This is a genomic window from Pelomonas caseinilytica (assembly GCF_021353235.1).
In the GTDB taxonomy this organism is placed as follows: Bacteria; Pseudomonadota; Gammaproteobacteria; order Burkholderiales; family Burkholderiaceae_C; genus Pelomonas; species Pelomonas caseinilytica.
The window spans coordinates 55,344-170,686 of record NZ_JAJTWT010000010.1; the positions used below are offsets into that span (position 1 = coordinate 55,344).

Sequence of the window (115,343 nt, forward strand, 5' to 3'; positions counted from 1 at the left end):
ACGGCAGGGTGCGCACCAGGAGGCGAACACGTTGAGCACCCATACCTCGCCTTGCGGCGGCGCGCCGTCACCGGCCAGGCGCTGCAGCTCGAGCGCGGGGGCGGGCTTGCCGATGAGCGGCGAGGTGGGTTCGGCCCGGGCGTCACGCTGCAGCAGGCCGCGGCCCAGCAGGCCGACCAGGGACACGGCAACGACGAGAGGCAGCGCTGCAGACAGCTTCATGGTGTGGACAAGGTGGGAACGACGGAAGCCGAAGGCTCGGTGGCCTGAGCCGCGGGCGCCCGACGGCGGCGCGCCGCCACGCCCCAGAGGCCGCCGGCGGCCATGGCCAGCACGCCGGCCCAGACCCAGCTCATGAAGGGCTTGACCTGCACGCGCAGCGCCCAGCGCCCGTCGTCACCGGCGTCGCCCAGGCTCACGTAGGCGTCGTGCCAGATGCCGCGCGAGATGGCCGCTTCGGTCATGGCCATCTGGCGGCGGCCGTAGACGCGCTTTTCGGGCGCGAGCACCAGCGGCTCGCCACCGCGGTGCCACGCGAGCGTGGCGCGGGCAGCGCGGTAGTTGGGGCCGTCCACCGCCTCCAGGCGCTGGAACTGCAGCACATGCCCGCCCACCCTCGCCTGCTCGCCGGGTGCGAGCCGCAGGTCGTGCGACTGCTCCAGGCTGCGCACCAGCGTCACGCCGAGCACGAAGACGGCCACGCCCGCGTGCGCCAACCACAGCGGCAGGCCCGAGCGCCAGGCCGCGCGCTGTTCCCAGGCCAGCGCCAGCGTGCCGCCCAGCGCCCACAGCCCGGCGGCCAGGCCCGCGGCCATCCACAGCGAGCCTTGCAGGCCCAGCGTCAGGGCGGCGCCGGCGGCAAGCGACGCCAGGGTCAGCGGCAGCAGCGGGCGCAGGGGTTGCAGCGCGGCCAGCTTCCAGCGCACGAGAGGGCCGGCGACCATCAGCACCACCAGCGGCAGCATCAGCGGCGGGAAGACGGTGTCGAAGTACGGCGCCCCCACCGACAGCTTCATGCCGCCGAGCACCTCGGCGGCCAGGGGGTAGAGCGTGCCCAGCAGCACGGTGGCCGTGGCCGTGGCCAGCAGCAGGTTGTTCAGCAGCAGCAGCGACTCGCGCGAACCGAGGGCGAAGCGCTCGACCGGCGGCGCGCGGTGCGCCCGCCAGGCATAGAGGGCCAGCGACCCGCCCACCGACGCCGCCAGCAGCGCCAGGATGAAGAGGCCGCGCGCCGGATCGCTCGCGAACGCGTGGACCGAGCTGACCACGCCCGAGCGCACGAGGAAGGTACCCAGCAGCGACAGCGAGAAGGCCAGCAGCGCCAGCAGCAGGCTCCAGCGCAGGAAGCCCGGCCGCTTCTCGGCCACGGCCAGCGAGTGGATGAGGGCCGTGCCCAGCAGCCAGGGCATGAAGGCGGCGTTCTCCACCGCGTCCCAGAACCAGAAGCCGCCCCAGCCCAGCTCGTAGTAGGCCCAGAAGCTGCCCAGGCCGATGCCCGCCGTCAGCGCGCTCCACGCCGCCAGCACCCAGGGCCGGGCCCAGCGCTTCCAACGCGGCGAGATCTCGTCCTCCAGCAGCGCCGCCACCGCGAAGGCAAAGCCCACCGCGAAGCCGACGTAGCCCATGTAGAGCAGCGGCGGATGGGCGGCCATGCCGGGGTCCTGCAGCAGGGGGTTGAGGTCGCGCCCCTCGAGCGGCGCGGGCAGCAGGCGGCCGAAGGGGTTGGACGTGAAGGCGATGAAGGCGAGGAAGCCCGCGGCCACCAGGCCCAGCACGCCCTGCACGCGGGCCGCGAAGGCCGCCGGCAGCGCCGCGCTGCGGGCCGCCACCAGCGCACCCCAGGCGGTGAGCATCCACACCCACAGCAGCAGCGAGCCCTCATGCCCGCCCCAACTGGCGGTGATGCGGTAGCCCAGCGGCAGCTCCTGGCTGGCGTTGGCGGCGACGTAGGCGATGGAGGTGTCGACCTGCACGAAGCCGGCGATGAGAGCCGCCAGCGCCACGCTGACGAGCCCGAAGCCCGCGCCCGCCAGCGGCCGGGCCAGCGCCATCCAGCGCGCATCGCCGCGGCGGGCGCCCGCGAGCGGGAGCGCGGCCTGCGCCACGGCCACGGCCAGCGCCAGCAGCAGCGCGAACTGACCCAACTCGCCGGTCATCGCGACGATGCCTGCTTCAGCGCCGCGGCGGCCTCGGGCGGCATGTAGTTCTCGTCGTGCTTGGCCAGCACCTCGTCGGCCACGAACTCCAGCCCCGCGAGCCGCCCCTGCGCGACGACGCCCTTGCCCTCGCGGAAGAGGTCGGGCAGCGGACCGTGATAGCTCACCCTCACCTGCTGGGCGCCGTCGGTCACGTCGAAGCGCAGGCCGGTGCCGGCGCGCTGCACCGAGCCCGGCGCCACCAGGCCGCCGAGCCGGAAGCGCCCGCCCGCGGGTGCCCTGCCCTGCACGATCTCGCTGGGCGTGACGAAGAAGACGAGGTTCTGCCGGAAGGCCTTGAGCACCAGGCCGCCGGCCAGCGCCAGCAGGCCGAGCATGGCCAGCAGGCCGAGCAGCCGCAGGTGGCGCGGCTTGATCACCCGGGCGTGCGGGCTCATTTCCTCAGGCTCCAGAGTTCGAGCAGGATGCCGACCGCGACTGCGGCAAGCGAGGCCCAGACGAAGGGCGCGTGGGCGCCGAACAGTTCAGTCATGCGGCACTCCCTGCACGCCCCAAGGCCTGCGGCCAGCGCGCCTCGGACTCCACCCGCCGCTGCAGCTGCTGGCCCGCACGCGTCAGCACCGCTGCGGCGGCATAGGCCCAGAAGCCGCCCGTGGACAGCAGCAGGCCCCACAACATCTCCGGCGCGATGGCGCTGCCGCGCGGGCCGATGGAGGCGCCCTGGTGCAGCGTGTTCCACCAGCTCACCGAGAAGTACAGCACCGGCAGGTTGAGGGCGCCGACGAGGGCGAGCAGCGCGCCGGCATGGTCGCCCCGGCGCGGGTCATCGGGCGTGTCCACCGCCGCGGTCAGCGCGATGAAGCCGACGTAGAGCAAGGCCAGCAGCAGCGCCGACGTGAGGCGGGCATCCCACACCCACCAGGTACCCCAGGTGGGCCGGCCCCAGAGCGAGCCGGTCACCAGCGTGAGCACCGCGAACAGCGCGCCGGTGGGCGCGAGCGCGCGCATCAGCACGAAGGCCAGCCGGGTGCGCCAGGCCAGGCCCCACAGCGCCCAGAAGGCCATGGCGCCGTAGCAGACCATGGCGATCCACGCGGCCGGCACGTGCAGGTAGAGGACGCGGTAGGCCTCGCCCTGCTGGGCGTCGGCCGGCGCGATGAAGAGGCCGAGCGCGAGGCCCGCGCCGATGCCCAGAGCGGCCAGCACCCACAGCACGGGCAGCAGCCGGCCGGTCAGCGGCAGGAAGTGGACGGGGCTGGCGTAGCGCCAGAAGGGATGGGGCGAGGTCATCAGTCGAGCATGAGTGAGAGCGAGGCGGCCGTGCCCCAGGGCGCCAGGGCCAGCAGCAGGGTCAGCCACGCGCCGAGCAGCAGCAGGGCCGTGTCCGCCTGGCTGCCGCCCTGCGCGGCGGCCGTGCCGAAAACGAGCACCGGCACCTGCAGCGGCAGCAGCAGCAAGGCCAGCAGGCCGGCACCGGCGCGGGCGTGCAGCACCAGCGCAGCGCCGAGGCCGCCGAGCAGCGTCAAGGCGGGCGTGCCGAGCAACAGGCTGAGGGCCAGCGGGCCGGCGTCATCCACGCCGAAGGCCAGAGCCAGCAAGGGTGCCAGCAGCACCAGGGGCAGGCCCGTCCAGCCCCAGTGCACCGCGAGCTTGAGCCCCACCGCCAGCGGCCGGGGCAAGGGCGAGAGCCACCACTGCTCCAGGCTGCCGTCGGCCAGGTCCGCCGCGAAGAGGCGCGGCAGCGGCAGCAGGCTGGCCAGCAGCGCGACGATCCACAGCAGGCCCGGCGCCAGCTCGCGCAACCGTGCGGGCTCAGGCCCGAGGCCAATGGGGAAAAGCGCCACCACGCTGACGACAAAGGCCAGCGGCGTCAGCCACTCGGCCGGCTGACGGAGCTGGCTCACCCACTCCCGCCGGGCCAACGCTGCGGCGGCTTGCAGGGGGGCGGACATCAGTGCTCCCCGAGCCGCAAAGAGCGCGTCGCACGGCGCAGCGGCAGCGGCTGGTGGCTGGTGAAGACCGCGCAGCCGCCTTCGTCGGCATGGCGGTCCAGGCGTTGCGCCAGGCGCTCCACCATCCGGGTGTCCAGTGCAGCCAGCGGCTCGTCCAGCACCCACAGCGGCGGCACCTGGGGCAACCACAGCTGCGCCAGCGCGGCACGGCGCCGCTGTCCTTCGGAGAGGCGCGCCTGGCGCTGCTCGGCCGCGTCGACGAGACCGACGGGCGCCAGCGCTGCGAGCGCCTCGGCCTCGCTGCAGGCCCGGCCCGCCACCGCGGCGCTGCTGCGCAGCTGCTCCAGCACCGTGAGGTGATCCTTCAAGCCGGGCTTGTGGGCGATGTAGAGCAGGCCCTGCTCCACATGCACGCGGCCTGCGGTCGGCGCGCTGAGGCCACAGATCAGCCGCAGCAGGCTGGTCTTGCCCGCGCCGTTGCGCCCCTGCACCCAGAGCAGGTCACCCGCATGCAGGGCCAGGTCCAGCCCGTCAAACAACAGCCGGCCACCGCGCGACTGAACCAACTGCTGCAACAGCAGCGCCGGTGGACGGGCGAGGTGGGGAACGACGGCAGCGAGCGACATGCCAGCACTCTAGAGACGCGACCGGCGCGAGCCAACGAAGCAAAACGCGGGAGCTTCCTTGATCTGCGTGGCGGCATCACATCGGCGGACACACCGCGAAACGGCAACGCACGTCGCTCACCCAGGCGCTTCAGGCCCAAGGGCGCAACCTGGCCCTCTCCCGGACTCCATTGCGCGCACCCACGAAATGGACCCGCCTGCCGGAAAGGGGCCCTTGGTGAACGACGGCTCACAGCCTTGAACCGTCGCCGCGTGCCGCAACGGCTATGTGGTGCCCAAGTCGCCGAAACGGCTGTAGACCGCGCTTGGCATGCCCAGAGAGTCCTATTTCGAGTTCTGCAGGACGTAAATGGCGCCAGCCACCAGGAGGACGCCGATCGCCGTATTGATGACCTGGTTGCTGATTGACTTGTCGTGCATGGCCCGGTTGACGAAGCACTCACAGTTGTTGTCCCCGAAGAGCGCTCCCCGAAAAAAACGCCCTTTGGCTACCGAGTGAACGCTCCTGCCTCTCTTTGATAAGTAGTGGCCATTCGGTCTTCCGGTGGCTAACCAGCCGCCAGGCGCGCTTCGTAGGTCCTGTGAAGCGGGAAGGTTCACCGCTTTTGGGAAACTTAGGCGCGACAGCGACTTACGAGTAGCCTTTAGTGGTCATTCCTGCCTACGGCAACCACCTTTCCCGCGCCCCTCGCGGCCCTCAGGCCCCACCCGTCGCGGGCTCCCCCCCTTACAGGCCCAGCTGCTCCGCGATGTGGGTCTGCAGCAGTTCCAGCGACACCGGCTTGGTGAGGAAGACGTTGACGCCCGCGCCCAGGCAGGCGGCGCGGTGCTCGGCAGTGGCCGAGGCCGAGACGGCGATCACCGGGACGGATGCCAGCTCGGCGTCGCGCCGCAGCTGGCGCGTCGCTTCCACGCCGTCGACCGAGGGCATGACGCTGTCCATCACGATCAGGTCGGGCCGGAAGCTGCGTGCGGCCTCCAGCATTTCGCTGCCGTCGCTGGCCTGGGCCACCTCGAAACCGGCGTTGGTCAGGAAGTCGCACAGCAAGGCCCGGTTCGCGGCCACGTCGTCGACGACCAGCACGCGCCGTGGCGGCCCCGGGTAGCGCAGCAGGCCCGAGGCCTGGCGTGGCGCCGCAGGCTCGGCTCGCGCCAGGGGCAACGGCAACTCCACCCGGAAACGGGAGCCGCGGCCGGGTTCGCTGCTCACCTGCACCTGACCGCCCATGTCGTGGACCAGTGCTCGCGTGATGGCCAGGCCCAGGCCCGTGCCGCCGCTGCGGCGCTGGGTGTCGCCCACCTGCTCGAACGGCTTGAAGATGCGCTCCACGTCTTCGGTGCGCATGCCGACGCCGGTGTCCTCGATGTCCAGCCGCAGCAGCAGCTGTTCCGCGCCCTTGGGCTCGGCCGTGGCGCGCAGCGTGACGGCGCCGGCATCGGTGAACTTGATGGCATTGCTCAGCAGGTTCAGCAGGACCTGGCGCAGGCGCCGTTCGTCGGCCATGACGGCCTCGGGCAGGTCCTGGCTCGCATCGAAGACGAAACTGAGGTGCTTTTCGTCCGCCTTCACGCGCATCAGCTCGACCACTTCCTGCAGCAGGCCGAACAACTTCACCGGCTGCGGATTCAGGTCGGCACGGCCGGCCTCGATTCGCGCGAGGTCGAGGATGTCGTTGATCAGGGACAGCAGGTGCTGGCCGCTCTGGTGGATGGTGTCCAGGCCGCGCGCCTGCCGTGGGCTGAGGCCACCCTCCATGGTCAGCAGCTGCGCATAGCCGAGGATGGCATTCAGTGGCGTGCGCAGTTCGTGGCTCATGCCGGTGAGGAACTGGCTCTTGGCGCGGTTGGCGGCCTCGGCGGCATGGCGTGCCGCGCGCTCGGCCTCGACGATGCCGCCTGGCTGGCCCTGCGCTGCCGCCGTGGCGACGTCCAGCGCATCGAGCTTGGACAGGATGCCGCGCAACTGGCCTTGGACCACGGCCTCGCTGAGCCCGAGCGCGCGGGCGATGTCGGGTGAGGCGTTGCCTTCGGCGATGAACCGCAGCACGCTGATCTCGGCCGGCGTCAGCGAATCTTCCTCGATCTGCCCGGCCAGCTCGAACGAGGCTTCCGAGGGCAGCGCGTGGCGGCCGGCATGCACGGCACGGATGGCGTCGAGCAGCTCCTTGTGCAGGGCGTTCTTCAGCAGGTAGCCGTGGGCGCCGGCCTGCAGCGCGCGCTGCGCCTGGGAATCCGCGGCATAGGTGGTGAGCACGATGATGCGCGCGTCGGGGAACTCGCTGCGGATCGCCCCGATGGCGTCGAGCCCGCTCATGCCCGGCATCTGCAGGTCCATCAGCGTGACGTCGGGGCGATGGGTGCGGAACTGCTGGATCGCATCGCGGCCGTTCTCCGCCTCGGCCACCAGCGCCATGTCCGGCTCGACGGACAGAAGGGTCGCGATGCCCTGCCGCACGATCGGGTGATCATCGACACAGAGAACGCGAATGCGGTTCGGGGCTTCGGTCATTCACCGGCCTCTCTGGATGCGGCCATCTTCTGAAGGAGGCCGGGTCGCGTGGGGGTGGATCGACTGTACGCCTGCGATCCCGGGACGTTCAACCGCACTTCCGTGCCCTTCCCGGGCTCGCTGCGCACCGACAGTTCGCCGCCGACGAGGCCGGCGCGCTCGTGCATGCCGCTCAACCCGAAATGCCCTTCCTTCCCGCCGGCACGCAGCATCTCGGGGGCGATGCCCTGGCCGTCGTCCCGCACCTGCAGGACGAGCTGCCGCGCGTCGTAGCGGATCTCGACGTCGATCCGTCTGGCATCGGCATGATGGAAGGCGTTGCGCAGGGCCTCGCCGGCGATGCGGAAGGCCTCGTCGCGTACCAGCGGATGCAGGTCCCGCGGCGTGCCGCGGACCTCGACATGCGCCGTCGCCGCCGGGCCGTTTTCGCCGGCGAGGTCGGCGGCGAGCGCGCGCAGCGCCTCGGCGAGGCTGTTGGTCTCCAGCGTCGAGATGCGCAGGCCGTGCACGGTGTCGCGCCCCTCGGTGATGGCCTCGGCGGCGCGGTCGATGGCCTTGGCCAGCACCTGCCTGGACTCGCGCGGCCGGTCCGGCAGCAGGTTCATCGCGGCCTGGAACTGCAGCAGCAGCCCGTGGAAATGCTGCAGCAGCGTGTCGTGCAGGTCGCGGGCGATGCGGGTGCGTTCGTCCACACGCGCCTCCAGCGTCGCCTCGAACTGCCGGTGCAGGCGCCGGATGCGCATGTGCAGCCAGAGCTGGAAGCCGCTCCAGGCCAGACCGGCCAGCAGGGCGACCACCGTCAGACCGAACCAGGTCGTCTGATAGAAGGCCGGCGCAATGGAGAAGTCGAGTTCGGCGCCCTCCTCGTTCCATACGCCGCTGTTGTTCGCCGCCTTGACGCGGAACCGGTACTGGCCCGGCGGCAGGTTGGTGTACGTGGCCTGGCGGCGCTCGACGGCCTCCTGCCAATGGTCGTCGTGCCCCTCGAGCCGGTAGCGAAAGCGCGTGCTCTTGGCGTCGACGAGGCTCAGGGCGGCGAACTCGATCGTCATGTCGCGCACCCGCGGTGGCAGGCGCAGGCCGTTCGTCACCGCATAGGACACCTGGTCGGCCACGAGCTTCTCGATGTGGACCGGCGGCGGCAGGGGGTTGGACGGAAGATGGTCGGGGTCCACCACCTGCACGTCTATGCCCGAGGCAAGCCACAGCTTGCCGTCCGGTCCCATGGCGACGGGCGGGTTGAAGTAGGCCGGCGTCAGGGCCTGCAGCGGCACCCCGTCGGCGCCGTCCCAGAGCTTGGCCGCCACCTTGTGCCGCGGGTCGGCGATCCAGGCCGCCAGGTCGTCGCCGAGTATGCGCACGAGGCCGCAGGCGGTGTACATCCACAGCGAGCCGTGGGCGTCGAGGGTCGACCAGTGGATGGTGTTGCAGGGCAGGCCGCTGCCGGCGGTCAGTGTCGTGATACGACCCTCGTGGATCCGGCTCAGGCCGCCCTCCTCCGTGGCCGCCCAGACGGCGCCGTCGGCATCCAGGCGCAGCCCGGCGACGTGGCCCGCGCCCAGGCCACTCTCGGCCGTGTAGGTCTCCTGGACCTTGCCGTCCTTGAAGTACAGCACGCCGCCGCCTTGCCAGAAGGACAGCCACAGGCCGCCGCGATCGGCGACGATGACCTTGGCCTGCTGCCAGCGGCCAAAGGCCGACCAGGGGATGTTTTCGACGAAGCGGCCACGGTTCAGCCGCGTCAGCCCCGCGTTGCCCGACAGCCAAAGGTTGCCGGCCTTGTCGCCGGTGATGGAGTAGACCTCCTTGCTGGGCACGCCGCCAATGCTGACGAAGCGGTCGCCGGCCAGGTAGGCCAGGCCGCCGCCGGTGCTGACCCAGAGCCGCCCGTCGGGATCCTGGTAGAGCGACTGAACATGCACATCGGGCAGGCCACTGTCCTGTCGATAGACGACGAGTCGGGTGTCCTTCCAGCGGGCCAGGCCATCGTTGGTCGCCACCCAGACGCTGCCGTCCGCGGTGGCCAGCACGGCCTTCGTGCTCTCGTTGGGCAGACCCTGTTGCACGGAAACGGTCGTGACCGGCAGCTTGCGGAAGCGATCCACGCCCTTGTCGCTGCCGAACCAGACATTGCCCTCGCGGTCCTCGAACAGGCTGCAGGCGATGTTGCCGGACAGCCCGTCGCTGCGGGAAAAGGCATCCGCCCTGCCCTCCTGCAGATGGACGATGCCGCGACCCTCGGAGCCGATCCACAGGCCGCCGTCGCGGTCACGCAGCAGCTTGTTGGCCTTGATGTCGCGGTCGGGGAGCGCTTCGGCCGGACGCGTCGCGCTGCGCAGCGGATAAGGCACCAGCCGGTCGCCCTCGACACGCAGCAGGCCGGCGCCGCGCACGGCCACCAGCACCTCGCCGTCGGCGCCGATGCTCAGGTCGCCCAGACGCTGGCCGGACGCCTCGAAGCGCTGCGGCGCCCCGGGCCGCCAGCGCCACAGGCCGGAGTCAGCCGCCACCCAGAGGGCGCCTGAAGGGTCTTCGGCCACGCTCCAGACGAACTGGCCGAAGCCCGCCTGCGGCGCCGTGCACTCGACCTGCGCGGCGCGCAGTGCGCACAGGCGCCCCTTGTCGCCGAGCAGGCCGGCCCAGACGGTGCCGTCGCGGCCTTCGACCAGCGAGGTGACGAAGCCGTTGCCGATCTGCGGATAGCGGGTCAGCGCCCGGCCGTTCCAGCTCGCCAGGCCGTCGAAAGTGCCGATCCAGAGCGTGCCGTCCCGCGACACCAGCAGGGAGTAGGGATTGGCCGGCAGCGACTGGCCCTGGGGCGGCTGCCAAGGCATGAAGCGCAGGCCATCGAAGCGGAACAAGCCAAATGACCCGGCGACCCAGAGGTAGCCATCGGGCGTCTGCGCCATCGCGAAGACCAGGCCCGGCACGGCGCCGTCCCGGGCCGTCCATGCGGTGTGGGCGTACTGGGCCACCTGCAGCGGGGCGTCGGCGGCGAGGGCGGTAGGCGGCAGGCAGCACAGCGTCGCCGCCAGCAGCAGGCTTGGCAGATGGCGCTTGCGTGTCGAGCCTGTCGATGAGCCCACGGCGATGTCCTTTGCCGCTTGCGAGAACGGTCGGAGCGTATCGCGAAAGGCGTTGGCGGCATCGTCCTCTAGATTGGTCATACCAAAACACCGGTCCATCCTTAAAATGGCCTACACTGGTCCGACCTATTGAGGGTGTTACCGTGAACAAATCTGCTCTGGATGGCAAGACCATCATGATCACTGCCGCGGGCCAGGGGATCGGGCGTGCCAGCGCCCTCGCCTGCCTGGCCGCGGGCGCGCGAGTCATCGCGACCGACCTCCAGCCGGAGAGCCTGGACAGCCTGGCTGCGCAGTGCCAGGGCTCGGAGCGGCTGCAGACGGCCCGGCTCGACGTGCGCGACAGCCAGGCCATCGCGGCGCTGGCGCGCGACCTGCCGCCGCTGCAGGGCCTGTTCAACTGCGCCGGCTTCGTGCACCACGGCACGGTGCTGGACTGCGACGAGGCGGCCTGGGACTTCAGCATGGACCTCAACGTCAAGAGCATGCTGCGCACCTTGCGCACCTTCCTGCCCGGCATGCTGGCCCAGGCCGAACGCAGCGGCGAGGGCGCCGCCGTGGTCAACATGGCCTCCATGGCCTCGTCGATCAAGGGCTTCCCGAACCGCTTTGTCTATGGCACCAGCAAGGCCGCCGTCATCGGCCTGACCAAGGCGGTGGCGGCCGATTTCGTCAAGCAGGGTCTGCGGTGCAACGCCCTGTGCCCGGGCACGGTCGACACGCCCTCGCTGCGCGGCCGGATCGCTGCTGCCGCGGACCCGGTGCAGGCCGAAAAGGACTTCATCGCGCGCCAGCCCATGGGCCGCCTCGCCACCGTCGACGACATCGCGCCGCTGGTGGTCTTCCTGCTGAGCGACGCCTCCCGCTTCATCACCGGCCAGGCGATCAGCGTGGACGGCGGCGTCACCATCTAACCCGATTTCCCTCCCCACCGATTGCCATGAAATTGCTTCGTTATGGCCCCGCCGGCCAGGAACGCCCCGGCCTGCTCGACGCCGCGGGCCGCGTCCGAGACCTGTCTCAGCATCTCGACGACCTCGCGGGCGACGCGCTGACGCCGGCCGGCCTCGCCCGGCTGCGCGAGATCGACCCGGCCACCCTCCCCCTGGTGCCCGGCGCACCCCAGGCCGGCTTGCGCCTGGGCCCTTGCGTCGGCCGGGTCGGCAAGTTCATCTGCATCGGCCTGAACTACGCCGACCACGCCGCCGAATCGGGCCTGCCGGTGCCGAACGAACCGGTGGTCTTTGCCAAGTGGACCAGCGCGATCAGCGGCCCGGACGATCCCGTGCAGATCCCGCGCGGGTCGGTCAAGACGGACTGGGAGGTCGAGCTTGGTGTGGTCATCGGCCAGGGCGGGCGCTACATCGAGGAGGCGGACGCGATGCAGCACGTCGCCGGCTACTGCGTCGTCAACGACGTCTCGGAGCGCGAGTGGCAGCTCGAGCGCGGCACGCAATGGGACAAGGGCAAGGGCTGCGACACCTTCGGCCCCATCGGCCCCTGGCTGGTGACAGCCGACGAGGTGCCCGACCCGCAGCAGCTCGACCTGTGGCTTGACGTCGACGGCCATCGCTACCAGAACGGCAACACACGCACCATGGTGTTCGGCGTCGCCCAGATCGTCAGCTACCTCAGCCGCTTCATGAGCCTGCAGCCGGGCGACATCATCTCCACGGGCACGCCGCCGGGCGTGGGCCTCGGCCAGAAGCCGCCGGTCTACCTCAAGCCCGGCCAGACCATGCGCCTGGGCATCGCCGGCCTCGGCATGCAGACCCAGCTCACCGTAGCCGCCTGAGCCTGCCATGACCCGCATCACCGCCCTGCGCACGGTCGACGTGCGCTTTCCCACGTCCCAGCATCTCGACGGCTCGGATGCGATGAACCCGGACCCCGATTACTCGGCGGCCTACGTCATCCTGGAGACCGACCAGCCCGGCCTCGAAGGCCACGGCCTCACCTTCACCATCGGGCGCGGCAACGACATCTGCTGCCGGGCCATCGAGGCGATGCGCCACCTCGTCGTCGGCCTGGAGCTGGACTGGATCGCGGCCGACATGGGCCGCTTCTGGCGCCATGTCACCTCGGACAGCCAACTGCGCTGGATCGGCCCGGACAAGGGCGCCATCCACCTCGCCACGGGCGCCGTCGTCAACGCGGTCTGGGACCTGTGGGCCAAGTCCGAGGGCAAGCCGGTGTGGCGGCTGGTGGCCGACATGAGCCCGCAGGAACTCGTTCGCTGCATCGACTTCCGCTACATCACCGACTGCATCACTCCCGACGAGGCGCTGGCGCTGTTGACCCGCGCGGCCGAGGGCAAGGCGGAACGCCTGGCCACGCTGCAGCGCGAGGGCTACCCCTGCTACACCACCTCGGCGGGCTGGCTCGGCTACCCCGACGACAAGCTGCGCCGCCTCTGCCAGGAGGCCGTGGACGCCGGCTTCAACCACGTCAAGCTGAAGGTGGGGCGGGACCTGCAGGACGACATCCGGCGCCTGCGCATCGCCCGCGAGGTGCTGGGGCCGGACCGCAAGCTGATGATCGACGCCAACCAGGTCTGGGACGTTCCCGTGGCCATCGACTGGCTCAAGGAGCTTGCCTTCGCCAAGCCCTGGTTCATCGAGGAGCCCACCAGCCCCGACGACGTCGAGGGCCACCGGGCCATCCGCGAGGCCGTCGCGCCCATGCAGGTGGCGACCGGCGAGATGTGCCAGAACCGCATCCTGTTCAAGCAGTTCATCATGCGCCGCGCCATTGACGTGGTGCAGATCGATAGCTGCCGTCTCGGTGGCGTCAACGAGATCCTGGCCGTGATGCTGATGGCCGCCAAGCACGGCCTGCCGGTCTGTCCGCATGCCGGCGGCGTGGGCCTGTGCGAATACGTGCAACACCTGTCGATGATCGACTACCTCTGCATCTCGGGCACGCGGGAGGGCCGCGTCATCGAGTACGTCGACCACCTGCACGAGCACTTCGAAGACCCCTGCGTCGTGCGCGGCGCGGCCTACATGCCGCCGAGCGCGCCGGGGTTTTCCATCACGATGAAGCCCGCGTCGCTGGAGCGCTATCGGCACCCCGTTTGAGGGGGGTGCCGAGTCTCTAGGTAGTTTCACTGGTAAGACCAGTTTGTGTTTTTGGCAAACTGGTAATACCACGAGATTTTTCCCGGTCTCGATGTGAAAACAATTGGAGACATACAAATGCTCAAGAACTTCAAGTTCGTCGTTGGCGCCGCCCTGGTCGCGGCCTCGCAACTGGCCGCCGCCGACACGGCGGAAGTCAAGATTTCCAACCTCTCGCTGTCGGTGTCGGGCGGCGGCTGGTGGTACTACCTCCCGACGGGGGTGGATTGGGTGCCGGTGTCGGCCGGCACCAGCGTCGGACTCAGCAACCCCAGCTTCGCCGACAGCGCGGCAGTCTGGCATGGCCAGGCGGCCAGCAGCTCGGTGGTGGACGGCGCCTCCATGGCGACGGCTTCGCTGACCGCCAAGACCCCCAACACCAACCTGGATGGCGTGAGCGCCCTCGCCAAGGTCGACGTGAGCGGCGGCCAGGCTGGCTGGTCGTTTGCCAAGGTCATCGACAACCAGATCCTCGTGGCGAATGGCGCGACCATCACCGTCAGCATGAAGGTGGACAGCCTGCTGGCTGCCGGCGCCATGTCGCAGGGCAACGCCTACATCGAGCTGTGCAGCACCGACTTCACGACGGACACCTGCCTGCCGGCCAACTACACCGAGGCCGTCGTCTTCGGCGATACGGCCTACAGCGGCCCGTCCATGCTGACCGCCAGCTGGACCAATCCCAGCACGACGGCAAACACCTGGGCCAAGATCCACATCGGCCTGACCGCATCGGCCGAGTCCGTCGCGGCAGTGCCGGAACCGTCCAGCATGGCCATGTTGCTCGCAGGGCTGGCAGGTGTCGGCATCTACCGCCGCCGCAAAGGTTGAACGACTCGCTCTCCGGGTCGACCAGGCGTCCCTGACGTCTGCTTTCCGTCGCGCGGCCCCACCGGGCTGCGCGGCGCTTTTTCATTTCAAGATGGACTCGTCCAGGCGAGCAGCTCCGATGTCCCGACCTTCCGCCTCCCTGGCCTGGCTGCTGGCCGCGTGGCTGCTGCTGGTGCTCGCCCTGCCCGCGCAGGCGGCCGGGCGCGAGCGCCTGTCCCTCGACGCCGGCTGGCTCTTCCATCGCGGCGAGGTGGCCATGCCGGCCGTCAAGGGCCATGGCATGAGCTACCAGAACGGCAAGGCCAACAATGGCTGGGGGGCCGCCGCCGCGGACTTCGACGATTCGGCCTGGCGCCGCCTCGACCTGCCCCACGACTGGGCCGTCGAGACCCCTTTCGACCGCAACGAGAACGTCTCCCAGGGCTACCGCACCCGCGGCATCGCCTGGTATCGCCGCTACCTGCAGTTGCCCCCGTCCGACCGCGGCCGCCACATCGAGCTGCAGTTCGATGCCATCGCCACGCACAGCACCGTGTGGGTCAACGGCGTCCTCGTCAACCGCAACTGGTCGGGCTACAACGGCCGCAACATCGACATCACGCCCTTCGTGCGCTATGGCGACGACGTCAACACCATCGCCGTGCGCGTCGACGCCGACGCCCAGGAGGGCTGGTGGTACGAGGGCGCGGGCATCTACCGCCACACCTGGCTGGTCAAGCGCGACGCCCTGCACATCGCCACCGACGGTCTGCACGCCAACCCGGTCAAGCAGGGCGCGCGCTGGAGCATCCCCGTGGAAGTGACGCTGCAGAGCAGCGACAAGGCCGCCCGCGAAGGCCTCGTCGAGGTGGCGCTCGTCGACCCGGCCGGCCGGGAAGTGGCCAAGGGCAGCGCGCGGGCCCGCGTCGCCGCCCTCGAATCAGCCATCGCCCGCGTCAAGCTCGACGTGCGCGAACCCAGGCTGTGGTCCCTGGCCCAGCCCAATGTCTATCGCGTGCAGGCCGTGCTGCGGGACGGCGCCCGCGAGATCGACCGCACCGAGGTGCAGACGGGTTTCCGCAGCATCCGGTTCGACGCCGACCGCGGCTTCTTCCTCAACGACGAGCCGGTCAAGATCCAGGGCGTCTGCATCCACCAGGACCATGCCGGCGTCGGCGTCGCCGTGCCCGAGTCCATCTGGGAGTTCCGCCTGCGCCGCCTGAAGGAGATGGGCACCAACGCCATCCGCTTCGCCCACAACGCGCCGGCAGCCGAGGTGCTGGACATGGCCGACCGCATGGGCTTTCTCGTCATGGACGAGAACCGCCACTTCAACCCCTCGCCCGACACCCTGCAGCAGCTGACCTGGCAGGTGCGCCGCGACCGCAACCACCCCAGCGTCATCCTCTGGTCCATCTTCAACGAGGAGCCGCTGCAGAGCACCGAGTCGGGCTACGAGATGGCGCGGCGCATGGTGTCCGAGATCAGGAAGCTGGACGCCACGCGGCCGGTGACGGGGGCCATGCACGGCGGCCTCACCACCGACCTCAACGCCGCCGATGCCATCGACGTCGTCGGACTGAACTACCAGATCTGGATCTACGACGACTATCACAAGAAGCACCCCAAGCGCCCGCTGACCAGCACCGAGGACACCTCCGCCTTCATGACGCGCGGCGAGTACGCCAGCGACAAGGAGCGCCAGGTGTTCGGCAGTTATGACGATGAGCCGTCCTCCTGGGGCAACACGCACCGCCAGGCCTGGAAGGCCATCGCCCAGCGCCCCTTCATCGCCGGCGGATTCGTCTGGACCGGCATCGACTACCGCGGCGAGCCCACGCCCTACCAGTGGCCGAGCGCCAGTTCCTTCTTCGGCGCGATGGACCTGGCCGGCTTCGCCAAGGGCGCCTTCTGGATCCACCAGGCCCAATGGGTCAAGGACAGGCCCGTCGTCAAGCTGCAGCCGCACTGGAACTGGCCGGGCCGCGAGGGCCGACCCATCCACGTGATGGTCACCAGCAACGCCCAGCGCGTGCGCGTCCTGCTCAATGGCCGCGAAGTCGGCGAGCAGGCCGTCGACCCCTACGAGATGAACCACTTCCAGGTGCCTTACGCGCCCGGCCGCATCGAGGCGGTGGCGCTGCGCGACGGCCGCGAGGTGGCGCGCGACGTCGTCGAGACCAGCGGCCCGCCGGTGCGGCTGGTGCTGACGCCCGACCGCCCTGCCCTCGCCGGCGACGGGCTGGACGCCGTGCCGGTCACCGTCAGCGCCGTCGATGCCCAGGGGCGGCCCGTGCCGCTGGCGCAGGACAAGGTCGGCTTCGCCCTCGAAGGCCCCGGCGCCATCATTGGCGTCGGCAACGGCGACCCCAATTCCCACGAGGCCGACAAGGCCAGCGAACGCAGCCTGTTCAATGGCCTGGCCCAGGTCATCGTGCAAGCCCGCCGCGAGGGCCACGGCCGGCTCAAGCTGAGGGCCAGCGCCGAGGGCCTGCAGGCGGCCGAGGTCGAGCTGGCGGTGAACGCCGCCACCGCCCCGCCGCAGGTGCCCGTCGCCGAGCCGACCACGCCGTTGCTCAGCTGGCGCGTCTCGCCGGCTACCGTGGGGCGGCCCGATCCCAACGTCGTGCTGGCCGAGAGCGACATGAACTCCTGGGGCTGGGACGAGCCGCCGATGCGCCGCGGCCCCGAGGCCGAGGCCTTCCGCCTCTACCGCAGCAACGTCAACGTGCGCGCCGACCGCAACGACGGCCGCGCCCAGCTGACCTTCGGCAGCATCGCCGGCAAGGCCGAAGTCTGGGTCGACGGCGCCAAGCTCGGCGAGAAGACCGACGCCGCGCCCGCCCCCTTCGCCGTCACCTTGCCCCGCGGCGTGTGGCGGCGCCAGGTCACCGTGCTCGTCCAGGCTGCTCCGGGCCAGCCCTCGGGCATCCTGGGCCGCGTCACGCTGGAGCGCGGCTCGCCATGAAGACGGCGGCGCGCCTGCTGGGATTGCTGCTGGGCCTGCTGCTGGCGCTGCAGGCCGAGGCGGCACGCCGCGTCGCGCCGCTGGACGACGCCTGGCGCTTCCAGCGGGCCGACGTGGCCGGCGCCCAGGCGCCGGGCTTCGACGATGCCGGCTGGTCCCTCGTCACCCTGCCGCACACCTACAACGCCGTCGACGGCGAGACCGGCGGCACGCCCTACCGCGGGCCAGCCTGGTACCGCCGCACGCTGGACGTCGAGGCCGTCGCGGGCCGGCGCCGCTTCCTCGAGTTCGACGCCGCGACGCTGGCTGCCGACGTCTGGGTCAATGGCCGCCTGGCCGGCCGCCACGAAGGCGGCTATGCGCGCTTTCGCATGGACATCACGGCGCTGCTGCGGCCCGGGCCCAACGTGCTGGCCGTGCGCGTGGACAACGGCAAGCTGCCGCAGGTGGCGCCGCTCGGCGGCGACTTCACCGTCTTCGGCGGCCTGATCCGGCCGGTGCGCCTGATCGAGACCCCCACCGCCCACATCGAGCTGCTCGACCACGGCGGCCCGGGCCTGAGCTTCGACATCGACGAGCTGGACGCCGCCCATGCACGCCTGCAGCTGCAGGTGCAACTGCGCAACGACGGCCCCCGTCCCGTCGAGCGGCGCCTGCGCCTGACCTTGCGCGACGCCCAGGGCCACCGCGTGGCGGAGCAGGTCCAGCGCCTGCACCTGCCCGCGGGCGGTACCGCGGCGCGCGCCCGGCTGGAAGTCGTGGCACCCCACCTGTGGCAAGGCGTCAAGGACCCCTATCTTTACCGGCTGAGCGCCGAGCTGCTGGAGGGCTCCGAGGTGGCCGATGCCGTGCAGCTGCCCGTCGGCCTGCGCCGCTTCGGCGTCGATCCGCAGCGCGGCTTCCTGCTCAACGGTGAGCCCTACCCTCTCTACGGCGTCAACTATTTCCATGCCGGCCGCCCCGGCCGCGGCGTGGCCGTCGGCCCGGCCGAGATCGACGAGGACCTGCGCATCCTGATGGACCTCGGCCTGACGGGCCTGCGCCTGGTGCACTACCAGCATCCGGCCTACACCTACGACCGCGCGGACGAACTCGGCCTGGTGCTGTGGACCGAGATCCCGCTGAACTCGGCCATGGACGAGAGCGAAGCCTTCCGCGACAACCTGCACGGCCAGCTGCGCGAGCTGGTGCGCCAGAACCGCCACCACGCCTCCGTGGCCGTCTGGGGCGTGGGCAACGAGGTCTACCGCAGCGACGAAGCCATCCGCGCCCTGCTGGCCGACCTGCATGCCCTGGCCAAGCAGGAAGACTCCTCCCGCCTGACCACCTACGCCCATTGCTGCGCGCCCGACGACCACCCCATGGCCCTGGCTACGGACCTGGCCTCCTACAACCGCTACTGGGGCTGGTACGACGGCCAGTTCGGCGACATCGGCCCCTGGGCCGACAAGCTGCATGCCAAGCTGCCGTCCAAGCCCATCGGCCTGGGTGAATACGGCGCCGGCGCCAGCGCCGTGCAGCAGGAGGACCCGCCGCGCCGACCCGAGCCGGGCGGCCGCTGGCACCCCGAGCAATACCAGGCGCTTTTCCACGAAGCCTATGCCGCCCAGTTGGAGAAACGCCCCTACCTGTGGGGCCGCTTCATCTGGCTGGGCTTCGACCATGCCGCCGCCAACCGCCACGAGGGCGACACCACCGGCCGCAACGACAAGGGCCTGGTGACCTACGACCGGCGCTCGCTCAAGGAGGCCTATCACCTGATGCGCGCCTGGTGGCAGAGCCGGCCCGTGCTGCACATCGCCAGTCCCCGCCTGTCCACGCGGCCCGCCGGCCCGGTGACCGTCAAGGCCTACAGCAACGCCGCCAAGGCCACGCTGCGGCTCAATGGCCGGGTCGTCGGCACCGTCGACGTCGTCGACCGCGTGGCGGTGTGGCCGGCCGTCGAGCTCACGCCCGGTCCCGCGACGCTGGAGGTCAGCGACGACCGCGGCAGCCGCGAACGTGTCGACTGGCAGGTCGAAGGCCGCGGCCCCGAGTCCTCGCGCTGAAACTCCGATCACCATGCCGCGTCCGCCGACGAAAGAATGACCATGCCTCCCCGTATCGCCCGAGCCCTGTTCGCCCTGGGCCTGACGGCCGCCCTCGCGGCGCAGGCCCAGGGCGCCGAGCCGCCCGGCCAGGCCGAGGCCCGCGCCAACTTCAACCGCAAGGTGGTCCTGGCGGCCGACGATGTCCGCGTCTTCGACAAGCCCCCGGCTGGCTTCGCCGACGCCGCCGCGGGCATCGCGCAAGGCCAGGTCGCCGAGTTCGGCTACGACTCGGCCGTCACGCACACGCGCCGCACCGCCCTGGTCTACCTGCCCCCCGGCTACTCGCCGCAGCGGCGCTATCCCGTGCTCTACCTGCTGCACGGCATCGGCGGCAACCAGCACGAGTGGCGGGGCTACGTGCGCGCCATGGCCGTCCTGGACCGGCTGCTGGCCCAGGGCCAGGCCGAGCCCATGATCGTCGTCATGCCCAACGGCCGCGCCCGGGCCGACGACGCTCCGCCGCCCGCCGAGCAAACCTTCACGCCCGAGCACATCGCGGCCTTCGGCGCTTTCGAGGCCGACCTGCTGCAGTCGCTGGTGCCGGCCGTCGATGCGAGCTACCCCACCCTCGCCGATGCCGGGCATCGCGCCATCGCCGGCCTGTCCATGGGCGGCGGCCAGGCCTTGAACTTCGGCCTGGGCCATCCCGAGGCCTTCGCCTGGGTGGGCGGCTTCTCGTCGGCGCCCAACACGCGGCCAGCCCTGGAGCTGCTGCGCGACCCGGCAGCCGCGCGGCACAGTTTCAAGCTGGTCTACCTTTCCTGCGGCAACCGGGACGGCCTCATCAACGTGTCACAGTCCATGCACCGCGAATTGCGGGATCTCGGTGTGGCGCATGTCTGGAACGTGGACGAGTACGGCCATGACCGCGACAGCTGGGCCGAGAATGTTTACCACTTCGCCCGGCGGCTGTTCCGCTGAGGCTTCACGACGACCCCCCACGGAGACAACGCATGCGTCGCACCACCTTTCTCGGGCTGAGCCTCCTGCTCGCACTCGCGCCCGCCACCGCCGCCCTCGCCCAGGGCAAGGGCACCATCGGCATCGCCATGCCGACCAAGAGCTCGCAGCGCTGGATCGCCGACGGCGAGAACATGGTCAAGGCCTTCAAGGCCCTGGGCTACAACACCGACCTGCAGTACGCCGACGACGAGATCCCGGTGCAGCTGTCCCAAGTCGAGAACATGATCACCAAGGGCGTCAAGGCCCTCGTCATCGCCTCCATCGATGGCAGCACGCTGTCCAGCACGCTGAAGAAGGCCGCCGAGAAGGGCGTCAAGGTCGTCGCCTACGACCGCCTGATCCGCGGTTCCGCGAACGTCGACTACTACGCCACCTTCGACAACTTCCAGGTCGGCGTGCTGCAGGCCAACTCCATCGTCGACAAGCTCGGGCTCAAGCAGGGCAAGGGCCCCTTCAACCTCGAGGTCTTCGCCGGCTCGCCGGACGACAACAACGCCGCCTTCTTCTACGACGGCGCCATGAGCGTGCTCAAGCCCTACCTGGACAGCGGCAAGCTGGTGGTGCGCAGCAAGCAGCTCGGCGCCATGAAGGTGGGCATCCTGCGCTGGGACGGCGCCACGGCCCAGGCGCGCATGGACAACCTGATGTCGGCGTTCTACGGCAAGGAGAAGCTGCACGCCGTGCTGTCGCCGGCCGACATCCTGTCCATCGGCATCATCTCGTCGCTCAAGGGCGTCGGCTACGGCACGCCCAGCCAGCCCATGCCCGTCATCACCGGCCAGGACGCCGACCTGCCGTCGGTCAAGGCCATCCTGCGCGGCGACCAGACCTCCACCGTCTTCAAGGACACCCGCCAACTCGCCAAGGTCACGGCCGACATGGTGGACGCCGCCGTCTCCGGCCGCAGCCCCCAAGTCAACGACACCAAGACCTACAACAACGGCGTCAAGGTGGTGCCGTCCTACCTGCTCAAGCCCGTGGCCGTGGACGCCTCCAACCTGAAGGCCGTGCTGGTCGACAGCGGCTACTACAAGGAAAGCCAACTGAAGTGATGCAGGCCACGGTGCAGCCGGGCGCGCTGCTGGAGATGCGCGCCATCGGCAAGAAATTCCACGGCGTGGTGGCGCTGCGCCAGGTCGACCTCGCGGTGCGGCATGGCGAGATCCATGCCGTCATCGGCGAGAACGGCGCCGGCAAGTCGACGCTGATGAAGGTGCTGTCGGGCGTCTATCCCCACCCCGAGTACGAGGGCGAGATCTGGTTCGATGGCGAGCTGCAGCGCTTCGCCGGCATCCGCGACAGCGAGGCGCGCGGCATCGTCATCATCCACCAGGAGCTGGCGCTGATCCCGCAGCTGTCCATCGCCGAGAACCTCTTCCTCGGCCATGAGCTGGCCCGCCACGGCGTCATCGACTGGGAGCGCACGCATGCCCGGGCCGTCGACCTGCTGCGGCAGGTCGGCCTGGAGGAGTCGCCCAACGTGCTGGTCGGCGACATCGGCGTCGGCAAGCAGCAGCTGGTCGAGATCGCCAAGGCCCTGGCCAAGGACGTGCGCCTGCTCATCCTCGACGAGCCGACCGCCAGCCTCAACGAGGACGACAGCGCCGCGTTGCTGGAGCTGCTCAAGAAGCTGCGCAGCCGCGGCGTGGCCTGCGTGCTGATCTCGCACAAGCTCAACGAGATCGCTGCCGTGGCCGACGCCATCACGGTGCTGCGCGATGGTTCGACCATCGCGACGATGGACTGCCGCGAGGCACCGCCGGCCGAGGCCGAGATCGTGCGCGCCATGGTGGGCCGCGAGATGCAGGACCGCTATCCGCGCCGCCAGCCCAATCCGGGCGAAGTGCTCTTCGAGCTCAAGGACTGGTGGGTGGAACACCCGCTGCACGTCGGCCGCGAGGCAGTCAAGGGCGTGAGCCTGAACGTGCGCCGCGGCGAGATCGTCGGCATCGCCGGCCTGATGGGCGCCGGGCGCACGGAGCTGGCGATGAGCCTCTTCGGCCGCTCCTGGGGGCGGCGCATCCGCGGCTCAGCCTGGATGCGCGGCCGGCAGGTGGACGTGTCGACCGTCAGGCGCGCCATCCAGGCCGGCCTGGCCTACGTCACCGAGGACCGCAAGGGCCTGGGGCTGGTGCTGCCGGACAGCATCGCCCGCAACACCTCCCTGAGCCGTCTGGAGGGCGTTTCGCGCCTGGGCCTCATCGACGACGCCCGCGAGCATGCCGTGGCCGACGATTTCCGCCGCCGCCTGGCCACGCGCTGCGCCAGCGTCGAGCAGCCGGTGGGCGACCTCTCCGGCGGCAACCAGCAGAAGGTGGTGCTGGCCAAGTGGCTGTTCACCGACCCGGAGCTGCTCATCCTCGACGAACCTACGCGCGGCATCGACGTCGGCGCCAAGTTCGAGATCTACAGCCTGATCGCCGAGCTGGCTGCCCAGGGCCGGGCCATCCTGATGATCTCCTCCGAACTGCCGGAACTGCTCGGCATGTGCGACCGCCTCTACCTGATGAACGAGGGCGAATTCGTCGGCGAGATGCCGGCCGCCGGCGCGACCCAGGAAACCGTCATGCACGCCCTCTTGGGCACCCACTGAAACCTCCCATGCTTCCCTCTTCGCTCCGCCGCTTCCTGGCCTCGCACCTGCGCGACTACGGCATGCTGCTGTCCCTGGTCGCCATCATGGGCTTCTTCCAGGTGCTGACCGACGGCACCCTGCTGCAGCCGCTGAACCTCACCAACATCTTCCTGCAGAACAGCTACATCGTCGTGATGGCGCTGGGCATGCTGCTCGTCATCGTGGCCGGCCACATCGACCTGTCGGTCGGCTCGGTCTGCGGCTTCGTCGGTGCCCTGGCCGCCGTGCTGATGGTGAACATGGAGTGGCCGGTCCTGCCCACCATCGCCGCCTGCCTGGTGGCGGGCGCCGTCATCGGCGCCGTGCAGGGCGCCTTCGTCGCCTGGCTCAAGATCCCCTCCTTCATCGTCACGCTGGCCGGGATGCTGGTCTTCAAGGGCCTGGCCCTGGCCCTGCTCGGCGGGCAGTCCATCGGCCCCTTCCCCGACAGCTTCCAGGTGCTGGCCAGCGGCTTCCTGCCCGAGCCGGGCGGCGCCGAGGGGCATCCGGCCTCTCTGGCCTTGGGCCTGGGCCTCGTCGTCCTGCTGGCGCTGCGCGAGCTGCTGGCGCGCCGCAAGGCCGCCGCCCTGGGTGCCGCGGCCGAGCCGCTGTTCCTGTTCCTGCTGCGCCTGGCGGCCCAGAGCGCCGCCCTGGCAGCCCTCGCCTGGCTGATGGCTTCCTACAAGGGCCTGCCCAACGTGCTGCTGCTGATGGCGGTGCTGATCGGCCTGTTCGTCTTCGTCACGCGGCGCACGACGCTGGGCCGGCGCGTCTACGCCCTGGGTGGCAACGAGCGGGCCGCGCGCCTGTCGGGCATCCCGACGGAGCGGCTGACCCTGCTGTGCTTCGTCAACATGGGCGTCATGGCCGCCCTGGCCGGCCTGGTGTTCGCCGCGCGCCTGAACACGGCCACGCCCAAGGCCGGCCTGGGCTTCGAGCTCGACGTCATCGCCGCCTGCTTCATCGGCGGCGCCTCGGCCTCGGGCGGCGTGGGCAAGGTGACGGGGGCCGTCATCGGCGCCTTCGTCATGGGCGTCATGAACAACGGCATGTCCATCCTCGGCATCGGCATCGAGTGGCAGCAGGTCATCAAGGGCGTGGTGCTGCTGGCTGCCGTGGTCTTCGACGTCTACAACCGACGCAAGGGCTGAAGCGCGCCGCGCCATGACGTCCGGCCGCGGCTCGGTCCTGCTGCTGGCGGCGTTCGCTTTCTGCGGCAGCGTGCATGCCGCCGAGGGGCCGCCGGCGCTGCGCATCGTCGCGCCCACCAACCAGTCGATGCCGGTGCTGCGCATGGCGGGCGCCCTGCCGGCGGAAGGCCTGATCAAGGACGTCGGGGAGGTCCTGGCCGAGCGCCTGGGCCTCGGGGCCGTGTTCGTTCCGCTGCCCAGCAAGCGGGCCGGACCGGCGCTGGCCACGGGAACGGCCGACCTCATCTGCTACGTCAAGCCGGGCTGGCTGGAGGACGGGTTGCTGTGGACCCGCGCCTTCCTGCCGGGCGCGGGCATCATCGCCGCGCATCCGTCGGCGCCGCCCGTGGTGGCGCTGCATGCGCTGCGCGACGAGCCGCTGGGCACCGTGCTGGGCTATCGCTACCCCGTGCTGGACCAGGCCTTCATGCGGGCGCCGCGGCGCGAGGACGTGCCGGATGCCGTCACCAACCTGCGGCGACTGGCCGCGGGCCGCGTCCGCTATGCAGTCACCGACCGCGCCGCCCTCGCCTTCTTCCTGAGGGACCACCCCGCCTCCGGCCTGCGCGAGGCCATCGAGGTGGAGCGTTACGAGCTGGGCTGCGCCCTGTCTCCCGGCAAGGCGGCCCTGCTTGAGCCGCTGAACCACGCCATCGACCGGATGCGGGTCGATGGCAGCTTGCAGGCGCTGCTCGACCGCTACCGCTGAGCCAGCGGCAGCGGTGGCAACCTCACTTCACGAAACGCGCCAGCAGGCGGATGTAGTTGGTCTGGTAGCCGTTGGAGGGCTCGCTGATCGGCCAGGAGTTCAGCGGCCAGCCGTCGTTGAAGTCGAGGTAGGACTTCTGCGGCGGCTGGCCGTAGGGCGGCGTCGGGCGCGTGGAGCCGCAGGCCGACGAGATGCCGGGGCAGCGCGAGTCCCAGTCCCATTGGCCGTAGTTCGGGCCGCCGACGAGGTAGCCAGGAGCCGGGCCGTAGGTCGAGGTGGCGGCGCTGTCCCACTGTGCGCTGCCGTCGGCGAACCAGCTGTGGAAGATCTGGTTCACCGAGTTCTCGGCGCCGAAGCTCACCATGTTGGTCAGGTAGGCCTTGCCGAGCGGGTTCACGCCGTGCAGGTAGTGCAGGTAGTCGGCCGCCGCGTTGGACACCTGGTCGGCCGTGTGGCGGCTGATGCCGTAGTAGCTTTCCTCGGTGAACAGCGTGCCGGCGTTGGCCTTCACGGCATTGCTGCCCCAGGTGTAGCTGTCGATGTAGGCGCGGTAGGGGTCCTTCTGCGCGTCGACGGCGCCCCAGCCGCCGTAGTCGCTGCGGCCCCAGAGGTCGAGGAAGCGCGCGCGGATGGCGGAGGCGATGCTGGACGTGGCGCCCGGCAGGGCCGCGTAGTACAGCAGGTTGCGGGCGTTGCCGGCGTTGAAGGCCGAGAGATACCACGAGGCGAACATCGGCGCTTCGGTGTAGTGGGCGTCGACGTAGTCGCGGTAGGTGGTGTCGCCGGTGGCGGCAAACAGCTTGATGGCGGCGATCAGGCGCAGCTCCGCGCGGCCGGTGTCGTCGGTCTCCTGCTGGCCCGCGCCCAGGCCGCTGGTGCCGCTGGCGGCATCGTTGTTGCGGAAGATGACCTTGGGATTGGCCAGGGCCCAGGTCCAGGCGCGCTGGGCGCGCGACTTCAGGTCGGCGGCGTAGCTGGTCATGGCCGAGTTGTTGAGCGCCCCGAAGACCTTGGCGCCTTCGGCGTAGGCGGCGGCAGCAGCCAGCGTGGCCGAGGTGCTGGCGTCGCCGTAGTAGCTGGGCGCCGTGGCCGCCGACGGCGGGCTGGCGCTGGCCAGTCCGACGATGGACAGCACCGAGCCGTCGCTGTTCTGCATGCGCACCAGCCAGTCGAGCCCCCACTTGGCCTCGTCGAGGATGTCGGGGATGCCGTTGTAGGACTCGGGGATGTTGAAGTCGTCGGTGAAGACCGTGGGGTTCTGGAGATAGGCCTCCATCAGGTCCTGGGCATAGGCCGCCGCCCAGCTGGTGTACTTGTTGAAGTCGCCGGCATCGAACCAGCCACCGCGCAGGTCGCGGGCCGTGTTGGCGTTGTTGGGGTCGAGGAAGCGCCGCGCCTGCGAGTCCTGGCCGGCCTTGAGGTGGCTGGCGCCGTCGGCCCAGCCGGCACCGGCGTTGCTGGCGCTCTTGGCCTGGCCGGCACGCTGGTAGAAGAACATGCGCACGGCCTGGATCAGCACGTTGCGGTAGAGGTTGTCGCCGATCTCGAAGCGTGCCGAGCGCTGGTTGGCCGTGGGGTCGACGATTTCGTAGGTGCCCGGCGTGGTGATGCTGCTGAAGTCGAAGGTCCAGACCTGGTCGCCCGAGGACGCGTCGGTCTGCAGGCCGTTCCAGTCCTGCGGCCAGGCGGTGTAGACGACCGCGCCGGTGGCGGAGTTCACCACCTGCAACTGCTGGGGCCAGTAGCTCTGGTTGCTGTCGTAGCCGACCTTGGGGAAGCGCAGCACGGCCACCTTGCGCATGGTGGGCAGGTAGCCGAACTGGTCGACCATGATGAACTTGCCGGCATTGGCAGCCATGGCCGGCCAGACCGTGAAGTTGAAGGCCTGGGTGCTCTTGGCGCCGCAGCTGTTGGTGTAGGTGGCCGTGGCCGTGCAGGTCGCCGTGAGCTTGAGCGTCTGCTCGCGCGCGCTGCCCGAGGCGCCGCAGCCGCTCCACGACCAGCTGCCGGAGATCGGCTGCGGGCCGAGCACGACGCGCGAGCCCGCGTTCAGCGACGCCGAGGCCTTGCTGGCCCAGGATGTCGTTCCGTTGATGTTGAGATAGGGCGTGATGGCCGTGGGCTGGCATGTCTGCGCCCAGGCGGGCGCTCCCAACGCGACGGCTGCAAGCAGCAGTCCATTCTTGATGTCCACTTTTGTCTCCTTGGATTTGTCGAACGGCATCGTGGTCAGACCAAAATGCCGACGCAGCTTAAGTGGCCGCCGCCATCCCGAGGGGAGAGGGTTTACGCTGGCCAGACCAAATTTGTCACAAAGCCAACAGGTCCGACCAGTTTGGTCAGTCCAATTTACCGAACGCACCAGCTCGGGTATTTACTGGTCAGACCAAAACCATTTTGTGGCAAAGTGGCATGACCGCTAACCCTGTCTGCTCCTCCGTTCGATGACCATCTCCCCTTGCGCTGACCCGGCCGTGCCGCTGTTGCGCATGCAAGGCGTCAGCAAGCGCTTCGACAACGTCGTGGCGCTGGCGGGCGTGGCGCTGGACGTGCGGCGCGGCGAGGTGCACGCCATCTGCGGCGAGAACGGCGCCGGCAAGTCCACGCTGATGAAGATCCTCAGCGGCGTCTACGCGCCCGACGAGGGCGAGATCCGCATCGACGGCACGCCGGTGAGCATCGCCGGGCTGCAGAAGGCCCAGGCCCTGGGCATCGTCATGATCCACCAGGAGCTCAACCTGGTGCCCCACCTCAGCGTGGCCGAGAACATCTGGCTGGGCCGCGAGCCGCGGCGCGGCTGGTTCGTCGACCGCGAGCGCCAGCGCGACGGCGCCCGCGCCTGCCTGCAGCGCCTGGGCGTGGACATCGACCCCGACGCCGAGGTGTCGACCCTGTCCATCGCCCAGCAGCAGATGGTGGAGATCGCCAAGGCCCTGTCCATGCAGGCCCGGCTGCTCATCATGGACGAGCCGACCTCCTCGCTCGGCGAGGCCGACGCCGCCCGCATGCTGCGGGTGGTGCAGGACCTCAAGCGCGAAGGCGTCGGCATCCTCTACATCTCGCACCGGCTGGACGAACTGGACCACATCGTCGACCGCGTCACGGTGCTGCGCGACGGCCAGTACATCGCCACCCTGGACTGGGCTGCGACCAGCATCCCCGAGATCGTCGGCCTGATGGTGGGCCGCGAACTCAACCAGCAGTTCCCTCCGCCCACGCGCCAGCCCGGCCAGGAAGTGGTGCTGAAGGTGAGCGGCCTGCGGCGCGACGGCGTCTTCGGGCCGGTCGACTTCGAGCTGCGCCGCGGCGAGATCCTGGGCTTCGCCGGCCTCGTCGGCGCGGGCCGCACGGAGGTGGCGCGCGCCCTGTTCGGGGCCGACCCCGTCGACGCCGGGCGGGTCGAACTCGCCGGCCAGGGCGTCAGCCTGCGCTCGCCGCGCGACGCCATCGCCGCCGGCATCGCCTACGTCTCGGAGGACCGCAAGGCCCACGGCCTGGCGGTGAAGATGAGCGTGGCCCACAACATCACGCTGGCCAACCTGGGCGCCGTGTCCAGCCGCCTCGGCTTCATCGACGCCACCCGCGAGCGCGAGACGGCCGAGCACTACATCCAGCGCCTGGGCATCCGCACACCGTCGCCCGCACAGGTCGCCCGGCTGCTCTCGGGCGGCAACCAGCAGAAGATCGTCATCGCCAAGTGGCTGTTCCGCCAGGCGCGGGTCATCCTCTTCGACGAGCCCACGCGCGGCATCGACGTCGGCGCCCGCTACGCCATCTACCAGTTGATGGACGAGTTGGCCGCGTCGGGCATCGGCGTCATCATGATCAGCTCCGACCTGCCGGAGATCATGGGCCTGACCGACCGCGTCGCCGTCTTCCGCCAGGGGCGGCTCGCCGCCATGCTGGAGACCCGCCACTGCAGCCAGCAGCACATCATGCACCACGCCTCGGTCGGCCCGGCCGAGGCCTCGGCGCCGCCCGCAGCGGCCCTCTCGATTCCCTCATGAACGACCGCCAGAAAGACCTCATCCAGAAGTTCGCCGCGCTGGCCGGGCTGCTCATCCTGATCCTCGTGTTCTCGATGACGAGCAGCGCCTTCTTCAGCCTCGGCAACGCCATGACCGTGGCCCTGCAGGTGACGTCCATCGTCTACCTCGGCATCGGCGCCACCTTCGTCATCCTGACCGGCGGCATCGACCTCTCGGTGGGTTCCGTGCTGGCGCTGTCGGGGGTGGTGGCGGGGCTGCTGGTCAAGGCCGGCCTGCCGGTGGCGCCGGCTTTTGTCCTGGGCATCGTCGTCGGCGGCCTGTGCGGCGCCGTCAACGGCCTGTGCGTCACCCGGCTCAAGCTGCCGCCCTTCATCGCGACGCTGGGCATGATGCTGGTGGCACGGGGCCTCGCGCTGCAGCTGACCGACGCCCGCGCCGTGTCGGGCCTGGGCGAGGCCTTCGGCACGCTCGGCAACGGTGCCCTGTGGCGCATCGAGGAGATCGACGAGCAGGGCTTCCCCAACGTCGTCTTCCCCGGCATCCCCTATCCAGTGCTGCTGATGGTGGTGCTGGCCATCGTCGCGGGCATCCTGCTGCGCCGCACGACGCTCGGCCGCCACATCCACGCCGTTGGCTCCAACGGCGAAGCCGCGCGGCTGTCGGGCGTGAACGTCAACCGCGTCTCGATGTTCGCCTACGTCACCTCCGGCGCCCTGGCCGGCCTGGCCGGCTGCGTGCTGATGTCGCGCCTGGTGACGGCCCAGCCCAACGAGGGCGTCATGTACGAACTCGACGCCATCGCCGCGGCCGTCATCGGCGGCACTTCGCTCATCGGCGGCGTGGGCACCATCTCCGGCACGCTCATCGGCGCCTTCGTCATCGGCATCCTGCGCAACGGGCTGAACATGAACGGCGTTTCGTCCTTCACCCAGCAGATCATCATCGGCGGGGTCATCCTCGTCACCGTCTGGATCGACCAACTCCGCAACCGGCGCTGAAGACCGGCTTCCCCTCAGGAGACAAGATATGCAACGTTCCCTGCGCCTCGCACTGCTGAGCGCCAGCCTGGCCCTGATCGGCTCGACGACCCAGGCCGGCGAGATCGCCGTCATCGTCAAGACCACCAACTCCACCTTCTGGCAGAACGTCAACAAGGGCGCCGAGGCCGGCATGAAGGAAGTCGCGGGCCACACCATGACCTTCTCCGGCCCGGCCAGCGAGTCCGCCATCGCCGACCAGGTCAACCTGGTCGAGAACGCCGTCAACCGCCGCGTCGCCGGCATCGTGCTCGCACCGTCCGACCCGGACGCCCTGGTTCCCGCCATCAAGAAGGCCTGGGAGGCGCGCATCCCCGTCGTGCTGATCGACTCGCAGGTGTCCGAGGCCGGCAAGGCCTACTACCAGTCCTTCCTCACGACCGACAACCGCGCCGCCGGCGAGCTCTGCGCCAAGGAGCTGATCGCCAAGGTGGGCACGACGGGCAAGGTGGCCGTCATGTCCTACGTCGCCGGCGCGGGCTCGGAGGTAGGCCGCGTGGGGGCCTTCACCAGCTACCTCAAGGCCCATTCCAAGCTGGAGATCGTCGGGCCGTTCTACTCGCAGTCGCAGATGGCGACGGCCTTGAACCAGACCACCGACGTGCTCGCTGCCCACCGCGACCTGAAGGCCATCTTCGGCGCCAACGAGCCCACTGCCGTCGGCATGGGCCGTGCCCTGGTACAGAGCGGGCGCGCCGGCAAGGTGGTGGCCATCGGCTTCGACGGCAACCAGGACCTGCAGAAGTTCGTCGACGACGGCACGCTCGCCGGCATCGCCGTGCAGGGCTCCTACCAGATGGGCTACCTGGGCGTGAAGACCGTGCAGGACGTGCTGCAGAAGAAGCCGGTGCCCAAGTTCCGCGACACGGGCGTCGTCTGGGTCACCAAGGGCAACCTGAAATCCGCCGAGGCCAAGGCGGTCCTGTACTGAATGTGTGCCAGACGACCGTCCCTCCTGCGCATGAACAAGTTCGCCAGCCGTCCCCTGGGCCGCACCGGCCTGCGCCTGAGCACCCTGGGCCTGGGTGCCGCGGCGCTGGCCGGGCTGTATGACCGCGTCGACGGCGCGACCGCCGCGGCCACGTTGCAGGCGGCCTGGGACGAGGATCTGCGCTTCATCGACACGGCGCCCTTCTACGGCTACACCCGCAGCGAACGCCGCGTCGGCGCCTTTCTCGAGGGGCGGCGCCGCGCCGCCTACCTGCTGTCCACCAAGGTTGGCCGGCTGATGGTGCACGACCACGGCGTGCAATGCGGCAGCGACGGCTGGGCCGATCCCCTGCCCTTCCGGCCGGTCTACGACTACAGCCACGCCGGCGTCATGCGCTCCTTCGAGGACAGCCTGCTGCGCCTGGGCGTGCAGCGCATCGACATCCTCCTGGTGCACGACATCGGCCGCCTGACGCATGGCGAGCAGCACGCGGTCCACTGGCGGGCCCTGACCGAGGGCGGCGGCTTTCGCGCGCTGGAGGAACTGCGCAGCCAGGGCCTGGTGCGTGCCATTGGCCTGGGCGTCAACGAATGGGAGGTCGCACAGGAGGCCCTCGCCGCCGCGCCGCTGGACTGCGTGCTGCTGGCCGGCCGCTACACCCTGCTCGAACAAGGCGCCCTGCCCTTCCTGGACCGCTGCGCCGCGGCCGGCGTGGGCGTCATCATCGGCGGCCCCTTCAACTCCGGCCTGCTCGCCGGGCAGGCCAAGTACAACTACGGCAGCGTGCCGCCCGAGGTCATGGCCCGCGCCCGCTCGCTGGCGGCGGCCTGCGCCGAGTTCGAGGTCCCGCTGGAGGCCGCGGCCCTGGCCTTCCCCCTGGCCCACCCCGCCGTCGCCAGCGTGCTGGTGGGCATGCGCTCGCCCGAGCAGGTGCGCGCCAATGCCGGCTGGGTGCGGCGCCCGCTGCCGGCCGAGCTCTGGCCGGCCCTGCGTGCCCGTGGCCTCGTCCACCCCGACGCGCCGCTGCCCACGGGCAGCTTCAAGGAGGGCTGATGAAGGTCGACGCCCACCAGCATTTCTGGCGCCTGGCTGACCGCCAGGGCCAATGGCCCCCCGCGTCGCTGGAGGCCATCCATCGCGACTTCGGCCCGGCGGACCTGGCGCCGCATCTGCGCGCCGCCGGCATCGACGCCACCGTGCTCGTGCAGTCCCTGCCCAGCGTCGCCGACACGCACTGGATGCTGTCCGTCGCCGACGCCACGCCCTGGGTGCTCGGCGTCGTCGGCTGGGTGGACTTCAAGGCGCCGGACGCCGCCGGGCAGATCGAGGCCCTGGCGCGGCATCCGCGGCTCAAGGGCCTGCGGCCCATGCTGCAGGACCTGCCGGACGACGACTGGATCGCCGACCCGGCCTGCGACGCCGCGGCCCGGGCCATGCAGCGCCACGGCCTGGTCTTCGACGCCCTGGTGCTGCCGCGCCAGTTGCGCGCCCTGGCGCGTTTCGCGCATCGCCATCCCGAGCTGTCCCTGGTCATCGACCACGGCGCCAAGCCCTTCATCGCCCGCGGTGAGATCGAGCCCTGGCTCAGCGACATGGCCGCGCTGGCCGCCATGCCCCAGGTGCACTGCAAAGTCTCGGGCCTGCTGACCGAGGCCGGCGAACGCCGCGATGCCGAGGCCCTGCTGCCCTATGTGCAGGCCCTGTGGGCGCTGTTCGGCCCGCGGCGCCTGCTCTGGGGCAGCGACTGGCCCGTGCTCGAACTGGCCGCCGACTACGCCGCCTGGTGGCGCCTGGCCCACGACCTGGCCCGCCGACTCCATCCACTTCCCCAGCCGGACGACCTACGTGCGCTCTTCGGGGGCAATGCCGCTCGCCTCTATCACCTCGCTCCATGCTGACCGTCACCTGCGAATCCCCCGGCCATCTCGTCGCCCTCGACCGGCCCCGCCCCACGCGCCTGCCCGGCGAGGTGCTGCTGCGCGTCAAGCGCGTCGGCGTCTGCGGCACCGACCTGCACATCTTCACCGGCCACCAGCCCTACCTGGCCTACCCCCGCGTGATGGGCCATGAGCTTTCCGGCCTCGTCGAGGAGGCGGACGCCGGCAGCGGCCTCCAACCCGGCGATGCGGTCTACGTCATGCCCTATCTGTCCTGCGGTGAGTGCATCGCCTGCCGCCAGGGCAAGACCAACTGCTGCACGCGCATCCAGGTGCTCGGCGTGCATCGCGACGGCGCCTTCACCGAATACCTCAGCGTGCCCCGGCGCTTCGTCGGCAGGGCCGACGGCATCACGCTGGACCAGGCGGCCATGCTCGAGTTCCTGGCCATCGGCGCCCATGCGGTGCGCCGCGGGGAGGTCCGGCCGGGCCAGCGCGTGCTCGTCGTCGGCGCCGGCCCCATCGGCCTGGGCGTCATGCTGTTCGCCAAACTGCGCGGCGCGGCGGTGACCGCCATCGACGGCCGCAAGGATCGCCTGGCCTTCGCCCGCGATCACCTCGGCGCCGACAGCATCGTGGCCCTGGGCGATGGCGACGAGGCCGAGCTGTCGCGCCAGACCGGCGGCGAGTTCTTCGACCTGGTCTTCGACGCCACCGGCAACCGCCAGGCCATGGAGCGGGGGTTTCGCTTCATCGCCCATGGCGGGCGCTACGTGCTCGTGTCCATCGTGCAGGGCGAGCTGTCCTTCTCCGACCCGGAGTTCCACAAGCGCGAGGCGACGCTGCTGGGCAGCCGCAACGCGACGATCGAGGACTTCGAGACCGTGATGCGGGCCATGCGCGAAGGCCGGGTGCCCGATGCCGCCCTGGCCACGCACCGCCTGGCCCTGGCCGACGTGCCGACCGGCTTCCCCCGCCTGCTCGACCCGGGCGCGGGCGTGATCAAAGCCCTGGTCGAATGCTGAACGGTGGACATCCCATCCTGCAGTTCGGCACCAGCCGCTTCCTGCAGGCGCACGTGGACCTCTTCGTCGACGAGGGCGAGGACGCCCTGGGCGGCATCACCGTCGTGCAGGGCACCGACAACCCGGCCAGCACGCGCCGCGCCCAGGCCCTGGCCGATGGCTACGAAGTCGTCGTCCGTGGCCTGAGCGACGGCCGCCCGGTGGAGATGCGCAAGACCTGCCGCTCGGTGCGGGAGGTCCTGCATGCCCGCCAGGACTGGGCCGCCCTGCGTGAGCGCATACGTGGCCCGGTGCAGCTCATCGTCTCCAACACGGGCGACAGCGGCTGGGTGCTCGCGCCCCAGGACGCCGCCGTGCTGCTGGCCGAGGGCACACCCGCGCCGGCTTCCTTCCCCGCACGTCTGCTCGTGCTGCTGCACGACCGCTGGCGGGCCCAGCCGGCCGCCGAGTTGACCCTGCTGCCCTGCGAGCTGGTCTCGCGCAACGGCGATGCCCTGCGCGACATCGTCACCGGCCTGGCCCGCGACTGGGGCTGTGCGCCGGCCTTTGTCGACTGGCTGAGCGGCCATGTGGTCTGGGCCAACTCCCTGGTGGACCGCATCGTCTCCGAGGCCCTGGAGCCGGCCGGCGCCGTCGCCGAGCCCTATGCGCTCTGGGCCATCGAGGTCCAGCCGGGCTTGCAACTGCCCTGCCGGCATCCGGCCATCGTGCTGACCGATGACCTGGCCAGCTACGAGCGCCTCAAGCTCTTCCTGCTCAACCTCGGCCACACGCTGCTGGCCGAGCTCTGGCTGCGCGACGGCCTGGCCGCCGACATGACGGTGTTGCAGGCCATGCAGACCCCGGCTCTGCGCGAGCCGCTGGAGCAGGCCTGGCAGCAGGAAGTGCTGCCGGTATTCGACGCGCTGGGACAGGGGGAGGCCGCGAGGGCCTACCTGGTCGAGCTGCGCGACCGCCTGCTCAACCCCTTCCTGGCCCACCGCCTGGCCGACATCGCGCAGAACCATGCGCAGAAAAAGCTGCGGCGGCTGCAGCCGGTCGTCGACCTGGCGCAAGACCGGGTGCCGACGCTGGCCCAGCCGCTGCTGCGCGCCGCGCTGGCCGCGCGCTGAACGAGGAGAACCGAATGCAACGCATGGGCATGGTCATCGGCATCGCGCCGGACCACATCGCCGAGTACAAGCGCCTGCACGCGGCCGTCTGGCCGGCGGTGCTGGAGCGCCTGGCGCAGTCCCACATCCGCAACTACAGCATCTTCCTGCGCGAGCCGGAGAACCTGCTGTTCGGCTACTGGGAATACCACGGCAGCGACTTCGAGGCCGACATGGCGGCCATCGCCGCCGACCCCGAGACGCGCCGCTGGTGGACCTTCTGCGGCCCCTGCCAGCTGCCGCTGGAAAGCCGCGCACCCGGCGAGCACTGGGCGTCCATGGAGTGCGTCTTCCATGTGGATTGAGGCCCCCGGCCTCATTCAGGGCTGGAAGTGAAGCCCAAACAAAGCCACAGAGGCACAGAGGCACAGAGGGAGCTTCATCCTGCTGCCTCTGTGTCTCTGTGCCTCTGTGGCTGCGTTCTTTTGCCCCTCCTCGGACGACTGAAATGCTTCAACAAGCACTGATCCAGCTCCACCCCCGCGACCAGGTCGCCGTGGCGCGCGTCGCGATCGCGGAGGGCGCTGCCGTGGCCCTGAGCGGCGGGACGCTGGTGGCGCTCAACGCCATCCCCGCCGGCCACAAGATCGCGCTGGCGCCCATCGCGGCAGGCGCGGTGGTACTGAAGTATGGCCAGCCCATCGGCGTGGCCAGCCGCGCCGTCGCGGCGGGCGAGCACGTGCATGGGCACAACCTCTCGATGGCCCAGTCGCTGCCGGCCCAGGCGCCGGATGCCGTCGACAGCGCCGGAACCACACCCGCCCAGGCCGCCACCTTCGAAGGCTTTCTGCGCGCCGATGGCCGCGTCGGCACGCGCAACTACATCGGCGTGCTGTCATCGGTGAACTGCTCGGCCACCGTCTGCAAGGCCATCGCCCGCAGCTTCGAGGGCATGGCCGTGCCGGGCGTGGACGGCGTCGTCGCCATCACCCACGGCAGCGGCTGCGGCATGAGCGACGGCGAAGGCCTGGCCCTGCTGCGCCGCACGCTGCGCGGCTATGCCGCCCACCCCAACTTCGCCGCCGTCGTCGTGATCGGCCTGGGTTGCGAGGTGAACCAGGTCGGCACCCTGCTGGAGGGCATGGAGACCGGCGGACGGGTGCACGCCCTGACCATCCAGGGCGAAGGCGGCACACGCGAGGCCATCGAGCGCGGCCAGGCCCTGGTGCGACAGCTGGCGGCCGAAGCCGGCAAGGCACGCCGGACCCCCCTGCCCGCTTCCAGGCTCGTCGTGGGCCTGCAGTGCGGGGGCTCGGACGGTTATTCCGGCATCAGCGCCAACCCGGCCCTGGGCGCCGCCGTGGACCTGCTCGTCGCCCAGGGCGGCACGGCCATCCTGTCGGAAACGCCCGAGATCTACGGCGCCGAGCACCTGCTGCTGGCCCGTGCCGCCCGGCCGGAAGTGGCCGAGCGCCTGCTCGAACGCCTGCGCTGGTGGGAGGCCTACGCGGCCCGCAACGGCGCCGAGCTGGACAACAACCCCTCGCCGGGCAACAAGGCGGGCGGCATCACCACCATCCTGGAGAAGTCCCTGGGCGCCGTCGCCAAGGGCGGCAGCAGCCCGCTGAACGCGGTGCTGGAGTACGCCCAGCCGGTGCGCGACCCGGGCCTGGTGTTCATGGACACACCGGGCTACGACCCCGTCTCGGCCACGGGCCAGGTGGCCGGCGGCGCCAACCTGATCTGCTTCACGACCGGACGCGGCTCGACCTACGGCTGCAAGCCCACGCCCTCGCTGAAGCTGGCGACGAATACCCCGCTGTTCGAGCGCATGAACCTGGACATGGACTTCAACGCCGGCACCATCGTCGATGGCCGCCAGAGCGTGGCCGAGGCGGGCGAGGCCCTGTTCCGCCTGATGCTGGACACCGCCTCCGGCCGCCCGACCCGCAGCGAGGAGCATGGCTTGGGCGACAACGAGTTCGTGCCCTGGCAACTCGGCGCCGTGATGTGAGGACGACGATGACGCCGACCGCCCACTGCCGGCGCCGCCAGCTCCTGGCCGGCATGTTGCTGGCGCCCCTGGCGCGGGCCGCCGGCGCCGCCACCTGGACGACCGGCTTCGGGCCCTACGCGGTGGCCAGCAGCTGCATGCAGGCCGAAGCGGCCACCGGGGCGCCGACGGAGCACTACCTCATCGGCCGCTGGCAGCCCCAGGGTTCGCTCTACCTGGACCAATTGATCACCGATCGCCAAGCGACGCTGGTCGTCGACGTGAAGGTGCCCGAGGACTGGCCCGGCGCAGGGCGCCTGGCCGGCCGCAGCCTGCCGGTGGTCCTGACGGTGCTCTACCCGACGCCCAGCACCAACCCGCGTCCCGACTACACCTTCCCGGAGGAGCATGGCTGGTACCGGCTGCCGCACATGCAGCGTCCCGGCGAGGTCCCTCTCTTCGCCGACGAGAAGGCGCGCTATCCGTTGGTCATCCACTCCGGTGGCCAGAACACCCACGGGCTGTGGCATCTGTGGAAGCTCCAGCACCTCGCCTCGCACGGCTATGTGGTGGTCGACGTCTACCACGGCGACGGGCGCACGCCGGGCTTCGGCGAATCGGTGGCCCTGCGCACCCTGGCCGTTCGCGCGGCGCTGGACCATGTCCTGGCCCACCCGCATTACGCCGACCACGTCGACGCCTCCCGCATCGGCGCCACCGGCAGCAGCGCCGGCGGCCTGACCGTGCTCACGCTGATGGGGGGCTCCAACCCCGCCCGACCCGGCCGCAGCCTGGCCGACGAGCGCATCAAGGCCGGGTTCGGGACGGTGCCTTTCGCCGGCTTCGGCCGGGCCGCAGCGCAGGCCATGGGGCTGCCGCCGGGTGCGACGCTGGATTTCTGGAACTTTGGCTTCGACTTCGCCGGCCTGTCATCCGTCGAGCGGCCCTGGTTCGCCGTCAGCGGCGAGCTGGACCGCAACGTGCCGGCCGCCGATGTGCTGGCCGCCGCGCGCGCCGTGGGCGGCCCCGCCTGGGTGGTGGAGATGAAGGGGCAGACCCACGGTTTCGACGAGGCGGCCAACGCCGAGACGAACGGCTGGGAAGCGGTCTTCTTCAACGCCCATCTGCGCGGCGACGCCGCGGCCCGCGCCCTGCTGCGCCCGGGCGCCAATCCGGCGGGTCCCCAGGCCCTCGGGCGCATGCGGCTGCAGCCGGCCGAGTCTTAAGTGCGGTCGCCAGGGGCGCGCCGACCCAGCTCCATGCTGGTCACGAGGACGCATTCCTCGCCGAGATAGGGCATGCGCACCGCGTTGAGCACGGCCTCGCGCAGCTCGCCCTGCACGTCCCGGATCCGCAAGGTCAGGTTGCTGACCTTCCCCTCCTTCGCGAGCATGGCGTAGAAGCGCTCGCGGTCCTCCGGCAGGATGCCGTAGGCGTGCGAGGCGGTGGTGGAGCCCAGAAGCTCGGCCCGGTCCAGGCCGTAGAGCGCGCACAAGGCCTGGTTGACCTCGATGATGCGGCGCTCCCGGATGGAGATGATGGCCATGGGCAGCGGCGCACCGAAGAAGAGTGCGCTGAAGCGGTCCCGCCCGGCGGCGATCTCCTGCTGCGCCGCCTGCTGGGCCCGCCGGGCGTCGATGTTGTCGAGCGCGAAGGACAGGTCGTCGCCGAGTTCGTCCAGCAGCGCCAGCAGCTCGCCGTCGAAGAAGCCGGGCTGGGGGGCGCACAGCATCAGCACGGCGCCCACCGCACCGGCGCGCCGCAGCGGCAGCCAGGCGATGGCCCGCACGCCCTGGGCGACGGCCTCGCTGCGCCAGCGGCCGGCGAGGGGGTCGAGCACGTAGTCATTGCTGACGAAGCGGCGTCCTTCACGCAACGCGCGGCAGGTGTAGCTGGCCTGCACCTCCGGGTGCGTCAGGTCCAGCGGGTCGGGCACGTTCTCCAGCACCTTCGCGGCCGGGCCGGCCGTCGCACCTCGCCGGGCCAGCGTGCCGTCGACGACGTAGACGCAGGCCAGAACGGCATGGCCCGTCTCGACGCAAAGCCGGCAGGCCTCGCGCCAGAGCGCGGTCTCGTCGTCGATGCGCAGCACCGCGCGGTTGGCCCGCGACAGCGTCAGCAGGAATCCGGACAGGCGCTCGGCCCGGGCGCGCGCCGCGCGGCCCAGCTGCCGCTGCCTGAGCAGCAGCCACAGCAGGCCGGCAAAGCCGCCCGCAATGACCACGGCCGCCATGGCGCCCAGCATGTTCCCTCCTCGCCAGAATGACCCGCAACACTTATGCGCATTCTGGCCCGTTATGGGAGCGATGGCGGCTCCTTACGAGGCCGCCGGCCATGCGAGGCGCAACGCTCAGCGCAACACCTGTCCCAGCAGCTGGTGGTGCAGCGGCATGCGCTCCACCGAGGCGGCGATGCCGTCGCGCCGCGCCAGCAGGGCCCGCAGCGCGCGCTCGGCCGGGATCTCGGCGAAGACGGGATCGTCGCGCTCCGGCCAGTGCTCCATGCCCGCGTGGATGGCCAGCCAGCTGGTGGCGTCGAAGCCTTCCTCGTCGTACTCGTGCAGCACGCCGTAACGCCGCCACAGCTCGATGCGGTAGGCCAGCGTCTCGGGCAGCGCCATGCTCGACACGTGGCGCCAGAGCTCGCTGTCCCGCCGCCGCGTGAGGCAGTAGTGCAGGATGATGAAGTCGCGGATGCGCGCGAAGCGCCGCGACGAGCCCTCGTTGAACAACGCGCGGGCATCCTCGTCCAGCGGGCGTCCTTCGGTCAGCATCGTCATCAGGCGGCCGATGCCATCCTGGATCAGGTAGATGCTGGTGGACTCCAGCGGCTCCAGGAAGCCCGACGACAGGCCGATGGCGATGACGTTGTTGACCCAGAAGCGCTGGCGATGCCCGGTGGTGAAGCGCAGCAGCCGCGGCTCGGCCACGGGCTTGCCGTCCAGTCGCGCCAGCAGCTGGTCGCGCGCACGGTCCACGTCGATGAAGCGGCTGGAGAACACGTGGCCATGCCCGGTGCGGCTCTGCAGCGGGATGCGCCAGGCCCAGCCGCCTTCCAGCGCCGTGGCCATCGTGTAGGGCGTGATCTCCTCGGTGCTGCGCTCGCAGGGGCAGGCCCAGGCGCCGTCGACCGGCAGCCAGTGGCTGAAGTCGACGAAGGGCTCGGCCAGCGTCTTGCCCAGCAGCAGCGAGTGAAAGCCCGAGCAGTCGATGAACAGGTCGCCCTCGATGCGCCGGCCGTCATCCAGTTGCACGGCAGCGACGCCGCCGTCGGCACGGCGGATCACGTCGACGATGCGTCCCTGGGTGTGCCGCACGCCGCGCTGTTGCGCCAACCTGCGCAGGAAGGCGGCGTACTGCACGGCGTCGAAGTGGTAGGCGTACTTGAACTGCGCCTGCTCGTTGGGCAGCGCGAAGCGGCCCTTCATCGCCATGACGGTGGGCACGCATTGGGTGCCCAGCGGCTCGGCCAGGCCCATGCGCCGGTGCTGGGCCCACAGCGTCTGCGAGCCGAACAGGTTGCCGAAGTGGCCGAAGGTGTGGAAGTAGTCCTTGCCGACCTCCAGCCAGTCGCAGAAGCGGATGCCGAGCTTGTAGGTGCCGTTGGTGGCGCGCAGGAACTCGGCCTCGTCGATGCCGATGATCTGGTTGTACTGGCGGATGGACGGGAAGGTCGCCTCGCCGACGCCGACGATGCCGATCTCCTCGGACTCGACGACCTCGATGCTGGCGCGGCCCCTGAGCCCCGTGGCCAGGGCGGCGGCCGTCATCCAGCCGGCGCTGCCGCCTCCGACGACGACGATGCGGTCGTACTTCTGCGACATGATGATTCTTTCAAACGGGAAGCTGGCCTTCAGTCGCCACGGCTTCAGATGCTGGTCATGGTTCCCTTACAGGTGAAAAGCCGGTCAGAGGGAATGCCCTCATGACCGGCTTGCCCTATGTGGGGTTCATGCCCCGCGGTGTCGATCAGAACTCGTAGCGGACATTCATGTCGTAGCTGCGACCCGGATTGAACCACTGGCGGGGCATGGGACCGGCGGTCTGCTGCTGGGTCTGGCGCTTCACCACGGCGGTCAGGTTCGTGACGTTGAACGACAACTTCAAGCCGTCACTGAAGGCGTAGTTCAAGCCGGCGTCCCACTGGCCGCCAGCTTCCATCCACACCGGCAAGCCCCAGCCCACGTCGCGGGCACCGGCGCGCGCCGGGTCGGCGCTGGTCGCATTCGTGCCCTGAGTGCTGTTGGCATTGACCGCCTGCAGGTAGCGGCTGCGCCAGTTGTAGGCCAGGCGAGCCGACAGCGGCCCCTTGTCGTACATCAGTCCGAGGTTGAAGGCGCCACGCGACAGCTCGGGCAACGGCAGATTCGTGAACGGCATGCCGTTGGTGTCGCAGCCGTAGATGAACAGGCTGGCGTTGGTCACCGCATTGCCGGCGGGGCAATACTGCAGAGCGAAGTCGCGGTACAGCTTCTGCTTGCCGTCGATGTAGGTGTAGTTCGCCTGGACGCCAAAGCCCTTGGCCCACTCAGGCAGGACGTCCTTCAGGCCGGGGATCTTGTCCAGGTAGGTCTGGCCCGCCAGTTCCACGCCCTTGATCTTGCCGCTCGCCACGTTGTCCGGTCCGGTGATCGCGAAGGTCTGCGGATTGCCACCGACGCTGTTGTAGGTCCGCGTGTAGACGCTCTTCATGATGATGTCCTTGACATCCTTGTAGAAGACGGCGCCGGTGATCGACTGGCCAGACTGCGGATACCACTCCAGCGACAGGTCGGCGTTGTTCGCCGTGATCGGCTTCAACTTGGCGTTGCCCTGGTTTTCACCCTTGTAGGTGGCGGTCTTGTTGTTCTGGTCGTAGGTTTGCGACAGCGTCACGTACTCGCGCAAGTCGCCAAAGCCCGGGCGGTAGATCGACTTGGCCAAGGCCACTCGGGCCTGCAACTGGTCGGTGAAGTTCACCTTCACGTTCAGCGACGGCAGGCCCTTGGTGTAGGAATGATCCTTGTCGATGGGCCGAGCGAACGCGTCGAAGCGCGGGAGGTCGGGTGGCGTCTGGGCGTTGTAGTCGGGCTTGAAGATCTCGTAGCCGTGCGCCACGGCCTTGGAGCGCACGACGCGCAGGCCGACGCTGCCTTCCACCGGCAGCGGCAAGTCCTCGAAGCCGAAGCGCAGCGAGCCGTAGATCGCCTGCGTGTCCTCGCTGTGGCGGCCGATGTTCTTCGGGTCGTCGTCGTAGCCCAGCGGCGTGAAGGTATGGTTGCTCTTCCAGGTGTTGGGACCGGTGGCGTCGCAGGCGGCCTTCGAGGTGCCCCAGGGCAGTTGAGAGCTGTCCACGCACTGTTGATAGGCCACCGTCTCCGACAGGGTCTTGTAGCCATTCGGGTAGTCCCGGGCGATCGCCAGCGAGGGGAAGACGACGTTCGGCAGGCCGGGGATCAGTCCGCTGTAGAAGTTGCCGAAGGTGTTCACGTCGACCGGCGCGAGGTTGCCGTACCTGGGGTCGCTCAGGTAGCCCAGGCTGGCGCGGGACTGCCAGCTCTCGGGATCGGTCGCGCTCGGCAGTTGCCCCGCCACGGAAGTCTTCCTGACCTCCCAGGGATAGGCGATGGCGTTGTAGCCGTTACCGCCCGCGTTCTGTGTCGTGGAACTGCGGCTGCTCAGGCGCACACCGAAGCGCAGCTCGCGCAGCACCGGGTTGTCCTCGAACTTGTAGCTGGCGTCGGCCTTCCACGCGTAGAGGTCGGCCTTGGCTTTGCTCTGCATCGCGAACGATGAATCCCAGTAGTAGTTGCCGGGGTCGGCGAGCCGCGAGGTCGCCAAGTCGTCGAAGGTGATCCTCACCGGGCCGCCGCCGCTGAGGTCGACGTTCATGCTGGGCACGAAGGTGTTCAGGTAGACGTTGGCCGACAGGCTGTCGTAGGTGGAATGCACCCACTGCATGTCGTTCTGCACCGCCCAGCGGTCGTTGATCTTCCACTTGAAGTTCCACGCCAGCTCGCCGGTGCGCGAGGTGCGATCGGAGAACGCGCGGTTGGTGGAGAACTTCAGCCCGCCTTCGGGGTACTTGTTGGCCCCCAGGCCGCCGATGGGCATCGACAGCGTTCCCGACTGGAAGACGCCGCGGCTGTCGAACACGCCATTCGTGACCACGTTCTTGTACGGGTCCTCGTTGGAGGAAAAGAACGCCGCCTCGGTGTCGTTCTGCTTGGAGCCGGCGGCGAAATAGGTCAGCGCCGACTGCATGTCGTTCTTCTTCCACTGCAGTGCAGCATAGACACCCAGGCGCTTGGTGTCGCCGGTGTTCGTGCGCCACGACGAGGATTCAGGCACCAGGCTGGTCATGCCTTCGCGGCCGGCCACGTCGGTGTGGGGGAAGAAGGCTCCGACCTGCAGCGACTGGTTCAGGAAGGTCGAGCGGTTGTAGGCGAGGTCGACCAGCACGCCCCACTTGCCCGAATCGGTGTCCCATTGGGTGGTGTAGAGGCCGGAAGCGCCCGGCGACCACTTGCGGCCGAGTTCGGCGTAATTGGCCTTGAGCGTGACGAAGGTCTTGGTGGTCTTGAAGTCGAAAGGCAGCCAGGTGCGCAGGTCGACCTGGCCGCTGACGCCGCCTTCGAGGCGGTCGGCCGAAGGGTTCTTGTAGACGTCGACACCGGCCATCAGTTCGGGCGGCACGTCGTCCCAGCTCAACTCGCGCCCCGGCCAGCCGGCGGAGAACATCTCGCGGCCGTTCAGATTGGACGAGCCCCAGGTCAGGCCGCGCACGGCGATGCCCGAGCCTTCGACCGAGAAGTGCTCCGGGTCGCCGCGCGAGCGGTTGCGGTTCATCGTCACGCCCACCACGCGCTGCAGCACCTCGGTGATCGATTTGTCCGGCAGCTTGCCCGCCTCTTCCGCAACGACGGAGTCGACGATCTCGTCGGCGTTCTGCTTGATCTTTTGCGCCGTCTGGAGCGCAGCGCGCTGGCCGGTCACGACCACGGTCTCCAGGTTGTCGGGCTTCTTGTCGTCGGTGGCCTGCGTCTGCGCTGCCGCGACGCCACCCGCCGTCAGTAGGAGCATGTGAACCATGCCGCGATGGACCGCAGTGGTTCGGAACTGTTTCTTCATGGTGTCTCCGTCTTCCTTTGATATGTCCTGCTGCAGCGCGCCGATCTCGGCGCTACCGCTTGCCCGGCACCCCGTGTCGGGGCCCCGGCGGTGCGCGCCCTTGTCCCGACCCATGCGGGGACCCCTCATGCGCGCGCACCGTCCGTCGCGGGCGGGGGTTACTGGATGGTGATGGCGCCCTTGATCGTCAGGTCGGAGGCGTAGATGCCGTCGGTCTTCAGCGTCGTGTTGACATCCATCAGATAGAACCTCGCCCTGACGACGTTGGAGGACTGAAGCAGCGTGGTTGCCGAGGTGCGTGCCGCCGCGAACTTGTCCAGGGCCGCCGCGAATGCCGCGGCATTGGTCGGCTGGCCGGAACCGTCGAAGGGGTTGGGCAGCGTGCGCACGTCGTTGTCCAGCGACGCCGTCGTGACGCCCGACAAGCCGCAGGAGTCGGTGACCGCGAAGTTACTCAGCGGCACGGCGTAGCTGATCAACCCGGGCGCCGGGGCCCAGATCAGGGTGCTCAGCGTCACGTTGCAGCCGTTGTTTCGCTTGCCCAGGTCCAGGTGCACGACGATGGGCTTGGCGGCCGTGTAGAGGTTGGCGTTCACGCCCAGCGTGAAGCCCAGCGCCTTCTCCGTGGTCACCTGCAGCCCGCCGGTGGTGTCGCCGGACGAATTGAAGCCCGTCACGCCCGGCGCGAAGATTTCGATGCGGTTGAAGCTGTACTGCCAGCCGCCCGGCGTCCATTTGCTGTCCGGGAGGTGCAGCGCGGAAGTCAGCGAGGAGCCGTCATCGGAGACGCTGCGATAGCACCAGTCGCCGCCCGCGTTGGCGTCGCACCATTCCCAGCCTGCATTCAGCGGGCTGCCCCAGGGATTGACGGTCACGCCGCCGCCCTGCTTGGTGCTCAGTCCGTTGGACGAGCCGCGACCGCTGCCAGGCGCAAAGCCGTCCGCCACAACGAGCGGGTCGACGGCGATGAATCGCTGCGTCGTCTGCGCAGCATAGGTGTCGTTGCCCGACTGGGCCGCCGACACGGCGCATGAGCCCTTGCCCAGCAGCTTGAGGTTGCTGCCGTCGATCGTGCACACCGTGGGCGTATCGCTCGAGAACGTGACCGGCAGCCCCGAGCTCGCCGTCGCGCTGAGCGGCACCGAAGCCGTCGCCGAACTGAGCACGTAGTCGGGCGGCGTGAAGCTCACCTCCTGCGTGTGCTTGAGCACGTTGAACAGCTGGCTCGTGTCGTCGGCCGCGGCCCATTTCACGCCGTCGGTGCCCGCGCCGCCGGCTTGGCTGGCGATGACCAGGCACTCGCCCGCGGCGACGAGGGTCAGCTGGTCGCCTGCCACGGTGCAGGTTGTGGGCGTGCCGCTGCGGAAGCTGACCGGCAGCCCCGAACTGGCCGAGGCCGACAAGGTGGTGGGGCCACTCAGCAGCATGCCGCCGCCGGGGTACTTGAAGTTGATGACCTGCAGCCGGCCTTCGGAGTTGCCGCCGCTGCCGCCCCCGCCGCCCCCGCAGGCGGCCAACATGGCACCCACTGCCAGCGCTGTCATCCTGCTTCCGTGCCGAAACACCTTTTGCGTCACGTTCTGTCTCCTGGTTTTATTGACTGGTCTGGCCAAAAAGAGGCCAAGCCACGGGCTTTGAGGGTCTGGCAAGGCGCCAGCACACCCCTGATACGCAAATCTTAGGACGGCGGTATGACCAAACAGAAGTAGGGCAAACTCCTGGTCAGACCAAAGTGGCTTGACCACAACAATTGGGGGTTTCATGGAGTTTCATCGCATGCAAAGTCACGCCCTACGCAACATCGTCATCGTCGGCGGCGGCAGCGCCGGCTGGATCACGGCGGCCCCCTTGGCTCGGATGCTCGGCGGGCGCGATGGCGCCGGCACCTGCGCCGTAACCCTGGTGGAATCGCCCGACATCGGCACGGTGGGGGTCGGCGAGGCGACGCTGCCCACCGTCCGCTTCTACAACCAGATGCTGGGCCTCGACGAGATCGACTTCGTCCGCAAGACCCAGGCGAGCTTCAAGCTCGGCATCGAGTTCCGCGACTGGGGGCGGGTCGGGCACCGCTTCTTCCACGGCTTCGGCGGCTTCGGCCCGGCCATCCACCAGCGGCCGCTGTGGTCCTACTGGCTGCGCCTGCGCGAGCTGGACCCCGCCCTACCCTCCTACGAGGAATGGTCGACGGCCACGATGATGGCGCGCAGCCAGCGGTTCATGCCGCCCCAGCCGGGCGAGCCGGCGCCGGCCAACGCCTTCGACTTCGCCTACCACTTCGACGCCACGCTGTACGCCGCCTACCTGCGCGACTACGCGGTGCGGCACGGCGCACGGCACCTGCAGGGGACGATAGACCGTGTCGAGACCGCCGAGCACAACGGCTTCGTCACGGCCCTGCATCTGAGCGACGGCCGCCGCATCGAGGGCGACCTCTTCATCGACTGCTCGGGTTTCCGGGCCCTGCTGATCGGCGGCGCGATGAATTCACCCTACGAGGACTGGAGCCACTGGCTGCCCTGCGACCGCGCCCTGGCCGTGCCCTGTGCCCGTGCAGAGCGCACGACGCCCTACACCACGTCGACGGCCCGCAGCGCCGGCTGGCAATGGCGCATCCCGCTGCAACACCGCACCGGCAACGGCCTGGTCTACAGCAGCAGCCATCTCGCCGACGACGAGGCGGCCCGGCTGCTGCTGGCCAGTCTCGATGGCCAGGCGCTGGACGAGCCCCGCCAGCAGCGCTTCGTCGCCGGGCGGCGCAAGCGGGCCTGGGTGAAGAACGTCGTGGCCATCGGCCTGTCCTCGGGCTTCCTGGAGCCGCTGGAGTCCACGAGCATCCACCTCATCATGGAGGCGGTTGGCCGCCTGACGGCCCTGCTGCCCGACCGGGATTTCGCACCCACGCTGGCCGACGAGTTCAACCGCCAGATGGCCTACCGCTACGAGTCGGTGCGCGACTTCATCATCCTGCACTACGCGCTCGGCGAGCGCCGCGACAGCGAGTTCTGGCGCTACTGCGCCACCATGAGCATTCCGGATGGCCTGGCCCACCAGATCGAGCTGTTCCGCCAGAGTGGGCGGGTGGCCATCCTGGAGCCCGAAGGCTTCGCCGAGCCCTCCTGGGTGTCGCTGCTGCTGGGCCTGGGCGTCGTGCCCCGGCGCCATGATCCCTACGCCGACCTGGTCGATGCCGAGGGCGTGAGGCGGCATCTGCTCGGCGTGCGCGAGGCCATCCAGCGGGCCGTCTCGGCCATGCCTTCGCACGACGACTTCCTGGCCCGCCTGTCCGGCGGGCCAGTCTCGACCAGGCCTTAACCGGCCGGAGCGCCGCTGGCCACGGTGTCCTCCGGCTCGCCGGCCCAGCGGCCGTGCGAGGCGAGCAGATGGCTGCTCAGCGCCGCCGCGGCGGCCTGTGGATTGCGAGCCTCCAGCGCCCGGTAGATGGCCTCGTGCTCGGCCAGCGCGACCTGCCAGTTCACGGGCGACGCTTCCACCTGGCCGCTCATGCGCGCGGCGAGCGGGCCGTGGCGGCCGTCGAAAAGCGCGCCCACCATGCTCGCCAGCATGGCGTTGCCGGTGAGCTCGGCGATGCTGAGGTGAAAGCGCCGGTCGGCGTCCACCGGCTTGACGCCGTGCGCATGGGCGTCGCGCATGGCCTGCAGCGCCTCGCCGACGCGTTGCAGGCCCTCCGGAGTGACACGCGCGGCGGCGAGGGCGATGACGGCGCCCTCCAGCACCACGCGCGCCTGCATCAGCTCGGCCGGGCTGTCGCCCAGCGCCGACGTGGCGCCTGCGCCGCCCGAGGGAGGCGCGCAGACATAGACGCCCGAGCCGCCGCGGATCTCGACGCGGCCGTCGATCTCCAGCGCGATCAAGGCCTCGCGCAGCGACGGCCGGGACAGGCCCAGCTGCTGCGCCAGGTCCCGCTCCGCGGGCAGGCGCGAGCCCGGGGTGAGACCCTCGGCGTCGATCAGCGCCCGGACCCGGTCCGCGTTCAGCTGGTACTGGCGGCGGACCTCCGGGCCGCGCGGCGACGGCATGTCGGCGGGCGCCTGGGAGGCCGACCGCCCCGATTTGGCTGGCGAACTCACGAGGCCTCGACGATCGTCTTGCCCGCCGAGTCCGCCGATTCTCCGGCCCAGCGATCGTGGGAGGCCAGCAGGTGCGTGCACATGGCCGCCGCGGCCGCCTGGGGATTGCGAGCCTCCAGCGCCCGATAGATGGCCTCGTGCTCGCCGAGGGCGGCCTGCCAGGTGTGCGTCGACTCGACCTGGCCGCTCATGCGCGCGGCGATGGGGCCGTGACGGCCGTCGAAGAGGTTGCCAACCATGTCCACCAGCACCGAGTTGCCCGCCAGCTCCGCAATGCTGAGGTGGAAACGCCGGTCCGCCTCCACCGGCTTGCGGCCGCCGGCATGTTCGTCGCGCATGGCGGCCAGCGCCTCTTCGACGCGCTGCAGCCCCGCCTTGGTGACCCGCGCCGCCGCCAGCGTGATGATGGCGCCTTCGAGCACGACGCGCGCCTGCATCAGCTCGGCAGGGCTTTCGCCCAGGGCCGAGGTGGCGGCCTCGCCGGTGCCGGCCGGGGTCGGGCAGACGTAGACCCCCGAGCCCCCGCGGATCTCGACGCGGCCGTCGATTTCCAGGGCGATCAGGGCCTCGCGCAGCGAGGGGCGCGACACGCCCAATTGCAGCGACAGTTCGCGCTCCGCGGGCAGGCGCGAGCCCGGAGCCAGCTTCTCGTCCTCGATGAGGGCGCGGATGCGGTCGGCAACCAGTTGGTATTGCCGGCGCGAGTCGCCGGTGCGGTGGGGAGTAGGAGGCATGCCGCGATCTTCTCTCGGACGAAGTGGACTGACCAGATGGTAGCGCAAACACCGGTGTGATAACCGGATTACCCATCAAACATGCCAAAACGGATATCGGGGTAATCACTGGTCAGACCGAATTCATAGAATGGCAAAGTGGCATGACCAAATTGGTTTGACCGGCAGCCATGTTTTTGACGGCATGATGACGGTACTGACAACGCTGCCATGACCGGCCCGGACGCGCCGACCATGGCGACAAGCAGGGCCGCCCAGAGCCCAAGGAGACATTGCAGTGATCGTCCAACGCCGAGCCGTCGCCGATTCCCCTCCCTGGAAGGCGCTGGCCCTCACGCCCGACGCGCAGCAACCCGGCCAGGCCGCCATCGACGCCGGCCGAAGCGACACCCCGCGGGCCTGCCGCCCCATTTGAGCTGACCTGCGCGCCCATGCCTTCGCTGGCCGCCGCCGCGCTTCCCTGCCCCACATGCCCAAGCCCCTGACCCGTTTCCTCCGCCAGGCGATCGCCGCCGCCCTCCTGTGCCCGCTGGGCACCGCCTTCGCCGCGCCCGCGCAACCTCCGCGGCTCGTGCAGGAGGGCGGTCGCCATGCCCTGCTCGTCGACGGCCGCCCCTTCACCATCCTCGGCGCCCAGGTCCACAACTCCAGCAACTACCCCAAGGCGCTCGACAAGGTCTGGCCCGCCATCGCCGACATCCACGCCAACACCGTCGAGGTGCCCATCGCCTGGGAGCAGATCGAGCCGGTCGAGGGCCGCTTCGACTTCTCCTTCGTCGATACCCTGCTCGCGCAGGCGCGCGAGCGCCAGCTGCACGTCGTGCTGCTGTGGTTCGGCACCTGGAAGAACACCAGCCCGCAGTACACGCCGGCCTGGGTCAAGTTCGACAACCGGCGCTTTCCCCGCATGGTCGATGAGGCCGGCAAGGACAGCTACTGCCTCTCGCCCTTCGGCGAGGAGACGCTCAAGGCCGACCGGCGCGCCTTCACCGCGCTGATGGCCCACCTGAAGAAGGTCGACGACGCCCAGCGCACGGTGCTGATGGTGCAGGTCGAGAACGAGGTCGGCACCTTCGGCCTGGCGCGCGATTTCGGCGCTACCGCCCAGCGGGCCTTCGAGCAGCCGGTGCCCGCCGCGGTGCTGGCGCACAAGAAGCCGGTGGCCAAGGCCACGGGCAGCTGGCGCGAGGTCTATGGTGACTACGCCGACGAGTACTTCCACGCCTGGGCCATCGCCCGCTACATCGAGGAAATCGCCAAGGCCGGCCGCGCGGTGCACGACCTGCCGATGTACGTCAACAACGCGCTGCGCGACCCGCTGGAGCAGCCGCCCAAGCCCTGGAAGAAGGACTTCGCGGCCGGCGGCCCCACCTATGACGTCATCGACATCTACAAGGCCGCGGCGCCCCACGTCGACATCGTCGGCCCCGACGTCTACCACGTCGAATCCACCAAGGTCGCCGCCCACCTGAAGCTGTTCAAGCGCGCCGACAACGCGCTGTGGGTGCCCGAGCTGGGCAATGCCTCGGCTTATGCGCGCTACCTCTACCTCATCCTGGGCGAGGGCGCGATCGGCGTCTCGCCCTTCGGCGTGGACTATTTCGACTACGCCAACTACCCGCTGGGCGCCAAGACCAACGACAAGGCCACCGTCGAACCCTTCGCCAAGGTCTATGCCGCCTTCCGCCCGATGCAGCGGCAGTGGGCCCAATGGGCCTTCGAAGGCCGCACCTGGGGCGTCGCCGAGCCCGACGACCATGCCGACCAGTTCGTCGCGATGAAGGGCTGGAAGGCCCACGTCACGTTCGGCCAGTGGCAGTTCGGCGAGCGCGAGTGGCCGGGCAACCAGAAGGAAAAGCCCGCCCACGCCGACACGCCCTCCGGCGGCGTCGCCATCGCCCAGGTGGGCGACGACGAGTTCGTCCTCGTCGGCCAGCTCGCCCGCGTGCGCATCGACGATGCCGAAGCCAGCGGCAAGGCCCTCATCGACCACGTCGAGGAAGGTCGTTATGACGCCGACGGCCGCTGGGTCATGGAGCGCCGCTGGAACGGCGACCAGGTCGACTGGGGCCTGAACTTCACCGCCAACCCGCGCGTCATCAAGGTCAAGCTGGGCCGTTACCGCTGATTCATCCCACCATTCCCATGCAGTACCGCTCCCTTTTCGCATCCGCCCTGCTCGCCGCCTGCGGCCTGGTACAGGCCCAGGACCTCGTCATCCTCCCCGCGCCCACCGAAGCCTGGAAAGTCACCGTCGGCCACTGGGAGGCCCAGGCCGAACTGAAGGGCGACGGCGTCGTCGCGCCGGCTCCCAAGGCCGACTACGCCAGAGCCAGCCACGCGGGCGCCAGCGCCCACGTCACGGCCGGCAGCCGCGACGCGCTGACCTTCGAGTGGCGCGACCTGTGGCAGTCCATGCTGCGCGTCGAAAGCCGCAGCCCGCTGGACCTGCGGCCCTTCGCCGGCGGCGCGCTGGAGTTCGACCTGCACGTCGCGGAGCTGGACAAGGGCGGCCTGAGCGTCAAGGTCGGTTGCGGCAGCGGCTGCGCTCGCGCCGTCAACCTCATCACCCCCGCCCGGGCCTCGGCCGGCAAGGGTTGGCAGCACCTGGCCCTGTCCATGAGCTGCTTCGTTCGCGAAGGGGCGGACTTCTCCGCCGTCACCCTGCCCTTCGCCCTCGAAGGCACCGGCAGCGGCCAGGTCAGCGTCGCCAACGTGCGCATTGTCCGCGACGCCCGGCCGGGCCTGGCCTGCCCCGACTACCGCACGGAGTCGGTCACGCCGGCCATGCTCAACGAATCGTGGGCCATCGATTGGTGGAAGCCCCGCCACGAACAGAAGCTGCAGGAGAAGCGCCAGCTGCTGGAAGCCGGCACGCCGCCCGAGATCGTCTTCATCGGCGACTCCATCACCCAGGGCTGGGAGAAGGGTGGCCGCGCCGTCTGGGACCGCCATTTCGCGCCCCTGCATGGGCTGGCCCTGGGCTTTGGCGGAGACCGCACCGAGAACGCCTTGTGGCGACTGCAGCACGGCGAGATCGACGGCATCGCGCCCAAGGCCGTCGTGCTGATGATTGGCACCAACAACACCGGCCACCGCGCCGAGAACCCCGAGACCACCGCCGCCGGCATCAAGCGCCTGCTCGACGAGATCCGCCAACGCCTGCCCCGGTCCCAGGTGCTGCTGCTGGCCGTCTTCCCCCGCGGCGAGAAGCCCGACGACTTCCTGCGCGGCATCAACCGGCGCGTCAACAAGATCATCGAGGGCTATGCCGACGGCCGCAACGTGCACTTCCTGGACATCGGCCCGGCGCTGTTGCAGCCCGACGGCACGCTGAGTCGCGAGGTCATGCCCGACCTGCTCCACCCCAACGAGCACGGCTACGACATCTGGCAGCGCGCCATGGCGCCGACGCTGCAGCGACTGTTGAACAAGGCGCCGTGACCATGCCGCTCGACACCTCGCGCCGCGGCTTCATCGCCGCCACCATCGCCTCCTCGCTGGCCGCCCTGCCCCGCTGGGTGCAGGCCGGGGCCGCCCACGTGGACGACAGCGCCACGACGCTCTGGTACGACCAACCCGCCGGTCCGTGGATCGAGGCGCTGCCGGTCGGCAGCGGGCGGCTGGGCGCCATGGTCTTCGGCCGCCCGGCCCAGGAGCGGCTGCAGTTCAACATCGACACGCTGTACGGCGGCGGCCCCTACGTCCAGGACAACCCGAAGTTCCGAGAGGCCCTGCCGCAGGTGCGCGCCCTCATCGACCAGCAGCGCTGGAAGGAGGCCAACGACCTCGTCTCGGATTCGCTGATGGGCCGGCCCATCAAGCAGATGCCCTTCAGCGGCGCGGGCGACCTGCTGCTGGACTTTCCCGGCCTGGAGGAGCCGCAGCGCTACAGCCGCAGCCTGGACCTGGACCGCGCCGTCGCCGTCACCAGTTTCTTCAGCGGCCGGGCGCGGCACACGCGCGAGGTCTTCTGCAGCGTGCCCGACCAGGTCACGGTCATCCGGCTCACCGCCGAAGGCGAAGGCCGCATCGACCTCGACCTCGGCTATCGCCACCCTGACTACCAGCCCTACGGCGGCTTCGGCGACACGAAATACGACGCCCACGGCGTCGTCTTCGTCGGTGCGCCGTGGGACCACCGCGAGCCGCTGTTCACCGAGAAGCGCCCCGCGGCGCTGTCGGTCCGCGCCGATGGCCGCGACGCGCTGCTGGTCGAGGGCCGCAACGTGCAGGCCTTCGGGATTCCGGGCCAGTTGCGCTATGCGCTGCGCGTGCAGGCCGTGGGCGACGGCCACATCGAGGCCGATGGCGACCGGCTGCGCGTGCGCGGCGCGCGCCGGCTGACCCTGGTCGTGGCCGGCGAGACCAGCTACGTCAACTACCAGGACGTCAGCGGCGACCCCGTGGCCGCCGTACGCCAGCGCACCGCGGCGGCGGCGCGCAAGCCCTTCGCCAGCCTGCAGGACGCCCACCTCAAGGCGCACCGCGCGCTGTTCCGGCGGCTGCAGATCGACCTGGGCGGCCACGAGGCCAATGCCCGGCCCACGGCGGCCCGCATCGCCGGCATCGCCCGCCAGCAACCCGACGCCGCCCTCGCCGCGACCTATGTGCAGTACGCGCGCTACCTGTTGCTGTCGTCCTCGCGGCCGGGCAGCCAGCCGGCCAACCTGCAGGGCGTGTGGAACGAGGTGCTGCACCCGCCCTGGGAGGGCAAGTACACCATCAACATCAACACCGAGATGAACTACTGGCCCGCCGGGCCGGCGAATCTCGGCGAGTGCGTCGAGCCATTGCTGAAGATGGTGGAGGACCTGGCCGTGACCGGCGCCCGCACGGCGCGCGACAGCTACGGCGCAGGCGGATGGGTGGCCCACCACAACACCGACCTCTGGCGGTCCACCGCCCCCATCGACGGCCCGCTGTGGGGCATGTGGCCCACTGGCGGCGCCTGGCTGTGCACGACCCTGTGGCAGTACTACCTCTACGACCCCAGCCCCGCGCTGCTGCGCCGGTTGCTGCCGCTGTTCAAGGGCGCCTCGCAGTTCTTCCTCGACACGCTGATCGAGGATCCCAAGGGCCGCGGCCTCGTCACCTCGCCGTCCATCTCGCCGGAGAACTCCCACCACCCGGACATCGCGCTGTGCGCCGGCCCGGCCATGGACCGACAGATCCTGCGCGACCTGTTCGATGCCACGCGGCAGGTGCAGGCCGCGGTGGGCGATTCCGATACGGCCTTCTCCGAGCGCTTGCGCAAGACCCGCGAGCGCCTGCCGGCCGACCGCGTCGGCGCCCAGGGCCAGCTGCAGGAGTGGCTGGAGGACTGGGATGCCGGCGCGCCCGAGCAGCAGCATCGCCACGTCTCCCACCTCTACGCGGTCTACCCGAGCGGGCAGATCAACGTGCGCGACACGCCGGAGCTGGCCGAGGCCGCGCGCGTGACGCTGAACCGCCGCGGCGATGAAAGCACCGGCTGGGCGACGGCCTGGCGGCTGGCGCTGTGGACCCGCCTGGGCGACGGCGAGCGGGCCTACAAGATCCTGCAAGGGCTGCTCGGGCCGGCGCGCACCTACCCCAACATGTTCGACGCCCACCCACCCTTCCAGATCGACGGCAACTTCGGCGGCGCCGCGGCCATCCTGGAGATGGTCGTGCAGTCCTGGGGCGGCGAGATCCACCTGCTGGCCGCCCTGCCCCGGGCCTGGCCGCGAGGCCGGCTGCACGGCGTGCGCGCCCATGGCGGCGTCGAGGTCGACATCGACTGGGCCGACGGTCGCCTCGCGCGGGTGCGGCTGCGCGGCCGTGCCGGGCAGCGCGTCGCCCTGCGCCACCTCGGCCGGCGCGTCGACGTGCAGCTCGACGCGCGCGGCCAGGGTCGCGCCGATCCGGCCGCCTTCGCGGGTGGCGATTGAACCGGACGACGCCGAGCCCAAGCCCTGAACCCATTTCTCCACAACGCCCAGGACCGGAGGAGACAACCGGCCGGGCACCTTCACCAGAAAGGTAGAACCATGAGACTGCTCTTATCGACATTGCTGCTGGCCCTGGGAGCCAGCGCCGGCACGGCCGCCCAGGCCCAGAGCTGCGGCAGCGGCGGCGGTGCCACCGTCTGCCTGGTGGCCAACGGCGCGGCCGACCAGGTCCAGCTGAACTGGACCGCCAGCGGCGCCATCAACGGGCTGGAGGTCTATCGCAACACCAGCGCAACCCCCACCGGCCGCAGCCGCATCGCCAGCCTTTCGGCCAAGGCCACCAGCTATGCCGACGCCACCGCCGCCACCGGCACGCCCTACTGGTACTGGGTCAAGTTCTCGACCGCCGCCGGCAGCTACAACTCCAGCGCGGCCACGGCCTCGCGCGGCAGCAGCTGCGCGCCGACGGCCGTGACGCCCTACATCAACGTCAGCGGCACCTGGACGCAGACCGCCTCGGCCTCCGTCCCGGCCGGTGAATCGGCCGTGCTCGGCCCGCAGCCGGCCACCGGCGGCATGTGGACCTGGAACGGCTGCGGCACGGCCGGCGGTGCGCGCGAGCAGACCATCCGCCCGACCGCCGCCTGCACGGCCACCGCCACCTACACCAATGCCTGCGGTGCCAAGAGCCTGCAGTCCTTCGCCATCGGCATCGCCGGCCCGATGCGCAACATCACCAGCCTGCAGATGTCCAAGGAGATGGTGCCCGGCTGGAACGTCGGCAACACCCTCGACGCGACGCCGACCGAGACCTCCTGGGGCAACCCCCTGATCAACCAGGCGCTGATGACCGGCATCAAGAACGCCGGCTTCAAGAGCATCCGCCTGCCCGTCACCTGGACGACCCATGTCGACGCCAACGACAACATCGATCCGGTGTGGATGGCGCGCGTCACCCAGGTCGTCAAGTACGCCCGCAACGCCGGCCTGTACGTCGTGCTCAACCTGCACCATGAAGGCGGCTGGCTGGACAACGTGCTCTACGCCAACCAGGCTGCCAACAACGCCCGCCTGGCCAAGCTGTGGACGCAGATCGCCACCAACTTCCGCGACTTCGACGACTACCTGCTCTTCGCCGGCCTCAACGAAGTCGGCAAGGAGAACGCGCCCTGGGGCGTGCCGCCGCAGAAGGAATGGCTGGACGTGCAGAACGGCTACCACCAGGTCTTCGTGAACGCCGTGCGCGCCACCGGCGGCAACAACGCCAAGCGCCACCTCGTCGTCCAGGGCTATTTCACCAACATCGACACCGCCTACGACTACGCGGTCCTGCCGACCGACACGGTGGCCAACCGCCTGTTCTTCGAGGTGCACTACTACGACCCGTACAACTTCACCATCAACGGCGACGGCACGATGTGGCAGTGGGGCGCCACCGCGACCAACCCGACCGAGACCTGGGCCGACGAACCCTATGTCGACGCGCAGTTCCAGAAGATGAAGACGCGCTTCATCGACAAGGGCGTGCCCGTCATCCTCGGCGAGTACGGCGCCTACCTGAAGCCGGCCTATCCCGGCATGGCGCCCTACCGCAAGGCCTGGGCCGAGTACGTCACCCACTCCAGCGTGCAGCACGGCCTGGTGCCGATGTGGTGGGACACCGGCGAGATGATCGACCGGACCACCGGCGCGGTGAAGCTGCCCGACATGATCAATTCCCTCGTCAACAGCGCGAAGTGACCTGCCGCGGGCCCCGGGCCCGCCCGCCGCGCGGCGCGGGAGTGCTTACGGCCTCCCGCGCCTTCCCTCTTCCAGGAATTCCCATGCCAGTCAAATCCAACCCCATCCCCTGGACCCGTCGCTCCTTCCTCAGCGCTGCGGCGGCCTCGGCCGGTGCCACCGGGCTGCCGACCGCCGCCCACGCCGCGGCGGCGCCCTTCCAGCCCAACTGGGACTCCCTCGTCGACGGCTACCGCACGCCCGAGTGGTTCCGCGACGCCAAGTTCGGCATCTGGGCCCACTGGAGCGCCCAGTGCGTGCCCGAGATGGGTGACTGGTATGCCCGCCACATGTACATCCAGGGCAACTGGCAGTACGAGCACCACCTGAAGACCTACGGCCACCCGGCCGACGTCGGCTTCATGGAGATGAACAACCGCTGGAAGGCCGAGAACTGGGACCCGGAAGCCCTGCTCGACCTGTATGCCAAGGCCGGCGCCAAGTACTTCGTCGCGCTCGCCAACCACCACGACAACTTCGACAACTACGACTCCAAGTACCACGCCTGGAACAGCGTGCGCATCGGTCCCAAGCGCGACCTGATCGGCATCTGGGCCAAGGCCGCGCGCGCCCGCGGCCTGCGCTTCGGCGTCAGCAACCACTCGGCCCACGCCTGGCACTGGTTCCAGACCGCCTACGGCTACGACGCCGAGGGCCCGCGCGCCGGCCAGCGCTACGACGCCTTCCGCCTGACCAAGGCCGACGGCAAGGGCAAGTGGTGGGAAGGCCTGGACCCGCAGGACCTCTACACCGGCCGCAACATCGTCATGCCCGAGGGCTTCCGCACCGCCCGCGCCGCCAATGCCTGGCACGACGAGAACACCCGCTACTGGGACGAGAAGCCGCCCCTGCAGAACCCGGCCTTCACCCGCCAGTGGTTCCTGCGCTGCCGCGACCTCATCGACAGCTACCGCCCCGACCTCGTCTACTTCGACAACTCCGGCCTGCCGCTGGGCCAGGCGGGGCTGGACATCACCGCCCACTACTACAACGCCAGCATGGCCTGGCATGGCGGCCGGCTGGAGGCGGTGGTCAACGCCAAGCAACTGCCCGCCGAGCGCCGGCCCGGCATCGTCGAGGACGTGGAGCGGGGCTTCCGCGAAGGCATCGAGCCCCTGCCCTGGCAGACCGACACCTGCCTGGGCGACTGGCACTACAACCGCGGCATCTTCAACAACCACGGCTACAAGCCGGCCAGCACCGTCATCCACCGCCTCTGCGACATCGTCTCCAAGAACGGCAACCTGCTGCTGTCGGTGCCGGTGCGCGGCGACGGCAGCATCGACGCCGACGAGCGCAAGATCGTCGAGGACATCGGCGCCTGGATGGCGCGCAACGGCGAGGCCATCCATGGCACCCGGCCGTGGCGGGTCTACGGCGAAGGCCCGACCCGCGTCGCCGGCGGCATGTTCAGCGAAGGCAACTCCCAGCCGCTGACGGCCGAGGACATCCGCTTCACCCGCAAGGGCGGCGCCCTCTACGCCATCGCCATGGGCTGGCCCAAGGACGGCCTGCTGCGCATCCAGACACTGGCCGAAGATTCGAACGTGGCCCCCGGCAGCATCGACCGCGTCGAGGCCGTGGGCTCGAGCGACGCCCTGCCCTTCAAGCGCACCCGCCGCGGGCTGGAGGTCAAGCTGCCCGAGGGCCTGGCCGGCGCGCCGGCCGTGACCGTCAAGATCAGCGGCGCGGGCGTGGCATGAAGACCCCGTCCCTCATCGCCGCAGCCCTGGCGCTGGCTGCCGCCGGCGCCCAGGCCGCCGACCTCGTCGTCACCTCGCCCGACGGGCGCATCGCGCTGCGCATCGCCGACGATGCCAGCAGCTTCGGCATCAGCCGGGGCGGCGAGACCGTCATCGCCCCCTCGCCCCTCGGCCTGGAACTGGACGGCCAGCCCGCCTTCGGCCTGCTGAAGCTGGAGTCGCGCCAGGACAGCAAGGTGGACCAGGTCGTCCCCCTCGTCGCCACCAAAGCGGCCAGCGCGCGCGACCACTACGTCGGCACGACGCTGGCCTTCCGCGAGGCCGGCAGCGGCCGGCGCCTTTTCATCGACGCCCGCGCCTATGACGATGGCGTCGCCTTCCGCTACCGCATGGCAAGCACTGACCCGGTCAAGCTGCGCAGCGAGCGCACGACCTTCGTGCCGGCCGGCGACCCCGCCTGCCTCGTCACGCCGGTGGACGGCGGCCACGAGGCCCAGTTCGAGCGCCAGCGCATTTCGCAGCTCAAGGCCGATGCCGCCTTCGACGTGCCGGTGGTCTGCGCCACCCCCTCGGGCCGCACCCACTACGCCATCACCCAGGCCCACCTGCAGGGCTATACCGGCGCCTCCTTCCGCCGCGAGGGCGAGGCCCTGAGGCTGCAGCTCTCCGCCGAGCCCGGGCGCCCTGGCCCGGCCTTCGTCTCGACGGGCGGGCTGACGACCGCCTGGCGCGCCGTCATGATGGCCGACCGTGCCGGCGACCTGATCGCCTCGCAGCTGGTGGGCAACCTCAACCCGGCGCCCGATCACGACAAGTTCGGCGACTTCAGCTGGGTCCAGCCCGGCAAGACCTCGTGGGACTGGTGGTCGGGTCCGCTGGAAGGCGTCAAGCCCGACCTGGCCGCCTACAAGCGCTTCATCGACTTCGCGGCCGAGTCGGGCTTCCGCTACCACCTCATCGACGCCGGCTGGTCCCATGGCGCCGGCCCCTGCTGCGAGGCCCTGCCGAGCACCGACATCGCCCGCGCCGCCGACGGCATCGACATGCCGGCCCTGGTGCGCTACGCGGCCGACAAGGGCGTGGGCCTGCTGCTGTGGGTGCACTGGCAGCACCTGGCTCCGCGCATCGACGAGGTGCTCGACACCTATGCCCGCTGGGGCATCAAGGGCATCAAGGTCGACTTCATGAATCGCGACGACCAGGACATGGTGGCCTTCTACCAGCGGGTCGCCGAGGCCACGGCCAAGCGCCATCTGCTGCTGGACTTCCACGGCGCCTACGTCCCTGCCGGCCTGCAGCGCACCTACCCCAACTTCATCACCCAGGAAGGCGTGCTCGGCGCCGAGTGGAACAAGATGGACCGGCGGGTCACGCCGCGGCACAACCTGATGCTGCCCTACACGCGCATGCTGACGGGGCCGATGGACTACACGCCCGGGGGCTTCCGCAACGCGACGCCGCAGACCTTCGAGATCCGCGCCGTCATGCCGCTGACGCAGACGACGCGTGGCCAGGCCCTGGCCATGTATGTGGTCTACGACAGCCCGCTGCAGATGGTGTCTGACGATCCCTCCAACTACCGCGGCGAGGCCGGCTTCGACTTCATCAAGCGCGTGCCCACCGCCTGGGACGAGACCCGATTCATCCAGGGTGAGCCCGGCCAGGACATCGTGCTGGCCCGCCGCAGCGGCAAGACCTGGTACCTCGGCGCGATGACCTCCGACGAAGCCCGCACCGAGAAGGTGTCGCTCGGCTTCCTGCCCCCGGGCCGCTGGAAGGCGACGGTCTGGCAGGACGGCGAAGGCGTGCGTCAGGTGCAGCGCAGCGAGCGCCGCGTGACCCGCCAGGACGTGCTCAGCCTCCCGCTCTCCGCGGCCGGCGGCGCTGCCGTCATCCTGGAGCCCGCGCCCTGAACCCATGAGAAGCAAGGTCCCGTATCGGCCGCTGTCCCGGCGCCAGGCGCTGCAGGCCGTGCTCGCCGGCGCCTCCACGCCTCTGGCCGGCACCGCCGCAACGGCCGCGCTGTCGCCCGTGGCGGAATGGGTGCTGTCCACGCCGCAGGGCAGCGTGACGGTCACCCCGCTCAGCGACCGCGCCTTGCGCGTGCGCTTACTGCCCGCGCAGGCCGCGACACAGGCGCCGTCGGCCAGCCTGGTGCTGCAGCCCGGCCTGGCCGCCCCGTCCATGAAGCAGACCCCGGGCGCCGGCCTCACCACGCTGGTACTGCCGGCCATCCGCTGCGAGGGTCCTCTACGTCAATACCAACAACGCCCCCGTCGACGTGGCCATCGACGGTGTGATGCAAGGCGTGCTCGGCGGCCAGCGCTGGGAGGGCGCACTGAGGCTGGAACCCCGCGGCGTGGAGCTGCTGGAGCGCCAGCTTCCAGCCAACCCACCGAGATGAACGAACGGCCGTCCCAGACGGGCGCGACGCGCCCGGCCACCCAAGATTCAAACCCGGTTCCCATCATGAGCAAAAGCAGTAGACGACTCCTCGCCCTTTCCATCCTCGCCGCCAGCCTCGTGGCGGGCTGCGGCGGTGGCGGCGGTGGGGGTGGCAGCGCGGGCGGCGACACGACGACCGGCAGCACCGGCGGCACGACCGGCGGCACCACGGGTGGCAGCACTGGGGGGAGCACCGGCGGCACGACCGGTGGCAGCGGCGGGACGACGACGGGAGGCTCGACGGGGGGCGGCACCACCACCGGCGGCACGACGGCTGCGGCCAGCACCTGGACCAGCGTGAAGTTCGGTGGCGGCGGCTACGTCACCGGCCTGGTCTTCCATCCGACGACCGCCAACCTGCTGTACGCGCGCACCGACATCGGCGGCGCCTACCGCTGGAACCCGACCACCTCGTCCTGGACGCCCATCACCGACGGCCTGGGCTTCGGCGCCGCCGAGGGCCGCTTCCACGGCATCGAAAGCCTGGCCGTCGACCCCAACAACGACCAGCTCGTCTACATGGCCACCGGCATGTACACCTTCGAGGGCAACGGGCGCCTCTACCTCTCCAGCGACCGCGGCGACCACTGGACCCACGTCGACCTGCCGTTCGCCCTGGGCGGCAACAACCCCGGCCGCGCCATCGGCGAGCGCCTGGTGGTCGACCCCAACAAGCCCTCCACGCTGTTCTGCGGCTCGCGCCAGGCCGGCCTGTGGAAGAGCACGGACTCCGGCCAGACCTGGTCCCAGGTCACGTCGCTGTCGTCCGTCACCATGACCGCAGACCAGGTCAAGGCCGCCGGCGGCAGCGGCATGGGCGTCGGCGTCGTCGTCTACGACACCGGCACCAAGGGAAGCGGCACGGCCACGCAGACCGTCTACGCCGCCATCAATCCCGACTACGTCAACGCGGCCGGCCTGGCCTCCAGCCTGTACCGCACGACCGACGGCGGCGCGACGTGGAAGCCGGTCACCACCCCGGTCTCGGGCTACCACATCCCCCACATGGTCCGCGCCGCCGACGGCATGTTCTACGTCGTCTTCACCAAGGACACCGGACCCGGCGCGGGCGGCCCCGGCCGGCTCTACAAGTTCGACGGCACGACCTGGACGCTGCTCAAGAGCGAGGACCCCAACGGCGGCACCAACTTCGGCCTGGGCGGCGTGTCCGTCCAGGGCAGCGGCGCCACCACGCGCATCGCGCTGGGCGTGACCAACTCCTGGGGCAACTGGAACGGCCAGCAGATCGTGCAGCTGTCTGACGACGCGGGCAAGACCTGGCGCGAGATCGAGGCCATGACGCCCGGCGAAACCGCCTCCGGCTGGGTCGACGACGTCGAGATCGACCCGTCCGACCGCGACCACATCCTGCACGTGCACGGCGGCGGCGTCATCGAGACGAAGAACGCCTCGGCGGCCACGCCGACCTGGAAGGGGACGGTCGAAGGCATCGAGGAGACGGCCACCCTGGCCCTCGTCACGCCGCCGGCCGGCGCCACCTACAAGTTCGTCAACAGCGCGGGCGACGTCGGCACCTGGGTTGACACCGACCTCACGAAGACGCCCACGCTGAGCCCCGGCCTGGGCTGGAGCAACGGCAACTCCGCCGACATGGCCTGGGCCGACCCGCTCTACATCGCCGCCACCGGCGTCATCAATTCGACCGGCGCCGCCACCGGCTACTCGTCGGGCGACGGCGGCAAGACCTGGACGACCTTCGCGACCCTGCCCGCCGGCGCCAAGGAGAACACCGGCGGCGAAGGCGGCATCGTCGTCACGTCGCGCAACAACGCGGTCTGGGCGCCGGCCAACTCGGTGCCTTCCTACACCACCAACAACGGTGCGAGCTGGACGGCCACCAACCTGCCCGCCCTGACCGTCGTCGGCCAGGGCTGGGGCCGTGGCTACCGACTGGCCGCGGACCGCAAGAACCCGAACAAGGTCTATGCCTACGACTCGGGTGGCGCTTCGTGGAGCAACCTGCCCGGCAAGGTCTACGTCTCCACGGACGGCGGCCACAGCTTCTCGCTGAGCGCCGGCTCGGTGTCGGCGAACCTGGCGCCCAACGGCTGGTGGTCCACCTCGATGGCCGTCAACCCCAATGCCGAGGGCGATCTCTGGGTGGCCGACGGCAACGCCGTCTACCACTCGACCGATTCGGGCGCGAGCTGGGCCAAGGTGGGCAACTTCGCCACCGCCAACGGCGTCGCGGGCGCCAGCCTGATCGCGCTGGGCAAGGCGGCGGCGGGCGCCGGCTACTCGGCGGCCGTCTACGTGGTGGGCGTGGTCAACGGCGTGTGGGGCGTCTACCGTTCGGACGACGCCGGCACGACCTGGACGCGCTTCAACGACGACGCCCACCAGTTCGGCGGCATCGGCGTGATGGCGGCCGACCAGAACACCTACGGGCGCATCTACGTCAGCGGCACCGGCCGCGGCCTGCTCTACAGCAACTGAAGTGAAACAAGCCCCCGGCCCAACCCCGCGCGCTGAACGCGGCGCGTGTCTGGTCCGCCCCCCGAGGGGGCGGCGATGCTTGCGGCATCGAGCCGCAAGCACATCGCCAGCGCGGGCCGGCTCGGGGGCGGCCCAGCGCTCGGCCCGCAAATAACCCGTTTCATCAGCTACCGGTCGCGCAGCGACCCGTCCGCCGCACGGCGCCCGCCTGGTGCGCTGCGGCCCCTTGAAAGCCTGACCCCGGATGACGACGTCCCTGCTTCCCCTGCGCCGTGCCTTCGCGGCCACCCTGCTCACCCTGGGCCTCTGCGCCGCCGCCCATGCCGCGCCGGCCACGGCCCGCGAAGTGACCCTGGATCGCGCCGCGGCGACCCGGCCGATGGACCGCTTCTTCGACCTCTCGGTTGGCGCCGACTACCCCGGCACCACCGGTCGACCCGAGAACATGGCGCAGCTCAAGATCGCGGTCGACGAGCTGGGCTTTCGCTACGTCCGCTTCCACGACATCTTCCACGACAAGCTGGGGACCGTGCGCCGGGTCGATGGCCGCATCAGCTACGACTTCAGCGGCATCGACAGGCTCTACGACGACCTGCTGGCCCGCGGCATCAAGCCCTTCGTCGAGCTCGGCTTCACGCCGGCGGCGATGAAGACCTCCGAGCAGACGATCTTCTACTGGAAGGGCAACACCTCGCGCCCGCAGCCAGGTCCCTGGGCTGACCTGGTCGAGGCCTTCGCGCGCCACCTGATCCAGCGTTATGGCGCCCATGAGGTGCGCCAGTGGCCCTTCGAGTTCTGGAACGAGCCCAACCTCGCCGGCTTCTTCGAAGGCGGCGAGGCCAAGGACTATTTCGAGCTCTACGCGGTGACGGCGCGCGCCCTCAAGCGCGTCGACCCGGCCCTGCTGATCGGCGGCCCTTCCACCGCCGGCGCGGCCTGGGTGCCTGAGTTCCTCGCCTACTGCAAGGCCAACGGCGTGCCCGTCGACTTCGTCACCACCCACACCTATGGCGTGACCGAAGGCTTCCTCGACGAGTTCGGCAAGCGGACCGACAAGATCCTGGCCATCGACCCCAACTCCATCGTCGGCGACGTGCGCCGCAACCGCCGCGAGATCCAGGACTCGGCCTTCCCGCACCTGCCGCTCTACGTCACCGAATGGAGCACCAGCTACAGCCCGCGCGACAAGGTCCATGACAGCTACATCAGCTCGCCGTGGATGCTGACCAAGCTGCGCGCCACGCGCGGCCACGCCCAGGCCATGAGCTACTGGACCTACAGCGACCTGTTCGAGGAACCCGGCGCGCCGGACGCGCCCTTTCACGGCGGCTTCGGGCTGATGACGCGCGAGGGCGTGCGCAAGCCCTCCTGGTTCGCCTACAAATACCTCCACGCCCTGCGCGGCAACGAGATTCCCAGCGCCGACGACCAGGTGCTGGCTGCGGTCGACGGCGACAGGACCGCCGTGCTGGCCTGGGACTGGCAGCATCCCGACCAGAAGGAGATGGGCAACGGCGTCTTCTTCGGCAAGCCCGTTCCGAACGGCCCGGCGCCGGCGCTCAAGCTCGTGCTGCGCAACCTCAAGCCCGGCAGCTACACGCTGGCCCTGCATCGCACCGGCTACAAGGCCAACGACGCCTACACCGCCTACCTCGAGATGGGCTCGCCCAGGCAGCTCGACGGCGCGCAACTCGCCAAGCTGCAGTCACTGACCCAGGACCGGCCCGAGGTGACGCGCAGCGTCCAGGTCGGCCATGACGGCCTGTTCAACTACACCGTGCCTCTGCGCAGCAACGACATCACGCTGCTGACGCTGGAACCCGCCAAGCGCTGAACCCCCATGAAAAGCTCTCAACTCCGGACGCCTGCCCTGGCTCTGGCCCTGGCCTGGGCCACCTGCGTGGCAGCCGCCCCGCTGACGCCGTCGATGCAACAGGCCCAGGCCCTGGTGGCGCAGATGACCCTGGCCGAGAAGGCCAGCCAGCTGCAGCACGAGTCGCCCGCCATCCCGCGCCTGGGCATCCCGGCCTACAACTGGTGGAGCGAAGGCCTGCACGGCGTGGCCCGTGCCGACATCGCCACCGTCTTCCCGCAGGCCATCGGCCTGGCGGCAACCTGGGACACGCCGCTCGTGAAGCGCGTGGGCGAAGTCGTCGGCACCGAGTTCCGCGCCAAGTTCCTGGCCACGGTCGGCGCCGACGGCTCGTCGACCCTGTACCGCGGCCTGACGGTGTGGTCGCCCAACGTGAACATCTTCCGCGACCCGCGCTGGGGCCGCGGCCAGGAGACCTATGGCGAGGACCCCTACCTGACCTCGCGCATGGGCGTGGCCTACATCCAGGGCCTGCAGGGGCCGGACGCGAACCAGCCGCGCGTGTCGGCGGCCGTCAAGCACTTCGCCGTGCACAGCGGCCCCGAGGCCGACCGCCACCGGGAGGACGTGAAGGTCGCGCCCCGCGACCTGGTGGACACCTACCTGCCGGCCTTCCATGCGGCGGTCACCGAAGGCCGGGCCGAGTCGGTCATGTGCGCCTACAACGCCGTGGACGGCGTGCCCGCCTGCGCCAACGAGCCGCTGCTCAAGCACACCCTGCGCGACGAGTGGAAGTTCCAGGGCCACGTCGTGTCCGACTGCGGCGCCGTGGCCGACATCCACATGGACGGCGCCCACCACTACGTCAAGACGCCCGAGGCGGCCGTGGCCGCCGCCGTGCATGCCGGCACCGACCTGATCTGCGACTTCGGCAGCAACAAGACCGCCCAGGGCGCCACCACCGTGGCGGCCGTGCAGCAGGGTCTGCTCAGCGAGGCCGAACTCGACCGTGCCCTGCACCGCCTCTTCGACGTGCGCCTGCGCCTGGGGCTGCTCGCCGCGCCCGCGCAACGGCCCTTCCCGCAGATCACCGCGCGCGACTTCGACACGCCCGCCCACCGGGCCCTCAACCTGGAGACCGCCCGGCGCTCGCTGGTGCTGCTGAAGAACGACGGCCTGCTGCCCTTGAAGGCGGCGCCCCGGCGCATCGCCGTCATCGGCCCGAATGCCGACAGCGTCGACGCCCTGGTGGGCAACTACAACGGCACGCCGTCCCGGCCGGTCACGCTGCTGGCCGGCCTGAAGGCGCGCTTCCCCGAGGCGCGCATCGACGTCGTCGAGGGCACGGGCTGGGTGGCGCCGCCGCTGGAGGACCTGCCCGCGGCCAACCTGTGCGCCGATGCCGCCTGCAGCCGGCCCGGCCTGCAGTTCGAGCGCTTCGCCAATCTCAAGCTGGAGGGCGAGCCCAGCACCAGCGCGGTGACGCCCCAGGCCGTGTTCAGGTGGGGCTGGCCCGACGCCCACGACCGCCAGGAGTCGGCACGCTGGACCGGCTTCCTGCGCGCCAGCGAAAGCGGCGAACACCTGCTGCGCCTCAGGGGCAACCGCGGCTACCGCATCTGGATCGACGGCGAGCTGGTGGTGGACCTGTGGGACATCGCCTGGCCCACCAGCACCCGCGGTGTGAAGCTGAAGGCCGGCCAGACCTACGCCCTGCGCGTGGAGGCGCTGCAGACCGGCTGGGACGGCGAGCAGCGCCTGCAGTGGAGCCGCCCCGGCGCCAGCGACGAAGCCGCGCTGGCCGCCGCCAGGGAGGCGGACGTGGTGGTCTTCGCCAGCGGCCTGACCTGGGAGCTCGAAGGCGAGGAGATGACGGTGCTGGCCCCGGGCTTCGCCGGCGGCGACCGCACCCGCATCGACCTGCCCGCGCCGCAGCTGCGCCTGCTGGAACGCCTGGCGGCCCTGGGCCAGCCGCTGGTGCTGGTGAACTTCAGCGGCAGCCCCATGGCCTTCGGCGCGGCGACGCAGCAGGCCGCGGCCATCGTGCAGGCCTGGTATCCCGGCGGCGAGGGCGGCCAGGCCGTGGCCGAGCTGCTGGCCGGCGACTTCAGCCCCTCCGCGCGGCTGCCGCTCACCTTCTACCGCTCGGTGGAGCAGCTGCCGCCCTTCAAGGACTACGGCATGCAGGGCCGCACCTACCGCTGGTTCAAGGGCGATGCGGAGTTCCCCTTCGGCCACGGCCTGGGCTATGCGCGCTTCGACTACGCCGACGCGAAGCTGGCGCGCAGCCGCCTGCGTGCCGGCGAGGGCGTGAAGCTGTCCGTGCGGCTGAAGAACGACAGCTCCCGCGAGGCGGCCGAGGTCGTGCAGGTCTATGCCCGGCGATCGAGCGCCCAGGCCCCGGAGCGAAGCCTGGTGGCCTTCCGGCGCGTGGTGCTGCGCCCGGGCGAGTCGCGCCGGCTCGACTTCGAGCTCAGCGCCGAGGCGCTCAGCACCGTCCGTGCCGATGGCCGGCGAGTGGTGGAGGCCGGACCGGCCTGGCTGTGGGTGGGCGGCGGCCAGCCGGTGGCAGCGGTGACAGGGACGAAAGCCCCGGGCCGCATGTTGAAGCTGGAGGTGGCGGGGCGCACGGACCTGCCGGCGTTCGCACCTGCCGCCAAGAACCAGGAGGCCGGCGAATGAAGCGCCGTGACCTCTTCGGTCTGATGGCCTGTGCCTCGGCGGGCGCCCTGGCCGCTCCGGCCGGCCAGGCCTCCGGGCCGGCTTCGGCCCTGGACGCCGCCGGGCAGATGAAGGCCCTGCCGGCCGAGGCGGCGGGCGAGGGCTTCGTCTGGCAGCGGGTGGCCGAGGGCCTGCAGTTCCGCGTCGGCGGGTTGACCAAGGGCGTGCTCTTCCACGGCCCGGGCCGCGTGCGCGTGACCGCCCACCTGGGCGAGGCCTACACCACCCAGCCCAGCCTGGTGGTGCAGGGCCGGCCCGCGCCGGTCGCCATCGAGGTGAGCGACGGCGGCGGCACCCTCACCGTCACCGGCCCCGGCATGCGCGTCACGGTGGACAAGCGCAGCGGCGCCCTCGCTTTCTTCGCGCCCGACGGCCGGCTGCTCATGCGCGAGCGCGAGCAGGCGCCCACGGTGCTGCAGCACGTCGAGATCAGCGGCAGCCCGAGCTACGCCCTCACCCAGACCTTCACGCTCGCACCCGACGAGTCCCTCTACGGCCTGGGGCAGTACAACGAGCCCTACATGGACTACCGTGGCCGCGAGGTGCTGATGGTGCAGACCAACATCGGCATCGTCGTGCCCTTCATGGTCTCCACGCGGCGCTGGGGCCTGCTGTGGGACGTGTACTCCAAGATGAGCTTCGCCGACGGGCCCGGCGGCGCCAGCTTCCGCGCCGAAAGCGCGCCTGCAGGGGCCGACTACTACGTCGTGGCCGGTGCCGACATGGACGGCGTCATGGCCGGCTATCGCGCCCTCACCGGCGCCGCGCCGATGTTCCCCAAGGCCGCCTTCGGCCTGTTCATGAGCAAGGAGCGCTACCACACGCAGCAGCAACTGCTGGACGTCGTGAGGCGTTTCCGCGCCGAGCACTTCCCGCTCGACTACATCGTGCAGGACTGGCAGTACTGGGGCGGCGAGAAGAACGGCGTCTGGGATGGGCAGTGGAGCGGCATGGTCTGGGACGCCGAGCGCTTCCCCAGCCCCGCGGCGATGACGCGCGAGCTGCATGACCAGCACCATGTCAAGCTGATGGCCTCCATCTGGCCGTCGATCGGCAACGACACGGCCCTGGCCCGCGAGCTCGATGCCAAGGGCCTGCGCTTCGAGCCCCTGCACTGGATCTCCAAGCGTGCCCGCATCTACGACGCCTTCAGCGCCGAGGGCCGGCGCATCTACTTCAAGCACGCCAAGAAGGGCCTGCTGGACGTGGGCGTGGATGCGCTGTGGATGGACGGCACCGAGGTGGAGGTCGGCGGCGCCGCCCACGACCCGCGCGAGGTCGAGGCCGACATCAAGCGCCTGGGCCGCAACGCCCTGGGCGACTTCACGCGCTACCTCAACGTCTACAGCCTCGTGACCACCCGGGGCGTCTATGAAGGCCAGCGCGCCGCCGGCCCTGGGGGCAGGCGCGTGCTGACCCTCACGCGCTCGGCCTGGGCCGGCCAGCAGCGCTACGCCGCCCTGCCCTGGTCGGGCGACACCACGGCCTCCTGGCCGGTGCTGCGCCAGCAGATCGCCGGGGGGCTGAACGTCGCCATGGCGGGCCTGCCCTACTGGTCGCAGGACACGGGCGGCTTCTTCGTCAACTACGCCGGCGGCGAGCGCAACCCCGCCTGGCGCGAGCTGTACGCGCGCTGGAACCAGTTCGGCATCTTCAACCCCGTCTACCGCATCCACGGCACCAGCGTCGAGCGCGAGCCCTACCTCTTCAAGTCACTGGACCCGGAGGTCTATCGCTCGCTGCTGGCCGCCGCCCGGCTGCGCTACCGGCTGCTGCCCTACGTCTACAGCCTGGCCTGGCGCAGCACGCAGGAGGGCTACATCCTGATGCGCGGCCTGGCCATGGACTTCCCCGACCAGGCCGCCCTGCGCAAGGTCGACGACACCTACATGTTCGGCCCCGCCCTGCTGGTGCAGCCGATCACGCGGGCGATGTTCCACGCCGAGCTGCCGCCGCCGGCCACCGTGCCGCCGGCCCAACTGCGCACGCCCGACGGCCAGCCCGGCCTGGTGCTGGAATACTTCTCGGGCATGGCCTTCGAGAAACCTGCCAGCCGCACCGTCGACACCGTCATCGACCACCGCTGGCCCGACCCGCCGCTGGGCAGCATCCCGCCCGGTCTGTCCAGCCTGAACCGCTTTTCGGCGCGCTGGACCGGCCAGCTCGTCGCCCCGGAGAGCGGCGAGTACGAGATCGGCGTCGAGGGCGACGATGGCTTTCGCCTGTGGCTGGACGACCAGCTCGTCGTGGACGACTGGGCCGTCGGCGGGGCGCGTTTCGGCGGCCACCGCGTGACCCTGCGCGAGGGCCAGGCGCTGAAGCTGCGCATCGACTTCTTCCAGGACGGCGGCGGACGCGTGCTGCGCCTGGCCTGGCGCACGCCCAGCCAGCTGCGCGAGCTGGCCGCCACCCAGCCCAAGCTCGACCAGAGCCAGGCCACGCGGCTGCCCGCCGGCTGCGACTGGTTCGACTTCTGGACCGGCCAGCGCCATGCCGGCGGCCAGGCCGTCACCCGCGACTACGCGCTGGACGAGTTCCCCCTGTTCGTGCGCGCCGGGGCCCTGCTGCCGCTGGGCCCGGCCGTGGAGTACACCGGCCAAAGCCCCGATGCCCCCTGGGAGATCCGCATCTACCCCGGCGCGGACGGCCGCTTCACCCTCTACGAGGACGACGGCGAGACCTACCGCTACGAGCGCGGCGAGCACGCCACCACCACCCTGCGCTGGGACGATGCCCGCCGCCAGCTGCACATCGACGCGCGCCAGGGCCGCTACCCCGGCCTGGTGGCGCGGCGCGAACTGCGCGTGCGCCTGATGGCCGCGCCGGGCCAGGCCGAGCAGGCCCGGACCGCGCACTACGAAGGCCGCTCCCTCACCCTGAATTTCGACTCATTGCCCACGAGCCCATGAAGAAGACTTCCCTTTCCCTGCTGCTGTCCCTGCTTGCCGTCACCGCCCATGCCGAAGTGCGGCTGGCCGAGGTCTTCGGCGACCACATGGTGCTGCAGCGCGACCGGCCGCTGCGCCTGTGGGGCCAGGCCACGCCCGGCAAGACGCTGACCGTCGAGTTCGCCGGCCGCCAGGCCACGGCCCGTGCCGGGGCCGATGGCCGCTGGCGCGTGCAGATGGCGCCGCTGCCAGCCGGCGGGCCTCACCGCCTGATCGTCACGGGCGACGGCACGGCCACCCTCGGCGACGTGCTCATCGGCGACGTCTGGCTGCTCGGCGGCCAGTCCAACATGGAGTGGCCGCTCGCGCAGACCGACACCGGCCCGCAGGAGGTGGCCTCGCCGCAGAACCAGCAGCTGCGCCATTTGCGCGTGCCGCTGCGCGCCAGCGTGAAGCCCGAAGCCGAGATCGCCCCCGCGCCCTGGGTCGTGGCCGAGCCCGGCAGCGTCGGCGCGTTCAGCGCCGTCGGCTACCACTTCGCCAGGCAGATCCAGGCCGTGCAGGGCGTGCCCATCGGCCTCATCAACACCGCCTGGGGCGGCTCCATGCTGGAGACCTGGATGAGCCGCGATGCGGCGCTGCGCGACCCCGACCTCGCGCCGGCCGTGCGCGCCCTGCCGGCCGACAACGCCGCCTTCGGCCAGGCCCTGGCCCAGCGCGTGCTGCCGCGCATCGTCGCCTGGCAGAAGGGCCTGCCGCTGGAGGGCGTGGACACGTCGGGCTGGTCGGCGGCCAGCGACCTCGACGCCGACTGGCCCACGCTCAAGGCCCCCGGCAACTGGGAAGGCCAGGGCCTGCCCGACGTGGATGGCGTGGTCTGGATGCGCAAGCGCGTCGAGCTGAGCGCCGCGCAGGCCGCCGGCGCGGCCGAACTGCACCTGGCCAAGGTGGACGACTGCGACGAGGTCTGGGTCAATGGCCGCAAGGTCGGCGGCCAGTGTGGCTGGGAGGCGCCGCGCCACTACGCCCTGCCCGCGGGGCTGCTGCGCGAAGGCGGCAACTGGATCGCCGTGCGCGTGACCGACACCGGCGGCGGCGGCGGCATCTATGGCGAGGCCGCCGACCTGCGCCTGGACACGGCGGCCGGCACGGTGTCCCTCGTCGGTGCCTGGAAGGCCCGCGTCGAGAAGGTGCAGATGGCGAGCGGCCCCGTCGCCAACAACGCCCCGGCCCTGGGCCACAACGGCCTCATCGCCCCGCTGCAGGGGCTGTCTGTGCGCGGCGTGCTCTGGTACCAGGGCGAGGAAAACTCCGGGCGCGCGGCGGCCTATGCCGAGGGCTTCAAGCGGCTGATCCAGGACTGGCGTGCCGAGTTCGCCGACCCCAACCTGCCCTTCTTCTTCGTGCAGCTGGCGTCGTGGTTCCCGCTGGCCGACAACCGGCCCGACGGCAACGGCTGGGCCGAGCTGCGCGCCAGCCAGGCCGCGGCCCTGGCCCTGCCCCACACCGGCATGGCCACGGCCATCGACGTGGGCGACGCGGTCGACATCCATCCCCGCAACAAGCGCACCGTCGGCCAGCGGCTGGCCGCGCTGGCCATGCACGAGCTGGGCCTGCGCGCCGCGCCGGCCACCGGGCCGAGGCTGGTCGGCCACGCGGCCAAGGGGGGCGAGTTCGAGCTGCGCTTCGACACCACGGTCGGTGGCCTGCGCACGGCACGGGCAAACGAGGCCGTCCGCGGCTTCTACCTGGCCGGCGCCGACCGCCGCTGGGTGCCGGCGCAAGCCCGCCTCGATGGCGACCGCATCGTGCTGAGCAGCCCCGCGGTGGCCGCGCCGGTCGCGGCGCGCTACGCCTGGGTCAACAACGCCAGCGAAGCCAACGTCGTCGGCGGCGACGGCCTGCCCCTGACACCGCTGCGCACCGACGACTGGCCGCTGGAATCCGCCGGCCGCCGCTACGGCCGTTGAAGCCCCTGATCGGAACCTACGAGAGACTCACCATGCATCCCCTGATCCAACGCATCGCCCACACCCTGGCCTTGGCCAGCCTGCTGGCCGCCCTGCCCGCCCACGCCCACGAGACGCTCAAGCTCGACGCGCCCAAGCCCAACATCGCGCCCACGCCGCCGATGGGCTGGAACTCCTGGAACAAGTTCGCCTGCAACGTCAGCGAAAAGCTGATCCGCGAGCAGGCCGACGCCATGGCCGCCTCCGGCATGAAGGACGCCGGCTACCGCTACATCGTCATCGACGATTGCTGGCAGAAGAGCCGCGACGCCGACGGCAACATCCAGGCCGACCCCGAGCGCTTTCCCAGCGGCATCAAGGCGCTGGCCGACTACGTGCACGGCAAGGGCCTGAAGTTCGGGCTCTACTCCGATGCCGGCTCGCTGACCTGCGGTGGCCGCCCGGGCAGCGCCGGCCACGAGTTCCAGGACGCCCGCCAGTACGCCAAATGGGGCGTGGACTACCTGAAATACGACTGGTGCAACACCGGCACCCGCAACGCCGAGGCGGCCTACACCATCATGGCCAAGGCCCTGCGCGAGTCGGGCCGCGACATCGTGCTGTCGATCTGCGAATGGGGCAACAACCAGCCCGAACGCTGGGCGGCGCCCATCGGCCACCTCTGGCGCACCACGGGCGACATCTACGACGCCTGGGAAGGCCAGAAGGACTGGTCGAGCGGCATGACCAACATCCTCGACATGCAGGTCGAGCGCTCGGCCCATGCCAGCCCCAATGCCTGGAACGACCCCGACATGCTCGAAGTGGGCAACGGCGGCATGACGACCACCGAGTACGAGTCGCACTTCTCGCTGTGGGCCATGCTGGCCGCGCCGCTGATCGCCGGCAACGACCTGTCCAGGATGGACGCCGACACCCTGCGCATCCTGACCAACAAGGACGTCATCGCCGTCGACCAGGACCCGCTGGGCAAGCAGGGCACCCGCAAGCTGAAGGAAGGCGATCTGGAGATCTGGGTGCGCCCGCTGCAGGGTGGCGAGTTCGCGGCCGTGCTGTTCAACCGCGGCAAGACGCCGGCCGACATGAAGCTGAAGTGGGACCGCCTCGGCCTGCCCGAAGACCGCAAGGCCGACGTGAAGGACCTGTGGAGCAAGAAGGTCACCAAGGGTGTCCACGGCAGCTACGGCGGCAAGGTGGCGCCGCACGGCGTGCTGATGGTCCGCGTCACGCCGACGCCGTGACGCCGCCGTCGGCGTAACGGTTCATTGCAACGGTGGAATACTTCACGGCCGACCAGATTGGTCGGACCAATTCAATAAACTCGTCTATTGGTCAGACTACGGTAGGGCATCTCCACCGACCCGCAAGGACATGAAGATGCCCAAGACCGTCCCGAACTCCACCGCCCCCGGCAGGCTTCCCGACGCGCAGCGGCGCGCCCTCTCCTTCGGCCTGGGCCTGCTGCCCCTGCTGCCCGCCTGTGGTGGCGGCCAGGGCGGGGCCGCGCCGGCCCTACCGGCGCCTGCGGGAGACACCGGCGCCAACCCCGCCGGCACCACGACACCCGGCGTGTCGTCGCCCTCGGCCGCGCCGGCTCCGGCCGTGCAAGCCGGCCCGGTGCCGGCGCCTACCGTGCAGGGCCTCGTCCACCCTGGGCTGCTCCACACCGCCGCTGACCTGCAGCGCATGCACGACAAGGTGGCCGCCGCCCAGCAGCCCTGGCTCGGCGGCTGGAACCAGCTGCTGGCCGCGCGCCGTTCCAACCTCGACGCGACGCCCTACCCGCTGGAGGTCGTCAAGCGGGGCGTGGCCGGCGACGAGAACTACAACCAGATGATCGTCGACATGATGCGCGCCTATCACCTGGCGCTGCGCTGGAAGGTCACGGCGGACGAGGCCTACGCCCGGGACGCCGTGCGCTTCCTCAACGCCTGGTCGTCGACGCTGAAGGAGCTGGGCGGCAACTCCAACCTCTTCCTCTCCTCCGGCCTGTACGGCAACCAGTGGGCCAATGCCGCGGAGCTGATGCGCACCTACCCTGGCTGGGCCAGGGAGGACGTCGCCCGCTTCCAGAAGATGCTGCTCGACGTGTTCTACACGCGCTGCCACGATTTCCTGGCCAACCACAACGGCACCGAGACCCGCAAGGTGACCCACTACTGGGCCAACTGGGACCTGGCCAACGTCTGTGGCATGTACGCCATCGGCGTGTTCTGCGACCGGCCGGACATCACGGCCGAGGCAAGCAGCTACTACCGCACGGGCCGCGGCAACGGCACCCACGACCACAGCGTCTACTACCTGCATCCCGGTTACCTCGGCCAATGGCAGGAAAGCCACCGCGACCAGGGCCACTCGACGCTGGGCATTGCCCTGGCCGGCATGCTGTGCGAGATGGCCTGGAACCAGGGCGAGGACCTCTACGGCCTCTGGAACAACCGCCTGCTGGCCGGTGCCGAATACGTCGCCAAGGCCAACGCCCTGGCCGCGCCGGCGCCCGACTACACGCCCTACCCCATGCCCTTCACGCCCTATGACGGCGTGCAGGGGCCCGGCACGGCGGTGGCGGGAGTCTTCAACCCCCGCCCCTGCTGGGAGCTGATCTACCACCACTACGTCGGCCGCAAGGGCCTGTCGGCGCCGTGGTCCCAGGCCATGGCGGAGAAGCAGCGCCCCGAGCGGGTCGACGGCGGCGACTCGCCGGGCCTGGGCACGCTGTTCTTCACGCGCGATCCGGTGCCGCCGGCCCGGCCCAGCGGCCTGAGCGCCGTGCTCAGCGGCGGCAAGGTGCTGCTGTCGTGGTGGGGCAGCGCGGACGCGACGCACTACCTCGTCCAGCGCGCCGCGTCGCCCGGCGGTCCCTTCACCGACGTCGCCCAGGTCACCGACCCGCGCACCTTCACCGATGCGCCGGCCCCGGGCAGCTGGCACTACCGCATCAGCGCCGTCACACCCCAGGGCGAGCGGCCGGGCGCCGATACCCTGCGCGTGGCGGTGCCCGGCGAGCTGTGGCTGCACCTGCCGCTGGCCGGCGACGCGCAGGACGCCAGCGGCCACGGCCGGCACGGTGCGCTGCAGGGCGGTGCCAGTTGGGGCGCCGCGGGACACGATGGCGGCGCCTGCCTGGTGCTGGACGGCAGCACCGGCCACCTGCGCCTGCCCGACGGCGCCGTGTCGGCGCTCGGCGACTTCACGGTCGCCGTCTGGGTGCACTGGGACCAGTCCGTCGTCAACACGCGCATCTTCGACTTCGGCTCCACCGACGTGGCCTACATGGCCCTGAGCCCGCGAGACGGCCTGGACAAGATCCGCTTCATGGCCTCGCGCAACCAGTTCTGGGCCGAGGAGAAGGTCTCCGCGCCGTCGGCCCTGCCCACCGGCCGCTGGGTGCACGTGGCCGTCACCCTGTCCGGCACCGTGGGCACGCTCTTCATCGACGGCGCGCCCGTCGCCAGCGCGGACGGCCTGTGGATGGCGCCCTACCAGTTCGGCCAGACCACGCGCACCTGGGTGGGCCGTTCGCAGTACGGCGGCGATCCCTTTTTCAAGGGCCGGATGCAGGACCTGCGCATCTACAGCGGCGCCCTGGGCGCAGCGGCCATCGCCGACCTGGCCCGCTGAGGCCGGCGCCCGCCTTCGAGACCCCACCGCATCGATGCACGCCCAGCAACCGGCACCGTCCCATCCGGCCGCGCCTCCCGCACCGGCCACGGCACCGCGGGCCTCCGAGCGCCTGGAAATCATCGATGCGCTGCGGGGCTCGGCGCTGTTCGGCATCCTGCTGCTGCACGCCGTCGAGCACTGGGACTTCATGCGCATGCCCGAGGGCCGCGCGCCCTGGCTGCAGCGCCTGGACGACGCCACGGTCAGCTGGGCTTTCTTCCTGTTCGGAGGCAAGGCCTACGCCGTCTTCGCCCTGCTCTTCGGCGTGAGCTTCTTCATCACGCTGCAGGCGTGGAAGCAGGACGGGCGCGGTGCCTCGGGCCGCTTCCTGTGGCGCCTGGCCGTGCTGGCGGCCATCGGCTACGTGCACGGCCTGCTCTACTGCGGCGACATCCTCATGGTCATCGCCGTCCTGGGCGTGCCGCTGGTGCTGCTGAACCGCCTGCCCTCGCGCGCCCTGGCTGCGGTGGCGGTGCTGCTGCTCCTGCAACTCCCCCAGTGGGTCGAGGTGTGGCGCGTGGCCGCCGACCCGGGCTTCCAGCCGGCGGCGCGGCGCTTCTGGAGCCTCTACGCGCAGACCGACCCGGTCTTCGCCACCGGCAGCCTGGCCGACGTCATCCACCTGAACGCCTGGACCGGCCAGTTGGCGAAGTGGTGGTGGATGGTCGAGACCTTCCGCTACCCGCAGATGCTCGGCCTGTTCGTCTGCGGCCTGTTGATGGGCCGCAGCGGCGTGTGGCATGACGCGGTGCGCCTGCGCCGCCTCGCCTGGCGCGCGCTCGCCGCCGGCGCTGCGGGCTTCAGCCTGACCTGGCTGGCGCAGCGCGGCGTGGCCACGCTGGACCTGGCCGGCATGCGCCGGCATGTCGTCGACGAGCTGATCGGCATGTACGGCAATCTCGCGCAGATGGCCATCTGGGCCGGCGGCTTCGTGCTGCTCTACCCGTCGGCCAAGGCCCGCGCGGCGCTGCGCCTGTTCGCGCCCTACGGACGCATGAGCCTGACCGGCTACACGACGCAGGCCCTGTTCGGCGTGCCCTTCTTCTATGGCTTCGGCCTGGGCATGTACCGCATCGCCGGCCCCTTCCCCGCGGTGCTCTTCGGGTTGGCCGTCTTCATCGTGCAGTGCGCCCTGGCGCATGCATGGCTGAGGCGCTTCCGCTACGGCCCGCTCGAATGGCTGTGGCGCGCCCTGACCCTCGGAACCATGGCCATCCCCATGCGCCGACGCCCCCGCTCACCCGAACCCGAAACAGCACTCACGAAATGAGAACTCTCATCTGCCTGATGACGGCCCTGTGCCTCGGCTGGCTCCCCAACACCGCCTCGGCCGCCGAGCGCAGCAGCGAGGTCATCAACCGCGACTGGACCTTCACCCTCGGCGACGCACCCGATGGCCAGGCCGTCGGGCGCGACACCCGTGGCTGGCAGCGCGTGGACCTGCCCCACTCCTTCTCCCAGCCCTATTTCCTCGGCACGGGCTTCTACGTCGGCCACGGCTGGTATCGCAAGACGCTGGAGCTGCCCGCCGCCGCCCGGGGGCGGCGCATCTCGCTGGAGTTCGACGGCGTCTTCCAGGACGCGGAAGTCTGGGTCAACGGCCAGAAGGCGGGCCGACACGTCGGCGGGTATACCGGCTTCAGCATCGACATCACGGCGCTGGTGAAGCCGGGCCGCAACCTGCTGGCCGTGCACGTGAACAACGAGTGGAAGGCCCGCGTGGCGCCGCGCGCCGGCGAGCACGTGTTCTCTGGCGGCATCTACCGCAACGTGCGCCTGGTCATGACCGACCCCGTCCACGTGGCCTGGTACGGCACCTTCGTGACGACGCCCCAGGTGTCCGACGACAAGGCCTCGGTGCGCGTGCAGACCGAAGTGCGCAACGACCGCGCCGCGCCGGCCCGGGTCGCGCTGGAGTCCGAAGTGCTGGATGCCGACGGCAGGCGCGTGGCCCGCCATCGCAGCGAGCTGACGGTGCCCGCCGCGGGCAAGTCCGACTACGACCAGGCGCTGCCCGACATCGCCTCGCCGCGCCTGTGGTCGCCCGACCAGCCTTACCTCTACAAGCTGGTGAGCCGGCTCTACGTGAACGGCCGGGCCGTCGACCGCTTCGAGACACCCTTCGGCATCCGCACCGTCAGGTTCACCGCCGACCAGGGCTTCTTCCTCAACGGCAGGCACCTCTACCTGATCGGCGCCAACGTGCACCAGGACCAGGCCGGCTGGGGCGACGGCGTGACCGACGGCGCCGCCCGGCGCGACGTGCAGATGGTCAAGGACGCCGGCTTCAACTTCATCCGCGGCTCCCACTACCCGCACTCGCCGGCCTTCACGAAGGCGACCGACGAGCTCGGCATCCTGTTCTGGTCGGAAGCGCCCTTCTGGGGCATCGGCGGCTTCGGCGCCGACGGCAGCTGGCTGTCCAGCGCCTACCCGCCCGACCCGGCGGACCGCCCCGACTTCGAGGCCAGCGTGCTGCAGCAGGTCCAGGAGATGGTGCGCATCCACCGCAACCGGCCGTCCGTCTTCGTCTGGAGCGCCAGCAACGAGCCCTTCTTCACCCAGGGCGAGGCGATGGACGCGATGCGCGACTTCCTCAAGCGCGAGGTGGCCTTCTTCCACCGCATCGACCCGACGCGGCCGGTGGCCATCGGCGGTGCCCAGCGCGGCGAGATCGACAAGCTGGGCGACGTGGCCGGCTACAACGGCGACGGCGCCACCCTCTTCCTCAACCCCGGCGTGCCGTCGGTGGTGTCGGAGTACGGCTCGACCATGGTCGACCGCCCCGGCGCCTTCGAGCCCGGCTTCGGCCTGATGCCCGAGACGCCCGACCAGCAGGCCGACCCCAAGCCCTATGCCTGGCGCTACCCCTGGCGCGCCGGCGAGGCGCTGTGGTGCGCCTTCGACCACGGCTCCATCGCCTCGATCGAGTTCGGGTCCATGGGCTTCATCGACTACTTCCGCCTGCCCAAGCGCCAGTACCACTGGTACCGCAAGACCTATCGAGGTGTCGAGCCGCCCGCCTGGCCCGTGGACGGCAAGCCCGCCCAGCTGCAGCTGACGGCCAGCCAGACCGTCATCCACGGCACCCAGGGGCTGGACGACTCGCAGCTCGTTGTCACCGTGCAGGACGAGGCCGGCCGGGCCCTGAGCAATTCGCCGGACGTGACCCTCGCCATCGTCAGCGGTCCGGGCAAGTTCCCCACCGGCCGCAGCATCCACTTCAGCCACAAGTCCCTGGTCGCCATCCGCGACGGCCAGGCCGCGATCAGCCTGCGGGCCTACGAGGCGGGAGAGACCGTGGTCGAGGCCACCTCGCCCGGGCTGAAGCCCGCGCGCCTGACCATCACGACCACCGGGCCCGACAAGTTCGTCCCCGGTCGCACGCCGCTGGCGCCCGACCTGCCCGTCGTCACCTACCCGCCCTTCACGCGCATCGCCTTCCCGGGCGACCCCATCAACGTCACCATCAACCGGCCGACGTCGACCAGCGGCGCCGTGCCCGGCCACGAGGCGCCCCTGGCCAACGACGACCAGGAGAAGACCTGGTGGCAGGCCAGCGCCAAGCAAGGCCCCGCCTTCTGGCTCGTCCACCTCGAGAACCTCTACACCCTGCACTGGCTGAGCATGGCCATGCCCGAGGACGGCGGCCCCGACTTCGTCGTCGAGATCAGCAAGGACGGCAACGACTGGCAGCCGGTCGCCGAGGGCAAGGGCGGACGCAAGCACCACGACTTCGCGCTGTTCGACAAACCCCTCACCGCGGCCTTCCTTCGCATCCGCTTCCCCGCCGTGACTGCCGCACACCCGGCCGCGCTCAGCGAAGTGAGGGTCATCGCCAAGCCGGCGCATTGAATCGTTGCTCGCCATGAAACCACTTCGATTCCTCGCCGGTCTCCTTGCGCTGGCCTTGACCCTCGGCAGTGCGACCGGGGCCACCCCACCGCGCGAGCGCACCCGCATCGACGATGGCTGGCGCTTCGCCCTCGGCCATGCCACCGATCCCGCCAAGGACTTCGACCACGGCCTGCGGCCCTTCTTCTTCGGCAAGGCGGGCTACGGCGACGGTCCGGCGGCGGCCGACTTCGAGGACCGGCCCTGGCGCCGCGTCGACTTGCCGCACGACTGGGCGGTGGAGCTGCCGTTCAGCGAGCGCGGCAGTTCGCAGCACGGCATGAAGGCCGTCGGCCGCGGCTTCCCGGAGAACAGCGTCGGCTGGTATCGGCGCGAGCTCGCCGTCCCGGCGTCGGCCCGCGGCCGGCGCTTCGTGCTGGAGTTCGACGGCGTCTTCCGCGACAGCGTCGTCTGGGTCAATGGCCACTACCTGCACCACGAGGCCAGCGGCTACTCCAGCTTCCAGGTCGACATCACCGACTACCTGAACTTCGGCGGACGCAACGTCGTCGCCGTGCGCGTCGACGCGACGACGCAGGAGGGCTGGTGGTACGAAGGCGCCGGCATCTACCGCCACGTCTGGCTGACGCAGACGGGGCCGCTGCATGTGGCGCCCTGGGGGAGCTTCGCCAGCGCCAGCGTCGATGGGGACCGCGCTGACGTGGCGGTCGGCACGACCGTCCGCAACGACGGCAAGGAGGCCGAGAGCTTCACCATGGAGCACGAGCTGAGAGATCCCGCCGGCCGCGTCGTCGCCCGCGCCAAGCTGCCGGTGCGCCAGGTTCAGGCCGACGCGAGCGTGGACATCGCCGCACGCCTGCGCGTCGACGCGCCGAAGCTGTGGTCGCTCGAGACGCCACAGCGCTACACCCTCACCACCTACGTCAGGCGCGCCGGCCAGGTCGTCGACCGCGTCGACACGCCCTTCGGCATCCGCACCATCCGCTTCGATGCCGACCGGGGCTTCTTCCTCAACGGCCGGCACGTCAAGCTGCACGGCGTCAACAACCATCAGGACCATGCCGGCCTCGGCGTCGCGCTGCCCGACGGCATGCACGAGGCACGGTTGAAGATGCTCAAGGCCATGGGCGTCAACGCGATCCGCTCGGCGCACCACCCGGCCACGCCCGAACTGCTGGACGCCTGCGACCGCCTCGGCATCCTCGTCATCGACGAACACCGCATGATGGGCACGGCGCCGCAGATCCGCGACGAGCTGGAGCGCATGGTGCGCCGCGACCGCAACCATCCGTCGGTCATCCTCTGGTCGGTAGGCAACGAGGAATGGGCCATCGAGAACAGCGAGATCGGCACCCGGCTCGCTCGCGAGATGCAGGCCATCGTGCATCGCCTGGACCCCACCCGCCCCGCCACGCTGGCCGTCTCCAGCTCCGGCTACGCCGAAGGCACCTCGGTCGGGTCCGAGGTCATCGGCTTCAACTACAGGGCCCAGCACGACATCGACGCGATGCACCGCCGCTTCCCCGGGCGGCCCCTGGTGGTCACCGAGGAAGGCGCCACCCACGCCACGCGCGGCATCTACCTCGACGATCCGGCGCAGGTGCACGTCGCGGCCTACGACAGGCGCACGGGCGGCGACTCGACCTCGTCCATCGAAGACGCCTGGCGCTTCAATGCCGAGCGTTCCTACCTCGCCGGCATGTTCGTTTGGACCGGTTTCGACTATCGCGGCGAGACCACGCCTTTCGGCTGGCCGGCCATCTCGTCGCAGTTCGGCATGCTGGACACGACCGGCGCGATGAAGGACAGCGGCTACTACCTGAAGGCCGCGTGGACGGCCGAGCCCATGGTGCACCTGCTGCCGCACTGGAACTGGCCCGGCCGCGAAGGCCAAGCCATCGAGGTGCGGGTCTACGCCAACACGGACGAGGTCGAGCTGCGGCTCAGCGGGCGCTCGCTCGGACGCAAGGCGCGCAAGCCTTACGGCCACCTGCAATGGAGCGTGCCCTACGAGGCCGGCAGCCTGGCGGCCCTGGGCTACTCCGGCGGCCAGCTCGTCGCGCAGGAGACCGTGGCCACCACCGGCGACGGCCAGGCCGTGCGCCTGACCGCCGATCGCATGCGCCTGCGGGCCGGCAGCGACGAGGTGACCCTGGTCACGGTGAACATCGTCGACCGCGAGGGCCGCGCCGTACCGACCGCCGGCCAGCGCGTCTCTTTCGAGACGAGCGGGCCGCTGCGGCTCATCGGCATGGGCAACGGCGACCCCGGCTCCCACGAGGCCGACAAGCCGGCCGAGCTGCACCGCTACGCCGCCGCCACGCATTGGCGCCACCGCGGCATCGCGCACGCCGAGGACGCGGCCGCGCTGATGGGCGACGCAGCCGGCGCCGGCTGGCGCGATCCCTTCGCCTGGGTGCCGCCCGACCAGCAACCCGCGGACCGGGCCTGGAACCTCGTGCAGGCCGACCTCCCGCCCGCGGCCGAGACCGGCGCTCGCCGGGTGCTGTTCCTCGGCGACGTCGCACCGGGAACGCGCTTCTTCCTGGACGGCCGCGCCCTCACCCCGCGCCGGGAGGCCGGCATGCTGGCCGTCGACATCGATTCGGCGGCCGGAGCCCCGGCCACGCTCACCGCCGTCTTCCCGACGCCGGCCGGCGGCACGCGCGCCTTGTTCGACGGCGCCCAGGGCGGTCGCCGCTGGGCCACGCTGCGCACAACGACGCCCGCCGCGCCCTGGCAGCGCAGCCTGTTCAGCGGCCATGCGCAATTGATCCTGCAGCCGGGCAGCGAAGCCGGCCGCGCGACGCTGCGCGCCAGCGGCCCCGGCCTCGAAGCCGCCTCGCTCGCGATCGAGGTCTTCTGAAACGCCAGGCGCTCGTCGCCGCCCGGGCTGGCTGGTCGGCCGGGCGGCTGGCCCGTCGCAAGGCCCGGGCGGGAGCCGGCGCGGCGGCGCAGAGTGCATGCACCCCACTCCCGAAAGGACGAAAGCATGGACTACCGATCCCTCGTGGCCATTCCCCTGGCCGCCCTGGCGCTGACCGCCAGCGGCGCCGACAAGCTGCGCCAGCCTGATGGCTGGATGTTCCAGGCCTCCTACGCCTGGCCTCAAGGCGCCACCCATGAAGGCGGCGTGGCCCCCGAAACCGAGAACAGCGGGCAGCGCGCGCTGACGGTCAAGTCGCTGGGGCAGCGCCAGCCGCACGAGATCGGCGGCGTCAGCCAGTACGTCTTCGGCTATGCCGGCCGGCGCATCCGCCTGACGGCCCAGGTGAAGACGGCCGGCGTCGACGGCTGGGCCGGCCTGGTGGTGAGCCCGGGCTACACGCCCCTGGCCTACCTGCCGTTCTCTCCCAACTACGCCACCACGCCCCCTCTGGGCGCGGCCGGCTGCGCCGACTGGTGCGAGGTGAGCGTGGTGGCCGACATCCCCGGCGGCGATGACCTGGGCGCCGGTGTCGCCAACGTCGGCCTCGCCCTCGTCGGCAGCGGCCAGGCCTGGGCGCGCAGCCTGCGGGTGGAAGCCGTGGGCCAGGACGTGCCGCCGACCACCGAGGTCTTCGCGGCCAAGGCGGCCGAGACGGCGCGCGCCATGACGCTGCAAGGCCAGCAGTGGCGTGCGGCCCGCAAGACGCCGCCGAACAACCTGGCGCTGCGCTGAACGCCGGCAGCCCGATCAACGAACTCCGAGGAACCTCGACATGGACTTCCGCGCCCTCCTGATCATTCCCCTTGCCGCCCTGGTGCTGAGCGCCGGCGCGGCCGGCCTGCCCATGCCCGAAGGCTGGATGGCGAGCCGGCATGCCATGCTGCTCGACGGCACGGCAGGATTCGATGGCTACGAGATCGGCATCGACACCGCCGTCGCCGGCAGCTCGCCCAGCCTCACGCTGCACGCCATCGCCGCCCAGCGCAAGGACGCGCCCAGCGTCGGCCACGCCTTCCAGACCGTGACCGGCTATGCCGGCCAGCGGGTGCGCTTCAGCGGCCAGCTGCGCGCCGAAGCCGCCGGCGGCTGGGCGGGCCTCTACCTGGGGCTTGGAGAGAACGACGTGTTGGCGCCGCTCACCCTGGGCCAGCCCGGCGTGGAGAAGAAGCTGCCCGCCGGCGTCCCCCTGCCCGCCGCGGACGGCGTGTGGCGCGAAGTCAGCGTCGTCATGGACGTGCCGGCCGACGAGCCCTTCCTCACCCTGGGCGTGGCCCAGGTGGGCGAAGGCCAGGTCTGGGTGCGCGAGCTGAAGTTCGAAGTCGTCGGGCCGGAGGTGCAGCCCACCACGACCCCGGTCGGCATCGATTGGGCCGGGGCCCGGCGCTTCCACGCAGCGGCACGCGCCAACATGGCCAAGATGCCGCCCCAGCCGCTGCGCAACGCCGCGCTGGACTGAGTCCGCACGCCATGGCCGCCGCGACATCCAACCCGGCGAGCGCAGCCCGGCGCTGGCCGCTGCGCGGCGCCCTCTGGCCCGCCCTGACGTTCTGGGCCGCCTGGGCGCTGCTGCGCTGGCAATGGCCGCATGCGCGCTGGATCGCCATCTCGGCCCAGCTGTGGCTGGCCTACAGCGCTGCCTGGTTGGTCCTGCGCTCGCGGTGGTGGGGGCTGGCGGTGCCGCTGGCGGCGGCGGCCGGCGCGCTGCTGGGTGCCGGCCTCTCGCCCGACGTGACGCTGGCCTCCTGGCTGCCGCCGCTCGGGCCCCTGCCCGTCCTGCGTGCGGCCCTGCCCGCCTTCGCCTTCGCGCTGCTGATGCATCTGCCCCTGCGCTGGTGGCATTGGCGCGAGGAGCAGAAGCTGCGCTGGCAGCTCGCGCGGGCCGAGCAGAGCGCCGCCATGGCCGAGCTGTCGCGACAAGTCAGCGTGGCCGAGCTCAAGGCCCTGCAGGCCCAGGTCGAGCCGCACTTCCTGTTCAACGCGCTGGCCAGCCTGCAGCAGCTCATCCGCAGCCAGCCCGCCACCGCCGAGCGCTTCCTCGGCGAACTGCACGACTACCTGCGCCTGGCCCTGCCGTCCATGCGCGAGCCCCTGTCCACGGTCGAGCGCGAGCTGGCGCTGGCACGGGCCTATCTCACCGTGATGGCGACGCGCCTGGGCGCCCGGCTGCGCGTGGAGGTGCGCGCCCAGCCCGGCTGCGAAGCCGCCGCCATGCCGCCGATGATGCTGCTGACGCTGGTGGAGAACGCGGTGCGCCATGGCATCGAACCCCTGCCCCAGGGCGGGCGCATCGAGGTCGAAGCGCGCCGCGAGGGCGCCCGCCTGGTGCTGGAGGTGCGCGACAGCGGCGCCGGCCTGCATGTCCCGGCGGGCGCGCCGACCGGAGCGCCGACGCAAGGCCAGGGCCTGGGCCTGGCCAATGTGCGCGACCGCCTGGCCAGCCTGTACGGCCAGGACGCGAGGCTCGCCCTGGAACAGCGCGAGGCCGGGGGCGTCAGCGCCCGCATCGAGCTGCCCCTGCCCTCGGGGGAAAACCCATGACTCGCCCCACCGCCATCCTCATCGAAGACGAGGAACTGCCTCGCCAGCGGCTGCGCGACGGCCTGGCCGAACTCTGGCCGGAGCTGCTGGTCCTGGCCGAAGCCGCGGACGGCGACCACGGCCTGGCCCTGGTGCTGGAGCAGCGCCCCGACATCGTCTTCGTCGACATCCGCCTGCCCGGGCTGGACGGCCTGCAGCTCGCCCGGCGCATCAAGGGCTTGTGCCTCGTGGTCTTCGTCACCGCCTACGACGCCCACGCGGTGAGCGCATTCGACCAGGGCGCCGTGGACTATCTGCTCAAGCCGCTGTCCACCGAACGCCTGCACGAGACCCTGATGCGGCTCAAGCAGCGCCTGCAATGGCCGCCGCAGCAGCTGGCGCGCTGGCTGGAGCACTGGGCTCCGCCGAACCTGGCCGCGGCGCCCGCGGCGGCGGCGCCCCTGCGCTGGCTCCAGGCCTCCCAGGGCGAGCGCCTGCATCTCGTCATGGTGGCCGACGTCAGCCACTTTCGCAGCGACAACAAATACACCTGCGCCATCACGGCGGAAGGCGAGTTCCTGCTGCGGCTGTCGCTTCGCGAGCTGCTCGCCCAGCTCGATCCCGAGCAGTTCTGGCAGATCCATCGCGCCGTGGTCGTCAACCTCGCCAGCGTCGCCCGGGTCGACCGCCGCCTGGGCGGCATGGACGTGGTGCTGCGGGACGGAAAGACCCGGCTCGCGGTCAGCCAGAGCTTTCAGGCCCGGTTCAAGCCGATGTGACGGGGCCGGCATCCCATTCCAAAAAGGACTGGGGCCATTACCTGCGTCGCCGGCATTCCCAGCAGGCGCCGCATTCCCGAAAAACCGGACATCCCAACCCACCTGTTCAGGGGGGTAAGAGGCTCGCCCGTTCTGGGGACGAGTGACTGAAGCCTAAACCCACCCTCGGTGGCAACATTTCTTTGCCAGGGTCACAGGCGGGCTGACGCTTTCTCGTTTGAGTAACCGTTTCCGACGTGCGCTGACACACAACGAACGACGGATACGGGGCGAGTTCATGCGAAAGCTGTTCGGGGACAAGAAGAACACGGGTGCCATTTCCAAGCCGGCGCAGGCGGCGGGAGTGCGCAAGCCGCGGCTCAAGACACTGGCCCAAGGACTGCGCCAGGCCCTGGCCGGCAACGATCTCCCGCAGGCCGCGCGGCTGCAGTTCGACTCCTTCGAGCCCCGCGTGCTGATGTCCGGCGACGGCGTGGCGCCCCAGGTGAGCGGCCGCATCGACGTGCCCGGCGAGGTCGACCGTTATGTCTTCACCCTGCCCAGCGACACCCAGCTGGTGTTCGACTCCCTGACCGCCGATGCCGACCTGAAGTGGTCGCTGCAAGGGCCGCAGGGCCAGGTGATCACGGCGCCGCGCGCGCTGGACGCCAGCGACGCCAACGCCAGGAGCGGCGACGTCGCCCTCAGCCTCAAGGCCGGCACCTACACCCTGCAGGTGGACGGCATGGGCGACCACGTCGGCGACTACAACTTCCGCATCATCGACCTGGGCCGGGCCCAGGCCATCACCCCGGGCCAGGTCGTCAAGGGCACGCTCACGCCCGGCAACCAGACCCAGGCCTACAGCTTCGGCGCCATCGCCGGCCAGACCTTCTACTTCGACGCCCTCTCCAACCCCGCGTCCACCGACTGGCGCCTGATCGGCCCCGACGGCAAGACGGTGGTGGGCCCGACCTCGGCCGGCACCGACCTCGAAAACCAGCTGCTCACCCAGACCGGCACCTACACCCTGCTGGTGGAAGGCCGCGTCGGCAACACCGCCGCCACCACCAACTACGCCTTCAACGTCCAGCCCGTGCAGGACGTGCTGGCCGACCTTCAGCTGGGCCAGGCCCTGGACGCGGGCCCGGGCTGGGTGCCCAGCCCCGAAGGCGGCGCCCTCGAGCTGGGCGGCCTGCGCTCGGTGCAGGCGCCGGCCTCGCCGGCCCTGGACCTCGGCCGCACCGTCACGATGGAGGCCTGGGTGACCGTCGACCGGTTCACCAACTCCTACATGCCGGTCGTCTACAAGGGCGGCAACGACAGCAGCTTCGGCAGCCACCGCACCTACGCCCTCTTCATCACCAGCGGCGGCGACCTGCTGCTCAGCACGGGCGACGGCGGCGAGCAAGCCCTCTACAGCTCGGGTGGGCGCATCAAGCTGGGCGAACGCACCCACGTGGCGGCGACCATCGACCGCGACGCCGGCGTGATGAAGCTCTTCGTCAACGGCGCCGAGGTGGCCAGCGGCGCCGTGCGCACCGCCGGCAACGCCTTCTCCGCCGCCACGCAGCCGCTGCTCATCGGCCGCACCGACGAGCCCTACGGCGGCTTCAGCCCCTTCGCCGGCACCATCGACGACCTGCGCATCTGGAAGAGCGCCCGCAGCGGCGCCGACATCGCGGCCGACATGGGCGCCCAGATCACCACCGCGCGGCCGGACCTGGTGCTCAACTACCGCTTCGACGCCGCCAGCGGCAGCCTCGTGGCCGACAGCGGCCCGCTCGGACTGGCGGGCAGCGTCGTCAACCCCGTGGCCGCCGTCGCGGGTGCGGTCAGCGGACGCATCGCCACGCCGGGCCAGCGCGCCATCTACAGCCTCGACCTGACCGACACCCGGCGCATCGTCTTCGATTCGCTGCGCAGCAGCCCGATGAACTGGACCCTCACCGGCCCGGGCGGCGTGCTCGTCAATGCGCGCAATCTCGACAGCAGCGACTCGCGCGACCGCGACGGCACCGACGGCGTGCTCGCAGACCCGGCCGCCACCGGCCGCGTGGTCTACGACCTCGGCCCCGGCCACTACACCCTCACCATCGACGCGCCGGGCGACACCACGGGCGAGTACGCCTTCCGGCTGCTCGACCTGGGCGCCACCGCCCTGCCGCTCACCCTCGATGCCACGACCACCCAGGTGCTGCCGGTGGGCAGCATGACCCAGGCCTGGTCCTTCGCCGTGGCGGCCGGCGACCGCCTGGCCTTCACCCACCTCGGCGCCACCAATGCCGACCTCCAATGGCGCCTCATCTCGCCCACCGGTGAGCAGGTGTGGAGCAGCTACTTCGGCACCGATCCCGGCGAGCGCACCTACACCCAGGCCGGCACCTACACCCTGCTGGTCGAGGGCCGCAACTATTCGATGACGGCCAACACCGTCAGCTTCAAGGTCGCCAAGACGGGCAACACCCTGGCCGAACGCGTCACGGGCTTCGACCAGGACTTCGCCGGCCCCGGCCTCGACCCGCTCTGGCAGGTGGGCGGCGTGCCCACCACGCTGACCTCGGCGGGCGCCCCCAGCTACAGCTTCGGCACGCTGGACGGCGCGAGCGTCATCCGCCTGAACTCGGCCATTGCCGGCCAGTCCCGCGGTGCCGGCTGGACGACGGCCACCAACGCCGTCGGCCAGGGCTTCAACTACGAGGTGCGCTTCAACACGCTGGTGCAGTCGGGCGCCACCGGCTTCGACGAGCTCATCGGCCTGTCCCTGACCGACGTGGCCGACCCCAGCCGCTGGGTCGCCACGGCCCTGCGCAGCAACACCACCGGCGGCGCCCGCTCGATGGGCGTCGACAACCGCGGCGTCGGCGGCGGCAACTACTACCAGTCGCAGGCCTTCAACTTCAGCGACAACACCTGGTACCGGCTGCGCCTGTGGGCCGCGCCCGACAGCAGCATCAAGGCGACGCTGCTCAGCGATGCCGGCGCCGAGCTGATGACGCTGGACCTGGGCGTCACGACGGATGCCTTCGCCGGCGGCGCCCGCTTCGGCATCTACCAGTCCAACACCACGACGAGCGGCACGGCCATCCACGACGTCGCCATCGACTGGGCCCGCCTGACCACCACGCCGGCGGCCCCGCAGGCCCTGACCCTCGGCCAGTTCGTCACCGGCACCCGCCCCGTGACGACGCAGCGTGACCTCTACACCTTCACGCTGGCCCAGCCCACGCTGGTGATGATGGACACGCGCGAGAACAGCGGCAACCTGCGCTGGACCCTGACCGACGAGCGCGGCACCGTCTCCACGGGCAACTGGTCCGACTGGGGCGCCACGCCCCTGAAGGCCGGCACCTACACCCTCAAGATCGACGGCAACCTGACGGGCGCCTACGGCTTCCGGCTGGTCGACCTCGGCGCCAGCCCCGCCCTGCCCATGGGGCAGGTGGTGTCGGGCACGCTGAACCCCGGCTACGGCGTGCAGTCCTGGCGGTTCGACGGCACGGCCGGCCAGCACCTGTACTTCCAGGGCCTGGCCGGCATCAATGCCGACTGGCGGCTCTTCGACCCCAACGGCCAGCAGGTGTTCTGGAATTACACCGGCAGCGACCAGGAACTCAACCTCGTCCAGTCCGGCCGCTACACGCTGACGCTCAACGGCTACAACAGCAACCCGGCGGCGCAGAACTTCGCCTTCCGCGTCGGCGACACGGGCGACCGCAGCCTCGACATCGACCTCGCCCAGGGCACCGACAGCAGCCCGGTCTGGGTGCCGGGCGCGCCGGCCCTGGGTGGCGGCGCGCTGGAGCTCGATGCGCGGCGCGAGATCGCCGTGCCCGACGGCGCCGCCACCGACCTGCGCAACGACGTCACCTTCGAAGCCTGGATCCACCCCGACCGCTTCGGCGCCACCTGGCAGCCCATCGCCGTCAAGGGCGATGCCGCCGGCCAGCGCAGTTATTCGCTCTGGCTCAACAGCAGCGGCTACCTGCGCCTGTCCACCTACGACGCCACCGGCGAGCAGGCGGTGGACAGCGCCGCCGGCTCCATCCAGGCCGGCGCGTGGAGCCACGTCGCGGCCGTCATCGACAAGACCAGCCACCAGCTGCGCCTCTACATCAACGGCGTGCTGGCCGCGCAGAAGGACAACATCCGCACGGCGCCCGCCGTCGGCACGCCGGCGCCGCTGCGCATCGGCACCACCGCCGAGTACAACGCCAGCTTCGGCTCCTTCGACGGCGCCGTCGACGAGGTCCGGCTCTGGAGCACGGCCCGCACCGGCCAGCAGATCGCCGACAACTTCAACAAGGCGCTGCCCGGCGCCCAGCCGGGCCTGGCCCTGCGCCTGGGGCTGGACGAAGGCAGTGGCACGGGCGTGGCCGACAGCGGCCCGCAGTCCCTGAGCCTGACAGTCGGCAAGCTCTTCGGCGGCATCCCGGGCGCCATCCAGGGCACGCTGGCCAACCCCGGCCAGATCGACCGTTACCGCTTCACCGTCAGCCAGCCCATGACGGTGGTCGTCGACACCCTGCTGGGCGCCAGCGGCCTGAGCTGGACACTGTCCAACGCCTCGGGCACCGTCGACAGCGCCGGCCTCAACGCCACCGACGCCAACGACGCCTTCCACCTCGTCCAGCTCCAGCCGGGCGAGTACACCCTGACGCTCAACGCCAGCAACGCCACGACGGCGCCCTATGCCCTGCGGCTGCTGGACCTGGCCGGCGCCACGCCCGTGTCCATGGGCAGCGTCGTCAGCGGCACCCTCGCCCCCGCCACCCAGACGGTCGCCTACCGCTTCCAGGGCACGGCCGGCCTCAAGCTCTACTTCGACGAACTCTCCACCGGCGGGGGCGGCGGCGTGTACCGCCTCGTCGGGCCTGACGGCCAGTCCCTGTGGACCTCGGCGCTGGACACCGACGTCGACACCTTCGCCCTGCCGCTGACCGGCACCTACACCCTGCTCGTCGAGGGCCACCGCGACGCCAGGCAGAGCAATGCCTACAGCTTCCGCCTGCTGCAGGAGCCGGACACGACCACGCAGGTCACGCTCGGTACCTCGCTGGGCAACCAGCCCCAGCTCGCGCCGGGCCGCTTCGGCAACGCCCTGCTGGGCAACGGTGTGAACTCGGTCGAGGTGCCCGACGGCCCGGCCACCGACCTGGCCGGCGACATCACGGTCGAGGCCTGGATCAACCCGACGCGCAGCACGACGACCTGGATGCCCATCGTCGCCAAGGACGACGCCAACAACCAGCGCGCCTACACGCTCTGGCTGAACGCCGACGGCTCGCTCTGGGGCGACACCCGCGACGCCAGCGGCCTGCAAAGCGCCCAGACCGTCGCCGGCCTGGTGCCGGACGGCAGCTGGAGCCACGTCGCCCTGGTCATCGACCGCAGCGCGGCCACGCCACGCATCCGCCTCTTCGTCAACGGCGTCGAGGCCGCCCTGCGCAGCGGCGGCGGCCTCAGGCCCGCTGCCGCCATCGACACGGCCGGCAGCCTGCGCGTGGGCAGCGCCTGGTTCGACAACACCGACAAGCAGCGCTTCGACGGCCTCATCGACGAGGTGCGGGTCTGGTCCGTCGCCCGCACCGCGGCGCAGCTGCAGGCCGGCATGAACGCGCCGCTGGCCGGCAACGAATCCGGCCTGGCCGTCTACCTGCCGCTGGACACCCTCGGCGCCGACGGCAGCACCGCCGCACTCGGCCTGGCCACCCAGGCCACGGTGAGGAACAGCTTCGCCGGCCTGGACGGCGTCATCGCCGGCACGCTGGCCCAGCCCGGCCAGACCGACACCTACCAGTTCACCCTGGGCCAGCGCACCCAGGTGTTGATGGACAGCCTCTACAACGCCTACGGCAAAGTGACCTGGCGCCTCACCGGCCCCGGCGGCTTCGACCTGACGCGCAACATGGCGGCGACGGACGCCAACGACGCCTTCCCGCTGCTGGACCTGCAGGCCGGCACCTACACCCTGCGCATCGACGCCAGCGGCGAGAACACCTCGGCCTACGCCCTGCGCATGGTGGCGACCTCGGCCCTGCCGGTGATGACCCCCGGCACGCAGGTGACCGGCACTCTCAACCCTGGCAGCCGCACCGCCGGCTGGCGCTTCCAGGGCACGGCGGGCAGCAGCTACTACTTCGACGCCGCCGCCTTCGGCATGACCGACGGCCGCGTGCGCCTGGTCTCGCCCTATGGCGCCGAAGTCTGGTACGCCACGCCCGGCAACGACGTCGACACCTTCACCCTGCCGGCCACGGGCGAATACCTGCTGCTCGTCGAGGGCCGCCGCGACGACACCGACCTGCCCGGCAACTACAGCTTCAACCTGCGCCCGGTCACCGACGCGCAGCAGCCCCTGGTGCTCGGCCAGGGCCAGCCCAAGGCGCCCGATTGGCAGGGCAGCGCCCTCGGTTTCGACGGCACGCAATGGCTGCAGGCAGGCGCCGACCCGGCCCTCAACCTGAGCCACAACGTCACGATGGAGGCCTGGATCAACCCGGTCCAGCCCGACACCAACTGGACCTCGCTGCTCTACAAGGGCGACGGCAACGGCAGCCAGCGCACCTTCAGCCTCTGGCTCAACCGCAACGGCTCGCTGCACGTCTCTACCGGCGACGGCAGCAACCGCACCCTCGGCACCGCCGCCGGCCTCATCCAGTGGGGCCAATGGCAGCACGTGGCCGCCGTCATCGACCGCGACAGCCACCAACTGCGCCTGCTGGTCAACGGCGTCGAGGTGGCCAAGACCACGCTCTCGGGCAACGACGCCACCGCCTCCAGCTCGCCCCTGTTCATCGGCCAGGCGCGCGCCGAGCAGAACGGCGACTTCTCGAACTACCGGGGCGCCCTGCGCGACGTGCGCGTGTGGAACCAGGCGCGCAGCAACGCCGACATCGCCGCCGGCACCCAGGCCGTGCCGACCGGCCAGGAGGCCGGCCTGGTGCTCAGCTACCTGCTGAACCAGCCCGGCGGAACCGCCGTGACCAACACCGTCGCCGGCGCACCGGCCGGCAGCCTCGTCGGCCTGTACGACGGCCTGCCCGACACCGTGCGCGGCCACATCGCCTCGCCGGGGCAGAAGTCCGTCTACACCCTGCAGGTCGACAGCCTCAAGCGCGTCGTCTTCGACAGCCTCAGCGACAGCAACTTCACCTGGACCCTGGCCGGCCCCGACGGCACCCTGGTCAATGCCCGCCAGTTCAACGCCAGCGACTCCGTCGACCGCAGCGGCAGCGACGGCCACCTGTCCAACCCCGCCGACAACAACCGCGTCGTCTACGAACTGCGCCCCGGCACCTACACCCTCAGCGTCGACGCGCCCGGCGACGCCACCGGCGACTTCGCCTTCCGCCTGCTCGACCTGGCCGCCGCGCCGCCGCTGGCCGTGGGCAGCGCCGTCAACACCACCCTGGCCGCGGGCAATTCGACCCAGGCCTACCGCTTCGACGTGACGGCGGGCGACCGCCTCTTCTTCGACTTCCTGTCCGCCAGCAACACGGACATGCGCTGGCGGCTGATCTCGCCCACCGGCGAGCAGCTCTGGACCAGCAACTTCAATGGCGACGTCGCCACCCGCACCTACCTGCAGGGCGGCAGCTACACCCTGCTGCTCGAGGGCCGGCGCAACAGCCCCAATCCCAACAACCTCGCCTTCCAGGTCGTCCGCCAGGGCAACACCCTGGCCGAACGCGTCAGCGGTTTCGACGACAGCTTCGACGGCCCGGCCCTGCCCGGTGCCGCCGGCTCCGGCTGGACGCAATCGGGCGGCAACCTCAGCGTCAGTGCCGACGCCGTCGGCGGCGCCTCGGTCGTGCGCCTGCACACCCAGCAGACCAGCTACCAGACCGGCAATGCGCTGACCACCACCGCCACCGCGGCCGGCCAGGGCCTGAGCTACGAAGTCCGCTTCAACACCCTCGTGCAGGGCGTGGCCGGCGTCAGCACCGACGAGTTCATCGGCATCAACGTGCAGAGCGCGGCCGACCCCAACCGCAACGCCTGGGTCAACCTCTTCAGCGACGCCAGCAACAACCGCCAGTGGCGCAGCGGAACGACCAACGTCGGCGGCGCGGGCTACAGCAGCACGGCATTCGCCTTCGCCGACAACACCTGGTATCGCCTGCGCATCGAGGCGCCGGCCGACGGCAACCTGCGCGCCGTCGTGCTGGCCGACGACGGCACCACCGTCCTCGCCTCGCGGGACCTGGGCGTGACGACCGACGCCTTCGCCGACGGCTTCCGCTTCGCCGTCTACCAGTACGACACCCTCGGCGGCGCCCCGCATCCCTCGGAGGTGGCGGTCGACTGGGCCCGCGTCACGACCACGCCGCCGGCCAACCAGCCCATCAGCCTGGGCCAGCTCGTCAGCGGCGACCACAAGTCCGCCACCCAGCGCGACACCTACAGCTTCACCGTCACCCAGCCCACCCAGGTCGTCATGGACCCGCGGGCCGACAACGGCAGCCTGCAATGGACGCTCAGCAGCGTCCAGGGGCAGTTCGGCAGCCTCAACTTCCAGCAGCGCAGCTCCGACTACACGGCCAACCCCGTCATGACCCTGCCGCCGGGCAGCTACACGCTGACCGTCTCCGGCAGCGGCACGGGGCTGTACGCCTTCCGGCTGCTGGACCTGGCCTCGGCCACGGCCATCACGCCGGGCACCGCCGTGACCGGCGCCCTCAACCCGGGCAACGAGACCGACCTCTACAAGTTCGACGCCACGGCCGGCCAGCGCTTCTACTTCGACATGCAGCAGGTCGGCACCGCCGACAGCAGCTGGCGCCTCATCGCCCCCAACGGCCAGCAGCGCTGGTTCAGCAACCTCAGCGACGTCGACACCCAGGTGCTGGACCAGACCGGCACCTGGACGCTGGTCGTCGAAGGCCGGCGCTACCAGGCGAGCGGCAGCAATGCCTACCAGTTCAACGTCCGGCGCCTGACCGACATCGCCGGCAGCCTGACGCTGGGCCAGCGCGTCGAGGCCACCCTCACGCAGCCCGGCCAGGAGGCGAACTACCAGTTCGCGCTGACCCAGCGCAGCCGCCTGCTGTTCGACACCCTCAACAACGCCGGCTTCCGCTGGACGCTGACCGGCCCGCAGGGCGTGGTCGTCAACGCCCGCACCCTGACCAGCTCCGACGCCCAGGACTTCTACTTCTACAACCCGCTGCTGGACCTGCCGGCCGGCAACTACACCCTCAAAATCGACGGCGTCGACGACGCCACCGGCACCTTCGCCTTCCGGCTGCTGGACCTGGCCTCCGCCCCGCCCATCACCACGGGCACGCCCTTCACCACCACGCTGCCCAGCGGCACCGAGACCCAGCTCTACAGCTTCACCGCCAACGCGGGCGACAAGTTCTTCTTCGACGTCCAGCAGTTCACCAGCAGCAACGGCGCCTGGCGCCTCTTCGGCCCGGCGGGCAACCAGGTCGCCTACGTCGGCAACTTCGCCGACCTCGACGTGCAGACCCTGGCCGACGCCGGCAGCTACGTGCTGGCCTTCGAAGGCCGCTACAACGCCGGCGCCAGCAATGCCGTGCGCATGCTGGTGCAGCCCCTGCCCGACGTGGCGCCCACGCGCATCACCGGCCTGGAGTACCAGCCCTCGCCCGACCTGATGGCGCAGGGCCTGCAAGTCACCGCCGCGGGCGGCGCCATCGAGTCCGGCAGCACCGTGACCGTGGCCTGGACCGACCACAACGGCGGCGAGCGCCCGGCCAACCTCAGCTGGCACGACCGCATCGTCGTCAGCCGCGCCGACACGGGCGAAGTGCTGGCCACCCGCGTGCTGCCCTACGACGTGGGCAGCCTCGGCCCGCTGGCCGCGGGCGCCGACGTCGCCCGCTCCGTACAGCTCAACCTGCCCGAGGGCATGCGCGGCGCCGGCCTGCTCCGCGTGGCCGTCACCGTCGACGTCGACAACGTGCTCGACGAGCGCAACACCACCGGCACCGGCGAGAGCAACAACACCACCGTCACCCAGGTCACGGCCACGCTGCCGGCCTACGCCGACCTGCTGCCCGAGCAACTGAGCGTGCAGCCGGCCGGCGGCTGGCTGCCGGGCAGCAACGTCACCGTCGGCTGGACCACCCGCAACGCCGGCACCCGCGACACCAGCGGCGCCTGGCAGGAGACCCTGGTGGTGCGCAACCTCATCACCAACCAGGTCGTCTACACCACCACCGTCGACCACGACGGCAGCGTGCTCGCCGCCGGCAACGGCACGGCCGCCCGCAGCGTGGCCATCGCCTGGCCGGCCGGCGCGAGCAGCGAGGGCCGTTTCTCCTTCACCGTCACGGTGGACGCCGGCGGCGTCGTCCCCGAAGTCAACCCGGCGGGCACCGGCGAGACCAACAACACCGCCAGCGTCACCCGCGTCTCGGCGCCCGACCTCGTTCCCGCCAGCCTCGCACTGGACCCCGGCCCCGTGCAGAGCGGCGCCACGCTCACGCTGCGCTGGACGCTGTCCAACGCCGGCAATGCACCGGTCACGACCGGCCTGGCCGAGCGCATCACCGTCTACAACGCCACCACCCACCAGACGGTGGTGACCAAGTCCGTCATCTACGACCCCGTGGCCGACGGCCCCATCGAGGCCGGCGAACAACGCCAGCGCCAGGCCAGCTTCAAGCTGCCCGACGGCGTCGCTGGCGCGGGCGACCTCGTCATCACCGTCACGGCCGACGCCAACAACAGCGTCGTCGAAGACAACGCCGGCGCCACCGCCGAGTCGAACAACGCCGCCACGCTGGCGGCCACGTCCGTCGTCGCGGCCTACCCCAACCTCAAGGTCAGCGCCCCGACGGCGCCGGCCAGCGCACGCGGCGGCGACACCGTCACCGTCAGCTGGACGGTCACCAATATCGGCAGCGCCGCCGCCACCGGCAGCTGGACCGACCACCTGGAGCTCTCGGGCAACACCCTCTACGGCGACGGCGACAACCGCGCCACCGCCGACGTCGTCCACCAGGGCCCGCTGGCGGCCGGCGCCTCCTACACCGCCACGGCCCAGGTCACGCTGCCGCTGCAATACGACGGCACGCTGAACTGGATCGTCCGCACCGACGCCGGCAACGCCGGCCCCGAACCCGACACCCGCGCCGACAACACCTCCTCCGCGACCCCCATCGACGTGACGGCGCCCTACGCCGACTTCAACGTCGAACTCGTCACCGCGCCGCCTTCGGCCGTGGCCGGCACCCAGGTCGAGATCGCCTGGCGCGTGCGCAACCTCGGCGACACGGCCGCCACCGGCAGCTGGAAGGACCGCGTCGTGCTGTCGCAGGACGGCGTGTTCGGCAACGGCGACGACATCGTGCTGGATACGGTGCTGCACAACGGCCCGCTGGCCGCGCAGGACGCCTACGGCGAGCGCCGCACCGTGACCCTGCCGCAGGACCTGCCGGGCACCTGGCGCGTGCTCGTGAAGAGCGACCTCGACGGCAGCGTCTACGAAGGCGCGCGCCTGGGCAACAACCTCGGCACCGCCGCGGCGCCCCTGGTGGTGGCACCGGCGCCCTCCGCGGACCTCGCCGTCAGCGACATCGCCGCCCCGGCCGAAGCCCTCGCGGGCAGCCAGGTCACCGTGACCTGGACGGTCGGCAACAGCGGCGAGGCCGACGCCACCGGTCCGTGGACCGACTACGTCTACTTCAGTCTCGACGGCCAGCTGGCCGGCGCCACGCTGCTCGGTACCCGCACGCGCACCGAGGCGCTCACCGTCGGCGGCCACTACGACGCCTCGCTGAAGGTGACGCTGCCGGACGGCGCGGACACCAGCACCGCGCGCATCCTCGTCGTCACCGACGCCGCCCACCAGGTCTACGAGTCGCAGCGCGAGGCCAACAACCAGGGCGCCTCGGCGGGCGCCGTCGCCCTGCGCCACGTCAACCTGCTGGCCACCAGCATCGACGCGCCCGACACCGCCACCTCCGGCGGCAGCCTGCACGTCGTGTTCAACGTCTCCCAGGCCGGCAGCGCCGTGCTCAGCGGCAGCTGGACCGACCGCCTCTACCTCTCGGCCACGCCGACGCTCGGCAGCGGCGCCCGCCTGCTCGACACCCAGGCCGTGAGCCGCACCGTCGCGGCCGGCGGCAGCTATGCCACCACCTTCGACGTCACCGTGCCGGTGGACGTGCAGGGGCCCTGGTACCTCATCGCCGTCACCGACGCGGGCGGCGGCATCAAGGAGGTCGGCGGCGAGGCCGACAACGCCGTCTCGCGCGCCATCACCGTCAACCTGGCGCCCTACGCCGACCTCGCGGTCAGCAACGTCACGGCGCCCACCCAGGTCATCGCCGACCCGGCCCGCGTGACCGTCGGCTGGACCGTCAACAACCATGGCACCGGCGCCGGCTACACCGGCAGCTGGACGGACCGCGTGGTGCTGTCCACCGACGACGTCATCGGCAACGCCGACGACCTCGTCCTCGGCAACTTCCTGCACGAAGGCGGCCTCGCCAAGGACGGCAGCTACAGCCGCACCGAGACCATCTTCGCCCCCGCCAGCTACCGACCGGACCGCTACAAGGTCTTCGTCGTCGCCGACGCCCTCGGCCAGGTCTTCGAGAACGGTTCCGAGGCCGACAACCGCGCCGCCGCCGCCGCGCCGCTGGACCTCATGCCCCAGCCCTACGCCGACCTCGTGCTGACCGACGTCAGCGCGCCGGCCACCGCCCAGTCGGGCGGCAAGCTGGCGGTGACCTGGTCGGTGAGCAACCAGGGCATCGCCGTCACCAACAGCACCAGCTGGTACGACGTCGTCATCGTCTCGGCCAACCCGGACGGCAGCAACCCCATCGTCCAGCAGGCCTTCGACCACTTCGGCGCCCTCGGCACCGGCCTGGGCTACACCCGCACGGGCGAGATCACCCTGCCCCAGGGCTTCTCCGGCCCGGTCTACGTGACCGTCAAGGCCAACGCCGGCAACCAGGTCTTCGAGTTCATCAAGAACGACGTCCACAACGTCCGCAGCACCGGCCCCGTGCAGGTGGCGCTGTCGCCGGCGCCCGACCTGCGCGTCTCGGCCATCAGCGCGCCCACGGGCGCCTTCGAAGGCGACACCGTCGACATCACCTGGACCGTCAGGAACGACGGCCAGGCCGCGGCCAATGGCAGCTGGACCGACGTGGTCTCGCTGCGCAAGGCCGGCGCCGACCCGAGCGACCCGACCAGCCCGCGGCCCATCGTGCTGGGCAGCTACACCACCAGCGGCCCGCTGGGCGCCGGCCTCACCTACACGCGTACCGAGCGCATCAAGCTGCCCGCGCGCATCGAGGGCGGCTGGCAGGTCGTCGTCGCCACCGACACCGGCAACACGGTCTTCGAGGGCAACCCGGAGATCGACAACAACACCCGCGTCAGCAGCGTCAACACCGTGCTGTCCCTGCTGCCCCGCCCGGACCTGCAGGTCGAGAACATCACCGCGCCCGACACCGTTCAGGCCGGCAGCAGCGCCTCGGTCAGCTTCGACGTGGTCAACCGCGGCACGGTGGGCACCTCCACCAAGTGGGTCGACCGCGTCTACTTCTCCTACGACGACCAGCCCGGCGCCGACGACATCCTGCTGGCCACCGTGCCCAACGGCTCGGCCCTGGACCCGCTGACCGGCCAGTACCGCAGCACCACGCCCAGCTTCGTGCTGCCCGAACGGCTGCGCGGACCCGGCTACTTCCTCGTCTACGCCGATGCCGGCGGCGCGGTGGACGAATACCCGTCCACACAGGAGAGGAACAACTGGACGGCCAAGGCCGTCACCATCACGGCCCAGCCGCTGGCCGACCTGGTCATGTCCGCCGTCGTCGCGCCGTCTCAAGGCGTCTACGGCGGCGAGGTCACGGTCACCTACACCGTCACCAACAAGGGCTCGGCGGCCACCAGCGTCTCCGGCTGGACCGACACCCTGTGGCTGACCAAGGACAAGACCCGCCCCAGCCCCGGCTCGCGCTCGGTGCTCTCCTCCGACGGCACGCCCATCGTCATTCCCGGCAACGACGCCGTGCAGCTGGGCAGCTTCGCCCACGCCGGCGTGCTGGCCGTGGGCGAGAGCTACACGCAAACGGTCAAGGTGCGCCTGCCCCAGCAGATCGCCTCGGGCACCTACTACATCACGCCCTGGGCCGACGCCTACGACGCCGTCTACGAGGACCAGCTCGCCACCAACGTCAACCCCGACGACCCCCGCGAGGCCGACAGCAGCAACTACAAGGCCCGGGCCATCGACGTCATCGGCACGCCCACGCCCCCGCTGCCCGACCTCATCGTCACCGACGTGTCGACCAACGCCAGCGCCGCCCAGCCGGGCTCGGTGGACGGCCCGCTGACCGTCACCTGGACCGTGCGCAACATCGGCGAGGGCCAGGCCGTCGGCGTCGGCGGGACCTGGTACGACTACGTCTTCGCCCACGACACGGCGGACATCTCCGCCCCCAACGCCAAGATCTGGTTCCTCGGCGCGTTCGAACGCAGCAACTCGCTGGACCCGCTGCAGAGCTACACCCAGACCAAGAGCTTCGACCTCTCGCCGGCCCTCATGGGCATGTATGTCTCGGTCATCGCCGACAACAACCCCCAGGCGCCCTTCGTCATCGAGAGCAACGAGCACAACAACACCAAGACGGCCGAGGCGCCCGTCGTCGCCCGCCCGGCCGACCTCAAGGTCACGTCCATCACGACCCAGCCCGTCAACTACTCGGGCGAGAAAACCCAGGTCACCTGGACCGTCGTCAACGACGGCGCCGACGTCTGGAGCGGCACGCATTTCTGGACGGACCGCGTCTACCTGTCGCCCGACCCGGTCTTCGGCAACCGGGCCATCCAGGTCGGCAGCTTCGTGCACGCGGCCGGCGGCGGCCTGGCCCACGGCCAGAGCTACACCACCACCGGCGAGATCACCGTGCCGGCGGGTTGGGACGGCCCCTACTACGTCTACGTCGCCACCGACGTGGTGCACAACCCCAACGACGCCGAGGCCCAGGCGGGGCTGAACGCCGACTCGCGCGCCTTCTACGGCAGCTCGGTCTACGAGGGCGCCGCCGCCACAAACAACCTCAGCCGCGGCGAGCTCGTCGTCACCTACCGCGAGCCCGACCTCAAGATCACCCACATCGACGTGCCGGCCGGCCTGACCTCGGGCCAGTCGGTGCCGCTGAGCTTCACCGTCAGCAACCTCGGCACCCGCGACGTGCGCCAGTGGAGCTGGGCCGACCGCGTCTACCTGTCCCGCGACCCCTCGCTGGACACGACCGACTTGCAGCTGGCGAGCTTCACCCACTACGGCGGCCTGGCCAAGGACGGCAGCTACACCGTCAACACCAACCTGCAGATCCCGGCGGATGCCGACGGGCCCTTCTATCTCATCGTCGTGACCGACGCCGACGTCGTCGGCCAGGAGCCCAGCGGCGCCGCCAACGTCGGCCTCAAGCAGGTCTACCAGAACCGCGACTCGGTGCCCGAGTTCCGCGACGAGGGCAACAACGCCGTCGTCGTGCCCGTGCAGGTCACGCTCTCGCCGGCACCCGACCTGAAGGTCACGACGGTCGGTGCGCCCGACCACGCCGTGCGCGGACAGGACGTCACGGTCACCTACACCGTCGTCAACCAGGGCAGCGTGGCCACGCCGGCCAACGCCACCTGGCGCGACCAGGTCTACCTCTCGGTCGACCCCGTCTTCGACCCGCGCACCGACCGCTACCTCGGCGACGTCGAGCACAAGGGCTCGGTCGCCGCCGGCGGCCACTACGACGGCACCGGCACCTTCAAGCTGCCCGCCGGGCTGACCGGCTCTTTCTACGTCTTCGTCGTCACTGACCCCGTCATCAACGCCGGCGGCGAGCCGCGTGGCAAGGTCTACGAAGGCACCCACGAGGACAACAACGCCACCGCGCGGGGCACGCCCATGCTCATCGAGCTGCCGCCGCCGTCCGACCTCGCCGTCACCGACATCGCCGTGCCCACCACGGCCGCGACGGGCGACGACGTCAAGATCAAGTTCTGGGTGACGAACCAGGCTGGCGCCGTGGCCGAGGGCTCGTGGACGGACGCCGTCTACCTCTCGGTCGACAGCGAATGGGGCCTGCAGGACATCCTGCTCGGCAAGGTGCAGCACAACGGCAGCCTGGCCGTGGGCGATACCTACGTGTCCGAGCTGACCGCCAAGCTGCCGCCGGCCAAGGCGGGCAGCTACCGCATCATCGTCCGCACCGACATCTACAACGAGGTCAACGAAGGCGCCAGCGCCAGCATCGGCGAGCGCAACAACATCGCCTCCAGCGCCTCGGCGCTGGCCGTCACGGTGCCGACCCTGGCGCTGGGCGTGCCGCTGCAGACGACGCTCGCGCCCGGCGAGCAGCGGCTGTACCGCGTCACGGTCGGCGCCGGCGAGACCCTGCAGGTCCTGCTCGACGCCGCCAACAACCTCAATGCCAACGAGCTCTACGTCCGCTACGGCGACGCGGCCAGCCCCTCGGCCTTCGACTTCGGCGCCCAGCAGGTCCTCTCGGCCGACCCCAGCACCGTCGTCCCGACGACGCAGGCGGGGGATTACTACGTCCTCATCCAGGGCCGCTCCGGCGCCTCGACGCCGGTCACGCTGACCGCCAGGACCCTGCCCTTCAGCATCACCAACATCACGCAGGACCAGGGCGGCGACAGCAAGTGGGTCTCGGCCACCATCACCGGCGCCGGCTTCAAGCCCGGCGCCGTGGTCAAGCTCGTGCGTCCCGGCATCCTGGAGGTGACGCCCGTCCGCTACGAGGTCATCGACGCGACGACGATCAAGGCCATCTTCGACCTGACCAACGTCCCGCACGGCCTCTACGACGTGGCCGTCATCAACCCGAACGGCGCCGTCGCCACCCTGCCCTACCGCTACCTCGTCGAGACGGCCCTGCCCATCGACGTGACCATCGGCCTGGGTGGCCCGCGCGTCGTGCCCTCGGGCCAGACGGGCCTGTACAGCATCTCGCTGCAAAGCCTGACCAACGTCGACACGCCCTACGTCCACTTCAGCTTCGGCGTGACGGAGCTGGGCGACAACGCCAAGGTCTACGGCCTGCCCTACACCAGCTTCTCGTCCAACGTCGCCGGCTCGCCGGACGGCAACCGCCGCAGCGACGTGGCCTGGGCCAGCCTGGACAGCGAGGTCAACACCTTCGGCACCATGCTGGCGCCGGGTTATGCGCTGGACGTGGAGTCGGGCGGCTACGTGGGGATGAACTTCTCCGTCACGACCTACCCGGGCCTGCAGGCCATCTTCGACCGTGACTTCGAGGCCTACAAGCGCGCCGTCTACGCGGCGAGGCCCGACCTCGCCAAGGCCGACGTCCTCAAGGACGGCGTCGGCTCACTCGGCAGCGAGCTGGCCGAGTGGTTCAGCAACCCGAACGCCAAGATCGACGACTGCATCGGCCTGTTCGCGCCCTTCCTGTTCAACGTCAACGCCGCCGCCACGCCGCTGACCCGGGACGAGTTCGTGACCCTGCAGACCCAGGAAGCCGAACGCCTGCGCACGGCGGTCCTCGCCGACACCCACGCCAATGCCGCCCTGGTCAACCTCGCGGGCGACCGCGACACCTGGGTCAAGGCCTACCTCGGCGCGCTGGAGGAAAGCGGCCTGCTGCGCCCGGCCGACCAGGCGCCGCCCATCCGCACCGACGAGAAGGTCATCAGCCTGATGGCCACGCTGGCCAGCGGCATCCTCGTCGGCCCCGTCGGCCAGCAGATTTCCGGCCCGGCCACACTCAGCGCCTTCTTCGACCAACTGCACAGGTGGTACGGCGACGCGCCCGGCACCTTGACGCAGATGATCGGCAGCGACCATCGCGAGTCGCTGGAGTGCGGCGAGTACAACATCCCCGTGCCCGTGTCGGGCAACTACGCCAACTACAACCTGGGGCTGTCGCACTCGACCTACTACCAGTCGATCAACATCTTCTCGCCCTTCAGCAGCAGCTCGGCGGTCAACTCCACCGACCCGGGCTTCTCGTCACTGGCCAGCAGCAACACGCTGACGGCGCTGGACCTGCAGCGCATCTTCAACCAGATCGCGCAGAACACCGCCAACGGCGCCTCCATGGTCGGGCCCAACGGCTTCGGCAGCGAGCAATACCTGCCCGCCAACACGCCGCTGCCCTACACCATCAAGTTCGCCAACCCGGCCGGCTCCGGCAGCAGCGCCGAGCAGGTGCGCGTCTCGACCGTGCTGGACGCCAACGTCTCGCTGCGCAGCTTCCGCCTCGGCGACATCAAGGTCGGCGGCGTGACCATCCACGTGCCGCAGGACCGCGCCAACTTCCAGGGCGACTTCGACCTGCGCAACTCGCTGGGCTTCATCGTGCGCGTCAGCGCCGGCGTCGACCCCGAGACGCGCACCGCCACCTGGCTGCTGCAGGCCATCGACCCCGACACCGGCGAAGTGCTGCAGGACGCCACCCGCGGCCTGCTCCAGCCCGACGACTCCCAGGGCCGCGGCCAGGGCTTCGTCAGCTACACGGTGCAGTCCGACTTCAATGCGCAGGACGGCGCCACCGTCACCGCCCAGGCCCGTGTCGAGCTCGACAACCGCGCGCCCATGGAGACCGGCAAGGTCACCAGCACCCTGGACGTCACCCCGCCCAAGACCACCCTCACCGCCACGCCGGTGGCCGGCAGCGCCGCCGACTACAAGGTCAGCTGGCAGGCCGCCGACGGCAGCGCCGGCTCGGGCGTGCGCAGCACCACGGTCTACGTCCGCGAAGACGGCGGCGCGTGGACGATCTGGCAGCGCCAGACCACCGACAACAACGGGGTCTACACCGGCCGGGCCGGCCACAGCTACCAGTTCCTGGCCCTGTCCATCGACAACGCCGGCAACCGCGAGTTGGCGCCCAGCGGCGACCTGCCGAGCGACGGCACCGTCGTCGACGTGGGCGGCACGCCCCAGGTCGGCCGCACCACGCAGGACGTGGCGCCGCCCCCGGCGCCCAGCAACGCCACCAGCACCAACGAACTCTTCCTGAAGGCCCTGCAGAACCTGCCGGGCGCGGTGTCCTCGCGGCCGTCCAACTTCACGACCGTGCTGGCGCCCTTCAGCGGCGAAGCCTTCGGCACCGGCATCACGCAAAGCTTCTCGGGCATCGGCCCGCTGGCCATCCTCGAGCGCCCCGACGGCCGCTTCATCGTCAGCGGCGGCGGCAACCGCGGCGCCCTCTACCTGTTCGACCCGACGGGGGGCAAGGCGCTGGCGCCGGCCGTGCAGCTCGACAGCCCCGTCTACGACCTGGCCTACGACGCCAGCGGCGGCCTGTGGGCCACCAGCGGCGGTGGCCAGTTGCTGGAGCTGGACCCGCAGACGCTGGACATCATCAACCGCTACGGCGACAGCATCACCCAGAGCCTGGCCTTCGACCGCGCCAAGGGCGTGTTCTACGTGTCCTCGGGCAACGGTGTGGAAGTGTTCGACCCGGTCAAGCGCAGCTTCACCCACTTCAGCAACATCCGCGTCGACGACCTCGCCGTCGCGCCGGACGGCAGCCTCTGGGCCACCACCTGGCCCACGCGCGGCCAGGTCATCCGCTTCGACGCCCAGGGCAAGGCCCAGGCCCAGCTCGAGATCGACGCCGAGCTCGACTCCCTCGCCTTCGGCCAGGCCGGCACGGCCCTGCAGGGCCTGCTCTTCGTCTCCGCCCGCATCCCCTCGGGCAGCACGGACAAGGCCAGCCTCTACATGGTGGACCTCGCCACCATGGACTGGCTGGCGGTCGCCCAGGGCGGGCCGAGCGCCGAGCAGCTGATCGCCACCAGCGACGGCCGCCTGCTCGTCTCCAACGGCAGCCAGGTCGACGTGCTGGCGCCCCTGGTCGCGCCCTCGGTGCTGCGCACCAGCCCGGCGGCCGGCGCCATCGTGGCCCTGCCGATGAGCAGCATCACCGTCACCTTCGACCACGACATGCGCGTGGGCGAGGCGGGCGACCTGAGCTCCGTCACGAACGTCGCCAACTACCACCTCGTCGACGCCACGGGCAAGGCCGTGGCGCTCAGCGCCCTGAGCTACGACGCCGCGACCCGCACCGTCACCCTGCGCTTCGAGTCGCCCGATGGCGGCAACTACACCCTCACCGTCGACAAGCGCATCCGATCCAGCGTCGGCCTGCAGCTGACCGCGGCCTACACCGTCGCCTTCACGGCGGTGTCGGACTTCTCCTCGCTGCTGGACATCCAGTTCGTCGCCACCCGCTCGGACCGCGCCACCGGCACCCTGTCCTTCGACGTCAAGGTCACGAACAAGAGCGGCTACGACCTCAAGGTGCCGCTGCTGCTGGTGCTCGACCCCTCGCGCTACTTCCAGGGCTCGGCGGCCGGTGCCTCCGTCAACAGCGACGGCCTGTGGCTGCTCGACCTCGGCGCCGGCATCCCCGGCGGCGTGTTCGCCCGTGGCGCCTCCACCCAGTTGACCACCGTCAGGCTCAACAACCCGCTCGGCCAGCGCGTCGAGATCGGCGCGGGCGTCTACGCCCTGCCCTACCCCAACCAGACGCCCGTCTTCAGCCAGCCCCCGGTGACCCGGGCCCAGGCCGGCACACCCTACGTCTACCAGGCCAAGGCCGAGGACCCCGAGCACAGCACCCTCACCTGGGTGATGCTGCAGGGCCCGGCCGGTGCGACGCTGGACGCCGCGACCGGCCTGCTGAGCTGGACGCCCACGCCGGACAGCGCCGAGAAGACCTCGGTCGTGCTGCGCGTCTACGACACGCGCGGCGCCTACGCGACCCAGGCCTTCGTCATCGAGACGGCCGGCGCCAACCGCGCGCCGCTGCTGGACCTGCCGCCGTCGGTGCGCCTGCGCGAGGGCCAGGCCTTCACCCTGCCCGTCATCGCGAGCGATCCCGAGGGCCAGACCCTCAGCTACGCCGCCAACGGCCTGCCGCCGGGGGCGCGCTTCGACGCCCAGCACGGCGTCTTCGAATGGACGCCCGGCTACGACGCCGCGGGCGAGTACCGCAACCTCAGCTTCACCGTCAGCGACGGCATCAACACCGTCACGCAGTCCGTCACCGTCATCGTCGACCAGGTCAACGCACCGCCGGTGCTGCAGGGCATCCCCGACCGCACCGTACGCCAGGGCGACCCCGTGCAGTTCACCCTGCGCGCCACCGACGTCGACAGCCAGACGCTGACCTACTCCGCCGAGCTGCTGCCGCCCGGCGCGACGCTGGACCCCAACACCGGCGTCTTCAACTGGGTGCCGCCGCTGAACAGCGCGCCGGCCTACACGCTGCGCTTCCGTGCCTCCGACGGCGAGACCACGGTGGAGCGCGAGGTGCATTTCACGGTGCTCAACGTCAACGCCGCGCCGGTGTTCGCGCCGGTGCTCAATGCCGCGGTGCTGGAGGGCCAGACACTGACCCTGCTGCTCAACGCCATCGACCCCGACAACCCGACCTACGTGCCGCAGGTGCGCCTGGCCGACGGCACCCTCTCCGCGCCCGAGACCACCCAGCCGACCGTCACCTACAGCGTCACCGGCCTGCCCACCGGCGCCAGCTTCGACACCGCCACCGGCACCCTGCGCTGGACGCCGGGCTACACCCAGGCCGGCAGCTACCAGATCGTCGTCACGGCCACCGACACCGGCGACGGCACCGGCACGCCGCTGTCCACCAGCGTCACGGTGCCCATCCAGGTGCTCAACGCCAACCGCGCGCCCGAGGTGCCGGCCCAGACCAACCTCGAGGTGGCCAAGGGCCATCCCATCGACGTGCCGGTTACCGTGACCGACGCCGACGGCGACCCCGTGGCCGTGAACTTCACCGTCACGCTCAAGGGCCTGCCCTATGCCGTCTCGGTCAACGGCCAGCCCACGCGGGCCGACGGCGGCACGCCGCTGTTCAACTTCATCCCCACCGGCAACGGCACGGGCATCCTGCGCATCACGCCGGGAGACCGCGACCGTGGTGACTACGTCGTCAAGCTGACCGCCACGGACGACGGCGACGGTGGTGGCGCCAAGGCCGCGCTGTCGGCCTCCACCACGTTCATCGTCAAGGTCACGTCGACCTCGGAGCCGCCGCTGCTGGCGCCGATCGGGCCTAAGGTGGCCGTCATCGGCCAGCCGCTGCAGTTCACCGTCCGCGCGAGCGACCTCGACCAGGACGCCCTCGACTTCTCCATCGACCACCTGCCCGGCAACGCCACGCTGGTGTCCGGCGCCCAGTACGGCAGCGCCGTCTTCACCTGGACGCCGACCGCGGCCGAGGCCGGCACCACGTCCCTGACCTTCACCGTCAAGGACAGCGCCGGCAACACCGACACCCAGACCATCGCGGTGGTCGTGCGCGCCAGCAACGCCGCGCCGGTGCTGCAACCCATCGGTAACCGCACCATCGCCGAAGGCCAGGTGCTGGACCTGCAGTTCGCCGCCACTGACGCCGACGGCGACCCGCTGACCTACACCGTCAGCAACGCGCCGCCGGGCGCCGTGCTGGACCCGCTCACCGGCCGCCTGCAATGGGCCACGGACTTCATCTCCGCCGGCGTCTACAAGGACATCCTCGTCACCGTCTCCGACGGTGCGGGCAGCAGCAGCGAGAAGTTCAGCGTCACGGTGACCAACACCAACCAGGCCCCGCGCCTGGCGACCATTCCGCCGCTGGGCACGCAGGAGCAGCGCGTGCTGAGCTTCTCGCTGATCGGCACCGACCCTGACGGCGACGTGCTGACCTACGCGCCGCTCGCGACCCTGCCGCGCGGCGCCGAGTTCGACCGCGCCACGGGCACCTTCACCTGGCGGCCCGACTACGACCAGGCCGGCAGCTACGACCTGCAGTTCGCCGTCACCGACCCGCAGGGCCTGCAGGACACCACCACCATCCACGTCAGCGTCGCCGACGTCAACCGCGCGCCGGTGCTGAGCTTCACCAACCACCAGGTCGCCCTCGGCGACACGATGCAGTTCAAGCTGGCCGCGACCGACGCCGACACCGGCGCCCAGCTCGTCTTCAGCGCCCGCGACCTTCCCGCCGGCGCGAGCCTGGACGCGGCCACCGGCCAGATCACCTGGACGCCCACGGCCGGCCAGGTCGGCGACTACCTCGCCGTCGTCGGCGTGAGCGACGGCATCACCACCGTCGAGCACGGCCTGGCCCTGCGCGTCACGGCCCAGCCGGCCGGCCCGGTGCCCACCATCGTGCTGACCCCCAGCTTCCCGGCCGTGCCGGGCCAGCCCGTGGCCCTCAACGTGCTGGCTGACGCCTACTCCGCCATCGCCGGTCGCACGCTGGCCATCAACGGCGCGCCGCTGGCCCTGGACGCCAATGGCCATGCCGTCTTCACCGCGCCGGCCAGCGGCATCTACCAGCTGACCGCCACGGCCACCGACCTCGACGGCTACACCGCCACCAGCACCACCCTGCTGCGCGTGCGCGACCCGCTGGACCACAGCGCGCCCGTCGTGTCGCTGGACAGCGCCCTCGGCGGCGCCCGCATCACCGGCCCGCTGTCCATCACCGGCAGCGTCGCCGACAGCAACCTGGAGCGCTGGACGCTGGAGATCGCCCGCACGGGCAGCACCCACTTCACGACCCTGGCCAGCGGCACGGGGCCCCTCGCCGGCGCCCTCGCCAGCCTGGACCCGGCCCGCTACGGCCGCGGCTTCTACCAGCTGCGCCTGACCGCCACCGACATCGCCGGCCGCAGCGCCGAGGCGACGACCGCCTTCGAGCTCGACGCCGCCAGCGACGCCGGCCGCTACACCCGCAGCAACACGGACTTCAGCGTCACCCTCTCCGGCCACACGCTGGACTTCACGCGCCGCTACGACTCCTTCGCCGCCGACGAGGCCGGCAGCTTCGGCAACGGCTGGAAGCTGGCCTGGCGCGACCTCGGCGTCACCACCGACGTGCCCGACACGGGCTCGGAAGCCAGCGGCGTCTACAACCCGCTGCGCTGGGGCACGCGCGTCTTCGTGGACACCCCCGACGGCGGCCGTGTCGGCTTCACCTTCCAGCCCGTGGCCGTCGTCGGCCAGGGCTTCACCTACTACGAGCCGCGCTGGATGCCCGACGCCGGCGTGACCTGGCAGCTGCAGTCCGCCAGCCAGCCGCTGCAGCAGGCCTCCGGCAAGTTCTATTCGCTGGACGACGGCGGCGCCTACAACCCGGCCTCGCTCGCCGGCAACCGCGCCCAGTACACCCTGGTCGATGCGGCCGGCACGCGCTACGAGCTCAAGGTCGGCACCGGCGTCACCGGCATCACCTATGCCGACGGCGTGCACCTCGACGTGAACGGCAGCGGCGTGACCGGCCCCGGCGGCGACGCCGTGGTCTTCACCAACGACGCCCAGGGCCGCCTCACGCGGCTGACCACGCCCGACGGCCGTGTCCACGACTATGCCTACGACGCCGCGGGTAACCTCGTGTCTGCCCGCGACCTCTCGCAGGGCACGTCCCAGCGCTACGGCTATGCCGACCCGGCGAGCCACCTGCTGACCCTGGCCACCGTGCCCGGTGGTGCCCAGACCGGCCAGGGCGGCGAGTCCATCGGCTACGGCGCGACGGTCTCCGTCCAGCCGCTGACCGCCGACCTCGGCGCGGCGCTGAGCTACCTCGCCCACGACGTGACGGGCAGCCTGTCCGCCGGGCAGCAGGCCCTGTACTCCCTGGCCGTGCGTCCGAGCGAAGTGCAGCTGCCCCAGGGCGGCGCCTTCCTGCTCGGCGTGCGCCTGCAGGCCACCGGCGGCTCGCTGGCGCCGGCCCTGCCCGTCATCGACGGGGCCGTCCCAGTCGTCACCGGCACGGATGCCGAAGGCAGCTTCGCCATCTTCCGCATCACGGCCGACGGCCTGAAGACGCTGCGCGTCACCGGCAGCGGCGCCGGCGACTACAAGCTGCATTTCTTCGCCGCGGGCGACGTCAACGGCGACGCCCGCGTCGACGGCAGCGACGCCGCCGCCCTGATGGCCTCGCGTGGCAGCAGCGCGGGCCAGTCCGCCTTCCTCGCGGCGGCCGACATCAACCGCGACGGCGTGGTCAACGCCGCCGACGCCCAGCTGCTGTTCGCCAACCTCGGCTTCGCGCCCAACCAGGGCCCCACCGTCGGGGCCGGCTCCGGCTTCACCCACGTCGACCTGACGACGCAGGTGCCGGTCGCCTCCTTCCTGAGCGACCCCGAGGGCGACGCCCTCACCTACCGCATCGTCTCGACGGCGCACGGCGTGGCCACGCTGTCGGGCGACGGCACCCGCGTGCTGTTCAGCCCCGAGGCCGGCTTTGCCGGCGACGCCAGCTTCACCGTCATCGCCGACGACGGCTTCACCCAGTCCGCCGCGGGCACGATCACCGTCCACGTCAGCGACGCCGCGCTGCTGCACCTCGACTTCGCCCAGCGCAACCCGACGCTGGCCCTGGGTGCGCGCTACCTGCCCACGGTGATCGGCGACTTCGCCGACCAGCAGGGCGTGGTGCTGGACAGCCGCTACGTCACCCTGTCCGTCAGCAACCCCGCGACCACCCGCCTGGTCGGCAACCAGGCCGTCATCTCCACGGCCCAGGGCTTCTCGATGCTGACCGCCCAGCGCGGTGGCATCGCTGCCGCCACGGCCCTGGTGCTCGGCCAGCCCAACCCCTTCGAGAACCTGCAGGTCTTCAGCGGGCTGGACGTCTATCCCCACGCCGTCACCCTGGTGCCCGGCACCGGCTACAAGCCGCTGACCGTCAGCGTCCAGGGCGGCGACAACGTCACGGCCGCCACGGCCTACGTGGCGGGCAACAACCAGGTCGTCAGCGTCGACGCCGCCGGCGTCATCCACGGCCTGGCGGTGGGTGACACCGAGGTCACGGTGGTCTACAACGGCGCCGAGTTCCGCGTGCCGGTGCGCGTGCGCGCGCCCGACATCGGCAGCACCACGATGGGCACCCTCGGCGGCGCGGTCGCCACGGCCGACGGCATCGTCATGGCCGTGGCGCCCAATGCCATGGACACGCCCCGCACCGTCTCCATCGCCCGCGTGGAGCAGTCCGCCCTGCCCATGCAGGTGCCGCAGGACTTCAACTTCCTGAGCGCCTTCAAGATCGACATGGGCGGAGAAACCCTCGCCACGCCGGCGCAGCTCGCCATCCCCGTGCCCGAGAGCGTGCCGGTGGGCACGCGGCTCTACCTCTTCCGTGCCGCCGCCCTGCCCAACGAGCAGGGCGACATGGAGGGCAAGTGGTTCGAGGACGAGGTGGCCGTCGTCGGCGCCGACCACATCGCCCGCACCAGCTCGCCGCCGTGGCCGGGCGTCACCAACTCCGGCGTGTGGATGCTGGGCATGGCCGGCCCCGGCGTCAGCCTGGCACACGGCGTGCTGACCGTGAACGTGCCCATCGGCATGATCCCCTTCATCGCCGCGCCCGGCATCGGCGGCGTGGCCACCTACGCCCCGACGCTGGCGGTGAGTTTCAACGTCAGCCAGCTCCACATCGTCGCCATCCCGGCTCAGGGGCTGCCCATCGTCACCCAGGTGGGCGTGAGCCTCAACCCGGGCGCCGTCACCACCTTCAACGTCGCCATCAACCAGCCGACGGCGGCGGTGCCGCAGTCGCCGGTCATCCTCGGCGAGGGCTTCGAGTTCCGCAACGTCAACGGGCAGATGGCGCCGGTGATGGTGCTGACGGGCAAGCACTTTGCGAGCAGCCCCAGCGCCAGCCTGGGCTCGCAGGTCAAGGTGATGTTCCAGCTCAACGGCCAGACCGAGATCGGCCAGGTCGTCGGCAGCGTGACGACCGACGCCAATGGCCTGGAGCACGTCGCCGTGCAGGTGCCCCAGTCCGTCATCCTCGGCCTGGCCAAGATCACCGTGGCCCGCGTCGACCAGGTGCCGCAGTGGGACGAGTGCACCGGCACCATCAAGCCGCTGGAGCGTGCCTACCTCAGCGCGCCGGTGCAGATGCCGGCGCCGGGCAGCTACGTGGTCTCGGCCCTGCGCACGGCCGGCCAGGTGGCCCTCTTCACCCAGGGCGACCCGAGCGCGGCCAACCCGGCCGCAGCGCTGCAGCTGGTCTCCACCATCCCGGTGGGCTACTACCCGCGCGACACGGCGCTGACCTCCGACCACACCCGCGCCTACGTCACCGTCTCCGGCAACCCGAACGGCCGCAACGGCCTGGCCCTGGTCGACCTGGTGGCGATGCAGCAGGTCAAGATCAAGGACGCCGCCGACCCGGCCAGCAACATCATCAAGCTGCCCAGCGGCTCGCGCCCCTACTGGGTGGCGCTCGACCCGAGCAACCACTACGCCTACGTCACCGAGGAAGACCCGCAGGGCGGCGGCCCCATCGGCCACGGCCTGATCTACGTCGTCGACATCAACCCGGCGTCGCCGACCTTCAACCAGTTCGTCCGCACCATCGACGTCGGCCCCGCCCCCTTCGGCCTGCGCGAACTCGTCGTCAGCGAGGATGGCAAGCGCCTGTACGTCGCCGCGCCCAACCGCTCCGGCTACGGCCAGCCCCAGGCCGTCCCCGGTTCGGACGCCAGTGCCGTCTACGTCATCAACGTGGACGAGGCCGACAAGCCGGAGAACCCGAGCGGCCCCAACCCCAAGAAGTACTGGGAGGTGCTGGGCCTCATCCCGACCGGCCAGGAGACCTATGCCCTGCGCAACTCGGGCGACCCCGACCGCATCCTCTTCACCAACCGCTACTTCGACAACAACGACGCCGTCAGCGTCATCGACGTCAAGGACCTGAGCGGCTCGCCGCTGGGCACGGCCCACGCCCTGCTGCAGGGCAACGGCCTGACCCTGGGCAGCACAAGCGACAGCTTCGACGTCAACAACGCCAGCGACGTCATCGTCATCCCCGCCGACACCTTCAAGAGCGTGCTCGGCCACTCCCACCCCGAGTACATGCTGGTGGCCGGCTACGACCGCTACCAGCAGGGCATCCCCTCGTCCGACCCGGACTACGCCCTGACCTCGCCCGGCAGCGGCCAGCCCAGCGGCAGCAACATCGGCATCGTGCGCGACGGCCAGCTGCTGGCCGCGACCACGCCCATCCCGCTGGGCGTGCTCGACAACCTCGCCCTGGCCTCGGGCTACAACTACCTCTTCGCCGCCTACCGCGGCGTGGACGTGACCGTGGCCGACCCCAACGCCCCGGGCGGCGTGCGCCGCACCACCGGCGCCGTCATGGCCTACAACCTCGTCAACCTGATCGGCCAGGTCGAGGACATCTACAACAACAGCGCGCTCAGCCAGGCCCAGAAGGACCGCATGGCGCGCTTCCCCATCGAGCAGTTGACGACCAACGCCGAGATCCTCCCGCTGCAGGAGGATCTCCAGGGCTTCAACACCAACATGGACATCAAGGCCGACTACCGCGTCATCGGCGCGAACACGGCCCGCGGCGAATACACCTTCGGCGTGCCCTACGTGATGGACGGCTACGGCCACTACATCGACGCCCAGAACAACGTCCTGCCCTACTGGCGCGACGCCAAGGGCAACTGGTACATCGTCACCTGGGACGCCAACAACAACATCACCGCCCGGGTGCCCTACACCAATGGCGTGCCGCCGGGCGTGCAGCTCTCGCCCAACGCGCCCTTCGCCACCGGCGGCTCGGCCCAAGGCCTGTCGGCCCACCCGACCGAGGTGGCGCCCGGCCCCCGCGTGGTCAACCAGTTCGACTTCGGCCGCAGCAGCGCCCTGAACGACCGCAACGACATGGGCGTGAAGGACCTGCTCGACAAGATCGTCGGCGACCCGCAGAACTGCCCGCCCGACCAGGTCGGCTCCACGGTGCAGATGGACAGCGGCGTCGTCAACGAGACGCATGCCCTGGTGTCCTACCAGTCGCTCGGCCAGACCCAGCAGCTCACCCTCAGCTACGACTCGCTCGCCGCCGACCCGCGCCACATCCTCAACTTCAGCTTCGAGGACCTGGGGGCCGAGCTGGCGGCCTACAAGCCGCACGCCGCCCCCGAGGAACTCGCCGCCGACGGCAGCCTCATCATGGCGGTGCACGTCGTCGCCACGGGCGAGGACGGCAGCAGCATCACGACGCCAACGCAGTACTGGAAGGTCCCGGCTGGCCAGAACACCATCACGGCGGCCATGCTGGTGGACTTCAGCGGCCTGCCCGCGGGCAACGTGCAGTACCAGGTCGTTGCCCACGTGGGCGGCAAGGACCGCGTCACCGGCGGCACACGGCTCAACACCAACGGCGTGGACAGCGCCTTCGGCCGCGGCTGGAGCCTGCAAGGCCTGCAGACCCTCACGCTCGACGCCGAGGGCGGTGTCACCGTCC

General features: G+C 70.7%; 60 protein-coding genes (2 of these 60 cut by a window edge). 45 read left to right on the forward strand and 15 right to left on the reverse strand.

Annotated elements, in window-relative coordinates:
• From LXT12_RS20800 to LXT12_RS27065, 8 genes are all read right to left on the reverse strand, one after another.
• A protein-coding gene (locus LXT12_RS20800; protein WP_233394214.1) for a DsbE family thiol:disulfide interchange protein crosses the window boundary here: on the reverse strand, positions 1-222 show its start. Its footprint begins 300 nt before the window's first position; only the first 222 of its 522 coding nucleotides appear in the window; the start codon lies at positions 220-222; the stop codon falls past the left edge of the window.
• Positions 219-2,156 (reverse strand): heme lyase CcmF/NrfE family subunit, encoded by a 1,938-nt coding sequence (locus LXT12_RS20805; RefSeq protein WP_233394215.1) that lies wholly within the window; start codon positions 2,154-2,156, stop codon positions 219-221. Before LXT12_RS20805 ends, LXT12_RS20800 begins: the two co-directional genes overlap by 4 nt.
• Positions 2,153-2,572 (reverse strand): cytochrome c maturation protein CcmE, encoded by a 420-nt coding sequence (gene ccmE, locus LXT12_RS20810; protein WP_233394313.1) that lies wholly within the window; start codon positions 2,570-2,572, stop codon positions 2,153-2,155. The genes LXT12_RS20805 and ccmE overlap by 4 nt, the downstream gene beginning before the upstream one ends.
• A gap of 112 nt (positions 2,573-2,684) precedes the next feature.
• Positions 2,685-3,446, reverse strand: a complete 762-nt coding sequence (ccmC, locus tag LXT12_RS20815) for a heme ABC transporter permease CcmC (protein WP_233394216.1) — start codon at positions 3,444-3,446, stop codon at positions 2,685-2,687.
• Positions 3,446-4,108, reverse strand: coding sequence for a heme exporter protein CcmB (ccmB, locus tag LXT12_RS20820; RefSeq protein ID WP_233394217.1), 663 nt, complete (start codon positions 4,106-4,108; stop codon positions 3,446-3,448). Before ccmB ends, ccmC begins: the two co-directional genes overlap by 1 nt.
• Positions 4,108-4,734, reverse strand: a complete 627-nt coding sequence (gene ccmA / locus LXT12_RS20825) for a heme ABC exporter ATP-binding protein CcmA (RefSeq protein WP_233394218.1) — start codon at positions 4,732-4,734, stop codon at positions 4,108-4,110. Before ccmA ends, ccmB begins: the two co-directional genes overlap by 1 nt.
• 727 nt (positions 4,735-5,461) lie before the next feature.
• Entirely contained in the window at positions 5,462-7,243 is a 1,782-nt protein-coding gene (locus LXT12_RS20830) for a response regulator (RefSeq protein WP_255763722.1), read from the reverse strand.
• Entirely contained in the window at positions 7,240-10,329 is a 3,090-nt protein-coding gene (locus LXT12_RS27065; protein WP_233394220.1) for a sensor histidine kinase, read from the reverse strand. Before LXT12_RS27065 ends, LXT12_RS20830 begins: the two co-directional genes overlap by 4 nt.
• A 176-nt stretch (positions 10,330-10,505) precedes the next feature.
• Between LXT12_RS27065 and LXT12_RS20840 the strand changes: the two genes are divergently transcribed.
• The 11 genes from LXT12_RS20840 to LXT12_RS20890 all read left to right on the forward strand — a co-directional run bounded on the left by LXT12_RS20840 (position 10,506) and on the right by LXT12_RS20890 (position 24,792).
• A complete protein-coding gene (locus LXT12_RS20840; protein ID WP_233394314.1) occupies positions 10,506-11,243 on the forward strand; it encodes an SDR family oxidoreductase in 738 nt (245 codons plus the stop codon).
• 26 nt (positions 11,244-11,269) lie between these two features.
• On the forward strand, positions 11,270-12,124 hold the full coding sequence (locus LXT12_RS20845) for an ureidoglycolate lyase (protein WP_233394221.1): 855 nt from the start codon (positions 11,270-11,272) through the stop codon (positions 12,122-12,124).
• A gap of 7 nt (positions 12,125-12,131) precedes the next feature.
• Entirely contained in the window at positions 12,132-13,409 is a 1,278-nt protein-coding gene (locus tag LXT12_RS20850; protein WP_233394222.1) for an L-fuconate dehydratase, read from the forward strand.
• A 117-nt stretch (positions 13,410-13,526) separates the two neighbouring features.
• On the forward strand, positions 13,527-14,279 hold the full coding sequence (locus LXT12_RS20855; protein ID WP_233394223.1) for a PEP-CTERM sorting domain-containing protein: 753 nt from the start codon (positions 13,527-13,529) through the stop codon (positions 14,277-14,279).
• A 118-nt stretch (positions 14,280-14,397) separates the two neighbouring features.
• A complete protein-coding gene (gene galA, locus LXT12_RS20860) occupies positions 14,398-17,226 on the forward strand; it encodes a beta-galactosidase GalA (RefSeq protein WP_233394224.1) in 2,829 nt (942 codons plus the stop codon).
• Entirely contained in the window at positions 17,223-19,274 is a 2,052-nt protein-coding gene (locus LXT12_RS20865) for a glycoside hydrolase family 2 protein (RefSeq protein ID WP_233394225.1), read from the forward strand. The genes galA (LXT12_RS20860) and LXT12_RS20865 overlap by 4 nt, the downstream gene beginning before the upstream one ends.
• Positions 19,275-19,316: 42 nt before the next feature.
• On the forward strand, positions 19,317-20,237 hold the full coding sequence (locus LXT12_RS20870; RefSeq protein WP_233394226.1) for an alpha/beta hydrolase: 921 nt from the start codon (positions 19,317-19,319) through the stop codon (positions 20,235-20,237).
• Between the two features lie 32 nt (positions 20,238-20,269).
• Complete coding sequence (gene chvE / locus LXT12_RS20875) at positions 20,270-21,331, forward strand: multiple monosaccharide ABC transporter substrate-binding protein (protein ID WP_233394227.1); 1,062 nt, start codon at positions 20,270-20,272, stop codon at positions 21,329-21,331.
• Positions 21,331-22,872, forward strand: coding sequence for a multiple monosaccharide ABC transporter ATP-binding protein (mmsA, locus tag LXT12_RS20880; RefSeq protein ID WP_233394228.1), 1,542 nt, complete (start codon positions 21,331-21,333; stop codon positions 22,870-22,872). Before chvE ends, mmsA begins: the two co-directional genes overlap by 1 nt.
• Before the next feature lie 8 nt (positions 22,873-22,880).
• A complete protein-coding gene (mmsB, locus tag LXT12_RS20885; protein ID WP_233394229.1) occupies positions 22,881-24,044 on the forward strand; it encodes a multiple monosaccharide ABC transporter permease in 1,164 nt (387 codons plus the stop codon).
• Positions 24,045-24,057: 13 nt separating this feature from the next.
• A complete protein-coding gene (locus tag LXT12_RS20890; protein ID WP_233394230.1) occupies positions 24,058-24,792 on the forward strand; it encodes a substrate-binding periplasmic protein in 735 nt (244 codons plus the stop codon).
• A gap of 22 nt (positions 24,793-24,814) precedes the next feature.
• Here LXT12_RS20890 and LXT12_RS20895 read toward each other — a convergent pair whose 3' ends face one another.
• Positions 24,815-26,986, reverse strand: coding sequence for a glycoside hydrolase family 9 protein (locus tag LXT12_RS20895; protein ID WP_233394231.1), 2,172 nt, complete (start codon positions 26,984-26,986; stop codon positions 24,815-24,817).
• A gap of 250 nt (positions 26,987-27,236) precedes the next feature.
• Between LXT12_RS20895 and LXT12_RS20900 the strand changes: the two genes are divergently transcribed.
• The 10 genes from LXT12_RS20900 (at position 27,237) to LXT12_RS20945 (ending at position 37,961) form a co-directional block, all read left to right on the forward strand.
• The gene (locus tag LXT12_RS20900; protein WP_233394232.1) at positions 27,237-28,799 is read left to right on the forward strand and encodes a sugar ABC transporter ATP-binding protein; all 1,563 of its coding nucleotides are present in this window, start codon (positions 27,237-27,239) and stop codon (positions 28,797-28,799) included.
• Positions 28,796-29,779: an ABC transporter permease gene (locus LXT12_RS20905; RefSeq protein WP_233394233.1), complete on the forward strand. Its 984-nt coding sequence runs from the start codon at positions 28,796-28,798 to the stop codon at positions 29,777-29,779. Before LXT12_RS20900 ends, LXT12_RS20905 begins: the two co-directional genes overlap by 4 nt.
• Before the next feature lie 28 nt (positions 29,780-29,807).
• Positions 29,808-30,749: an ABC transporter substrate-binding protein gene (locus tag LXT12_RS20910; protein WP_233394234.1), complete on the forward strand. Its 942-nt coding sequence runs from the start codon at positions 29,808-29,810 to the stop codon at positions 30,747-30,749.
• Between the two features lie 30 nt (positions 30,750-30,779).
• Entirely contained in the window at positions 30,780-31,802 is a 1,023-nt protein-coding gene (locus LXT12_RS20915; RefSeq protein WP_233394235.1) for an aldo/keto reductase, read from the forward strand.
• Positions 31,802-32,647, forward strand: coding sequence for an amidohydrolase family protein (locus LXT12_RS20920; protein ID WP_233394236.1), 846 nt, complete (start codon positions 31,802-31,804; stop codon positions 32,645-32,647). The genes LXT12_RS20915 and LXT12_RS20920 overlap by 1 nt, the downstream gene beginning before the upstream one ends.
• Positions 32,641-33,651, forward strand: a complete 1,011-nt coding sequence (locus tag LXT12_RS20925) for a zinc-binding alcohol dehydrogenase family protein (RefSeq protein ID WP_233394237.1) — start codon at positions 32,641-32,643, stop codon at positions 33,649-33,651. The genes LXT12_RS20920 and LXT12_RS20925 overlap by 7 nt, the downstream gene beginning before the upstream one ends.
• Positions 33,645-34,763, forward strand: a complete 1,119-nt coding sequence (locus LXT12_RS20930) for a mannitol dehydrogenase family protein (protein ID WP_233394238.1) — start codon at positions 33,645-33,647, stop codon at positions 34,761-34,763. Before LXT12_RS20925 ends, LXT12_RS20930 begins: the two co-directional genes overlap by 7 nt.
• Before the next feature lie 14 nt (positions 34,764-34,777).
• Complete coding sequence (locus tag LXT12_RS20935; protein ID WP_233394239.1) at positions 34,778-35,107, forward strand: L-rhamnose mutarotase; 330 nt, start codon at positions 34,778-34,780, stop codon at positions 35,105-35,107.
• A gap of 143 nt (positions 35,108-35,250) precedes the next feature.
• Positions 35,251-36,756 carry a UxaA family hydrolase gene (locus LXT12_RS20940; RefSeq protein ID WP_233394240.1) on the forward strand — a complete coding sequence of 502 codons (1,506 nt, stop codon included), beginning with the start codon at positions 35,251-35,253 and terminating at the stop codon, positions 36,754-36,756.
• Between the two features lie 8 nt (positions 36,757-36,764).
• On the forward strand, positions 36,765-37,961 hold the full coding sequence (locus tag LXT12_RS20945) for an alpha/beta hydrolase family protein (protein WP_233394241.1): 1,197 nt from the start codon (positions 36,765-36,767) through the stop codon (positions 37,959-37,961).
• Here the strand turns inward: LXT12_RS20945 and LXT12_RS20950 are convergent.
• The 4 genes from LXT12_RS20950 to LXT12_RS20965 form a co-directional block, all read right to left on the reverse strand.
• Positions 37,958-38,980 (reverse strand): GAF domain-containing protein, encoded by a 1,023-nt coding sequence (locus LXT12_RS20950; RefSeq protein ID WP_233394242.1) that lies wholly within the window; start codon positions 38,978-38,980, stop codon positions 37,958-37,960. The genes LXT12_RS20945 and LXT12_RS20950 overlap by 4 nt on opposite strands.
• 105 nt (positions 38,981-39,085) lie before the next feature.
• On the reverse strand, positions 39,086-40,558 hold the full coding sequence (locus LXT12_RS20955) for a tryptophan halogenase family protein (RefSeq protein ID WP_233394243.1): 1,473 nt from the start codon (positions 40,556-40,558) through the stop codon (positions 39,086-39,088).
• A gap of 145 nt (positions 40,559-40,703) precedes the next feature.
• Entirely contained in the window at positions 40,704-43,805 is a 3,102-nt protein-coding gene (locus LXT12_RS20960) for a TonB-dependent receptor (protein WP_233394244.1), read from the reverse strand.
• A 197-nt stretch (positions 43,806-44,002) separates the two neighbouring features.
• On the reverse strand, positions 44,003-45,388 hold the full coding sequence (locus LXT12_RS20965) for a hypothetical protein (protein WP_233394245.1): 1,386 nt from the start codon (positions 45,386-45,388) through the stop codon (positions 44,003-44,005).
• A 232-nt stretch (positions 45,389-45,620) separates the two neighbouring features.
• Between LXT12_RS20965 and LXT12_RS20970 the strand changes: the two genes are divergently transcribed.
• Complete coding sequence (locus tag LXT12_RS20970) at positions 45,621-47,156, forward strand: tryptophan halogenase family protein (protein ID WP_233394246.1); 1,536 nt, start codon at positions 45,621-45,623, stop codon at positions 47,154-47,156.
• Here the strand turns inward: LXT12_RS20970 and LXT12_RS20975 are convergent.
• Positions 47,153-47,881 carry a FadR/GntR family transcriptional regulator gene (locus LXT12_RS20975; RefSeq protein WP_233394247.1) on the reverse strand — a complete coding sequence of 243 codons (729 nt, stop codon included), beginning with the start codon at positions 47,879-47,881 and terminating at the stop codon, positions 47,153-47,155. The genes LXT12_RS20970 and LXT12_RS20975 overlap by 4 nt on opposite strands.
• Positions 47,882-47,928: 47 nt before the next feature.
• Positions 47,929-48,666, reverse strand: coding sequence for a FadR/GntR family transcriptional regulator (locus LXT12_RS20980; RefSeq protein ID WP_233394248.1), 738 nt, complete (start codon positions 48,664-48,666; stop codon positions 47,929-47,931).
• A 277-nt stretch (positions 48,667-48,943) separates the two neighbouring features.
• On the opposite strand from LXT12_RS20980, the gene LXT12_RS20985 reads away from it, so the two are divergent.
• The 23 genes from LXT12_RS20985 to LXT12_RS21090 all read left to right on the forward strand — a co-directional run.
• The gene (locus LXT12_RS20985) at positions 48,944-49,081 is read left to right on the forward strand and encodes a hypothetical protein (RefSeq protein ID WP_233394249.1); all 138 of its coding nucleotides are present in this window, start codon (positions 48,944-48,946) and stop codon (positions 49,079-49,081) included.
• A gap of 54 nt (positions 49,082-49,135) precedes the next feature.
• Entirely contained in the window at positions 49,136-50,794 is a 1,659-nt protein-coding gene (locus tag LXT12_RS20990) for a DUF5597 domain-containing protein (RefSeq protein WP_233394250.1), read from the forward strand.
• A 17-nt stretch (positions 50,795-50,811) separates the two neighbouring features.
• Positions 50,812-52,110, forward strand: a complete 1,299-nt coding sequence (locus LXT12_RS20995) for a GDSL-type esterase/lipase family protein (RefSeq protein WP_233394251.1) — start codon at positions 50,812-50,814, stop codon at positions 52,108-52,110.
• A 2-nt stretch (positions 52,111-52,112) separates the two neighbouring features.
• The gene (locus tag LXT12_RS21000) at positions 52,113-54,578 is read left to right on the forward strand and encodes a glycoside hydrolase family 95 protein (RefSeq protein WP_233394315.1); all 2,466 of its coding nucleotides are present in this window, start codon (positions 52,113-52,115) and stop codon (positions 54,576-54,578) included.
• A gap of 99 nt (positions 54,579-54,677) precedes the next feature.
• On the forward strand, positions 54,678-56,318 hold the full coding sequence (locus tag LXT12_RS26965; RefSeq protein WP_304622780.1) for a glycoside hydrolase family 5 protein: 1,641 nt from the start codon (positions 54,678-54,680) through the stop codon (positions 56,316-56,318).
• An 83-nt stretch (positions 56,319-56,401) separates the two neighbouring features.
• Positions 56,402-58,060 carry an alpha-L-fucosidase gene (locus LXT12_RS21010; protein ID WP_233394252.1) on the forward strand — a complete coding sequence of 553 codons (1,659 nt, stop codon included), beginning with the start codon at positions 56,402-56,404 and terminating at the stop codon, positions 58,058-58,060.
• Positions 58,057-59,973, forward strand: coding sequence for a glycoside hydrolase family 97 protein (locus tag LXT12_RS21015; RefSeq protein ID WP_233394253.1), 1,917 nt, complete (start codon positions 58,057-58,059; stop codon positions 59,971-59,973). The genes LXT12_RS21010 and LXT12_RS21015 overlap by 4 nt, the downstream gene beginning before the upstream one ends.
• A gap of 368 nt (positions 59,974-60,341) precedes the next feature.
• Positions 60,342-60,464 (forward strand): hypothetical protein, encoded by a 123-nt coding sequence (locus tag LXT12_RS26785; protein WP_255763724.1) that lies wholly within the window; start codon positions 60,342-60,344, stop codon positions 60,462-60,464.
• Between the two features lie 65 nt (positions 60,465-60,529).
• Positions 60,530-62,962: a sialidase family protein gene (locus LXT12_RS21020; RefSeq protein WP_233394254.1), complete on the forward strand. Its 2,433-nt coding sequence runs from the start codon at positions 60,530-60,532 to the stop codon at positions 62,960-62,962.
• Positions 62,963-63,206: 244 nt separating this feature from the next.
• On the forward strand, positions 63,207-64,796 hold the full coding sequence (locus tag LXT12_RS21025; RefSeq protein ID WP_233394255.1) for a GH39 family glycosyl hydrolase: 1,590 nt from the start codon (positions 63,207-63,209) through the stop codon (positions 64,794-64,796).
• Between the two features lie 6 nt (positions 64,797-64,802).
• Positions 64,803-67,457 carry a glycoside hydrolase family 3 C-terminal domain-containing protein gene (locus LXT12_RS21030; RefSeq protein ID WP_233394256.1) on the forward strand — a complete coding sequence of 885 codons (2,655 nt, stop codon included), beginning with the start codon at positions 64,803-64,805 and terminating at the stop codon, positions 67,455-67,457.
• On the forward strand, positions 67,454-70,405 hold the full coding sequence (locus LXT12_RS21035) for a glycoside hydrolase family 31 protein (protein ID WP_233394257.1): 2,952 nt from the start codon (positions 67,454-67,456) through the stop codon (positions 70,403-70,405). Before LXT12_RS21030 ends, LXT12_RS21035 begins: the two co-directional genes overlap by 4 nt.
• A complete protein-coding gene (locus tag LXT12_RS21040) occupies positions 70,402-72,354 on the forward strand; it encodes a sialate O-acetylesterase (protein WP_233394258.1) in 1,953 nt (650 codons plus the stop codon). The genes LXT12_RS21035 and LXT12_RS21040 overlap by 4 nt, the downstream gene beginning before the upstream one ends.
• A 32-nt stretch (positions 72,355-72,386) precedes the next feature.
• The gene (locus LXT12_RS21045) at positions 72,387-73,595 is read left to right on the forward strand and encodes a glycoside hydrolase family 27 protein (protein WP_233394259.1); all 1,209 of its coding nucleotides are present in this window, start codon (positions 72,387-72,389) and stop codon (positions 73,593-73,595) included.
• A gap of 136 nt (positions 73,596-73,731) precedes the next feature.
• Positions 73,732-75,975 (forward strand): LamG-like jellyroll fold domain-containing protein, encoded by a 2,244-nt coding sequence (locus LXT12_RS21050; RefSeq protein ID WP_233394260.1) that lies wholly within the window; start codon positions 73,732-73,734, stop codon positions 75,973-75,975.
• Positions 75,976-76,009: 34 nt separating this feature from the next.
• The gene (locus LXT12_RS21055) at positions 76,010-77,287 is read left to right on the forward strand and encodes a DUF418 domain-containing protein (RefSeq protein WP_233394261.1); all 1,278 of its coding nucleotides are present in this window, start codon (positions 76,010-76,012) and stop codon (positions 77,285-77,287) included.
• Positions 77,284-79,872, forward strand: coding sequence for a glycoside hydrolase family 2 protein (locus LXT12_RS21060; protein WP_233394262.1), 2,589 nt, complete (start codon positions 77,284-77,286; stop codon positions 79,870-79,872). The genes LXT12_RS21055 and LXT12_RS21060 overlap by 4 nt, the downstream gene beginning before the upstream one ends.
• A 13-nt stretch (positions 79,873-79,885) precedes the next feature.
• A complete protein-coding gene (gene galA, locus LXT12_RS21065; RefSeq protein WP_233394263.1) occupies positions 79,886-82,738 on the forward strand; it encodes a beta-galactosidase GalA in 2,853 nt (950 codons plus the stop codon).
• A 126-nt stretch (positions 82,739-82,864) separates the two neighbouring features.
• A complete protein-coding gene (locus tag LXT12_RS21070) occupies positions 82,865-83,533 on the forward strand; it encodes a hypothetical protein (RefSeq protein WP_233394264.1) in 669 nt (222 codons plus the stop codon).
• A gap of 40 nt (positions 83,534-83,573) precedes the next feature.
• Positions 83,574-84,257: a hypothetical protein gene (locus tag LXT12_RS21075; RefSeq protein ID WP_233394265.1), complete on the forward strand. Its 684-nt coding sequence runs from the start codon at positions 83,574-83,576 to the stop codon at positions 84,255-84,257.
• A gap of 11 nt (positions 84,258-84,268) precedes the next feature.
• Positions 84,269-85,339, forward strand: a complete 1,071-nt coding sequence (locus LXT12_RS21080) for a sensor histidine kinase (RefSeq protein WP_233394266.1) — start codon at positions 84,269-84,271, stop codon at positions 85,337-85,339.
• Positions 85,336-86,097 (forward strand): LytR/AlgR family response regulator transcription factor, encoded by a 762-nt coding sequence (locus LXT12_RS21085; protein WP_233394267.1) that lies wholly within the window; start codon positions 85,336-85,338, stop codon positions 86,095-86,097. Before LXT12_RS21080 ends, LXT12_RS21085 begins: the two co-directional genes overlap by 4 nt.
• Before the next feature lie 277 nt (positions 86,098-86,374).
• On the forward strand, positions 86,375-115,343 hold the 5' portion of the coding sequence (locus LXT12_RS21090; protein WP_233394268.1) for an Ig-like domain-containing protein. It continues 13,328 nt past the right edge of the window; the window shows 28,969 of its 42,297 coding nt (coding positions 1-28,969); its start codon is at positions 86,375-86,377; its stop codon lies beyond the right edge, outside the window.

Bases quoted from the DNA above. Each gene is read 5' to 3' on its own strand.
- LXT12_RS20975 (WP_233394247.1), bottom strand. From the start codon at position 47,881: ATGCCGTCGCCGCGCGGCCCGGAGGTCCGCCGCCAGTACCAGCTGAAC.
- ccmA (WP_233394218.1), bottom strand. From the start codon at position 4,734: ATGTCGCTCGCTGCCGTCGTTCCCCACCTCGCCCGTCCACCGGCGCTG.
- LXT12_RS20940 (WP_233394240.1), top strand. From the start codon at position 35,251: ATGCTTCAACAAGCACTGATCCAGCTCCACCCCCGCGACCAGGTCGCC.
- ccmB (WP_233394217.1), bottom strand. From the start codon at position 4,108: ATGTCCGCCCCCCTGCAAGCCGCCGCAGCGTTGGCCCGGCGGGAGTGG.
- LXT12_RS20845 (WP_233394221.1), top strand. From the start codon at position 11,270: ATGAAATTGCTTCGTTATGGCCCCGCCGGCCAGGAACGCCCCGGCCTG.
- LXT12_RS21070 (WP_233394264.1), top strand. From the start codon at position 82,865: ATGGACTACCGATCCCTCGTGGCCATTCCCCTGGCCGCCCTGGCGCTG.
- LXT12_RS20930 (WP_233394238.1), top strand. From the start codon at position 33,645: ATGCTGAACGGTGGACATCCCATCCTGCAGTTCGGCACCAGCCGCTTC.
- LXT12_RS20980 (WP_233394248.1), bottom strand. From the start codon at position 48,666: ATGCCTCCTACTCCCCACCGCACCGGCGACTCGCGCCGGCAATACCAA.
- LXT12_RS20960 (WP_233394244.1), bottom strand. From the start codon at position 43,805: ATGGTTCACATGCTCCTACTGACGGCGGGTGGCGTCGCGGCAGCGCAG.
- LXT12_RS21060 (WP_233394262.1), top strand. From the start codon at position 77,284: ATGAGAACTCTCATCTGCCTGATGACGGCCCTGTGCCTCGGCTGGCTC.
- LXT12_RS20805 (WP_233394215.1), bottom strand. From the start codon at position 2,156: ATGACCGGCGAGTTGGGTCAGTTCGCGCTGCTGCTGGCGCTGGCCGTG.
- mmsA (WP_233394228.1), top strand. From the start codon at position 21,331: ATGCAGGCCACGGTGCAGCCGGGCGCGCTGCTGGAGATGCGCGCCATC.
- LXT12_RS20865 (WP_233394225.1), top strand. From the start codon at position 17,223: ATGAAGACGGCGGCGCGCCTGCTGGGATTGCTGCTGGGCCTGCTGCTG.
- LXT12_RS21040 (WP_233394258.1), top strand. From the start codon at position 70,402: ATGAAGAAGACTTCCCTTTCCCTGCTGCTGTCCCTGCTTGCCGTCACC.
- LXT12_RS20950 (WP_233394242.1), bottom strand. From the start codon at position 38,980: ATGCTGGGCGCCATGGCGGCCGTGGTCATTGCGGGCGGCTTTGCCGGC.
- LXT12_RS21030 (WP_233394256.1), top strand. From the start codon at position 64,803: ATGAAAAGCTCTCAACTCCGGACGCCTGCCCTGGCTCTGGCCCTGGCC.
- LXT12_RS21045 (WP_233394259.1), top strand. From the start codon at position 72,387: ATGCATCCCCTGATCCAACGCATCGCCCACACCCTGGCCTTGGCCAGC.
- LXT12_RS21025 (WP_233394255.1), top strand. From the start codon at position 63,207: ATGACGACGTCCCTGCTTCCCCTGCGCCGTGCCTTCGCGGCCACCCTG.
- LXT12_RS20850 (WP_233394222.1), top strand. From the start codon at position 12,132: ATGACCCGCATCACCGCCCTGCGCACGGTCGACGTGCGCTTTCCCACG.
- LXT12_RS26965 (WP_304622780.1), top strand. From the start codon at position 54,678: ATGAGACTGCTCTTATCGACATTGCTGCTGGCCCTGGGAGCCAGCGCC.
- LXT12_RS20965 (WP_233394245.1), bottom strand. From the start codon at position 45,388: ATGACAGCGCTGGCAGTGGGTGCCATGTTGGCCGCCTGCGGGGGCGGC.
- LXT12_RS20990 (WP_233394250.1), top strand. From the start codon at position 49,136: ATGCCCAAGCCCCTGACCCGTTTCCTCCGCCAGGCGATCGCCGCCGCC.
- LXT12_RS20910 (WP_233394234.1), top strand. From the start codon at position 29,808: ATGCAACGTTCCCTGCGCCTCGCACTGCTGAGCGCCAGCCTGGCCCTG.
- LXT12_RS20840 (WP_233394314.1), top strand. From the start codon at position 10,506: ATGATCACTGCCGCGGGCCAGGGGATCGGGCGTGCCAGCGCCCTCGCC.
- LXT12_RS21080 (WP_233394266.1), top strand. From the start codon at position 84,269: ATGGCCGCCGCGACATCCAACCCGGCGAGCGCAGCCCGGCGCTGGCCG.
- LXT12_RS21015 (WP_233394253.1), top strand. From the start codon at position 58,057: ATGAAGACCCCGTCCCTCATCGCCGCAGCCCTGGCGCTGGCTGCCGCC.
- LXT12_RS20905 (WP_233394233.1), top strand. From the start codon at position 28,796: ATGAACGACCGCCAGAAAGACCTCATCCAGAAGTTCGCCGCGCTGGCC.
- LXT12_RS21075 (WP_233394265.1), top strand. From the start codon at position 83,574: ATGGACTTCCGCGCCCTCCTGATCATTCCCCTTGCCGCCCTGGTGCTG.
- LXT12_RS20935 (WP_233394239.1), top strand. From the start codon at position 34,778: ATGCAACGCATGGGCATGGTCATCGGCATCGCGCCGGACCACATCGCC.
- LXT12_RS20925 (WP_233394237.1), top strand. From the start codon at position 32,641: ATGCTGACCGTCACCTGCGAATCCCCCGGCCATCTCGTCGCCCTCGAC.
- LXT12_RS21055 (WP_233394261.1), top strand. From the start codon at position 76,010: ATGCACGCCCAGCAACCGGCACCGTCCCATCCGGCCGCGCCTCCCGCA.
- chvE (WP_233394227.1), top strand. From the start codon at position 20,270: ATGCGTCGCACCACCTTTCTCGGGCTGAGCCTCCTGCTCGCACTCGCG.
- LXT12_RS21010 (WP_233394252.1), top strand. From the start codon at position 56,402: ATGCCAGTCAAATCCAACCCCATCCCCTGGACCCGTCGCTCCTTCCTC.
- LXT12_RS20900 (WP_233394232.1), top strand. From the start codon at position 27,237: ATGACCATCTCCCCTTGCGCTGACCCGGCCGTGCCGCTGTTGCGCATG.
- ccmC (WP_233394216.1), bottom strand. From the start codon at position 3,446: ATGACCTCGCCCCATCCCTTCTGGCGCTACGCCAGCCCCGTCCACTTC.
- LXT12_RS21020 (WP_233394254.1), top strand. From the start codon at position 60,530: ATGAGCAAAAGCAGTAGACGACTCCTCGCCCTTTCCATCCTCGCCGCC.
- galA (WP_233394224.1), top strand. From the start codon at position 14,398: ATGTCCCGACCTTCCGCCTCCCTGGCCTGGCTGCTGGCCGCGTGGCTG.
- LXT12_RS20955 (WP_233394243.1), bottom strand. From the start codon at position 40,558: ATGTCGCAGAAGTACGACCGCATCGTCGTCGTCGGAGGCGGCAGCGCC.
- galA (WP_233394263.1), top strand. From the start codon at position 79,886: ATGAAACCACTTCGATTCCTCGCCGGTCTCCTTGCGCTGGCCTTGACC.
- LXT12_RS21035 (WP_233394257.1), top strand. From the start codon at position 67,454: ATGAAGCGCCGTGACCTCTTCGGTCTGATGGCCTGTGCCTCGGCGGGC.
- LXT12_RS20890 (WP_233394230.1), top strand. From the start codon at position 24,058: ATGACGTCCGGCCGCGGCTCGGTCCTGCTGCTGGCGGCGTTCGCTTTC.
- LXT12_RS20945 (WP_233394241.1), top strand. From the start codon at position 36,765: ATGACGCCGACCGCCCACTGCCGGCGCCGCCAGCTCCTGGCCGGCATG.
- LXT12_RS20830 (WP_255763722.1), bottom strand. From the start codon at position 7,243: ATGACCGAAGCCCCGAACCGCATTCGCGTTCTCTGTGTCGATGATCAC.
- LXT12_RS20970 (WP_233394246.1), top strand. From the start codon at position 45,621: ATGCAAAGTCACGCCCTACGCAACATCGTCATCGTCGGCGGCGGCAGC.
- LXT12_RS20915 (WP_233394235.1), top strand. From the start codon at position 30,780: ATGAACAAGTTCGCCAGCCGTCCCCTGGGCCGCACCGGCCTGCGCCTG.
- LXT12_RS20995 (WP_233394251.1), top strand. From the start codon at position 50,812: ATGCAGTACCGCTCCCTTTTCGCATCCGCCCTGCTCGCCGCCTGCGGC.
- LXT12_RS20870 (WP_233394226.1), top strand. From the start codon at position 19,317: ATGCCTCCCCGTATCGCCCGAGCCCTGTTCGCCCTGGGCCTGACGGCC.
- LXT12_RS21085 (WP_233394267.1), top strand. From the start codon at position 85,336: ATGACTCGCCCCACCGCCATCCTCATCGAAGACGAGGAACTGCCTCGC.
- LXT12_RS20855 (WP_233394223.1), top strand. From the start codon at position 13,527: ATGCTCAAGAACTTCAAGTTCGTCGTTGGCGCCGCCCTGGTCGCGGCC.
- LXT12_RS21000 (WP_233394315.1), top strand. From the start codon at position 52,113: ATGCCGCTCGACACCTCGCGCCGCGGCTTCATCGCCGCCACCATCGCC.
- mmsB (WP_233394229.1), top strand. From the start codon at position 22,881: ATGCTTCCCTCTTCGCTCCGCCGCTTCCTGGCCTCGCACCTGCGCGAC.
- LXT12_RS20920 (WP_233394236.1), top strand. From the start codon at position 31,802: ATGAAGGTCGACGCCCACCAGCATTTCTGGCGCCTGGCTGACCGCCAG.
- LXT12_RS21050 (WP_233394260.1), top strand. From the start codon at position 73,732: ATGCCCAAGACCGTCCCGAACTCCACCGCCCCCGGCAGGCTTCCCGAC.